This is a genomic window from Haloarchaeobius iranensis (assembly GCF_900103505.1).
Taxonomy (GTDB): Archaea; Halobacteriota; Halobacteria; order Halobacteriales; family Natrialbaceae; genus Haloarchaeobius; species Haloarchaeobius iranensis.
This window is the reverse complement of record NZ_FNIA01000003.1, coordinates 1-109,526: the sequence shown is the minus strand read 5'-3', so window position 1 is coordinate 109,526 and position 109,526 is coordinate 1. Positions and strand designations below refer to the sequence as shown.

At 68.5% G+C, this 109,526-nt stretch carries 114 protein-coding genes, 1 tRNA gene, 1 rRNA gene and 1 pseudogene (1 of these 117 running past the window's edge); 60 read left to right on the top strand and 57 right to left on the bottom strand.

Features of this window, described 5'->3' with window-relative positions; genetic code table 11:
* The 3 genes from BLT27_RS03380 to BLT27_RS03370 form a co-directional block, all read left to right on the top strand.
* Positions 1-603, top strand: the 3' portion of a protein-coding gene (locus BLT27_RS03380) for a hypothetical protein (protein WP_089731626.1). The gene continues 438 nt to the left of window position 1, outside the view; 603 of the gene's 1,041 nt are visible here — the last part of the coding sequence; the start codon falls outside the window, past its left edge; it ends in the stop codon at positions 601-603.
* An 88-nt stretch (positions 604-691) separates the two neighbouring features.
* On the top strand, positions 692-2,428 hold the full coding sequence (locus BLT27_RS03375) for a hypothetical protein (RefSeq protein WP_139172238.1): 1,737 nt from the start codon (positions 692-694) through the stop codon (positions 2,426-2,428).
* 76 nt (positions 2,429-2,504) lie between these two features.
* Complete coding sequence (locus BLT27_RS03370; RefSeq protein ID WP_089731624.1) at positions 2,505-4,529, top strand: ICP22 family protein; 2,025 nt, start codon at positions 2,505-2,507, stop codon at positions 4,527-4,529.
* A gap of 21 nt (positions 4,530-4,550) precedes the next feature.
* On the opposite strand, the gene sucD is transcribed toward BLT27_RS03370, so the two are convergent.
* From sucD to BLT27_RS03355, 3 genes are all read right to left on the bottom strand, one after another.
* A complete protein-coding gene (gene sucD, locus BLT27_RS03365; RefSeq protein WP_089731623.1) occupies positions 4,551-5,420 on the bottom strand; it encodes a succinate--CoA ligase subunit alpha in 870 nt (289 codons plus the stop codon).
* Positions 5,417-6,565 carry an ADP-forming succinate--CoA ligase subunit beta gene (gene sucC / locus BLT27_RS03360; RefSeq protein WP_089731622.1) on the bottom strand — a complete coding sequence of 383 codons (1,149 nt, stop codon included), beginning with the start codon at positions 6,563-6,565 and terminating at the stop codon, positions 5,417-5,419. Before sucC ends, sucD begins: the two co-directional genes overlap by 4 nt.
* A gap of 87 nt (positions 6,566-6,652) precedes the next feature.
* Positions 6,653-7,132: a cupin domain-containing protein gene (locus BLT27_RS03355; RefSeq protein WP_089731621.1), complete on the bottom strand. Its 480-nt coding sequence runs from the start codon at positions 7,130-7,132 to the stop codon at positions 6,653-6,655.
* Between the two features lie 108 nt (positions 7,133-7,240).
* On the opposite strand from BLT27_RS03355, the gene BLT27_RS03350 reads away from it, so the two are divergent.
* Positions 7,241-9,322, top strand: coding sequence for a histidine kinase N-terminal 7TM domain-containing protein (locus tag BLT27_RS03350; RefSeq protein ID WP_175526363.1), 2,082 nt, complete (start codon positions 7,241-7,243; stop codon positions 9,320-9,322).
* A gap of 15 nt (positions 9,323-9,337) precedes the next feature.
* Here the strand turns inward: BLT27_RS03350 and BLT27_RS03345 are convergent, their stop codons facing one another.
* The 7 genes from BLT27_RS03345 to BLT27_RS03315 form a co-directional block, all read right to left on the bottom strand.
* The gene (locus tag BLT27_RS03345; protein ID WP_139172237.1) at positions 9,338-10,429 is read right to left on the bottom strand and encodes an ICP22 family protein; all 1,092 of its coding nucleotides are present in this window, start codon (positions 10,427-10,429) and stop codon (positions 9,338-9,340) included.
* Complete coding sequence (locus BLT27_RS03340) at positions 10,419-11,663, bottom strand: signal peptidase I (RefSeq protein ID WP_089731618.1); 1,245 nt, start codon at positions 11,661-11,663, stop codon at positions 10,419-10,421. The genes BLT27_RS03345 and BLT27_RS03340 overlap by 11 nt, the downstream gene beginning before the upstream one ends.
* Positions 11,660-12,829, bottom strand: a complete 1,170-nt coding sequence (locus BLT27_RS03335) for a hypothetical protein (protein ID WP_089731617.1) — start codon at positions 12,827-12,829, stop codon at positions 11,660-11,662. Before BLT27_RS03335 ends, BLT27_RS03340 begins: the two co-directional genes overlap by 4 nt.
* A complete protein-coding gene (locus BLT27_RS03330; protein ID WP_089731616.1) occupies positions 12,826-13,569 on the bottom strand; it encodes a hypothetical protein in 744 nt (247 codons plus the stop codon). The genes BLT27_RS03335 and BLT27_RS03330 overlap by 4 nt, the downstream gene beginning before the upstream one ends.
* A gap of 415 nt (positions 13,570-13,984) precedes the next feature.
* Complete coding sequence (locus BLT27_RS03325; RefSeq protein ID WP_089731615.1) at positions 13,985-15,505, bottom strand: vWA domain-containing protein; 1,521 nt, start codon at positions 15,503-15,505, stop codon at positions 13,985-13,987.
* A 134-nt stretch (positions 15,506-15,639) separates the two neighbouring features.
* A complete protein-coding gene (locus BLT27_RS03320) occupies positions 15,640-17,127 on the bottom strand; it encodes a vWA domain-containing protein (protein WP_089731614.1) in 1,488 nt (495 codons plus the stop codon).
* Positions 17,128-17,215: 88 nt separating this feature from the next.
* The gene (locus BLT27_RS03315; protein ID WP_089731613.1) at positions 17,216-18,541 is read right to left on the bottom strand and encodes a choice-of-anchor W domain-containing protein; all 1,326 of its coding nucleotides are present in this window, start codon (positions 18,539-18,541) and stop codon (positions 17,216-17,218) included.
* Positions 18,542-19,092: 551 nt separating this feature from the next.
* On the opposite strand from BLT27_RS03315, the gene BLT27_RS03310 reads away from it, so the two are divergent.
* Positions 19,093-19,620 carry a DUF7344 domain-containing protein gene (locus BLT27_RS03310; RefSeq protein WP_089731776.1) on the top strand — a complete coding sequence of 176 codons (528 nt, stop codon included), beginning with the start codon at positions 19,093-19,095 and terminating at the stop codon, positions 19,618-19,620.
* A gap of 103 nt (positions 19,621-19,723) precedes the next feature.
* Here BLT27_RS03310 and BLT27_RS03305 read toward each other — a convergent pair whose 3' ends face one another.
* Positions 19,724-20,086, bottom strand: coding sequence for a hypothetical protein (locus BLT27_RS03305; RefSeq protein ID WP_089731612.1), 363 nt, complete (start codon positions 20,084-20,086; stop codon positions 19,724-19,726).
* A 362-nt stretch (positions 20,087-20,448) separates the two neighbouring features.
* Entirely contained in the window at positions 20,449-21,276 is an 828-nt protein-coding gene (locus BLT27_RS03300; RefSeq protein WP_089731611.1) for a DUF8054 domain-containing protein, read from the bottom strand.
* A gap of 248 nt (positions 21,277-21,524) precedes the next feature.
* Here BLT27_RS03300 and BLT27_RS03295 point away from each other — a divergent pair, with 248 nt between their 5' ends.
* Complete coding sequence (locus BLT27_RS03295) at positions 21,525-22,175, top strand: DUF7344 domain-containing protein (RefSeq protein WP_089731610.1); 651 nt, start codon at positions 21,525-21,527, stop codon at positions 22,173-22,175.
* 12 nt (positions 22,176-22,187) lie between these two features.
* Here BLT27_RS03295 and BLT27_RS03290 read toward each other — a convergent pair whose 3' ends face one another.
* Together BLT27_RS03290 and BLT27_RS03285 are read right to left on the bottom strand one after the other, a co-directional pair.
* Positions 22,188-22,718 (bottom strand): 50S ribosomal protein L16, encoded by a 531-nt coding sequence (locus BLT27_RS03290; RefSeq protein WP_089731609.1) that lies wholly within the window; start codon positions 22,716-22,718, stop codon positions 22,188-22,190.
* Positions 22,719-22,772: 54 nt separating this feature from the next.
* A complete protein-coding gene (locus tag BLT27_RS03285) occupies positions 22,773-23,759 on the bottom strand; it encodes an ABC transporter permease (RefSeq protein WP_089731608.1) in 987 nt (328 codons plus the stop codon).
* Positions 23,760-23,944: 185 nt separating this feature from the next.
* Between BLT27_RS03285 and BLT27_RS03280 the strand changes: the two genes are divergently transcribed.
* A complete protein-coding gene (locus tag BLT27_RS03280) occupies positions 23,945-25,150 on the top strand; it encodes an ABC transporter permease (RefSeq protein WP_175526362.1) in 1,206 nt (401 codons plus the stop codon).
* A gap of 1 nt (position 25,151) precedes the next feature.
* On the opposite strand, the gene BLT27_RS03275 is transcribed toward BLT27_RS03280, so the two are convergent.
* Positions 25,152-25,391, bottom strand: coding sequence for a hypothetical protein (locus tag BLT27_RS03275; protein ID WP_089731606.1), 240 nt, complete (start codon positions 25,389-25,391; stop codon positions 25,152-25,154).
* Positions 25,392-25,471: 80 nt separating this feature from the next.
* A tRNA-Glu gene (locus tag BLT27_RS03270) sits at positions 25,472-25,546 on the bottom strand.
* Between the two features lie 125 nt (positions 25,547-25,671).
* Between BLT27_RS03270 and BLT27_RS03265 the strand changes: the two genes are divergently transcribed.
* From BLT27_RS03265 to BLT27_RS03255, 3 genes are read left to right on the top strand one after another with little or no spacing between them, the layout of a single operon-like run.
* Positions 25,672-26,409, top strand: coding sequence for a fumarylacetoacetate hydrolase family protein (locus tag BLT27_RS03265; protein ID WP_089731605.1), 738 nt, complete (start codon positions 25,672-25,674; stop codon positions 26,407-26,409).
* A 28-nt stretch (positions 26,410-26,437) separates the two neighbouring features.
* Positions 26,438-26,962, top strand: a complete 525-nt coding sequence (locus BLT27_RS03260) for a gluconate 2-dehydrogenase subunit 3 family protein (RefSeq protein ID WP_089731604.1) — start codon at positions 26,438-26,440, stop codon at positions 26,960-26,962.
* On the top strand, positions 26,959-28,575 hold the full coding sequence (locus BLT27_RS03255) for a GMC family oxidoreductase (RefSeq protein ID WP_175526361.1): 1,617 nt from the start codon (positions 26,959-26,961) through the stop codon (positions 28,573-28,575). The genes BLT27_RS03260 and BLT27_RS03255 overlap by 4 nt, the downstream gene beginning before the upstream one ends.
* Positions 28,576-28,580: 5 nt before the next feature.
* Here the strand turns inward: BLT27_RS03255 and BLT27_RS03250 are convergent, their stop codons facing one another.
* Complete coding sequence (locus BLT27_RS03250; protein WP_089731603.1) at positions 28,581-30,263, bottom strand: sensor histidine kinase; 1,683 nt, start codon at positions 30,261-30,263, stop codon at positions 28,581-28,583.
* Positions 30,264-30,445: 182 nt separating this feature from the next.
* Between BLT27_RS03250 and BLT27_RS03245 the strand changes: the two genes are divergently transcribed.
* The 9 genes from BLT27_RS03245 to BLT27_RS03205 all read left to right on the top strand — a co-directional run bounded on the left by BLT27_RS03245 (position 30,446) and on the right by BLT27_RS03205 (position 39,513).
* The gene (locus BLT27_RS03245) at positions 30,446-31,603 is read left to right on the top strand and encodes a multicopper oxidase domain-containing protein (RefSeq protein ID WP_089731602.1); all 1,158 of its coding nucleotides are present in this window, start codon (positions 30,446-30,448) and stop codon (positions 31,601-31,603) included.
* A gap of 4 nt (positions 31,604-31,607) precedes the next feature.
* Entirely contained in the window at positions 31,608-32,576 is a 969-nt protein-coding gene (locus BLT27_RS03240; protein WP_089731601.1) for a halocyanin domain-containing protein, read from the top strand.
* Positions 32,577-33,089: 513 nt separating this feature from the next.
* Positions 33,090-34,379 carry a GTPase HflX gene (gene hflX / locus BLT27_RS03235; protein ID WP_089731600.1) on the top strand — a complete coding sequence of 430 codons (1,290 nt, stop codon included), beginning with the start codon at positions 33,090-33,092 and terminating at the stop codon, positions 34,377-34,379.
* Between the two features lie 35 nt (positions 34,380-34,414).
* Positions 34,415-35,503 carry a histidinol-phosphate transaminase gene (gene hisC / locus BLT27_RS03230; protein ID WP_089731599.1) on the top strand — a complete coding sequence of 363 codons (1,089 nt, stop codon included), beginning with the start codon at positions 34,415-34,417 and terminating at the stop codon, positions 35,501-35,503.
* Positions 35,500-36,027, top strand: a complete 528-nt coding sequence (locus BLT27_RS03225; RefSeq protein WP_089731598.1) for an adenylate kinase family protein — start codon at positions 35,500-35,502, stop codon at positions 36,025-36,027. The genes hisC and BLT27_RS03225 overlap by 4 nt, the downstream gene beginning before the upstream one ends.
* The gene (locus tag BLT27_RS03220) at positions 36,024-36,656 is read left to right on the top strand and encodes a CDP-alcohol phosphatidyltransferase family protein (protein WP_089731597.1); all 633 of its coding nucleotides are present in this window, start codon (positions 36,024-36,026) and stop codon (positions 36,654-36,656) included. Before BLT27_RS03225 ends, BLT27_RS03220 begins: the two co-directional genes overlap by 4 nt.
* 100 nt (positions 36,657-36,756) lie before the next feature.
* Entirely contained in the window at positions 36,757-37,284 is a 528-nt protein-coding gene (locus BLT27_RS03215) for a multiprotein bridging factor aMBF1 (protein WP_089731596.1), read from the top strand.
* Between the two features lie 130 nt (positions 37,285-37,414).
* Positions 37,415-38,380 (top strand): cell division protein CdpA domain-containing protein, encoded by a 966-nt coding sequence (locus BLT27_RS03210; RefSeq protein ID WP_089731595.1) that lies wholly within the window; start codon positions 37,415-37,417, stop codon positions 38,378-38,380.
* Positions 38,381-38,481: 101 nt separating this feature from the next.
* Entirely contained in the window at positions 38,482-39,513 is a 1,032-nt protein-coding gene (locus BLT27_RS03205) for a disk-shape morphogenesis protein volactin (protein ID WP_089731594.1), read from the top strand.
* A gap of 94 nt (positions 39,514-39,607) precedes the next feature.
* Here BLT27_RS03205 and BLT27_RS03200 read toward each other — a convergent pair whose 3' ends face one another.
* Entirely contained in the window at positions 39,608-40,210 is a 603-nt protein-coding gene (locus BLT27_RS03200) for a TFIIB-type zinc ribbon-containing protein (protein ID WP_089731593.1), read from the bottom strand.
* 144 nt (positions 40,211-40,354) lie between these two features.
* Here BLT27_RS03200 and BLT27_RS03195 point away from each other — a divergent pair, with 144 nt between their 5' ends.
* Complete coding sequence (locus BLT27_RS03195) at positions 40,355-40,756, top strand: DUF7961 family protein (RefSeq protein ID WP_089731592.1); 402 nt, start codon at positions 40,355-40,357, stop codon at positions 40,754-40,756.
* A gap of 10 nt (positions 40,757-40,766) precedes the next feature.
* On the top strand, positions 40,767-41,411 hold the full coding sequence (locus BLT27_RS03190) for an METTL5 family protein (protein WP_089731591.1): 645 nt from the start codon (positions 40,767-40,769) through the stop codon (positions 41,409-41,411).
* A 1-nt stretch (position 41,412) separates the two neighbouring features.
* On the opposite strand, the gene BLT27_RS03185 is transcribed toward BLT27_RS03190, so the two are convergent.
* Together BLT27_RS03185 and BLT27_RS03180 are read right to left on the bottom strand one after the other, a co-directional pair.
* Positions 41,413-43,062: a rhomboid family intramembrane serine protease gene (locus BLT27_RS03185; protein ID WP_089731590.1), complete on the bottom strand. Its 1,650-nt coding sequence runs from the start codon at positions 43,060-43,062 to the stop codon at positions 41,413-41,415.
* A gap of 264 nt (positions 43,063-43,326) precedes the next feature.
* Positions 43,327-44,160 carry an MBL fold metallo-hydrolase gene (locus BLT27_RS03180; protein WP_089731589.1) on the bottom strand — a complete coding sequence of 278 codons (834 nt, stop codon included), beginning with the start codon at positions 44,158-44,160 and terminating at the stop codon, positions 43,327-43,329.
* A 97-nt stretch (positions 44,161-44,257) separates the two neighbouring features.
* On the opposite strand from BLT27_RS03180, the gene BLT27_RS03175 reads away from it, so the two are divergent.
* From BLT27_RS03175 to BLT27_RS03150, 6 genes are all read left to right on the top strand, one after another.
* Positions 44,258-45,889 (top strand): hypothetical protein, encoded by a 1,632-nt coding sequence (locus BLT27_RS03175; RefSeq protein WP_089731588.1) that lies wholly within the window; start codon positions 44,258-44,260, stop codon positions 45,887-45,889.
* Positions 45,890-45,930: 41 nt separating this feature from the next.
* Positions 45,931-46,830, top strand: a complete 900-nt coding sequence (locus BLT27_RS03170) for a phosphoribosyltransferase HisG-related protein (RefSeq protein WP_089731587.1) — start codon at positions 45,931-45,933, stop codon at positions 46,828-46,830.
* A 792-nt stretch (positions 46,831-47,622) separates the two neighbouring features.
* The gene (locus tag BLT27_RS03165; RefSeq protein WP_089731586.1) at positions 47,623-48,030 is read left to right on the top strand and encodes a DUF5805 domain-containing protein; all 408 of its coding nucleotides are present in this window, start codon (positions 47,623-47,625) and stop codon (positions 48,028-48,030) included.
* Positions 48,027-49,055 (top strand): tyrosine-type recombinase/integrase, encoded by a 1,029-nt coding sequence (locus tag BLT27_RS03160; RefSeq protein ID WP_089731585.1) that lies wholly within the window; start codon positions 48,027-48,029, stop codon positions 49,053-49,055. The genes BLT27_RS03165 and BLT27_RS03160 overlap by 4 nt, the downstream gene beginning before the upstream one ends.
* A gap of 215 nt (positions 49,056-49,270) precedes the next feature.
* Entirely contained in the window at positions 49,271-49,693 is a 423-nt protein-coding gene (locus BLT27_RS03155; protein ID WP_089731584.1) for a CoA-binding protein, read from the top strand.
* Between the two features lie 50 nt (positions 49,694-49,743).
* On the top strand, positions 49,744-50,037 hold the full coding sequence (locus tag BLT27_RS03150) for an SUI1 family translation initiation factor (RefSeq protein ID WP_089731583.1): 294 nt from the start codon (positions 49,744-49,746) through the stop codon (positions 50,035-50,037).
* Between the two features lie 12 nt (positions 50,038-50,049).
* Here the strand turns inward: BLT27_RS03150 and BLT27_RS03145 are convergent, their stop codons facing one another.
* From BLT27_RS03145 to btuC, 3 genes are read right to left on the bottom strand one after another with little or no spacing between them, the layout of a single operon-like run.
* Positions 50,050-50,946, bottom strand: coding sequence for a hypothetical protein (locus BLT27_RS03145; RefSeq protein ID WP_089731582.1), 897 nt, complete (start codon positions 50,944-50,946; stop codon positions 50,050-50,052).
* Positions 50,947-50,989: 43 nt separating this feature from the next.
* Entirely contained in the window at positions 50,990-52,225 is a 1,236-nt protein-coding gene (locus BLT27_RS03140; RefSeq protein WP_089731581.1) for an ATP-binding cassette domain-containing protein, read from the bottom strand.
* Positions 52,222-53,349, bottom strand: coding sequence for a vitamin B12 ABC transporter permease BtuC (btuC, locus tag BLT27_RS03135; protein ID WP_089731580.1), 1,128 nt, complete (start codon positions 53,347-53,349; stop codon positions 52,222-52,224). The genes BLT27_RS03140 and btuC overlap by 4 nt, the downstream gene beginning before the upstream one ends.
* Positions 53,350-53,419: 70 nt before the next feature.
* Between btuC and BLT27_RS03130 the strand changes: the two genes are divergently transcribed.
* The 4 genes from BLT27_RS03130 (at position 53,420) to BLT27_RS03115 (ending at position 56,211) form a co-directional block, all read left to right on the top strand.
* Positions 53,420-54,580 (top strand): PGF-CTERM-anchored ABC transporter substrate-binding protein, encoded by a 1,161-nt coding sequence (locus BLT27_RS03130; RefSeq protein ID WP_089731579.1) that lies wholly within the window; start codon positions 53,420-53,422, stop codon positions 54,578-54,580.
* A 45-nt stretch (positions 54,581-54,625) separates the two neighbouring features.
* The gene (gene srp19, locus BLT27_RS03125) at positions 54,626-54,907 is read left to right on the top strand and encodes a signal recognition particle subunit SRP19 (protein WP_089731578.1); all 282 of its coding nucleotides are present in this window, start codon (positions 54,626-54,628) and stop codon (positions 54,905-54,907) included.
* Entirely contained in the window at positions 54,904-55,125 is a 222-nt protein-coding gene (locus tag BLT27_RS03120; RefSeq protein WP_089731577.1) for an H/ACA ribonucleoprotein complex subunit GAR1, read from the top strand. The genes srp19 and BLT27_RS03120 overlap by 4 nt, the downstream gene beginning before the upstream one ends.
* A gap of 69 nt (positions 55,126-55,194) precedes the next feature.
* Positions 55,195-56,211, top strand: a complete 1,017-nt coding sequence (locus BLT27_RS03115) for a presenilin family intramembrane aspartyl protease PSH (protein WP_089731576.1) — start codon at positions 55,195-55,197, stop codon at positions 56,209-56,211.
* A 159-nt stretch (positions 56,212-56,370) separates the two neighbouring features.
* Here the strand turns inward: BLT27_RS03115 and BLT27_RS03110 are convergent, their stop codons facing one another.
* Positions 56,371-56,763, bottom strand: a complete 393-nt coding sequence (locus BLT27_RS03110; protein ID WP_089731575.1) for a winged helix-turn-helix domain-containing protein — start codon at positions 56,761-56,763, stop codon at positions 56,371-56,373.
* Positions 56,764-56,898: 135 nt separating this feature from the next.
* Between BLT27_RS03110 and BLT27_RS03105 the strand changes: the two genes are divergently transcribed.
* A complete protein-coding gene (locus BLT27_RS03105) occupies positions 56,899-57,663 on the top strand; it encodes a DUF7509 family protein (RefSeq protein ID WP_089731574.1) in 765 nt (254 codons plus the stop codon).
* Positions 57,664-57,684: 21 nt separating this feature from the next.
* Here the strand turns inward: BLT27_RS03105 and BLT27_RS03100 are convergent, their stop codons facing one another.
* Positions 57,685-58,683: an ornithine cyclodeaminase family protein gene (locus tag BLT27_RS03100; RefSeq protein WP_089731573.1), complete on the bottom strand. Its 999-nt coding sequence runs from the start codon at positions 58,681-58,683 to the stop codon at positions 57,685-57,687.
* A gap of 54 nt (positions 58,684-58,737) precedes the next feature.
* Positions 58,738-58,980 (bottom strand): DUF8015 family protein, encoded by a 243-nt coding sequence (locus tag BLT27_RS03095; protein ID WP_089731572.1) that lies wholly within the window; start codon positions 58,978-58,980, stop codon positions 58,738-58,740.
* A 274-nt stretch (positions 58,981-59,254) separates the two neighbouring features.
* On the opposite strand from BLT27_RS03095, the gene BLT27_RS03090 reads away from it, so the two are divergent.
* Positions 59,255-60,481, top strand: coding sequence for an MFS transporter (locus BLT27_RS03090; RefSeq protein ID WP_245707603.1), 1,227 nt, complete (start codon positions 59,255-59,257; stop codon positions 60,479-60,481).
* 23 nt (positions 60,482-60,504) lie between these two features.
* Here the strand turns inward: BLT27_RS03090 and BLT27_RS03085 are convergent, their stop codons facing one another.
* On the bottom strand, positions 60,505-60,933 hold the full coding sequence (locus BLT27_RS03085; RefSeq protein ID WP_089731571.1) for a DUF3054 domain-containing protein: 429 nt from the start codon (positions 60,931-60,933) through the stop codon (positions 60,505-60,507).
* 81 nt (positions 60,934-61,014) lie between these two features.
* Between BLT27_RS03085 and BLT27_RS19615 the strand changes: the two genes are divergently transcribed.
* Together BLT27_RS19615 and corA are read left to right on the top strand one after the other, a co-directional pair.
* The gene (locus BLT27_RS19615; protein WP_175526360.1) at positions 61,015-61,176 is read left to right on the top strand and encodes a hypothetical protein; all 162 of its coding nucleotides are present in this window, start codon (positions 61,015-61,017) and stop codon (positions 61,174-61,176) included.
* Entirely contained in the window at positions 61,173-62,153 is a 981-nt protein-coding gene (gene corA / locus BLT27_RS03080; RefSeq protein WP_089731570.1) for a magnesium/cobalt transporter CorA, read from the top strand. The genes BLT27_RS19615 and corA overlap by 4 nt, the downstream gene beginning before the upstream one ends.
* 29 nt (positions 62,154-62,182) lie before the next feature.
* On the opposite strand, the gene BLT27_RS03075 is transcribed toward corA, so the two are convergent.
* Positions 62,183-62,668 (bottom strand): MaoC family dehydratase, encoded by a 486-nt coding sequence (locus BLT27_RS03075; RefSeq protein ID WP_089731569.1) that lies wholly within the window; start codon positions 62,666-62,668, stop codon positions 62,183-62,185.
* Between the two features lie 72 nt (positions 62,669-62,740).
* Entirely contained in the window at positions 62,741-63,274 is a 534-nt protein-coding gene (locus BLT27_RS03070; protein ID WP_175526359.1) for a DUF3592 domain-containing protein, read from the bottom strand.
* 295 nt (positions 63,275-63,569) lie between these two features.
* Between BLT27_RS03070 and gdhB the strand changes: the two genes are divergently transcribed.
* On the top strand, positions 63,570-64,853 hold the full coding sequence (gene gdhB, locus BLT27_RS03065; protein WP_089731567.1) for a glutamate dehydrogenase GdhB: 1,284 nt from the start codon (positions 63,570-63,572) through the stop codon (positions 64,851-64,853).
* Between the two features lie 15 nt (positions 64,854-64,868).
* On the opposite strand, the gene BLT27_RS03060 is transcribed toward gdhB, so the two are convergent.
* Complete coding sequence (locus tag BLT27_RS03060) at positions 64,869-65,513, bottom strand: HAD family hydrolase (protein WP_089731566.1); 645 nt, start codon at positions 65,511-65,513, stop codon at positions 64,869-64,871.
* A gap of 118 nt (positions 65,514-65,631) precedes the next feature.
* Here BLT27_RS03060 and BLT27_RS03055 point away from each other — a divergent pair, with 118 nt between their 5' ends.
* The 4 genes from BLT27_RS03055 to BLT27_RS03040 all read left to right on the top strand — a co-directional run bounded on the left by BLT27_RS03055 (position 65,632) and on the right by BLT27_RS03040 (position 69,769).
* Complete coding sequence (locus BLT27_RS03055; protein ID WP_089731565.1) at positions 65,632-66,465, top strand: helix-turn-helix transcriptional regulator; 834 nt, start codon at positions 65,632-65,634, stop codon at positions 66,463-66,465.
* A complete protein-coding gene (locus tag BLT27_RS19610; protein ID WP_245707612.1) occupies positions 66,356-67,492 on the top strand; it encodes a DUF2332 domain-containing protein in 1,137 nt (378 codons plus the stop codon). The genes BLT27_RS03055 and BLT27_RS19610 overlap by 110 nt, the downstream gene beginning before the upstream one ends.
* Before the next feature lie 67 nt (positions 67,493-67,559).
* On the top strand, positions 67,560-68,432 hold the full coding sequence (locus BLT27_RS03045) for an HpcH/HpaI aldolase/citrate lyase family protein (RefSeq protein ID WP_089731563.1): 873 nt from the start codon (positions 67,560-67,562) through the stop codon (positions 68,430-68,432).
* 80 nt (positions 68,433-68,512) lie between these two features.
* Positions 68,513-69,769 (top strand): Glu/Leu/Phe/Val family dehydrogenase, encoded by a 1,257-nt coding sequence (locus BLT27_RS03040; protein WP_089731562.1) that lies wholly within the window; start codon positions 68,513-68,515, stop codon positions 69,767-69,769.
* A 24-nt stretch (positions 69,770-69,793) separates the two neighbouring features.
* Here the strand turns inward: BLT27_RS03040 and BLT27_RS03035 are convergent, their stop codons facing one another.
* Positions 69,794-70,336: a GNAT family N-acetyltransferase gene (locus tag BLT27_RS03035; RefSeq protein ID WP_089731561.1), complete on the bottom strand. Its 543-nt coding sequence runs from the start codon at positions 70,334-70,336 to the stop codon at positions 69,794-69,796.
* Positions 70,337-70,402: 66 nt separating this feature from the next.
* The gene (locus tag BLT27_RS03030) at positions 70,403-70,606 is read right to left on the bottom strand and encodes a hypothetical protein (protein ID WP_089731560.1); all 204 of its coding nucleotides are present in this window, start codon (positions 70,604-70,606) and stop codon (positions 70,403-70,405) included.
* Between the two features lie 98 nt (positions 70,607-70,704).
* On the opposite strand from BLT27_RS03030, the gene BLT27_RS03025 reads away from it, so the two are divergent.
* The gene (locus BLT27_RS03025; protein WP_089731559.1) at positions 70,705-70,962 is read left to right on the top strand and encodes a hypothetical protein; all 258 of its coding nucleotides are present in this window, start codon (positions 70,705-70,707) and stop codon (positions 70,960-70,962) included.
* On the opposite strand, the gene BLT27_RS03020 is transcribed toward BLT27_RS03025, so the two are convergent.
* Positions 70,959-72,149: an acyl-CoA dehydrogenase family protein gene (locus tag BLT27_RS03020; protein ID WP_089731558.1), complete on the bottom strand. Its 1,191-nt coding sequence runs from the start codon at positions 72,147-72,149 to the stop codon at positions 70,959-70,961. The two genes, BLT27_RS03025 and BLT27_RS03020, sit on opposite strands and share 4 nt — an antisense overlap.
* Positions 72,150-72,358: 209 nt before the next feature.
* Between BLT27_RS03020 and BLT27_RS03015 the strand changes: the two genes are divergently transcribed.
* Together BLT27_RS03015 and BLT27_RS03010 are read left to right on the top strand one after the other, a co-directional pair.
* Entirely contained in the window at positions 72,359-75,784 is a 3,426-nt protein-coding gene (locus tag BLT27_RS03015) for a thermonuclease family protein (RefSeq protein ID WP_089731557.1), read from the top strand.
* A gap of 4 nt (positions 75,785-75,788) precedes the next feature.
* The gene (locus BLT27_RS03010; protein ID WP_089731556.1) at positions 75,789-76,547 is read left to right on the top strand and encodes a hypothetical protein; all 759 of its coding nucleotides are present in this window, start codon (positions 75,789-75,791) and stop codon (positions 76,545-76,547) included.
* A 9-nt stretch (positions 76,548-76,556) separates the two neighbouring features.
* Here BLT27_RS03010 and BLT27_RS03005 read toward each other — a convergent pair whose 3' ends face one another.
* A complete protein-coding gene (locus BLT27_RS03005; RefSeq protein ID WP_089731555.1) occupies positions 76,557-76,997 on the bottom strand; it encodes a cupredoxin domain-containing protein in 441 nt (146 codons plus the stop codon).
* Positions 76,998-77,151: 154 nt separating this feature from the next.
* On the opposite strand from BLT27_RS03005, the gene BLT27_RS03000 reads away from it, so the two are divergent.
* Positions 77,152-78,687, top strand: coding sequence for an aldehyde dehydrogenase family protein (locus tag BLT27_RS03000; RefSeq protein ID WP_089731554.1), 1,536 nt, complete (start codon positions 77,152-77,154; stop codon positions 78,685-78,687).
* A gap of 13 nt (positions 78,688-78,700) precedes the next feature.
* On the opposite strand, the gene BLT27_RS02995 is transcribed toward BLT27_RS03000, so the two are convergent.
* The 5 genes and pseudogenes from BLT27_RS02995 to BLT27_RS02975 all read right to left on the bottom strand — a co-directional run bounded on the left by BLT27_RS02995 (position 78,701) and on the right by BLT27_RS02975 (position 81,118).
* A complete protein-coding gene (locus BLT27_RS02995; RefSeq protein WP_089731553.1) occupies positions 78,701-79,021 on the bottom strand; it encodes a hypothetical protein in 321 nt (106 codons plus the stop codon).
* Positions 79,022-79,344: 323 nt separating this feature from the next.
* Positions 79,345-80,157, bottom strand: a pseudogene (locus BLT27_RS02990) (nitrilase-related carbon-nitrogen hydrolase).
* Positions 80,154-80,588, bottom strand: a complete 435-nt coding sequence (locus BLT27_RS02985; RefSeq protein WP_089731552.1) for an SRPBCC family protein — start codon at positions 80,586-80,588, stop codon at positions 80,154-80,156. The pseudogene BLT27_RS02990 and the gene BLT27_RS02985 overlap by 4 nt, the downstream one beginning before the upstream one ends.
* Before the next feature lie 44 nt (positions 80,589-80,632).
* On the bottom strand, positions 80,633-80,857 hold the full coding sequence (locus BLT27_RS02980; RefSeq protein ID WP_089731551.1) for a DUF7123 family protein: 225 nt from the start codon (positions 80,855-80,857) through the stop codon (positions 80,633-80,635).
* A 45-nt stretch (positions 80,858-80,902) separates the two neighbouring features.
* Positions 80,903-81,118 carry a DUF7525 family protein gene (locus BLT27_RS02975; protein ID WP_089731550.1) on the bottom strand — a complete coding sequence of 72 codons (216 nt, stop codon included), beginning with the start codon at positions 81,116-81,118 and terminating at the stop codon, positions 80,903-80,905.
* Positions 81,119-81,228: 110 nt separating this feature from the next.
* Here BLT27_RS02975 and BLT27_RS02970 point away from each other — a divergent pair, with 110 nt between their 5' ends.
* A complete protein-coding gene (locus tag BLT27_RS02970) occupies positions 81,229-82,416 on the top strand; it encodes an LEA/WHy family protein (protein WP_089731549.1) in 1,188 nt (395 codons plus the stop codon).
* 114 nt (positions 82,417-82,530) lie between these two features.
* Positions 82,531-82,986 carry a DUF7528 family protein gene (locus BLT27_RS02965; protein WP_368086023.1) on the top strand — a complete coding sequence of 152 codons (456 nt, stop codon included), beginning with the start codon at positions 82,531-82,533 and terminating at the stop codon, positions 82,984-82,986.
* Positions 82,987-83,059: 73 nt separating this feature from the next.
* Here the strand turns inward: BLT27_RS02965 and BLT27_RS02960 are convergent, their stop codons facing one another.
* The 3 genes from BLT27_RS02960 to BLT27_RS19605 form a co-directional block, all read right to left on the bottom strand.
* A complete protein-coding gene (locus tag BLT27_RS02960) occupies positions 83,060-84,091 on the bottom strand; it encodes a phosphate signaling complex PhoU family protein (RefSeq protein ID WP_089731547.1) in 1,032 nt (343 codons plus the stop codon).
* A gap of 127 nt (positions 84,092-84,218) precedes the next feature.
* Positions 84,219-85,283, bottom strand: a complete 1,065-nt coding sequence (locus tag BLT27_RS02955) for an ATP-NAD kinase family protein (protein ID WP_089731546.1) — start codon at positions 85,281-85,283, stop codon at positions 84,219-84,221.
* A gap of 64 nt (positions 85,284-85,347) precedes the next feature.
* Positions 85,348-85,512 carry a hypothetical protein gene (locus tag BLT27_RS19605; RefSeq protein WP_175526358.1) on the bottom strand — a complete coding sequence of 55 codons (165 nt, stop codon included), beginning with the start codon at positions 85,510-85,512 and terminating at the stop codon, positions 85,348-85,350.
* Between the two features lie 255 nt (positions 85,513-85,767).
* Between BLT27_RS19605 and BLT27_RS02950 the strand changes: the two genes are divergently transcribed.
* Positions 85,768-86,919 carry a site-2 protease family protein gene (locus BLT27_RS02950; protein ID WP_089731545.1) on the top strand — a complete coding sequence of 384 codons (1,152 nt, stop codon included), beginning with the start codon at positions 85,768-85,770 and terminating at the stop codon, positions 86,917-86,919.
* A 6-nt stretch (positions 86,920-86,925) separates the two neighbouring features.
* Here BLT27_RS02950 and BLT27_RS02945 read toward each other — a convergent pair whose 3' ends face one another.
* The 6 genes from BLT27_RS02945 to BLT27_RS02920 all read right to left on the bottom strand — a co-directional run bounded on the left by BLT27_RS02945 (position 86,926) and on the right by BLT27_RS02920 (position 93,303).
* Entirely contained in the window at positions 86,926-87,618 is a 693-nt protein-coding gene (locus BLT27_RS02945) for a competence/damage-inducible protein A (RefSeq protein ID WP_089731544.1), read from the bottom strand.
* Between the two features lie 48 nt (positions 87,619-87,666).
* Positions 87,667-88,476, bottom strand: a complete 810-nt coding sequence (locus BLT27_RS02940) for a DUF5803 family protein (RefSeq protein WP_089731543.1) — start codon at positions 88,474-88,476, stop codon at positions 87,667-87,669.
* Position 88,477: 1 nt separating this feature from the next.
* Complete coding sequence (locus BLT27_RS02935) at positions 88,478-89,152, bottom strand: DUF2110 family protein (RefSeq protein ID WP_089731542.1); 675 nt, start codon at positions 89,150-89,152, stop codon at positions 88,478-88,480.
* The gene (locus BLT27_RS02930) at positions 89,152-89,676 is read right to left on the bottom strand and encodes a transcription factor (RefSeq protein ID WP_089731541.1); all 525 of its coding nucleotides are present in this window, start codon (positions 89,674-89,676) and stop codon (positions 89,152-89,154) included. The genes BLT27_RS02935 and BLT27_RS02930 overlap by 1 nt, the downstream gene beginning before the upstream one ends.
* 135 nt (positions 89,677-89,811) lie before the next feature.
* The gene (gene nirK / locus BLT27_RS02925) at positions 89,812-90,888 is read right to left on the bottom strand and encodes a copper-containing nitrite reductase (RefSeq protein WP_089731540.1); all 1,077 of its coding nucleotides are present in this window, start codon (positions 90,886-90,888) and stop codon (positions 89,812-89,814) included.
* A 120-nt stretch (positions 90,889-91,008) separates the two neighbouring features.
* Positions 91,009-93,303, bottom strand: a complete 2,295-nt coding sequence (locus BLT27_RS02920; protein WP_089731539.1) for a nitric-oxide reductase large subunit — start codon at positions 93,301-93,303, stop codon at positions 91,009-91,011.
* A 220-nt stretch (positions 93,304-93,523) separates the two neighbouring features.
* Here BLT27_RS02920 and BLT27_RS02915 point away from each other — a divergent pair, with 220 nt between their 5' ends.
* Positions 93,524-94,054: a halocyanin domain-containing protein gene (locus tag BLT27_RS02915; RefSeq protein WP_089731538.1), complete on the top strand. Its 531-nt coding sequence runs from the start codon at positions 93,524-93,526 to the stop codon at positions 94,052-94,054.
* A gap of 30 nt (positions 94,055-94,084) precedes the next feature.
* Here the strand turns inward: BLT27_RS02915 and BLT27_RS02910 are convergent, their stop codons facing one another.
* Together BLT27_RS02910 and BLT27_RS02905 are read right to left on the bottom strand one after the other, a co-directional pair.
* Entirely contained in the window at positions 94,085-94,486 is a 402-nt protein-coding gene (locus BLT27_RS02910; protein ID WP_089731537.1) for a helix-turn-helix domain-containing protein, read from the bottom strand.
* 6 nt (positions 94,487-94,492) lie between these two features.
* Positions 94,493-95,143: a helix-turn-helix domain-containing protein gene (locus BLT27_RS02905; RefSeq protein WP_089731536.1), complete on the bottom strand. Its 651-nt coding sequence runs from the start codon at positions 95,141-95,143 to the stop codon at positions 94,493-94,495.
* A 114-nt stretch (positions 95,144-95,257) separates the two neighbouring features.
* Here BLT27_RS02905 and BLT27_RS02900 point away from each other — a divergent pair, with 114 nt between their 5' ends.
* Both BLT27_RS02900 and BLT27_RS02895 read left to right on the top strand, forming a co-directional pair.
* A complete protein-coding gene (locus BLT27_RS02900; RefSeq protein WP_089731535.1) occupies positions 95,258-95,485 on the top strand; it encodes a DUF2249 domain-containing protein in 228 nt (75 codons plus the stop codon).
* A gap of 107 nt (positions 95,486-95,592) precedes the next feature.
* Entirely contained in the window at positions 95,593-96,012 is a 420-nt protein-coding gene (locus BLT27_RS02895; RefSeq protein WP_089731534.1) for a CBS domain-containing protein, read from the top strand.
* Between the two features lie 24 nt (positions 96,013-96,036).
* Here BLT27_RS02895 and tenA read toward each other — a convergent pair whose 3' ends face one another.
* The gene (gene tenA / locus BLT27_RS02890; RefSeq protein ID WP_089731533.1) at positions 96,037-96,696 is read right to left on the bottom strand and encodes a thiaminase II; all 660 of its coding nucleotides are present in this window, start codon (positions 96,694-96,696) and stop codon (positions 96,037-96,039) included.
* A 117-nt stretch (positions 96,697-96,813) separates the two neighbouring features.
* On the opposite strand from tenA, the gene BLT27_RS02885 reads away from it, so the two are divergent.
* Together BLT27_RS02885 and BLT27_RS02880 are read left to right on the top strand one after the other, a co-directional pair.
* Positions 96,814-98,121, top strand: coding sequence for a DUF8130 domain-containing protein (locus BLT27_RS02885; RefSeq protein ID WP_089731532.1), 1,308 nt, complete (start codon positions 96,814-96,816; stop codon positions 98,119-98,121).
* A gap of 76 nt (positions 98,122-98,197) precedes the next feature.
* Positions 98,198-98,431 carry a DUF2249 domain-containing protein gene (locus tag BLT27_RS02880; protein ID WP_089731531.1) on the top strand — a complete coding sequence of 78 codons (234 nt, stop codon included), beginning with the start codon at positions 98,198-98,200 and terminating at the stop codon, positions 98,429-98,431.
* Positions 98,432-98,455: 24 nt separating this feature from the next.
* Here the strand turns inward: BLT27_RS02880 and BLT27_RS02875 are convergent, their stop codons facing one another.
* Entirely contained in the window at positions 98,456-98,758 is a 303-nt protein-coding gene (locus BLT27_RS02875) for a DUF2249 domain-containing protein (protein ID WP_245707601.1), read from the bottom strand.
* Between the two features lie 68 nt (positions 98,759-98,826).
* Here BLT27_RS02875 and BLT27_RS02870 point away from each other — a divergent pair, with 68 nt between their 5' ends.
* The 4 genes from BLT27_RS02870 (at position 98,827) to BLT27_RS02855 (ending at position 101,258) form a co-directional block, all read left to right on the top strand.
* Positions 98,827-99,159, top strand: a complete 333-nt coding sequence (locus BLT27_RS02870; protein ID WP_089731530.1) for a CGCGG family putative rSAM-modified RiPP protein — start codon at positions 98,827-98,829, stop codon at positions 99,157-99,159.
* A gap of 2 nt (positions 99,160-99,161) precedes the next feature.
* A complete protein-coding gene (locus BLT27_RS02865; RefSeq protein ID WP_089731529.1) occupies positions 99,162-100,289 on the top strand; it encodes a TIGR04053 family radical SAM/SPASM domain-containing protein in 1,128 nt (375 codons plus the stop codon).
* Positions 100,286-100,573, top strand: coding sequence for a hypothetical protein (locus BLT27_RS02860; RefSeq protein WP_089731528.1), 288 nt, complete (start codon positions 100,286-100,288; stop codon positions 100,571-100,573). Before BLT27_RS02865 ends, BLT27_RS02860 begins: the two co-directional genes overlap by 4 nt.
* Before the next feature lie 91 nt (positions 100,574-100,664).
* On the top strand, positions 100,665-101,258 hold the full coding sequence (locus tag BLT27_RS02855) for a DUF7998 family protein (RefSeq protein ID WP_089731527.1): 594 nt from the start codon (positions 100,665-100,667) through the stop codon (positions 101,256-101,258).
* Between the two features lie 125 nt (positions 101,259-101,383).
* On the opposite strand, the gene BLT27_RS02850 is transcribed toward BLT27_RS02855, so the two are convergent.
* The 4 genes from BLT27_RS02850 to BLT27_RS02835 form a co-directional block, all read right to left on the bottom strand.
* Positions 101,384-101,671 (bottom strand): cupin domain-containing protein, encoded by a 288-nt coding sequence (locus BLT27_RS02850; protein WP_089731526.1) that lies wholly within the window; start codon positions 101,669-101,671, stop codon positions 101,384-101,386.
* A 58-nt stretch (positions 101,672-101,729) separates the two neighbouring features.
* Positions 101,730-103,064, bottom strand: a complete 1,335-nt coding sequence (locus BLT27_RS02845; protein ID WP_089731525.1) for a hypothetical protein — start codon at positions 103,062-103,064, stop codon at positions 101,730-101,732.
* Positions 103,065-103,255: 191 nt separating this feature from the next.
* On the bottom strand, positions 103,256-103,819 hold the full coding sequence (locus tag BLT27_RS02840) for a tRNA (cytidine(56)-2'-O)-methyltransferase (RefSeq protein WP_089731524.1): 564 nt from the start codon (positions 103,817-103,819) through the stop codon (positions 103,256-103,258).
* A 68-nt stretch (positions 103,820-103,887) separates the two neighbouring features.
* Positions 103,888-104,667, bottom strand: coding sequence for a sulfite exporter TauE/SafE family protein (locus BLT27_RS02835; RefSeq protein WP_245707600.1), 780 nt, complete (start codon positions 104,665-104,667; stop codon positions 103,888-103,890).
* A 117-nt stretch (positions 104,668-104,784) separates the two neighbouring features.
* Here BLT27_RS02835 and BLT27_RS02830 point away from each other — a divergent pair, with 117 nt between their 5' ends.
* From BLT27_RS02830 to BLT27_RS02820, 3 genes are all read left to right on the top strand, one after another.
* Entirely contained in the window at positions 104,785-105,675 is an 891-nt protein-coding gene (locus BLT27_RS02830) for an SDR family NAD(P)-dependent oxidoreductase (protein ID WP_089731523.1), read from the top strand.
* 99 nt (positions 105,676-105,774) lie between these two features.
* Positions 105,775-106,719 carry an NAD-dependent epimerase/dehydratase family protein gene (locus BLT27_RS02825; protein ID WP_089731522.1) on the top strand — a complete coding sequence of 315 codons (945 nt, stop codon included), beginning with the start codon at positions 105,775-105,777 and terminating at the stop codon, positions 106,717-106,719.
* A gap of 115 nt (positions 106,720-106,834) precedes the next feature.
* Positions 106,835-107,242: a GNAT family N-acetyltransferase gene (locus BLT27_RS02820; RefSeq protein ID WP_089731521.1), complete on the top strand. Its 408-nt coding sequence runs from the start codon at positions 106,835-106,837 to the stop codon at positions 107,240-107,242.
* On the opposite strand, the gene BLT27_RS20115 is transcribed toward BLT27_RS02820, so the two are convergent.
* Entirely contained in the window at positions 107,139-107,534 is a 396-nt protein-coding gene (locus BLT27_RS20115) for a S8 family serine peptidase (RefSeq protein ID WP_245707599.1), read from the bottom strand. The two genes, BLT27_RS02820 and BLT27_RS20115, sit on opposite strands and share 104 nt — an antisense overlap.
* Positions 107,535-108,020: 486 nt before the next feature.
* Between BLT27_RS20115 and BLT27_RS02810 the strand changes: the two genes are divergently transcribed.
* A 16S ribosomal RNA gene (locus tag BLT27_RS02810) occupies positions 108,021-109,492 on the top strand.
* Positions 109,493-109,526: the final 34 nt, after the last annotated feature.

The following is a 109,526-nucleotide window of genomic DNA, read 5'->3' as shown; positions in this document are numbered from 1 at the left end:
CTGGAGGGACGGCCGACCGTCCACGCCGACCAGCCCGCCAACCGGACGCTCGACCCCGCCGACCACCTGCCACCGATCTACCGGGACAGTGGGACCGAGCTCTCGCCACCGGGCGGGGGCCCGAAGCGCGTGGTCGCAGACCGGAGCGTCGACGAGGTGCTCGACGCCATCGAGCGAGCGGCAGCCGACGCCGAGGAGCCGTCGCCGCTGGACGGGGCGACGGCGCGGCGCGCGCTCGACGCGCCACCGTCGGAGCCGGCGGGGCCACCGCTCGACGAGCCGCCGGTAGCCGCACCCGGCGAGGTCGACGAGGAGCCCATCGTGGCCCGTGGCGACGTGGCGGAGGACCCCATCGTCGCGCCGGGGCACGTCGAGGTCGCCGTCGACGCTTCCCCGACCAATGCACTCGATGCCCCCGCGGATAGGCCAGCGCTGGACGCACCGCCGGGCGAGCCCGCCGGCCCGGCGCTGGACGAGCCGCCCATCGTGGCTCGCGGCGAGGTCGACGAGGAGCCTATCGTTGCCCGCGGCGAGGTCGACGAGGAGCCCATCGCCGCCCCGGGCGAGGTGGCGGACGGCCCGGACGACGGACCGGACAGCTGAAAATGTGATTTCGTTGTAACTATCTGTCGGCCTGCTGACCGGCCGGTTGGCCGACACGCCTAAGAACGGTTGACTAGTCACTTGTGGCATGGGCAGTCCCGAGGATCTTGTTTCACACCACGTCACTGTACTCCGGCGCTGCGGCCTCTCCGACGAGGATATCTGCGAGGTGTACGGTGTCACCGACCCACCCGACGACGTGTCGGTGGGCCGAATCGTACTGGAGTCGTTGGACGGGGAGCCGACACCCAGGGATCTATACGACCAGACACATCGTGTGCTCGCTACGGCGACCCGCGGCATCGACGCCCCGCGTGACTACCCGAACCGCGTCGTTCCTCAGCAGCTGAACGCGGTCATGGGCGCGTTCGGGTTCTCCATGTACTTCCTCGACGGAAGCGGTGAGCCGCTGGACTCCGGGGCCGAACCCTCCCAGCCGTTCCGCATCGCGCTCGAGGACCCGAACGGGAACGTCCGGACGACCACCTTCGAGTACCCGGAGACCGCCCTCGGCGAGCAGAACTATCCCGCACTCGTGGCAGCCGTCCAGAGCGAACTGCTCGACGGTGTCCCGCTCACCTTCGTGATGCTGTCGGACTGGGCCGACGAGCGCTGGCGGTTCGTCCTGCTCGAGGCCGACCGTCTCGACGCGCTCGAAGAGCACTACGGCGACGGCATCGAGTGCTTCGGCGAACAGCTCCTCCACGAGCACACCCCGGCCGAGTTCGGCTCGGGGCAGGCAGTCACGGAGGCCGCCGTCGAGGCAGCCGCTGGTGTCGGGTCGGGCGAGGCAGGCGGCGACAGCGACGGCGAAATCGGCGTCGACGAATCGACCGAGGGCTGGCTCGGGAGCGGTGGTTCCGACCTCAGCGACGTCGACCTCGATGGCTCCGGCACCGACGATACGACGGCGACCGCGGACGAGCCGACCGTCGAGACCGGGCTCGAGGACATCTTCTCGACCATCGAGGAGGATGCGAACGCCGGCGGCGACGGAAGCGTCGAAATCGCGTCCACCGGCAAGACCGTCGAGGACCTTATCGGGGCGGACACCACCGGACCAGCGGACGAACCCGCCGCGGAACCGGAGCCGGAGCCTGCCACGGAACCGGAACCAGAACCCGCCGCGGAACCGGAGCCCGCCACGGAGGTAGAGCCCGAACCGGCTGTCGAACCCGAGCCTGCGACAGCCCCGGAGCCAACGGCGGGGGCTGATTCGACGCCGGCGGCCGACGAGCACGCGACGGCGGAGAGTGGCTCCGTCGACGCGGACGACGACGGCGGATTCGTCACCGCAGAGCCGGAACCAGCACGTGGGGAGACGGAGGAGCCCGCGGGGGCGGGCCCGGCGGCGGGGCCCGCCGACGAACCGGCGGACGAGGGGCCAGCCGACGCTGTGTCCGGCGCGGTCGAGCCGGAACAACCTGCGCCAGACGCCGAAACGGCAGCGGAGCCGGCAGCCGACTCGGCCCCGGACGCTGCCGGGGAATCGACGAGCGAGCCCGCCGGGGGCGAGCCAGCGGCGGCACCCGAGCAGCCGGCGGATGCACAAGCCGGTCCAGCGGAGTCCGGCACCGAGGCGGCGACGCCAGAGCAGGCGACCGCGGAGCCGGACCCAGCCGACGCCACGGCGACGGCTACCGAACCGGCGTCTCCACCGACGGCGACGGCTGCCGAATCGACCGGAGACGAACCGACGGCGACGGCCGACCCCACGTCGGCGACCGAGGACTCGACCACGGACGAGGAGGCAACGACGGCGGAGAGCGACGACTCGCCGGGCCTCGTCGGACGCATCGTCGGCGCCATCAAGGGACTCTTCTGAGCGGCCTCGGTGCGACTCCTGTCGGCCGGTCGTACCGAACGTTAATATCCGTGAGTTACGAACCGTAATCTAACGGATGACCGACCGCGACCGACGCGAGCGGCTGACCGAGTACGTCGCCGTCCTGCGCGAGTTCGGCCGCTCGGACGACGAGATACTGGCGGCCCACGACGAGGAGTCGCTGCCGGACGGGGTCTCTCTCCCCGAGTTCCTCGACCACCGGTTCGACCACGTCGAAGAGTCCACGCTCTACGAGCGACTGCACGACGCGCTCGCGACCGGTCCCGCCGGTATCGACGCCGAACGCGAGTACTGGGCGCACGCTCCGGCCCGCCAGCTCGACGATGCATGTCGCGCCCACGGCTGGCGCGTCGACCTCTCGGGCGAGGACCCCATAACCATCACCGCCGAGACGCCCGACGGGGAGCCCCGCGAGTCCAGGTTCACCTATCCTCCGTCCGACCTCGGACAGCACAACTACCCCGCGCTCGCCGCCGCTGTCGCCGAGCTGCTCGACGGGCTGACGTTCGCGCTGCTGACCGACCGCGACGGACGCTGGCGGTTCGTCTGCGTCGAGACCGGTCGCCTGGCGACGCTCCGCGAGCGGTACGGCGAGCGCGTCAGGGTGTTCCGCCGCCCCCTCCTGCGGGCGGAACAGCCCGCCGACTTCGCCGCTGCCGCCGACCGCGAGGCGCACGACCGCGGGTCCGAGCTGGCCGGCGTCGCCGGGGACGCCTTCGCGGAGTCCATGGGGACTGGCCCGCGGGTGCATCGCTCCTCGCGGCCACTGGACACCGAGATGGACGTGGACGCCGGGCCGGAGACCGTCGTCGGCGAGGGCATCGACGAGGTGTTCGAGACCATCGATGCCGACGCGGGGGCCGACCAGAGCGATGGATCTTCGGCGAACGAGCGCGTCGACGACGACGTCGAGACGTTGCTGTCGGACCTCGACGAGCCGACGCGCTCGGCTGCCGAGGACGGCGGCGAGCAGACGGTCGCCCGGAGCAACGCGGCGGAACCCGAGGACGACCGCGAGTCGGGGGCGGACGGCTCCGCCGGACTGGTCGGTGGCGGCCCCAAGACGACCGTGGTCGAGGACGGGCTGGACGAGGTGTTCGCCGGACTCGAGGAGGCGAACCCGCCGGTCCGGGAGACAGCCCCCGAACGCATGGCGACCGACGACGTGCTCGACTCCGTGGAGGCGGAACCGGGCGAGGCGGAATCGACCGACCAGGAATCGGGCGATGCGGCACCCGTCGAGGACGGGCCAGCCGAACAGGACACTGCCGACGCTGCCGAGGACGAAACCGACGAGGAGGTTGTCGACGCGCCCAGCGAGCCAGCGGACGGCCAGACGCCGGTTCTCGACCCCGACGAGCTGACCACGCCCGAACAGGACGCGGTCGCCCCGGTCGGGTCACCCGGTTCGACCGAGGCCGGGGACGAGGAGCCGGAGGCCGGCGACGAACCCGTCCCCGACGAGCCGGCCACCCGGTCTGCCGACGTGGATACGGTGGACCCTGCTGCCGAAGCGCCGGCGACCATCGCGGACGACGACGACGACACCGGCGCGGACGCCGAGGCGCTGGCTGACCTCGCGTCCGGCAGCGCGACCGAGACGCCGACCACCGAAGCCGAGACGCCGACCACCGAAGAACCCACGCCGCCCGCGACCGAAGCGCCCGGCGAGATGGACGACTCGTTCGACGACGGCGAGCCGGAGGCGTCACCGAGCATCGACGAGGTCGACCTCGGCGTCGACGAGAGCGACATCCCGGACGTCGACGGCGACGAGGAGACGAGCACGGCGGGCCCGCTGGCCGGGAGTGTCGCTCCGCATTCGTCGACAGCCACGTCAGACGAGCGCGACGGGTCGGCCACCGGCGGGCGGGCCGCCGACACCGCCGAACGGCCCGACATCTCGCCGGACGACCCCGTCGGCGCGGACCTGCTCGCCGACCCCGACGAGAGCTCGCTCGCGGACGTCGAGCACGACGACGAGTACGACGACGTCATCGTCGGGCGACTGGACGACGAGGCCGAGTCCGAACGCGGGCCGTTCGGCAGGCTGGCGGCTTGGCTGCGGAACCTGTTCTGAGAAGCGGAATCGGCCGAGAGCCTACAGGAAGCTCTCGATGTGGTCGGCGACCTCCTCGGGGGTGTCGCCGACGGGGACGCCCGCGTCGTTCAGCGCGTCGATCTTCGACTGCGCGGTGCCGGTGCCGGAGCCGGAGACGATGGCGCCGGCGTGGCCCATCCGCTTGCCCGGCGGAGCGGTGCGGCCCGCGATGAAGCCGGCGACGGGTGTGTCGACGTAGTCGTCGATGAACGTCGCGGCCTCCTCCTCGTCCTCGCCACCGATCTCACCGCACATGACGATGGCGTCGGTGTCGGGGTCGTCCTCGAACAGGCGCAGCGCGTCGACGAAGTCGGTGCCGATGATGGGGTCGCCGCCGATGCCGATGGCCGTGGTCTGGCCGATGCCGCGCTCGGTCAGGTTCGAGACGACCTGGTAGGTCAGCGTGCCCGAGCGGGAGACCAGCCCGACGTTGCCGGACTCGAAGATGTTGCCCGGCAGGATGCCCAGCTTGGCCTCGCCCGGCGTGATGATGCCCGGACAGTTCGGGCCGATGAGCCGCGTGTCGACCTCGGAGAGGCGCTTGTTCACACGGGCCATGTCCTGCGTCGGGATGCCCTCCGTGATGGCCACGGCGAGGTCGACCGGCGAGTCGAGCGCCTCGAAGATGGCGTCGGCCGCGAACGCCGGCGGGACGAACACGACGGAGGCGTCGGCGTCCTCCTCGCGCGCCGCCTGGTCGACGGTGTCGTAGACCGGAACGCCGTTGACCTCCTGTCCACCCTTGCCCGGCACCGCACCCGCGACCACGTTGGTCCCGTACTCGATCATCTGGCCGGCGTGGAACTTGCCCTCGCCGCCCGTGATGCCCTGTACAACCACTCTGGTGTCGTCGTCGACTAGTACGCTCATTGGTCCACCTCCTCGGCGTTCGCGACCGCACGCTGGACCGCGTCCTCGAGGGTCTTCTCGACCGTGACGAGGTCCTCGTTCAGAATCTCCATCCCCTCCTCCCAGTTCGTGCCCGCGAGGCGGACGACGACCGGCTTGGGGATCTCGTCGAAGCCCTCGAGGGCCTCGTTGATGCCACGGGCGACCTCGTCGCCGCGGGTGATGCCACCGAAGATGTTGAAGACGACGCTGTCGACGTTCTCGTCGGAGAACACCATGTCCAGCGCGTTGGTGACGCGCTCTGCCTTCGCGCCGCCACCGATGTCGAGGAAGTTGGCGGGCTTCCCGCCGTAGTGGTCGACGAGGTCGAGCGTCGTCATCACCAGGCCGGCACCGTTGCCGATGATACCGACGTTGCCGTCGAGACGGACGTAGTCGAAGCCGTACTCGTCGGCCTTGGCCTCGAGGTCGTCGCCGCCCGCGGCGTCCTCCTCCATCTCGGCGAGTTCGGGCTGGCGGAACAGGGCGTCCTCGTCGATGTTCATGACCGCGTCGGCCGCGACGACCTCGCGGTCGCTCGTGACCATCAGCGGGTTGATCTCGGCGTCCGCGCCGTCCCGGTCGTCCCAGAGCGTGTACAGCGTCTGGAGGACGCTGGCGACGTCGTTGGCGACGTCACGCTCGACGCCCGCCTCGTAGACGGCTCGACGCGCCTGGTAGGGATGCATCCCGAACGAGGGGTCGATGTGCTCGCGCACGATAGCGTCCGGGTCCTCCTCGGCGACCTCCTCGATGTTGACGCCACCGCGGGTCGAGACCATCGCGACGGGCTTGCCCTCGCCGCGGTCCATCGTGACGCCGACGTACAGCTCGTTCACGAAGTCGACGGCCCCCTCGACGAGGACGCGGTCGACGTGGATGCCCTTGAGGTCCATCCCGAGGATGGCGTCTGCGGCCTCGCGGGCCTCGTCGGCGTCGTCGACGAGCTTGATACCGCCCGCCTTGCCACGTCCGCCCACCTGTACCTGCGCCTTGATCGCGACCGGGTAGCCGATCTCCTCGGCCGCCGCGACGGCGTCGTCGACGTTGTCCGCGAGTGTCGACGGCGGCGTCGGGATACCGGCATCGGCGAAGACCTGCTTCGCCTGGTACTCGTGCAGTTTCATTGTTGGCTCGGTCGGTAGTTTCGCGGACCCGGAGTTAGTAGTGTCGAAACCGTCGGTCGCTTGCGTGATGCTCGCCGGTCGGGCGACTCAGTTCGGGTCCCACTCGGTGCCGCAGTCGGGACAGACGAGCACGGGCCCGTCCTCGGTCGCGTCGACCCGCATCGCGTCCCGTCCACAGCTCGGACAGCCGACTTCGCCGAGCTCTGGCGTCCAGGAGACGAGCGTCGCTCCGGCCTCACGGGGGGCGCCGAGCGCGAGCACGAGCAGGTCCTCGTCGGCGTCGTTCCGGCCACGCTGGAACTCGCCCGGACCGAACCGTATCGCCTCGCGCTCCCCGACGGCCACCTCGCTGTCGCGCGTCTCGAACGTCGCCTCGCCAGCGAGGACCACGAACACCTCCTCCTGTCGCGTGTGGGCGTGGCGCGACAGGCTCATGCGCTCGCCGGTGGAGACACGGTACCGGTTCAGCGAGAGATTCGCGGTGCCGAGAGCGTCGGAGAGCGACCGACGCGACGCCCCACCCTCCGTCTCCGTCGTCGGACTCGTATCGACCGAGAGGCGTTCCATGGCCCGAATTCGACCGTCCCAGTCATAACCGTTGGGTACCCGACGGGCACCCGACCAGTGCTAGCCATGGAACATAAGTACGCTCACACGAACCAATCCGTGATACGAGTGCCGACATTCGTCGCCGTCGAGAGCATGACGGTCACCCACGTCGCGTACGTCCTGCTGCTCGTCGGATCAGCGCTGCTCTCGGGTGGCCTCGGTGCCTACGCCCTGTTCGTGGCCCGCGAGGACCCCGCCAACCGGCGGCTGCTCTCGTTGTTCGCCCTGTTCATGTTCGGCGCGACACTCTGGTCGTTCGGCGACGCCGTCCAGTTGCTGATTCTGGACGTGCAGACGAAGGTCGCGCTTGAGACCGTACTGAACGTCGTCACGGTCGTCCCGACGGTCGCCTGGCTGCTGTTCGCGCTCAGCTACGCCGGGCGTGACCGATGGCTGCACCGCCGGGTCCACACACTGCTTGCGATAGAACCTGTCCTGCTCGCCGCGGTGTCGATGACGACAGACGCGCACGACCTCCTCTGGTCCGGGAGGGAACTCACTCGAACGGCGGGAGACATCCCGGTGCTGGTGAGCGGCCTGGGGCCGGCGTACATCGCCCACGTGCTCTACTCGTACGCTCTCGTCCTCCTCGGCGCGTACGTGCTGTTGTTCCGGGCCCGCAAGCAGGACACGACGTTCCGCGGCCAGGCCACTCTCCTGACCATCGGGGCCCTGGTGCCCCTCGTCACGAACGTGGCCCACTTCGTCGGGCTGGGCCCCGACCTGAACTTCACCGGTGCCGCGTTCACAGCCTCGGGCCTCGCGTTCTGGCTTGCAATCACCCGATACCGGCTGCTCGACGTGGTACCGGTCGCCCGCGAGTCGGTCATCGACGAGATGCGCGACGGCTACGTCGTCGTCGATGGAAACGACCGGGTCGTCGACGCGAACCCCGCCGCCGAGCGGCTGCTCTCCTCCTCGCTCCTGGTCGGCGAACCCATCGCGGCGGTGCTCCCACCCGACGCGGACCTGCTCGTCGACGCGAGCGAGGGGGAACGGACCGAGTTCGTCGTCGGCGAGGGGCCGAACCGCCGGTTCGTCGACGCCGACGTCTCCTCGGTCGGACGGGGCGACGCGAGCCGGCTGCTCGTGCTCCGGGACGTGACCAATGCCCGCGAGACCGAACAGCGGTTCCAGACGCTCATCGAGAACTCCTCCGACATCGTCACCGTCCTCGACGCCGACGGGACCATCCAGTACCAGAGCCCGTCGACGGAACGAATCCTCGGCTACGAACCCGAGGAACTCGCCGGGACCAACGCGTTCGACCTGATCCACCCCGAGGACCGGGAACCGTTAGCAGAGGAGTTCTTCGAAGGCGTCGACGAGGACGGGTACGTCGCACGGGCCGAGTACCGCATCCGGCACGCCGACGGTTCCTGGCGGGTCCACGAGTCGGTCGGGCGGAACCTGCTCGGCGACCCGGCGGTCGGCGGCATCGTCATCAACACCCGTGACGTGACCGAGCGCAACGAACGCGAGCGCGAACTCACGGAGACAAACGAGCGTCTCGACCGCTTCGCGAGCGTCGTCAGCCACGACCTCCGCAACCCACTGAACGTGGCCCAGGGCTACGTCGAACTCCTCGAGGACAGCGTGGAGGACGAGACCCTCCGTGGCTATCTGACGGAGGTAGAGACGAGCCACGACCGGATCGGCCGCATCGTCGACGACGTGCTCGCACTCGCCCGCCACGGCGGGGAACTCTCCGAAACGATGTCGGTCGAACTCGAGTCAGTCGCCCGTATCGCCTGGTCGAGCGTGGATACCGACGACGCGAGCCTCGACGTCGTCGACTCCACCCCCGTCGACGCCGACCGTGACCAGTTCGCCCGACTGCTCGAGAACCTCTTCCGCAACGCCATCGAGCACGGGAGCGGGACGGACGGCGGCTCGGCCGGCAACCGCCTCACCGTGACTGTCGGGATACTCACCGACCGGCAGGGCTTCTACGTCGCCGACGACGGCCCCGGCCTCCCGGCCGATCTCAGGGACCGGGCCTTCCAACCGGGGGTCACATCGCAAGAGGGAGGCACGGGCCTCGGCCTGGCTATCGTCGCCGATATCGCGGAGGCGCACGGCTGGACGGTCGAGCTCGCAGACGAGGGCGGCGGCGCTCGGTTTGATTTCGTCATCGCAGAACGGTGACGCCTCCGGGCGGCGTCAGGCCGCCGGCTGGGCGGGTTCGTCGGTGGAGCTGTCGGCAGTGCCGTCGCCAGTACCGTCGGTGGAGTCGTCGGCAGTGCTGTCGTCCGAGCTGTCGTCGGTGCCATCTCCGACGGAGCCGTCGTCGCCGGCGTCGTCGACCGGCTCCCGCGTGGGCTCGCCGGCGGTGCCATCGTCGCCGGAATCGTCGACCGACGTGTCACCGCCGTCGTCGGTACTGTTGTCTCCAGCGTCGCCGGCGGTTCCGCCATCGCTGTTGCTGTCGTCGACGGTGCTGTTGCCGTCATCGGCGGGGCTGCTGCCGTCGATAGTGACGTTGTCGTCGCTCGAATCGTCGACAGTGCTGTTATCGCTGATGCTGCCGTTGTCATTGCTCGAGTCATCGACGGTGCTGTTGTCGCCGATGCTGCCGTTGTCATTGCTCGAGTCATCGACGGTGCTGTTGTCGTCGACGCTGGCGTTGCTCTCGCTCGAATCGTCGACAGTGCTGTTGTCGCCGATGCTGCCGTTGTCATTGCTCGAATCGTCCACGGTGCTGTTGCCGCTGTCGCCGCTACCAGTACCGTCGTCCGAATCCCCGACCGTCTCGTTGTCGGGTGCCGGTGGGACCGTGGCGAACCCGACCGCGTGGGTCGAGAACGAGGCCATGTGGAACGACACCCACGTGTAACCGTCCGAATCGACCGACTGGTACGGTGATTGCTGTCCGTCGACCAGCAGCTGGAACGCCGAGATATCCATCCCCACGGCTGCGAGTGCGTCGAGGCGGACCATCACTGTGGCGGGGGAGTCCACGACGCGGGAGACGGTGAACTCGACCACGCCACCGGTGTCCGTCACGATGGAGACGACGGCGACGTCGTCACCCTCGTGGACCACCCGGATGGCGTCCTGCCAGGCGGGATTGCCCGAGCCGGTGAGTTCGACAGCACCGGTTTCGACGGGTGCGACCCCGGAGCCACCGACTGCGACGTCGAGGTTCTCGCGGTCGGCGAACAGGCCCGTCGTGACGCTGCCGCCAGCCACCGCAGCGAGGACGACGAGGACCGCCGCGAACGCGACGACTGCGGGGCTGAGGCTACTGCTCACCGTCCTCACCTCCGTCGGGTCGCGCGTCGCGCGTCGGGAAGGTGAACTCCCCGTTCTCGTGCTCGAACGCATCACCGAACAGGGCCGCCCAGGCGGCCTCCTCGGTGGCGACGGCGTCGTCGACGACCGGCCCGCCGGTGGCGTCGTCGTCGAGCACCGAGTCGTCGGTGGCGGTCAGTTCCCCGGTGACGGGCTCGTCGGCCGTCGCGATAGCCGGGTCCTCGCCGTCGTCGGGCACCTCGCAGACGTACAGCATGGTGCCGTCCGAGTAGCTGAGCCGGTCGTGCTCCTCGTCGTGGACGAGCCAGCGCTCGGCCGCGGTGGCCATGCCCCGGAGCTCGGCCACGCTGGCCACGGTGACCGTGGGGAGCGAGCGGGTCGTCTCGTCGAGCGACCCGCGAAGGGTGCCGCCGGCAGCCGCCGTGTCGCTCGACGGGCTGACGAACACCCGCATCCCGAGCAGCACCAGGAACCCGACGGCGAAGGCCGCGAACGCCGCGACGCTCAGCTGGAGCAGCCGCAGGTAGGTGACCGAGCCGTCGTAGACGAGGTAGGCCACCACGCCGGAGTAGACGGCCGCGACGCCGACGACCGCCATCGTGACGGTCAGGTCGCGGACGCCGATGCTCCAGCCGGCGGGTTGCTCGTCGTCGGTGGCGACGGCTGCCGCGCTCGCGGTGCCGTCGCTCGCAGCGCCGCTGGCGACACTCTCGGCCTCGTCGTTCCCGGTGCGGCGCCTGTACAGCGACCACAGTTCGGTGACGACGAGCAACGCGATGGGCGTCGCGACGAGCAGCGCGAAGCCGGTCGTCGTGCCGACGAACTCGACGACGTACCCGATGAACGGGATGGTGAGTAGCACGCGGCCGACCAGCCGGTCGGGCGTGACGGTGCTCGCGTCGGGGTCCTCGTTGTTGTCACCCTGTGTGACGAACTCGGGGCCGGCGGCGGTCTGCTGTATCTCGATGACACGGTGGGTCGTCGGGGCCGCGCGGTCGGCCGTGACGTAGGTGATGACGTCGCCGACGCGGACCTCGTCGCCGTCGACCGCCGCGACGACGACCGCGTCACCGACGGAGATCGCGGGCTCCATGCTACCGGAGATGACCACGAAGCTCGCGTCGGCGCCGACGACCTGCGGGACGGCGAAGACGACGAACGGGACGACCAGCGCCAGCACGAGCAGGACACCGACCGCCCGGAGAGCGGTTCCACGGGTCGATTCGGGGCTCATCGGCGACCACCTCCGCTGCCGGGGGTGCCGTCGTCCGTCGAGCCACCAGTCGAGGTGCCGTCGTCGTTCTCGGGCGCGCCGAGGACACCGTCGGTGCCGTTCCCATCGAGGTCCTCGGGGCCGTAGTAAGCGACGCCCCGGCCGCCCTTGATGGCGACCTGGCAGAGCGTCGGAGCCGGCGTGTCGCCGTCGCCCTCCACGCGGAAGGCGAGCGCGACGACTTCGTCGCGGCCGTCGTCCTCGGCGGGCCTGCTGGCCGTCTCGGTGACGACGATGTCGTAGCCGGAGCCCTCGCAGTCGTCGTCGACCGGGAGGGTGTAGCGACCCGGCTCGACGTAGTTCTCGCCGAGCGTCGCGGGCGTGCCGATGCCGCAGTCAGCGGGGAGCTTGTCGTCGAGTTCGAGCTTCCCGAGCAGGACGCAGTCGCAGCCGGGTGCACCGGCCTCGCAGACGTACACCTCGACGTAGCTGACGCCGTGTCTGTCGGGGCCGCAGTAGCAGTCGACGCGGGCGGCGCGCGAGAACGGGCCCGCCCCGGTCGGGTCCGCGTGCCGGCAGGCGACCGCCGCGAACTCGAAGCCGAGGCCGACCGTCTCCTCGCCGACGTAATCGGCGGCGAGTTCGTAGTCGAGTCGCAGGTGGAGCGGTCCGTCCTCGGCGGCGTTCAGGCAGCCGGGGACGGTCGCGTTCGGGTCCTGGGCCGGGTCCAGCGGGAGCCCGGTCTGGTACGTGCGGGCGACGTCGCAGAGCGTGCCCTCGAAGAGGGTGTCACTCGCGTACGCGCCGGTCTCGTCGACGTACCGGAGGCTGATGCCGAGCGCGCCCGCGAGCCGGCCGGTCGTGGACGGGCAGAACGTGCGCAGCCAGGTGTAGGCGGGGTTGTTGATGCCCTCGCTGGACTCGGGGAGGTCCACGGTGAACTCGACGAATCCCTGTTCGCCGGGCGAGAGGGTCCCGAGGTCGATGGACACCTGTCCGTCGCTGGCTCCGGTCTCGCCGTCGTGGTCCCACTCGACGAGCAGGTCGAGCAGGCCGGCCTGCAGCGAGTTCCCGGTGAACCGTTCCAGGTCGACCAGTGCGCCGTACGTGCTCGCCGTCGAGAGCGCGCCGGCACCGCCGATGACGGACGCACCGACGAGGATCTCGCGCCGCGTGAGGCCGCTCATTGTGCCCCTCCACAGCTGGTCGCCTCGCAGACGAGGTCGAACGTGACGCTGTCGGTCTGGGTGTCGGTGCTCGACGGGTCGAACCGCCAGGTGAACCCGAGACAGCGGTTCTCGCCACCGTCGAGACAGCCCACGGCGATGCCGTCGGCGCCGTACTCGTCGCTCACGCTCTGGAGCGTGCCCGTGGTGATGGTGGTGTCACCGAGTCCGCGGCGGCCGTCACAGCCGCCGAGCAGGCCGGAGTCGCGCCAGCACTCGACCAGCAGCGCGTCCTGTAACTCGCCGGCGGTCGACGTCGTGTCACCGGCGGCGGCCTCCGGCTCGACGATACCGTTCTCCGCGGTCCCGGTGAGCTGCGGACGGAGACGGACCTCCGCCGGCGTGTCCACTGCCTCGAACCCGACGACGAGGGTCCCCTCGTCGCCCGGGAGCAGGTTGTCGAGCGTCACCACGGGCCCCGGCACGTCGTCGACGTACGCCGGCGATTCGTCCGGGTCGAGGACGGTGCTTCCGTTCGTCACCGTCGACCCGTTCTGTCCCTCGAGAACGTCACCGTTGTACGTCTCGAACCATGCGACTCTGACCAGCGAGTTCGGTGCTGCGTACGCGTAGTGCGTGTACGCCGGGCTGGAGCCGAACCCGCCGGTCCCTCCCGAGAGTGCGGCGAGCCCGACCGCGCCGGCACCGAGGCCAGCGAGAAGGTCGCGTCGATTCAGTTGTTTCTGTGTAGATGTCACCATTTCCCCCCTGCCGCCCCCAGGCGGCGTGTCGGACTCGACGACGTGACCCGTTCGTCCGACCCCCGGTCGGCAGTCCTCGTCGTCGTTTCTCGCCTGTCGAAAGGACAGCAACGGGTTTAGGTATGGGTCGCTCGCCAGCCGGACGTGGACCACTACCGGCCGCTCGGAGAGCGGTCGGCCGACCCTGCCGTCCGGTACGGCGACCCTGGAACCGTTCGCCCGAAGCGACGTCGGCGACGCCCGGTTGGCGGCATCGTCTGTCGGCGCATCGAGTGGTATCCCCGTCCGCGGGGAGGACCCGGTGACGGAGTCGAACCGTCGTGTACCCGTCCGGGTCGGCGTGGGCGGCGACGGCCCCGGCCGTCGTCTCGCTATGGGATGGAGCTTCGGCTCGAACGAGCCGGTCGGTGCCCGCTCAGGCGGCCCCGAACGGGTTGGCGTTCTCGCCGTTGTGCCGGCACTGGATGGCGGCGAACTCCAGGTCGAACGTCACGGAGTCGGTCTGTATCTCGTTGCCCACCTCGCGCGGGATGCACCACTCCATCGCGACGCAGTGGGTGCCCGGCAGGAAGCAGTACTCGTCCCCGTCGCTGGCCTGGGCCAGCAGCGGGAGCGCCTCCAGCTTGAGGCCGCCCGACGCCGCGTCGTTCAACTCGGCCAGGGTGCCCTCGAAGAACACCACCTCGCCGACGACGACGGACTCGATGATCGACTGATAGATGACGGGAAGGACGACTGCGAGGTCGTCCGCCGACGTGTTGTAGTAGTCGGTCCCGTCGCCGTCACCGGGGTTGTTGACCGTCGTCCCGGCCATGTCCCGAAGCAGCTGCGGCTCGCCGTCGCCCGGGTCGTTGATGTCGATGACGATGATGCGGGTGCCGCCGGCCTTGGCGTCGTTGGCGGCCTGGAGCTCGTCGACGCTGCTCGCGAACTGCTCGCCGTCGGTGAGCAGGATCATGATCTTCTGTGCACCGGTGCGGGCGTTCGCGCTGAGGTAGTCGTCGCCCTCCTGCACCGCGAGCCCGAGGGCCGTACCGGTCACGCCCTGCGGGACCGCCTGGATGTTCCCGATTGCGTTCTGCACGTCGGCCTCGGTCCCCGAGGGCCCGAACGCGATGCCCGGTGCCTGTGCGTCGCCGATGTAGTCCTCGTTGCCGAAGGTGAACACGCCGACTTCGGTGTCGGCGGTCTCGTCGAAGACGATGGTGGCGAAGTCGCCCATCGCGTCCTTGGCGACGGCGAGCTTCGTGGTCGTGCCACCCTGGCCGTCGGAGATCTCACCGCCGTACTGGTCGTACTCCATCGAGCCGGAGACGTCCTGCACGACGAGGATGTCGCTCGTGCCGACGCCCTCGGTGATGGTGTTCGAGCAGTCCTCGTCGTACCAGAGGGTGACGTCGATGTTCTCGGCGAGCTCGCCCACGTCGGGCGTGTCGTCGACCTCGCCCTCGGGCTCGGTGAGTCCGTTGTCGAGGTCGTCGTAGACGCTCCCGCGCATCCAGAGGTAGGCGGGGTTGTCACAGATGTGGAGACTGACGGTCACCTCACCGCAGTCCCCGGGCTTGACGTCGTCGAGCTCGAAGACCGGCATCGCGTCGCCGTCGATGAACCCCTCGGTGTCACAGGCGAACCCGAGGTCCGCGCGCTCCTCCCAGGTCATCGGGCCCTCGGCCATACCGACGAGGCCCTGGTCGATGAGCTGCTGCTCGGTCGGTGCCTGTCCGATCATCTCGAGTCCGTTCGGGCCGTCGTAGGTGGCCTTGTAGTCGAGCTGGAGGTCCAGCCGACCAGCAGCGAGACTGTTGCCGACGAACCCCTCGCGGTCGTTGAACAGTGCAGTCGTGCCGAGGCCCGCGCCGGCCGCCGCGATGCCGGCGGTTCCCAGGCCCGCGAGGACCGTCCGCCGGGTGATGTCGTACGTCTTCTTTTCGGTCATTTGTCTGTGTACTCCCCCCTTTCGGGGAACGGCCCACCGACGGAGTCGAACCGTCGTCGTCGGTCCCTGTGACCGGTGGGCCACCGTCGCGCCCCCCGAGGCACGACGGTCGAGGCAGTCAGTCTTCGGTCGGTTCAGTTCGCAGCCGTGGTCGTGGGCGGCGTGCTGTTGCCACCGTCGCTGCTGTTGTTCTCACCACCGGGGTTGTCGTTGTGCCGCGACTGTTCGGCGTCGACGACGAGGTCGAAGCTGACGGAGTCGGTCTGGACCTCGTTGCCCACCTCGGCGGGCAGGCACCACTCGAAGCCGATGCACTGCGTGGTCACTGCCGCGTACGGGTCGCGCTCCTCGGAGGTGCGGTCGCCGTCGAGCGGGACACCCTCTGCGAGCTCGACGAACACCTCGGCCATCGTGCCGGAGAGGACCTTCTGCTCGCCCTCGAGGACGATCTGTGCGATCTCCTCGTAGATGGTGTCGAGGTCGGCAGCGTCGGGGGCGAGGAACGCGTCCCCGGGGTTGCTGGCGATGTCGTTCTCGAGGAAGGTCTGGTCGGCGTCCCCACCGAGGGCGATGGTGAAGATACGGATACCGTTGTTCTTCGCGTCGGTCGCGGCCTGTTCGGCGCTCGGCGGGCTGTTGACCACGCCGTCGGTCAGGACAATCATGACCTTCGACGCCGACGGCGTCGCGTTCGCCCCGCTGGTCAGCTCGTTGTCACCAGTGATGATGCCGGAGCTCATGTTCGTCGTGCCGCCCGAACTGTAGTTGTTGATGGCGTCCTTGACGGCCTGGTAGTTGGTCGTCAGCGCCTGGTCGAGATTCGAACCGGAGTTGAACGAGATGGCAGCCACCTCGTCGGGCTGTGCGAGGTTGTCGACGAAGTCGGTGGCAGCGTTCCGCAGCGCGGCGATCTTCGACCCGTTCATCGAGCCGGAGACGTCGCTGACGAGTGCGACCTCGAGCTCCTGTCCTTCGCCCTCGCCGCCGGGCTCGTAGACGTTGTCGCAGTCCTCGTCGTACCAGACGCAGACCTCGATGAGGTCGGCGAGCTCGCCCATGCCCAAGCCGGGGTTCCCACCGGTCTCGTCGACCGCTCTCTCGGGCTCGGTCCGGCCGTTCTCGTTGTTGTCGTAGACGCTCCCGGAGAGGTCGAGCCAGGCCGGGTTGTCACAGATGTGGAAGCTGATGGTGACCTCACCGCAGTCCCCGGGCTTGATGTCCGAGAGCGTGAAGACGGGCATCTCGTCGCCGTTGACGAGGAACTCGTCGTTCTCGGGTGCACAGAAGTCGAACCCTTCCCCGGTCACGTAGTCGTCCCAGCCCTGGCCCTCCCCCGGGCGCGGTGCCTGGTCGAGCAGGTAGCGGCCACCGCCGAGGTCCTCGGCGTCGGGGTAGCCCATGGCGACGATGTCGTCGAGCCGGCCCGCACCGCCGAGGTAGGTCGCCTCGTAGTCGAGCTTCAGGTCGAGCGAACCCGCGCCCAGGCTGTTACCGATGAAGCCTTCGCGGTCGCTGAAGAGTGCGGTCGTGCCGAGGCCCGCGCCTGCGGCGGCGATGCCGACGGTGCCCAGTCCGGCGAGGACCGTCCGTCGGGAGATGTTGTGTTGCTTGTCGGTCGTCATTGGTTTGTACTCCCCCCTTAGGGGACGACCCGGCGACGGAGTCGAACCGTCGTGTGCGCCAATCCGGGTCAGGCTCCGAGCAGCGCGGCTACTCGAAGACCAGGTCGAGGGCGATGCCCTCCTCCGCGGAGGTGTCGTAGTCGCCCTGTACCGTTCCGGTCAGGTCGCCGGTCACGGTGAACGGCTGGGTGACCTGTGCCGCGCTCGTGTTGACGACGAGGTGCTGGATGTCGCGCTCCGTGCCGTCGTCGTCGTTCGACGCGGTCATCGTGCCGGGACCGACCAGGCTGATCGGGTCGCCGTCGACGGAGAGCGCGAGGTTCTCGACTGTGACGGTCGCCTCGTCGGCCTTGCCGACGAACGCGAAGCGTCCGGCAGGTGCCGGAATCGAGTCGGCGACGGTCACGCTGTCGACAGTGAAGGTTGCAGAGCCGACGCCGTCGTACTCGTAGGCGAACGGGACGGTCGCACCGGAGGTCCAGGTGTAGTCCGCCTCGTCGGCGTTACCGGGTGCGGTGCCGACCGCGAGTTCCCAGGTGTTGGTGCCGCCGTAGCGAGCCCGTGCGAACGAGGACTGCTGGAACGGCTCGAAACCCTCGCCCTGGCTGGTCGTCACGGCGGGGTTGTGCCGCGACTGTTCGGCGTCGAAGACCAGGTCGAAGCTGACGGAGTCGGTCTGGACCTCGTTGCCCACGTCGACGGGCAGCTCCCAGTAGAAGCCGATGCAGTACGTGCTCGCCCCGGGGACCGGGTCGAACTCGGGTGTGCTTGCGTCGCCGTCGAGGCCGATGCCGGCCTCGAGCGCCGCGAAGGCATCGGTCATGCTCCCCTCGAAGAGGACCACTTCACCGTCGTCGAGGACGTTGTTGCAGTTCGGGTCGTACCACATGGTGACCTCGATGTGGTCGGCGAGCTCGCCGACGCCGTCGGTGTCCTCGCCCTCGTCGGCGAGTTCGGGCTCGGTCTGGCCGTTCTCCAGGTTGTCGTACATGGAGCCGGACATCGTCACCCACGCGGGGTTGTCACAGATGTGGAGGCTGACGGTGACCTCGCCGGAGTCACCGGGCTTGACGTCGTCGAGCCCGAAGACGGGGATATCGGTGCCGTTGATGAGGAGTGCCTGGCCATCCTCGGAGCAGTAGTCTATCTCGCCGCCGAACTGGTCCTCCCAGGCCTGTTCTTCCGCCGGGGTGGGCTGCTGTCCGAGGACCTCGACGCCGTTCGGGCCGTCGTAGGTCGCCTTGTAGTCGAGCAGGAGGTCGAGCGAACCGGCTGCGAGGGAGTTGCCGATGAATCCCTCGCGGTCGTTGAAGAGTGCAGTAGTACCGAGACCCGCGCCCGCAGCTGCGACACCGACGGTGCCGAGGCCAGCGAGGACGGTCCGCCGAGAGAGGTGTTGTCTTTCGTTTGTCATTGTATATGCTCCCCCCATGGGGAAGACCTGGTGACGGAGTCGAACCATCCGTGTGCCATTCCAAGTCGATGTGAGCCCGCCTGTGTACGCCATCACGCGAGGGTCGGTGAGCGACGGTCCCGTCGCACCCCGAATGCCCTCGACGTGCCGGTCCCCCTTCGACGGGCTACCTCCACCTCCGACACCTATCGTATTACTTATGTTCTCCTTTCGTCTTCTCAGTGACTCGTTGCTTTCCGGTCCGGTCCTGCTACCACCTAGCTTGCCGGAACTGGTAGGACGCCCCTGCGGAGGTCGTTGGAGCCGTTAGAGTGCCGCAGTCTATCGATTTTGGCGAGAAACTCGTCACAGACAGACACGGTGACCGTACTGGCAGACTCAGTACTGGATTGAGGTTCCTGCCGGTTCGAGCGAGCGTACCTCCCCGAAAATTCACGCTTGAAGGACGGTCCTGCTCGTACCGCCCCACCGCTGTCCGCTCTCCATACCTATTCCCCCCGCGCGTGTACCGTACGTTCGACGACGCGTTTCGGCGCGTCATGGGGGGGACAATGTTACTCAACAAGACACGCGAAGTACCCGATTCGGACGTTTTTACCATTCTCAGCAACACACGCCGCCGCCACACGCTGGAGTATCTGCGACGCCACGACGAGCGCGTCGCGCTCCGCGACCTCGCCGAGGCCATCGCGACGGTCGAATCGGGGGAGGACCCGGCCCCACGCTGTGTGCGGCACACGGTGTACGTGTCGCTCCACCAGACCCACCTGCCAATGCTCGACGAGGCCGGGGTCCTGGCGTACGACGCCGACCGGAAGCTCGTCTCGCTCCTCGACTCCGCTCGTGAGGTCGAGCGCTACATGACCATGACGGCCGCCTTCGGCGTCAGCTGGGCCGAGTACTACCGTGCCCTCGGGGTTGTCGGGCTGTTCCTCGTGGTCGCCGCCCTCGCGAGCGTCCCAGTCGTCGCCGCGATGCCGCCGCTGGCCTTGGCCTCCGCGTTCCTCGCGACCTTCGCCATCTCCTCGGCCTACCAGCTCTGGGGCCAGCGTGGTGGCCTGCTGCGCGCGCTGCTCTGAGTCCCCTTCTCGCGCCGAAACCCGCTTCCTTCGGTGACCCGGCCTACGGCCGCGACCGTACCAGAGACGGGGACGAACACGTTCGATACCCGTCTGGCCGATGCTACGTCGTGGTCACCTGCTCGAACGGGAGCTCTTCCAGCGGCGATTCGTGACCGACGTGGACGTCCAGCTCAACGTCCAGGCCATCTCTTGCCGCCAGAATAGCCGCCCAGGCCCGATGATTCCCGTCGAGGGTCACCGGTGGCCAGCACTCCTCGTACTGTCGGACGATGACCGGACCGAACCCGTGATCGGGGAACTGTCGACGGAGCGTCGAAATCTTCTCGACAAAGTCCGGGAGTTCGTCGTCGAACGCTCCGGCCTGGAGTCTATCGACGGCACCGGCGAGCGTTCTGCCACCAGTGAGCCAGTTGCAACCGATGCTGGGGTACGGGTCGAACTTCCCGAGTTCGGAACCGCTCACGACGAGTGTCGTCCACGCTGGCGCTCTGAATGTTGCGTACTGGACTGGTTCGTCGTACGTCGTTTCGAGTTCTGCGCCAAGTCGCTCGCTGTCCCACCCGGCTGGATCGGCGGTCGGATACTCTCGTTTTCGAGCCTCACAGCGTATCCACTGCCGAAGTACCTCCGTACTATCCACCCGGGTCCGTTTCCGTCGATAGCGAATCGGAGACACTGTACGTGGCCGAACATCGCTCGCTCCACTGCATAACCATTGCGGGGTGGCACCGGACAGAACGAATGTCTCTATCGACCGGTCCAGCCAGCCGAACCCGTAGCTGAGATAACCACTGGCGGGATTCGACTATCCGAAAAATCGCCCCCTCAGGCCGGCATCGCGGCCATCGACTCGTCGAGGGGCACCTCGAACAGCCGCGCGTCACAGTCCACGCAGTTGGCCGCGACCACGTCGTACGACCGGCAGCAGGACTCGACGACGTCGGTGCCGAAGGCGACGTCGCCGCCGCAGGTCGGACACCGGTCCAGGAACAGCCGGAGTCCGGCCAGCAGTTCGCTCCGGTACGCGACCGGCATCGTCTCCCAGTCGTCGAGCCGTGCGGCGACCACCGGGGCAGCGGCCACGTCAGCGACGAACGCCGAACGGGATTCCCACTGTCCGATCCACTCGCCGTCGTACCAGGCGACGAACCGACCCGGGCGGGCGTCGAGCCGGAGGGCCTCGACGTCGAGCTCCGTCAGTGCGGCCAGCGCCGTGCGCTGGCTCGCCCTGTCCGTCAGCGTCTCCATCTCCGCGTACCACGCCGCGGCGAACGCCGGGTCGAGGTTTAGGTCGTCACCGGCCGGCACCACCGCCGCGGCACGCAGCAGCTCCGACTCGACCGCGAACGAGCCGGCGTCGAATCCGGCCGGTCCCTCGTCGAACAGCGCCAGCAACCGGGCCGGGAAGTACCGCTTCGTGAGTTCGGGCGTGCCCGGCACGAGGTACCCCCGCAGGTAGATCGCCGTCGCCGAGAGCAGGGCGACCCCGGCGGCGAGCGCTGGCGAAAGCAGGAACGCCCCCGCCGAGAGCACGCCAGCGATACCGAGGTTCGTCACGGTACACGGTATGCAGCGGTTCTCGCCCGTGTACTCCGGGCGGCGTAGCTGGTCGACGAACGATTCCCTCCCCCTCCTTGCTGTCGTCCCTTCCATCGTAAAGTCTCCTGGGCCGGTCGCTCGATGCGCCGACCTCTCGGTACTATTACACCGCTACACGACATAGGTATGACAGCAGTACCAGCGGTAAGCCGGCGTGGCCAAGTAGCGGAAATATACGGCACTGAAGCCCCTGGAGTCAACGTTTTCTCGCACCCAGCGCTCCATTCTCACCCCGTGGCAACGGCGGTCTCGACCACCGGCACGGTTAAGACACATAAGTGCGCTGTGATATTGGGGGAACAATGGATACTGTAGCCGAAGGCGATGGGGGGAGCAGCGGCACGCTCGAATCGCCGGAAACATCGACGAGTGGACAGGAACTGAGCACCGACGTGGTCTACCAGACGCTGAGCAACCAGCGCCGACGGTCGGTACTGCGGGCACTGCAGACGTCCGAACAACTGACCGTTCGCGAGCTGACGGCCTACGTCGCCGCGCGAGAGTGTGGGGTTCCCGTGCCCGCTCTCGAGTACAAGCAGCGCAAGCGCGTCTACACCTCGCTCGTCCAGACGCACCTCCCGGCGTTGGCGAAGAACGGGATCGTCGGTTACGACAAGTCGCGTGGCACCGTCGCCCGGACCGACATGACCGCGGCGTTCGCACCGTACCTGACCGAGCAACTGGTCGAGACGGCCGTCCCCGGAAGCGCATGGGGCAAGCGCTACCTCGCACTCGCCGCGTCGTTCGTCGTCGTCGTCGCGCTGGGCTGGCTCGCTGTCCCGCCCCTCGCCTCGCTACCGGGGTTCGCGTACGGCGGACTGTTCGCCGGAGCGCTCGCGGCCACCGCGGCGGCCCACCTCCGCACCGAGCGACTGGCCGGACAGACGGGCGGAACTGCGGACGCAGGCCCGATCCGGTCTCGCGACTGGGCGTTCTGGCGACGGACGGAGTAAGGAGTCGCGGGGTTACGCGATGAGTTTGTCCTCGCCACGTTCGACGACGACGCGGCAGGGCGGGGAGATCTTGTTGTAGGCGCGGCGGAAGGCGTCCTTGACCTCGGCGGCCTGGTCGACGGTGCACCAGCAGGTGAACAGGCGCTCGCCTTTCTGGACGCGGGCGGCGGTGCCGACGATCTTGCCGAAGGACTGGCGCATGCCGTCGGAGACACGGTCGGCGCCGGCGCCGGTGGCCTGCTTGTTCTCGCGGATGACGTGGTGCGGGAACTTGCGCAGGATCATCGAGTAGTTGCCCTCGCCGAGGGTCTTGATGAGGTGGCGGTTGGCCGACAGGCGGGAGGCTTCGAGCGAGCCGTGGCGCAGCTGGCACTCCTCCTCGAGGACGAGGGTGATCTGGACGGGCCAGTCGTCGGGGTCGCTGGCGGTGTCGCCCATCTTGTGCTGTGCGATCTTCGAGCCGGGGATGCCGGTGATGTACTCGCGTCGGGTGTACGCGGGCTTGGAAATCTCCCGGTACATCGACGCCGGTTTGTCGGACATGGTCTTGCCGTCACCTCGCGCCTACGCCGGTAAAGTACTTTCGAGGCCGTCTCGCTACTCTTCGGCGGCCCGCGGGTCGAGCCACGCGTAGGCCACGTCCTGGGCGAAGTTGCCCGCGATGCCGACGTAGGCGACGACCATCGTCGTCCCGAGGATGAGCGGCATGTCGCGGTCGCGGATGGCCTGCAGCCCGAGGTCGCCCAGCCCGGGGATGTTGAACACGAACTCGATGACGTACACCTGCACGACGAGCGTGCTGACGAGGTCCGCGACGAGGAGCGAGAGCAACGGGAGCGCGGCGTTCCGGAGGACGTGGCGGACGACCCGCAGGTTCGACGCCCCCTTCGCACGGACGAGGGTGACGAACTCCTCGCCGAAGTAGTGGGCCGACTCCGCGCGGACGTACCGCAGCTGTCCGGCGGCGAGCGTCGTCGTCAGCACGGCAGCGGGGAGCAGGTACGGGATGAGCGTGTCGGGCTGGGTGAGCGAGACCGTGGAGGGGAACCCGACGGGCAGCCAGCCGTACCACTCGGCGGCGGCGAGCAGTGCGAGCTCGGCGAGGAAGAAGTTCGGAATCCCGAGCCCGAGGTAGCCGACGGCGGAGACGGCCTTGGCGACCCGGGAGTGCGGCTTCAACGCGGCGTAGGAGCCGACGGCCAGGGCGATGGCGAAGGAGGCGACGACGGCGGGCAGCACGTACGCAAGTGTGACGGGGACCGCGTCGGCGATGAGGTCCGTCACGGGCGGGCCGGCCCGACCGCTCACGGCGCCACCGAACTGCCCCGTGGACCGCCCCCAGTCCAGCATGGTCACGTCGACGATCCAGGAGAGGTACCGCTCGTGGAGCGGGTCGTTCAGGTTCTTCGCCTCGCGGACCGCGTTGACGGCCTCCGCCTGGTCCTCGACGTTCGGGCTCTGGCTCAGCCACCCGAGGTTCGGGTCCGGCATCGTCGCGACGACGGCGAACGCGACCGTCATGACGGCGTACGTGGATGCGACGGCGAACGCGAACCGTCGGCCGAGAAAGCCCAGTCGGCTCACGGCTGCCCACGGGCGCGGCGTGTCGCTCGCCCCATTGTCGGTGGAATCGCGTACCTGGCCGTTATAGTCGCCGGTACGTCAAACGGTTATTTGAGTCTTGGTACCACTTTACAATGTCCGCGTCCCACTCCGACTATGGCCGCCACGGACGAGCACGCCCGCGTCGCCACGGACGACAGTCGGCCATGAGCGACACCGGCAGTCGCTTCGAGGACGTCGACTGGGACGAGGTCGCCGCGAGACGCCGTCGGTTCTCCCCGCGGACGCTCACGTACACCATCGGCCTCCTGCTGCTGGGGCTCGGCTTCCTCTACGACACGTTCCTCGTCCACGGCCGCCCGACCCTCGTGGCGGTGGGTCCCCGGGTCGACCTCGGGTTCTTCCTCGTCACCCCGCTGACGTGGGACCTCGGCCGGCTCGACTGGCTGTTCCTCCTGTCCCTGCTGACGTTCGGCTGCTACGTCGTCTGGCCGCTCCTCGTCGACGCCGGGCTCAGAGGGCGCCTCTGGCGCGAGTTCCGACGCCGTCCGGTCGCGTTGGCCTGCCTCGGCTACCTCGTCGTCGTGTTCGTCGTCGGGCTGGTCGGCCCGTTCGTCTGGACGCCGGACGTGAACTTCAGCCACTCGTACCAGCCCCCCGTCTTCGCCCGCGGGCCGGCACAGTTCGCCACGCCCTGCGTCGGGCCCGAGACCCGGGCGTTCTGCTACGGCTCCTGGCAGTACCCCCTCGGCACGGACTCCTTCGGCTACGACATGTGGGCCCTGCTCGTCTCCGGTGCCCACGTCGCGGTGAAGGTCTCGCTCGTCACGGCGACCATCATCGTGCCCGTCGCGACGGCCGTGGGGACCGTCGCCGGCTACGTCGGCGGTCGCCTCGACTCCGCGTTGATGGGCTACGTCGACGTCCAGCAGACCATCCCGGCGTTCGTCGCCTACATCGTGCTCTCGTACTGGGGCCGGTCGCTGTTCCTGTTCGTGCTCGTCTTCGGGCTGCTCTCCTGGGGCGGGCTCGCCAGGCTCGTCCGCTCGGAGGCGGTCCAGCGCCGCGAGATGGGCTACGTCCTCGCCGCCAGGAGCGCCGGGGCGTCGGACCTCGCGGTCGTCGGCAGACACATCGTCCCGAACGTCTCGAACGCCGTCGTCACCGGGCTGACGCGACAGATACCGCTCATCATCCTCGCCGAGGCTGCCATCTCCTACATGGACCTGAACGACATCATGGTCGTCTCGTGGGGCGAGACCATCTCGAGCGGGCTCCACGGCACCTTCGCGGAGTTCCCCGAGGTCTGGTGGCCCGTGCTCCTCCCGATCGCGGCGCTGACGCTGACGGTCGTCGCCTGTTCGATCGTCGGGGACGTGCTCCGCGACGCGCTCGACCCACGGTCGGGGTAGCTCAGTTCTCGGCCGTCGACGAGGCCTCCTCACCCGCGGTGTCGGCTCCCGTTGCACCGCGGAACGAGTGCCAGAGCCAGAGCGCCGCGACGAACGCGACGGCCGTCGCGACCGCGTTCACGATGGGGTCGACCGATTCCGGCGCGGTACTCCCGGTGGTCTGGTAGCGGAGGAGGACAGCCAGCAGGAGGGCGATGGTGATGAGCCACCGCCGGATGGAACGGAGGAGGGCCTCTGTCATGTATCGGGCTGGTCCGTGAAGCGTGAAGTGTCTTCCCCCGTCGCTGTGCTCCGCACTCACTTCTTCGTCGCTCAAAAGCATGCTCGGTAGGGGATTTGAACCCCTGTCCTCGGCTCGAAAGGCCAAGATGATTGGCCGGACTACACCAACCGAGCGCATCAGTTCGTTCCCGGTCGGCAATTTTAAACCTTCCGTTCCCTCCGGAATCCGGCAGCCGCTCGCACACGCGGAACTCACCGCCTCCTCAACCCTTAACCGGTCCCCGCGCCAGACTCCGGGCATGAGACGCGTACGCTTTCGCGACCCGGCGGGTGCAGTCCGGTACGGCGAGTGGGAGGACGGAGTCATCGTGTTCGGCGACCGGACGTTCGACGAGGACGAGGTGGACGTGCTCGCGCCCTGCGAGCCGACGAAGATCGTCTGCGTCGGGCGGAACTACGCCGAGCACGCCGACGAGATGGGGAACGATGTCCCCGACCGGCCGCTGCTGTTCCTGAAGGGACCGAACACCGTCGCGAGCCACGGCAGCGAGGTGACGCTGCCGGCCGGCAAGGACCGGCTCGACTTCGAGGCCGAGCTCGGCGTCGTCATCGGGGAGCAGGCCAAGAACGTGGCCGAGGCCGACGCGATGGACGTGGTCGCGGGCTTTACGTGCGTGAACGACCTCTCGAACCGGGACGACCAGCGTCGGGAGACGAACTGGGTGCGCGGGAAGGCGTTCGACGGGGCAGCCCCGCTCGGCCCGGTGCTGGCGTCGCCCGACGAGGTGCCCGAGGACGCCGCCGTGCGGTCGTACTGCAACGGCGAGCTCCGACAGGACGCGAGCCGCGAGCTGATGCTCTTCTCCGTGCCCGAACTCGTCGCCGAGATAACGAGCTACATGACGCTCGAACCCGGCGACGTCATCGCCACCGGCACGCCGGAGGGCGTCGGGAAGCTCGCGGACGGCGACGAGGTCGCCATCGAGGTAGAGGGCGTCGGGCGGCTCGAACACACCGTGGAGATTCCCAGCGCTTAAGTTTTAGGTCGGCCTAATCGCGTCAGAGATGGAGCTGACCAGGCGGGACGCGCTGGCCGCGCTGGCGTCGACCGGCATCGTCGTCGGTGCCGGCGCGGCGGCGGTCTCGCGACTCGACGACCAGCGAGCGGAGCCGGCCGTCGACGTGGACACGCTGGTCGCCGTCGCCGAGGTGCTGTACCCGACCGAGGTCGACGGGGTCCGCGAGTTCGTCGAGACGTTCGCCGCCGGCAGGACCGCGGACAGGCCAGACTACCGCGCCGGCATGGCCGACGCGCTCGCCGTCGTCGACGAGCGGGCCGAGAGCTGGTTCGACGGACCGTTCGCGACGCTCGACCGCGAGGACCGGGACGCGACGCTCCGCCAGCTCGGAGCCGACGCCATCCCGCCGGACCCGGCGGGCCGGCCCCCCGCGCGGGTCAGGTACTACGTCGTGAACGAGCTGCTGTACGCCTTCTACACCTCGCCGACGGGGGGCTCGCTTGTCGGGACCGAGAACCCAATCGGCCACCCGGGTGGGACGGCGAGCTACCAGCGGGGGCCGGACGCATGAGCCGGGGGGACGTGGACCGGACGCCGTCACCGCGGACCGACGTCTGCATCGTCGGGGCGGGGCCGGCGGGCGCGCTCGTCGCCCACCGGCTCGCCAGCGAGGGCTACGACGTGGTCGTGCTGGAGGCCGGGCCGCGGTTCGACCCCGCCAACCGGCTCGAACGGATGGAACGGCATATCCGGCCGAGTCACGGCCCAGAAGACGTGTGGGATATGGGCGGCCCGCGCGACGCGTACACGAACGCGGGCGAGGAGCACTATCCGCTCAACGCGGCGCGGGTGAAGGGGGTCGGCGGGACGACGCTGCACTGGCAGGGGATGGTGTTCCGGCTCCACGAGTCGGACTTCGAGCGCCGGAGCCGCCACGGCGTCGAGCGCGACTGGCCCATCGGCTACGACGACCTGCAGCCGTACTACGCCGAGGCCGAGGCGGAGCTGGGCGTCGCCGGGGCCGACGACAACCCGTTCGCGCCCCCGCGTTCGGAGCCCTTCCCGATGCCGGCGTTCCGGCCGTCGTACTCCGACTCGCTGTTCGCCGACGCCTGCGAGGAGCTCGGCATCGCGATGCACTCGGCGCCCAACGCCCGGAACTCCGAGGCACACGACGGCCGGAGCGCGTGCCAGGGCTACGGCACCTGCAAGCCCGTCTGTCCGTCGGGGGCGAAGTACGACGCGACGGTCCACGTCTCGAAGGCAGAGGAGGAGGAGGGAGCCCGCGTCATCGACCGCGCGCCCGTCCAGCGCATCGAACACGACCGCTCCGGAGAGACGGTCGAGGCAGTCGTCTACGCGACCCCCGACGGGGCGGAGCACCGCCAGGAGGCCCGGCAGTTCGTGCTCGCGGCCGGCGGCATCGAGATCCCGCGACTGCTCCTGCTCTCCCGTTCGACACAGCACCCGGACGGCCTCGCCAACTCCTCGGGCGCGGTCGGGCGCTACTTCATGGACCACCTGTTCGCCGGGATGGGCGGCGAGCTGGACGCGCCGACCCGGCAGAAACACGTCGGCTTCATCACCAGCGAGTCCCACCAGTTCTACGACGAGGTGGACGGGTCGGTCGGCCCGTACAAGCTCGAGTTCCTCAACTACGCCGGCCCGTCCCCGGTGGACGTCGCGCTCTCGACCGAGAGCGAGGCCGCCTGGGGCGACGCCCTCGCCGAGGAGATACGTGATACCTACGGCAACCGCATCGCGATGGGCGGGCTCTGTGGGCAGCCGCCACGCGCGGAGAACCGGGTGACGCTGAACCCGGACGTGACCGACGACCACGGCAACCCTGTCCCCGATATACACTGGTCGCTCGGCGAACGCGAGCGGCGGACCATCGAGGCGGCCAACGAGACGCAGGCGGCCATCATGGACGAGCTCGGCGTCGACGTGGACTGGACCACCGGCCCGGAGGCGACGGGGCCTGCCTTCCATCACATGGGGACGACGCGGATGGGTACCGACCCCGACGAGAGCGTCGTGAACCCGCGACTGCGGACCCACGACCTCGACAACTGCTGGATAGCCTCCTCCTCGACGTTCGTCACCGGCGGCGCGTTGAACCCGACGCTGACCATCGCCGCGCTGGCGCTTCGGGCCGCCGACGCCGTCTCCGAAGCGCTCTGAGCCGGTCAGCGCTCGTCGGCCGCCGCCTCCGTCTCCGCCTCGACGAGGCGCACATCGACGCCCTCGACGACGACCCGGACACCCGTCTCGTAGGTGGTGTCGACCGTGGCCGACCAGCCGTGGACGCGGGCCAGCGTCCGGACGGTCGGCAGCGTGACGGTGGCGCTGGCGGTCGGTACGGCGTCGCCGTAGTCGAAGAACGCCTCGGGGTCCGCGTCGGGGTCGGTCGTGCCGTCGTCGGTGACGACGAACCCGTCCTCGCGGAGCTCGAGCCGGACGGTCGTCGACCCCTCTCGGCTCGCGAACCGGAGCGCGTTCTCGAACAGCTGCTGGAGGCGCGTCGGGTCCGCCGCGACCTGCCCGTCCCCGACGACCACCACGCTGGCGTCCCCGGTGTCGACCTGGTCCCGTGCTTCTGCGACCGCGTCACGGAAGTCGACCCAGGTTGTGTCGTCGACGGTGCGGCCGTGCTCTGCGACCGTCGCGAGGTCGTCGACGGTACGGCTCATCCGTGCCGCCATCCCCGAGGCCTCCTGCAACGCCTCGTTGGCCCGTGTCACCTCGCCAGCGTCGAGTCTGTCGGCCGCGAGGTCGACGTAGCCCTCGACGACGGCGACCGCGTTGCGCAGTTCGTGACGGATGCCCTCGGTGAACCCCTCCAGCTGGTCGTTGTGGCGCGCGACCTCCCGTCGCTCGCGTTCGATGCGGGTCACGTCCGAGAACAGAAGGAGGCGGCCGATGTCGCTCCCGCCCAGCGAGAAGCTGCTCGCGTTCACCAGGAAGTGCCGGGTCTCGCCGTCCACGGGCCGGTCGACGATACTCCCGTCGGCATCGAGTGCCGCCGACAGTCCGTCGACGGCCGAGGCGGGGCGACCGCTCGCGCCCCGGAGGTCGGGGAACAGCACCCGGGCGCCGTCGTTGGCCTCCACGACGCGGCGGTCGTCGTCGAGGAGGACGATGCCGTCGCCAACGTCGCCGGTCAGCTGGACGGAGAGGAACCGGTCGTCGTAGACGTAGAGGACGCCGACGGCGAAGGCGGCGACGCCGAGCGGCGCGTAGATGACGTCGAGCAGCACCGGCGTCGCGTAGCCGAGGAGGTCGGCGGCGACCGGCACGGCGGTCAGCGCGACGAGGCCGGAGACGCCCCTCGTGTCGTAGTTCGCGTCGCGGAAGCGCTCGAACAACATGAACAGGCCGACGCCCGCGAGCACGTAGGAGAGCCCGGTGGCCACCCAGTGCAGGACGCCCTGCTGGACCGCGAGGTGGCTGAACGGTGTCGACACCGGCTCGACCGTGAAGTAGTAGCCGTGGAGTGGGTTCGTGAGCTTGACCAGCACGACGGCGAGGTACGTCCCGAGCCCGACTCGCCGCAGGACCGGGTCGCGGTGGAGGTCTCGGCCGGTGTACGCAGAGCAGAAGTAGAGCCAGGCGAACACCGTCGAGAAGCCGACCGCGAGACCACCGATGTAGACGACGCGTGCCGGTTCACCGGGTGGCAGCGCGACGAAGGCCGCGTGGGTCGCGGCCCAGAGACCGCTCGCGACCAGCACCCCGACGAGGCCCCGTCGGGTCCCCTCGTGGTCGATGGTGCGGGCTCGCGGGACCGACCCGAGGGTGGCGACGGTGGCGACGGTGAACGCCAGTACGTAGCCGATACGGACAGTCGACACGTCGGGGAGGGGCTCCATTCAGTTCCGCCAACGTATGGGCCGGCCGATGCTAACCGTTGTGGCCACGTTCGATGACAGCGCCGAGTGGTACCGAGTAGCAAAATAGGCCCATGATATATGTATTAATTCTTGGGCATACCTTTCCCGCGCCACAGGAATCGCCTCCACTATATACGTAGATGCTGCCCTCACGGTGAGATATGAGCGGAAACCAGATAGGCGCACCCGGCACCGGCATCTCGAGACGGCGATTCATGGCGGCCACGGGAACCACGGGACTCGCGGCCGCGGCAGGCTGTATGACGACGACGACCAACCCCTCCACGCGACAGGTCGACCCCGGCACGGCCACGCAGAACCGGGCGATGCAGGACCTCCCGACGACGAGCAAACCGGAGATCGTGGACCTCGACGAGCGCGGCCACGAGGTCACGCTGAAGCCCGTCAAGGCCCGCCACGACATGCACCCGCTAGAGTCGATGGGCGGCCCCGTCGGGCTCCCGACGACGTGGGCGTTCGCCGCCGACGACGGCGACCCGAGCGTCCCCGCACCCATCCTCCGGTGTACGGAGGGCGCGGAGCTCGAAGTCACGCTCGACAACACCGACGCCGACGCCCCGCACACGCTGCACTTCCACGGGGTCAAGAAGACCTGGGAGAACGACGGCGTCCCGACGACGACCGGTATCACGGTGATGCCCGGCGAGACGCACACGTACACCGTCCCCGCGAACGTTGCCGGCACGCACCTCTATCACTGCCACTACCAGACGCCGATGCACATGGAGATGGGGATGTTCGGCATCCTCCGCGTCGACCCCGAGGGGTACGAGGAGGCCGACAAGGAGTACTTCATGACCGTCAAGGAGTGGGACACGCGCCTCGCTCGCCAGCACGCCGGCGAGGACGTCGAGTTCGACCTGACGAACCGCCGCCCCGACGCGTTCACGGTCAACGGGAAGTGCGCACCGCGCACGCTCCACCCGGAGGAGGGGTCGCCGATACTCGTCGACCGGGGCGACACGGTGCGCATCCACTGGGTCAACGGCGGCTTCATGAGCCACCCGCTGCACATCCACAACCACCGGTTCAAGGTGGTCGAGAAGGACGGCACGCCCTACCCCGAAGAGATGCAGCTGAAACAGGACGTGCTGAACGTCGCGCCCGCCGAGCGCTACACCATCGAGTTCGAGGCCGACGTCGACCCCGGCATCTACCTGATGCACTGCCACAAGGTCGACCACGTCCGCAACGGCTCGACCTACCCCGGCGGGATGCTCTCGGGCATCGTCTACACGGAGGCGATGGACACCGAGATCTTCTCGAACCTGATGGAGTACGCGGGCTACGAGGGCTGAGACGATGCAACGACGCCAGTTCATGGCCGCGGCCGGCACCGTCGCCCTCGGGACGGCGGCGACGGGGCTGGCCGCCGGCCAGCAGGGAGACGAGGTATCGCTGGTCGACTGGTTCGACGGCGTGAGCGTCGACGGCGTGGTCGACAGGACCGGCGAGTCGGAGGTCACTATCGCGGTCGGCGCGCAGGGCAACGGCGGCGCGTTCGCGTTCGACCCGCCAGCGGTGCGAATCGACCCCGGGACGACGGTCGTCTGGGAGTGGACCGGTAACGGTGGCGTCCACGACGTGGCCGCCGAGGACGGCAGCTTCGCCTCCGAGATGCAGGGGGAGGCCGGCGCGACGTTCGAGCAGCAGTTCGAGGAGACGGGCGTCGTCAGGTACGCCTGCAACCCGCACAAGAACATGGGGATGCGGGCGGCCGTCATCGTCGGCGACGTTCCGGTCACGCTGACCGAGAACGAGTCGGCCGGGACGAGCACCGACACCCAGGAACAGGGCCCGACCGGCTCGACGTTCGACGGCTGGCTCGAGGGCGTCGAGAACTACCAGACCGTCGCCGACAAGCGCGGGCAGGACACCGTGACGGTCGCCGTCGGCGCGCAGGGCAACGGCGGGCAGTACGCGTTCGACCCGCCAGCCATCAGGGTCGACCCCGGGACGACGGTCGTCTGGGAGTGGACCGGCTCCCAGGGGCCCTACAGCGTCGTCGACGACACGCTCGGCTTCGCCAGCGAGCACACGAGCGATGTCGGCAACCGCTACGCGATGGAGTTCTCGGGCTCGGGCCTGAGCAAGTACCACTGCGAGGACTACAAGGAGCAGGGAATGCGCGGCGTCGTCCTCGTCGGGGAGGGCCCGCAGGAGGTCATGTCGAAGTCCTCGCTCGCGGCCGGTGGCGGCCTGCTCGCGCTCGTGTCGGCCCCGATACTGTTCGGGCTGCGCGAACACGTCCGGGACACGACCCAGGAGTAGACGCGAGGCCGCTCTTTTTTCTCGACGGTCACTGTCGACCAACCAGCCGTGACGGTGCCTCACCCCAGCGCCAGCCAGAACGGCACCTCGCTGTCACCGACGGTATCTTCCATCCTGCGACGCCCGCCGGGAGGCCGCACCGACCGCGGCCATTTGATATAGCGCTATATGATTTATATGACGCGCGTCGGTCGCCGGACAGCGACCGGAAAAGTTGGGGAAAGAACAGGTTTGGTGGTCCGACACCCGTCGGAACCCGAGCTGGCACCCAGACCGTGTGACCGGTTCACAGCCCGGGCGAAGCTTGAAGTGCCAGTCAACCGGTGGGCATGTACGGTCACGATGGAGACCCTATCCACTTTCTGAGGCGGACTCGGACGCCGGCCCACCGGTCGGGTCCCGAGGCCGCAGGCTGCTGGACCGCCAGCGGCGTCTCCGTCGTGCGAACGCCGATACCCGGCTGTCACTCGTGACGCGCGACGCCGCAGAACCACCCCTCCAGATTCACATCACATGTCACGACGGACAGTACTCGCAGCACGAACCGCAGACGAACGACCCGACACGACCGAGATCCGCGCACTCGCCGAATCCGCGGGGCACGAGGTCGTCGCGGAGCACACACAGACACGCGCAGAGGACGCCGCGTTCAACCTCGGCCGGGGCAAGGCCGCCGAGGTGGCCGAGAGCGTCCACGAGCACGACGCCAGCGCCGTGGTCGTGGACAACGAACTCACGCCGTCGCAGTTCTTCGCGTGGACCGACCACCTCCCCGACGGCGTCGAGGTCCGGGACCGCTTCCGCCTCGTCCTCGATATCTTCGAGGCACGCGCGAACACCCGCCGTGCATCGCTCCAGGTCGAACTCGCACGGCTCGAGCACGAACTCCACCGACGGCGGGAGATCCAGAGCCACGACGACGAGTACAACTGGTTCCCCACCCACGACCCCGAGGGCGAGTGGATCCGGGAAGTCAAGCTCAGGATCGACCGGGTCACAAACCGGCTGAGAGAGCTGCCCGAGGCGGGCGACGAGACTCGCGAGCGCAGACACGAGGCCGGCTTCGACTTCGTCGCCCTCGCGGGCTACACCAACGCCGGGAAGTCGACCCTGTTGCACCGACTCGGCGACGACCTGTCGCTGGACGACCTCGGTGCAGGCCCGGATGACCTCGCCGAGACGGCCACCGTCGAGGACCGGCTGTTCGAGACGCTGGAAACGACGACGCGGCGCTGCACGGTCGACGGTCGTCGGCTGCTCGTCTCCGACACCGTCGGCTTCATCCGGGACCTCCCTCACGACCTCGTGGAGGCGTTCCGGTCGACGCTGGTCGAGGCGCGCGAGGCGGACGTGGTCGTCCTCGTCGCCGACGCCAGCAAGCCCGTCGACACACTCCGGGAGCGGGTCGAGACGGTGCTGGACGAGGTGGGCGACGGCCCGGTCGTGCTGGCGTTCAACAAGGTCGACCGGGTCGACGCCGACGAACTCGAGCGCAAACGGGCCGTGCTTCCCGACGGCTTGGGTGAGGCGGTTCCCATCAGCGCGACGGCGGGGACCGGACTCGCCGACCTGCGGGAACGCGTCGTCGCGGCGCTCCCCGCCGAACACGAGACCTTCGAGCTTCCGCACGGCGACGACACGATGAGCTTCGTCGCCTGGTGCCACGACCACGGTGCGGTCGAGTCCGTCGAGTACGGCGAGCGGGTTCGGCTGGTACTCAGGGCGCGACCGGCGGTGGTCGAGCAGGCCCGCGCCCGCGCGGCGAACGTCGCAGCGTCCGACACCACCGACGGCCGTGCTTGACTACGCTTAAGGGCTCACGGCCCGGCCTTTCAGGCATGAAACCACGCGACCTCTCGGCTCACGTCGCCTACGAGGCGGGGCGCGGCATCGAGGAGGTCGCCAGGGACCTCGGCGTGGACCCGGCGGCACTCACGAAGCTCGCGTCGAACGAGAACCCACACGGCACCTCGCCGGCGGCGGTCGAGGCCATCCAGGAGACCGCACCCGGCGTCTCCTCGTACCCGAAGGCCGCCCACGCCGACCTGCGGGACGCTCTGGCGGACCGCTGGGACTGCGACGCATCGCAGGTCTGGCTCGCCAACGGCGGCGACGGCGCGCTCGACTACCTCGCGCGGGCGATGCTCGACCCCGGCGACACCGTCCTCGTCCCGGACCCGGGCTTCGCCTACTACGGGATGAGCGCGCGGTACCACCACGGCGCGGTCGAGACGTACGACCTGGAGCGTCCCGACCTCCCGCTGACGGCCGAGACGGTGCTCGCGGACTACGACGGCGAGCGCATCGTCTACCTCACCAGCCCGCACAACCCGACCGGCGGGACGTTCTCGCCGGATGCCATCGAGCGCGTTGCGGACGAAACCGACGACGAGACGCTCGTGCTCGTCGACGAGGCCTACGGCGAGTACGCCGACGTCGACAGCGTACGGGGGCTGCTCGACGACCGGGACGACGTGGCCATCCTGCGGACGTTCTCGAAGGCGTACGGCCTCGCCGGCGTGCGACTGGGCTACGCGCTCGTCCCCGGGGACTGGGCCGACGCCTACGCACGCGTGAACACACCCTTTGCAGCGAGCGAGCTGGCCTGCCGGGCCGGGCTCGCCGCGCTCGAGGACGACGCCCACGTCGAGAAATCCGTGGCGACGGCTCGCTGGGCGCGCGAGTACATGCGCGAGGAGATAGACGCGCCGGTGTGGCCGTCCGAGGGCAACTTCGTCCTCGTCGACGTGAGCGGGACGCGCGGGCCCGAGAGCGCGCGTACCGTCGCCGACGAGATGCAGCGCGCGGGCGTCATCATCCGCGACTGCACGAGCTTCGGGCTCCCGGGCTGTGTCCGCGTCACCTGCGGCACCGAGGCGGGCACCCGCGAAGCCGTCGAGACGCTGAACGAGGTGCTGGAGACGTGAGGGTCGCAGTGACGGGCACCCCGGGCACGGGCAAGACGACGGCGACGGAGCGCCTCGCCGAGCGCCGGGACGATGTCGACGTGGTCCACCTGAACGCAGTCATCGAGTCCGAGGGGTTGTACGAGTCGGTCGACGAGGAGCGCGACAGCGTGGTCGCGGACCTCGACGCCCTCGCGGCCTGGGTCGACGACTACGCCACCGACGCCGACGTGGTGGTGCTCGACTCGCACCTCGCACACCATCTCGACGCGGACCGGGTGGCCGTCCTGCGCTGTGCGCCAGAGACGCTCGCGGACCGGCTGCGCGAGCGCGGCGAGTCCGACGCGAAGGCCGCCGAGAACGCGGAGAGCGAGGCGCTCGACGTGGTGCTCTCGGAGGCCGTCGAGACCCACGGGCTCGACGCGGTGTACGAGATAGAAACGACCCAGTCGAGCCCCGATGCGGTCGCGGACGCCCTCGCCGGGGTCGTCGACGGCACGCGGGAACCGACCGCGGGCGACGTCGACTACCTCGACTACCTATGACGCTCGACCAGCTCAGACCACGAATCCAGGCGCTGCTCGACCCGTTCGTCCGGCTCGCCGACCGACTCGGCCTGACCCCGAACGCCGTGAGCGTCATCGCGTTCGGGCTCGCTGGCGCGGCAGCGGTCGCGTTCGCGCTCGGGGGTCCGGCCGTCGACGCTCCCGCCGGCAGCCGTGCCCTCTGGTACGCCCTCGGCGCGGTCTGTGTCGGGCTGAACGGCTGGCTGGACGTCATCGACGGCGAACTGGCGCGGGCGCAGGACGTGGCCAGCGAGGCCGGTGACGTCCTCGACCACGTGCTCGACCGGTACGCCGACCTCGTCATCATCGCCGGCTTCTCCGCAGGTGTCGGGCGCTACGACCTCGGCCTTGCAGCCGTCACGGGCGTGTTAATGACCTCCTACCTCGGCACGCAGGCCCAGGCTGTGGGCGTCGGTCGGCTGTACGCGGGCGTGCTCGGCCGGGCGGACCGGCTCGCGCTCTCGGGCCTCGTCGGTTTCGCCGCCGCCGGCCTGTCGCGGAGCCTGTACGGCCTCGACATCGTCGGCTGGCTGCTCGTCGTCTTCGCCGTCGTCGGGCACATCACCGCGCTCCAGCGGTTCCGCGAGGTCTGGGGCCAGCTGGGCTGAACGGGCCGACACCGTGCAGGCGGTCGGGCCGGAGTCCATCGACCGGTCGGTCGACTGCGCCGTCGTATCTTTTATCACTGCACGCGACGAACGACCGCGTATGGTTCAGTGTGAGATGTGTGGTGCCGAAACGGCGTCGCCGAAGACGGTGAAAGTCGAAGGCGCAGAGCTTGACGTCTGCGACGACTGTGCCGACTTCGGAACCGAAGTGAAGACCCAGCAGTCCTCGAGCACCTCCACGAAGTACTCGACCAGTAGCTCGAGTTCTTCCTCGTCGTCCTCGAGCTCGTCCAGTTCCACCGGCGGCTCGGGCTCCTCCCGCCGACGCTCTGACATGTTCGACGACATGGACGAGCTCGCCCAGGACTACGACGAGCGCATCCGCCGGGCACGCGAGGACCGCGGCCTGAGCCAGTCCGACCTGGCGAGCGAGCTCAACGAGAAGGCCAGCCTCATCCGCAAGCTCGAGCGCGGCGACACGCTCCCGAGCGACAAGGTCCAGTCCAAGCTCGAGCGGTTCCTCGAGATCAACCTCGACATGGGTGCCGGCAGTGACGAGGAGAACGACTGGGACGCCGAATCCTCGACGACGACCACGCTCGGCGACGTGGTCAAGCGAAAGGACTGACGGGAGCGGGTCCCTCGCCGTCGTTCCGGCCGTCCGTCAGACGGGCGTCATGCGTACGTACGACCGTCTTTTTTCAGGTTAAATACGCTTAACCAAACAGTCATGAGCAATGACGCTGTATTGGGCGACAATGGCTGACGAGGAACCATCGACTACGGCGACAGGACCGGACGAGTCGCCACCTGACAACCCGCTTTACAATCTGTATCGTGAGTACATCGGCGAACCGGAGGAGGAGACGGACGTCTACCTCGGTTTCGGCCTGTTCTTCGGGGGCATCGTCGTGGGGGTCGTCGCGCTGTTCCTGTTCGTCTGGGGCGGGATGCAGGAGGCGCGCACCGCGCCCTACTTCCTCCGGATGGGGCCGGCGTACGGCCTCGGGATGCTGTCGCTGCCGGCCGTCATCACCGGCATCGTCGTCCTCCTGCCGGTCGAACCGCGGGCGGTCTACGCGGCGTCGGCCGGTGCCGTCGTGGACCTCGCCGCGGTCGGGTTCTTCTGGTACGCCTACCCGAGCGACTGGAACGGCTACGGCGCGGACTACACCCTCCCCATCGTCATGCTGTACGCCGTCGGCCTCGTGCTCGTCGTGGGCTCGACCGGCGCGGCGCTGGTCGCGAACCAGATCGAGCACTACCGCAAGCCCGGCCCCGCCGACATCGAACCGATAGAGGAGGACGAGCAGGAGGACGAAGAGTCCTACAGCGAGGCCGAGATCCAGGCCGACATCGACCAGGCGATGTCCGGGGTCGACCTCTCCTGGGGCGGCGTCGAGAAGAGCAAGAACCGCCGACTCCAGTTCGATGTCGACGAGGAGATGGACACGTCGGCGTTCAGCCAGCAGACCGCGAATGTGACCCGTTCCCAGGGCGTCGACTCCCAGATACAGAACCTCAAGGCGATGAAGGGTGGCGAGAAGAAGACCGCGACGTCGAACTCGACGGTCGACGACCAGACCCAGAAGCTCAAGGAGCTCCGGGAGCGTCGCCAGCAGGAGGAACAGCGCAAATCGGAGAAGTCCACGAGCATCGCCGCGGCGACCGGCGGCGGTGACGGGTTCTTCGCTCGTGTCAAACGGGCACTCGGTCTCAACTGACCCGCGTCGGAGGATTCGGCGGCGTCCAATTTATACCAATGCCGATAGTGATGAAATAATTTCACATAGTTTTATTATTCGGTGGGTTAGAAAGGGCAAATATGGCTAAAGGCCTGGACGTTGGGACGATGAACATTCTGTCGGCCCAACAAGATGGGAACGACACGGTGTTCGTACAGCAGCGGAACTCCTTCGTGGAGATCGAGTACTCGGACATGGCCGAGCAGATGCTCTCGCGCTCGGAAGTGCTCCACATTCGGAAGGACGACAAGGTGTACGTCGTCGGTGACGACGCGCTGAACTTCGCGAACATCTTCAACAAGGAGACACGCCGCCCGATGAAGCACGGCATCCTCTCCTCCTCGGAGAAGTCCGCGATTCCGATGATGAAGCTCATCATCGAGCAGGTCGTCGGCGAGCCGAACCACCCCGACGAGAAGCTCTACTTCTCGGTGCCCGCGGACCCGATCGACTCCGAACTGTCGACGCTCTACCACCAGAAGACCATCGAGAGCTTCCTCGGCAACATGGGCTACGACGCCGAGCCGATCAACGAGGGCATGTCCGTCATCTACAGTGAGCTGGCGGACAACAACTTCACCGGCCTGGGCATCAGCTTCGGCGCGGGCATGACGAACGTCTGTCTCGCGTACTACGCGGTGCCGGTCATGAAGTTCTCGGTCGCTCGCGGTGGCGACTGGGTGGACGAGCAGGCCGCACAGGCCACGGGCACGCCCGTCGACAAGGTCACCTCCATCAAGGAGAACGACTTCGAGCTCGACTTCACCACCGACGTCGGTGGCGTCGAGGGTGCCCTCAGCATCTACTACGAGAACCTGCTCGACTACGTCATCGAGAACGTCGTCCGCGAGGTCGACGAGGAGGACGTCGAGGAGGGTCTGGACGTGCCCGTCGTCGTCACCGGCGGTACCTCCAGCCCGGACGGCTTCGAGGCGCTGTTCCGCGACCACCTCGAGGACGCGAACATCCCGTTCTCGATCAGTGGCGTCCAGCACGCCAACGAGCCGCTGTACTCCGTCGCACGTGGCTCGCTCGTCGCCGCACGCTCCGACGAGGACGTCGACGAGCGCGGGGCCGGAGCAGAAGCCGAAGCGCCGGCTGCCGACGAGTAACGACGCCGAATCCCTTTTTATCGCCGCGTAGACCGACCAGCGGCCGCCGTCGCTACCCAGCCACCAGCACGCATCGAGAACACGAGAACGGCAGTTACTGTCCCGCGCCGTCGGCAGCGACTTCGACTTCCTCGTCGTCCGAACTGGGTTCCTCGTCGGCTGCCTCTGCCTCGTCGTCGGTATCGTCCGAGTCGGCAGCCTCTCCGGCATCGGCCTCGCTCTCGTCCGGGGCGTCCGGTTCCGACCCGTCGCCCGCCGTCGTCGCGGCCTCGGAATCGGCGGCATCGCCGTCGTCTGGGACATCGGTGCCCTCCTCGGTGCCGTCGGTGGTCTCCTCGGGCTCTGTGCCGGCGTCGTCCTCGGTAGTCTCGTCGTCTACAGCCGGCTCGTCACCCTCGTCCTCGGCAGTCGCGGGCGCCCCGTCGCCGGCCGCCTCGGTCTCGTCGACGGCTCCGTTCACGGCGTCCCGGCGGGCCTGTTCGACGCGTTCGAGTCGCTCGGCGTGTTCCTCGAGCCCGTCTGCGGCGAACTTCTTCTGGAAGCGCTGGATGGCGTCCTGCCAGGACTCCAGACGCTTCGGTTCGCTCTTGTGGTCGACCGGCACACCGACCCACCCACACGAGTCACAGCCGTACGCTTCCACGTCGCTCAGCGAGTACGCGCTGAGCGAGGAGCCACACCGTGGGCACTCTTTCATACAGGAAAGTAAGCACACGGAATAATAAGCGTGTTCCATCCTCTCACGGTCTCGGTACGTGTACCTTACCGTCACCACCCGAACGGCGTATTACTACTGAGCATTTACAAACATTTTTGTATTCCCATAGTGTATGTGCCGAGCATGAGCGTGACTCCGTCCGCGAACGTCGAGCGAACCATCGAACAGTGTCGACCCGAGGACCTCCAGCCAGTGTCGCTGGACGCACAGGCGCTCGACTCCACCGCACCGGAGTACCTGCGCGACCTGAAGCACGAGCTCACGCGGTCCGGCTACGTCCCGTCCGTGCTGACGGTGCGGGCCTGCTTCGAGGCGGACTGCTCGCTGGAGACCCAGCGCGAGGTCGACCGGGTGCGCGGCTACGTCCGTGCAGCAGCGTTCCTCGGCGCGGCCCGCGTCACCGTCGAGTGCGGCGACGTGGCCGACACCAGCAAGGTCGAGCCGGCGCTCTCGGCGTGCGCGGAGCGTGCCCGCCGCGAGGGCGTCGCCTTCGAACTCGACGGGCCTATCAGCCTCGACGACTGATTCTTCGCCGATGAGTACACGGCGCGCGCTGGCGCAACAACTCGGCGTGGTCGCCGGCTTCGACTCGCCACGCACGGACCTCGAACAGTACCCGACACCGCCTGAGGTAGCCGCCTCCATCGTCCACGTCGCCGACACGCAGGGGGACATCGTCGACGCGACGGTCCTCGACCTCGGCACCGGGACGGGGATGCTCGCCCTCGGGACGGCGCTCAGAGGGGCCGAGCGGGTCGTCGGCGTCGACCTCGACCGGGACGCACTCTCGACCGCCCGACAGAACGAACGTCGCGTCGGCGCCCGGACGACCGTCGAGTGGTGCTGTGGGGACGCGACGGACCCACCGCTCTGTCCGTCCGGGCCGACGACCGTGCTGATGAATCCACCGTTCGGCGCACAGGACGGCAACGAGCACGCCGACCGGGCGTTCCTCGACGCCGCGGCGTCGCTCGCGGACGTCTCCTACTCCGTCCACAACGAGGGCAGTCGGACGTTCGTCGAGTCGTTCGCCGCCGACAACGCCGGCGAGGTGACCCACGCGTTCGCCGCGGAGCTCGACCTCGAACGACAGTTCCCCTTCCACGAGTCCGAGACCCACACCGTCGACGCGGAAGTGTTCAGAATCGAGTGGCAGGACGACGCCCGAGCCACGGACTGAGCTACCGGTAGGTCTCCTGCGCGAACACGCGGACTCGCGTGTCGCCGACGACCGCGTAGATGCGGTCCCCACCGCCGTCGCGTTCCTCGCGGACGAACTCGATGCCGCCGATGCTCACCGAGTCGTTCGCGCGCGGCACCGGGTCGCGCCCGACGACCGAGCCGTTCTGACTCACCACGATCTGGTACGGGCTGTCCCCGGCCGAGGTGATGGAGACGTTCTTGCCGTCCAGCCGCGGCTCGGCCGTGACGGGGTCGCTCTCGTGGACGAGCGTCCAGTCGCCGTCCGGCGGCCGGAGGAACACCCGGTACGCCGTCCCGCCGCCGACCGCCGACCAGCCGTCGCGGTTGACCCCGACATCCGCGTTCCAGCCGACGCCGCCGACCCTGACCCGCGTGTAGCCCGTGTACGCCAACCTGCCCGCCGAGACGGACTCGTACCAGATGCTCCGGTCCTGGTTGACGACGATGACGCCCGAGGAGCTCACGTTCGTCTGCTGGGAGAGCGGCCCGACGTCGACGACCGGGATGAGCTCGTTGCGGACGTCCTCGGCGTAGGTCACGTGGTAGCCCTCCACCTCGACGGCCCCCTCTCCCGGCACCGACGAGTCGGACACCGTGGTCAGGTTGCTGTACACCGCTGGCCCGGTCATCACCGCCGCGACGACCACGAGCACCGTCACCGCGCCGGTCCGGAGCGTGAACGCGTCGAAGTCCCGCTCGGTCACGTCGAGCGCGAGAGCGACAATCACCGCGAGCCCGACGACCAGGGCAAGCCCGACGCCCCGGTAGAGGACGTACTCGTCGTTCCCCAGGTACCAGTACACCGCCCAGAGGTTCTTCGCGACCGCGAAGAGGAGCACGCCGAGCCAGAGCCGCAGCGCGCTCGGTCGGTCCGTCCGCCGGTAGAACACGGCAACGCCGAGCAGGAACCCCACGAACAGGCCGAAGGCGTGACCCTGGATGGCGATGCCGGCCCACCACGGCGGCGACGGCGGGCTCGGCGACGCCCCCTGCACGAGGACCGGGTCGCGGAGCACGTCGTACAGCAGGGAGAAGAACCGCTGGCCGCCCAGCACCGCCACGACCGTCGTCAGGGGGTAGCGGACCAGTGCGAAGCCCGCGAACGCGAACACGACGCCCGAGAACCCGATGACCGCGCCGATGGAGAACAGGGCCGTCAGCACGCCGACGGCGACGACCGCGGCGGGATAGACGACGAGCGCCCGAACCCAGGGGTTCCTCTGCCACGACCCGAACGACTCGGAGCCGCGCTCCTGCGGGAAGTGCCCCCAGGCGTACTCCGCGAGCGGGCTCAGCACGAGCGTGCCGGTGAGGTTGCCCGTCAGGTGGCCGGGACTCGCGTGGGAGAACCCCGCCGTGAGCAGCCCCGTCGGGTAGAGATAGGACCACGCCCGGAACGGCAAGACAACCGGGTCCCGCCAGTGCGCCCAGCCGCCCTGCACGAACAGGTAGACCGCGAGCACGAACCCGACGACGACGAACGTCCCCCACGGCACGCCCATCACCCAGCGCGACCGGAGCCGTGTCCCCCACTCACCATCCGGCCGGTCGATCCGGGCGACGACGCCCACCGAGACGGCGAGGGCGACCAGCACGAAGACGACGATCACTGACGACAGCAGACCCATACCGGGCGGGAAGGACGGCTGGTACTAATGCGTTCGTGCTGCGCTTGGGGTCGTATTCGGAGCGAGCGCGGACAGTCCGAACAGCCGAGAAGCCACGACAGTGACGAGAACAACCGCTGACAGAAACAGCTGGGAATCCCCGCTTTCAGTCCCAACGTCGGACCTGCGGGCCGACGAGCCACCGGTCGCTCGTACGCTCGCTCACGGGGGCGTCCCGTCCACGACCGCGCCTCGGACCTCCCCAGCCGACTACAGCCCCGGAGGTCAGAGGTTCACGCGGTCGCCGATCTCGACGACTTCGAGGCGCTCCGGGGACTCGAAGCTCTTGGCGTGATGGTGCAGGACCTTCGGGTCGCCAGTGAGGCCCCTCCACATGTCCCAGTGGCTCGGGAGGAGCCGGTCGAACTGGAGGTCGCTTGCGGCCTCGACGACCTGGTTCTCGTCGTTGTACCAGCGCGTGCGCTTGGGTTCGCGGGTCTCCTTGTCGGGGATGTTCCCGACGGTGCCGAAGGCGAGGATGCCGAGGTCGATGTCGTACCGCTCGCCGATGTCCTCGAACTCGTCGCTGGGCTTGGTGTCGCCGCCGTGGAAGACCGTCCTGCTGTCGTGTTCGAACACGTAGCTGACCGGGTGGGTCGCGTCGGGGTCGCGGGCGGGCTCGACGTGGACCGAGAAGCCGCCGACCTCGACGGTGTTCCCCTCGCGGACCTCGTGGAACTGGTGGTCGTCGATGGCGTGGTCGTCTGCCCAGGACTCCTCCTCGCGGGCGACCACGAGGCTGTCGTCGGGCGCGTAGAACGTGGCCCCGGTCCGTTCGAGGATGGGTGCCTGACTGGGGCCGTGGACGTGGTCGGTGTGCTCGTGGGTCGCGAAGACGGCGTCGGCCTCGGTGACGTCCGCGGGGTCGAACGGCACCGGAATCATACGGACCGTCCGCGGGGGGTCCCCGAGCCCGACGTACGGGTCGACGAACAGCGTCGTCCCGTCGCTGGCTTTCAGCACGAAGCCGTTACAGCCGAGATACCAGACCGCGATGCCCTCGGGCGACGCGTCCTCGACGGCGCGGGGCAGCCAGTCACCCCAGTCGCTCACTGTCATACCCCTTCGTGCGCAAGCCGTCGCCCTAAGGGTTGTCACTTCGGTGGATTACGGTCGGCCCGTTTCCTTTATGTTCGTGGTGCAGGTACGTGGCTGTATGAGTAGCGAGGTCGACGAGGATACCACAATCGAGGTCGACGCGGATGGGATCTCGGTCGCAAAGTCGTTCGAGGCCGACGAGTTCCCGGTCCCCGCTATCCGGTTCGGCATCACCTCCGGCCGGGAGGAGACCGTCACGATCCGGATTCACGAGGAGATACCCACGGACTTCCCGATGGACGGGGTCGGGTTCCACCCAGACTACGAGAGCGAGAACTGGACCGCCTTCCAGGACCACCACGTCGAGTACGAGCGCACGCTCGACCCCGGCGAGGAGGTGACGACCGTCTACGGCATCCGTATCGACGACGAGTCGGAGGCAGCCAAGTTCCTCACCAACCCCCGGCTCACGGAGATCGACGCCGAGGGCGACGACTCGGACGCCGAGGCGGACGCGGAGGCCGAGGTCGAGGGCGACACCACCATCGACGACATCGTCTCCAGCGACTCGAACCAGGTCGTCAAGGACATGCTCTCCGGCGAGGACGAGATGCCCGGCCTCGAGGAGGACGAGGCTGCGACCGCCGCCGACGCGGACGCCGCCGAGGCGTCGGGCGACGGCGGCTCCGTAGACCTCGACCTCGGCGAGCCGGCGGAGCCCGACGCGGACGACGAGGACACGCCGGACATCGAACTCGACCTCGAGGCCGCCGAGGAGGAGGTCGAGGTGAGCGACACCGAGGACGAGCCCGAGATCGACCTCGACATCGACGAACCAGAGACGGAAGCCGACGACGCCGAACCGGATGCGGAGGCAGCGGAGGCCGATGCAGCGGCCGAGACCGACACCCCGGAGGCCGATGCAGCTGCCGAGGAGGATGTGGAAGCCGACACCGCGGAAGCCGATGCCGACGGAGACGTCGAAGTCGACGTGGAGGACCAGCCCGAGGTCGAAGCCGATGCCGACGGAGCGGCCGAGGCGAAGGTCGACGCGACCGACACAGCGGCGGACACCGAAGCCGACGACACCGACGAAGCGGCCGAGGACGAGGCTGACCCGAAGTCCGCGCCCGCCGTCGAGGGGAGCGTCGCGACCGCACTCGTCGAGGAACTCCGGAACGGGACGCTCACCGAGACCGAGCGCCATGACCTCCGGCAGGCACTCGACGTCGAGAGCACTGGGACCGACATCGCGAAGGTCGAACACCTCCAGTCCCGCGTCGAGGAGGTCGCCGCCTACTCCGACGCCCTGTCCGAGTTCCTCGACGAGGAGGGCACCGCCCAGCAGCTCCTAGAGGAGTACGAGCGAGAGGTCAGCTCCCTTCGGGACGAGGTCTCGACCCTCTCGGCGGACCTCGAAACCCACGACGGGGAGATCACCTCGCTCTACGACGAGGTGGACGACGTGCGTTCGTCCGTCGAGGACGTCGAGGCGGACGTGACCGACCTCGAGACCGAAATCGAGGCGGTGTCCGATGACGTCTCCGAGCTCCGGACCGACCTCGACGAGTCGACCGAGTCCCTGTCGGGAGACATCGCCGACGCCACCGACAGCATCGACGACGTGCAGGCCGACGTGACCGAACTCGAGGACGACCTCGGCGAGGTCGCGTCCCGGGTCGACGAGGTTGAGGAGGAGGTCACCGAGATCCAGGACTGGCGTGACCAGCTCGGCGAGATGTTCAGCTGAGAACGAACACGTTTTCTTCCCCGAAGCCGTTCGTCCGCGAAATGGCCGAGACGACAGCCGTCGCAGTCCCGCGGAAGGGGCGTCCGCTGGAGGCAGTTCTCGAGCGGGTCGCAGCACGCGCCGACGCGACCGAACTCGCCGACTCGATCATCTCCACGCTCCGGTACGAGAAGGCGATCACGAAGGGGCGCGCGGAGGACCCCCGCAACGTGTACGAACGGCTCGCTGACTACAGCGACCTCGGCCATCCGCATCGACCGGAGTTCACCCTGCTGCGTGACGACCGCGATGGGCTCCCCCGTCGCGTCGTCTTCGACAGCGTCACGGTCGAGACCGAGACCGGGCCAATCCAGCTCGTCGGTCGGGAGGAGCCGTTCCGCTCGCTCCGGACCCACTCGTTCGCGTTCGGCTTCGACAGTGCGGACCTCGTCCTCGAGGAGGTCGTCGCACTCAGGCCGGAGCCCCTCGACAGCATCGCGGACGTGAACGCCCGCATCGACCCGCACGACACCGACGTCCGGGTCGTCACGGGACTGGGTGATACAGTACACCACACGCTGATGGCGACGCCCGAGCTTCTCGACAGCTACCGCGCCGACGGGGCGACACGGAAGTTCGTCGCCGAGTACGAGGGCGAGCTCTGCATCTCACCGCGCTACGAACGCCTGGTCGAGGCCGTCCTCGGCACCGACGTCATGCAGGATGTCGAGTTCTGCTATCCCGGCGACGGTCAGGAGGAGGAAGCGGGTATCGCGGAGACGGGCGTCGGCGTCTACCTCACGATGACCGGCGGTACGGCCCGTGACCACGGGCTCGAACTCGGCACGCAGCTGTTCCCCAGCGAGACGGTACTGATGGAGAACGTGGAAGAATCGACGGACGGCGATGCCGCGGTTACGGCGCTGTTCGGTGACGTGGAGACAGAGCTCGCGGTCCAGTGAGTTCGCTCCGCACCACGCGTTCTATATAGCAAAATTCGGTTTATCAGTTTTTACTCGACCAGTCTCAGGATCCGTCTCTGCACCCGAGATCCCCAACGAGAACCCGCAGTCTCGACCGTCTCGATACGCTCGCACCGCGAGATTATCGGCCCGGACTCCTGGACGTGGCTATCGGTCGACCCCGTCGTCACAATTGCGGTATCGGCCTGCCTGGAGGTGCCCCGGTTCCATCCGTTCGAATGTACATCGAGGAACACACCAGATGGGTCGCCCCAGACTACCGTCCCAGAGTGAACCGTGGGCACCCTCCCCCAGCAGTCGTTCCAGCCGAATGCAACACGTGGTTGAGAAACCCACGACGATGGTGGCGGCGATAACCGTCCCTCGAACCAGACCAAGTTGAGACAACAGGGCTGGAAATAATTATCTGTATCTCTGGCCCCAGTAGACACGATTTATGGGTCCAGATTATTTGATAATAATACATAGCACGAGGTATGGAGCACCTAGTAATACGGATAAGGTCTTTTATCCATGCTTCTGGGGATAGATTGATTACCGGGGCGCGAGTCGCCTCGAACGGATGAGTGGACCAGCCGATCCGACGGTCGGCCATCAGTTGAACGGCGGTGAGCGACCAGACGAAACGTGTCCTCGGAGGCAGAACGGAATATGGGTAGAACCCCGATTCGGCGAACCCGGTTCTGGCTGCATAACCCCCGGGGTTCGACCCCCTAGACCGGGGTTGCAGACACGCCTCATTTCCTGTAACTTGACAGAGGTGTTTGGGTCGTGAGCGAGGATGAGGAGGCGACGCGGACCGCGGTCCGGACGTACGTTCCGTCGTACCAGAAGCAACGGTGGGCCGAGGAGGCCGACGAGCTGGAGATGAGTCAGAGCGAGTTCGTTCGGACCATGGTCCAGGCGGGGCGACGCTCGTTCGAGCTCGACGAGTCACCCGATACCGACCCCGAAGGGCGAGCGAACGAGTCGATAGCTTCCGACGACGGCGAGCTGGCGGACCGGGTACTCGGCATCCTGCACGAGCGCGACGACCCCCAGACGTGGGACGACCTCGTCGCCGCGGTGACGAACGACGTCGAGGACCGACTCGACGGCGCACTCGGAACGCTTCAGGAGGCCGGGAAACTAAGATACAGCGGCCGTGACGGGGGCTACGTCCCCACGGACGACGCATGACCGACGCCGTCTCGTACTACCTCGAAGACCAGGAGTACCACGGCAAGTCCGAGCGGACGAGAGAGGCCTACGAGCGGGTTCTCAGGCGGTTCGAGGCGTTTCTGGATGACGAGGGGCGTGGCCCGAGCGGACAGGCGCTCACGCCCGAGGAAGCCGGGCGCAGGGAGTGCATGGCGTGGGTGCACTCCCTCAGAGGAAAGCACGCCCCGAGTACCGTCGCCTCCTACGCCTCCTACGTCCACCGGTTCTACGCCTACATGACCCAGGTCGGGGAGTTCGACGCCAACCCGATGGCGCTCGTGGTCGAGGAGATGGACGAATCCATCGATAAAGACCCGACGCGACGGGAGATCTCGGTGCCGGAGATGCGGACGTTCGTGGCGTCGATCTCGCACCCGCTGGAGCGGGCAGTCGTCGTGACGCTCCTGAAGACCGGCGTGCGTGTCGGTGAACTCTGCAACCTCGACCTACGCGACCTCGCCCTCTCGGACCCGGAATTGGCGAGCGAGTTCGACCTCGGCGGCCGGGTGCAGCTCGATGGGCGACCGGAGTCGCTGTACGTGGCGGCCGAACCGGCGAGAGGCCACACCTACAACGGCGAGGAGCGTTCGGCCTCGAACAAGCGCAAACGGGCGACGGTCATCCCCGTCGACGACGAGCTGGCGGGCGTGTTGAAGTCGTGGCTCGCCATCAGGCCGGACGCCAGATCGTCCGCAGAGCCTCTCTTCATCTCGACGAGCGGGGACTGGGGTGTTCGGCTGAGCACGCAGGCGGTCAGGAACGTCGTCGAGCGACACGCCAGGGACCACGGGTGGTACCTGGACGGCGGTGGGGCAGCCGAGAACGTCACGCCCCACTACTTCCGGCACTTCTTCACCACGCACCTCCGGGACCGGACCGGGGACCGAGGTATCGTCAAGTACCTCCGTGGCGACGTGGCGAGCGACATCATCGACACGTACACCCACAACTGGGGCGGCCAGGTGCGTTCGGTGTACGAATCGAACGTCTACCGGCTGCTCTGAGACGTTTGAACGCCTCGGTGTATGAATTTTGACGTTTCTGGAAGCGATTGGCGCGAGTCGGATAAATTACATATCGCTATATCAAATTGGGTGTATCCGGGGGATGGCACCGAAATAGTGGAGACGGCACCGTTGCACCTGGATTCCACGGGGTTGGGCCTGTCAGTCGGTTCGCCCGCCGGTACACTGATTTCTCGCCGAGCGCTATCGCTGGTATGCCCCTCGAGTCAGCGGACGAGCTCCGCCGAGTACTCGGCTATGACCGGGTTGCCGTCGTCGGAGCATCCACGTCGTTCGAGAAGGCAGCTCACATCGTCCCCGCGTACCTGCAGCGCCACGGCTACGAACTGTGGCCGGTCAATCCGACAGCCGACGAGATATTCGGCCGGCCAGCGTTCGACTCGCTCTCCGCAGTGCCGGGGCCTGTCGACACGGTCGAGATATTCCGGCCGAGCGAAGAGGTTCCGGGGATCGTCGACGAGGCTCGGGACCGGGAGGACGTGAGAGCGATCTGGATGCAGCCGGGTATCAGACACCCCGGCGCGGCGCGAGAGGCAGAGGCGGCCGGCGTCGACGTCGTGCAGGACCGGTGCATGAAGGTCGAACACGGGCAACTCGTCCGCAACCCGATGGACTGAGACGGCGCCGCCACCGTTCTTACGTCGTGCCCACCAACAGTGTCGTCTGTATGAGTGACAACGACCCCTTCGAGGGTCTCGACGTCCCCGACGACCCGACGGCCGACCTCGACCGCGCGACCCAGACACTGTCTGTTCGGACCGAGGAACGTCGGTACGGCAAGAAGATGGTTGTCGTCGAGGGGTTCGAGGGCGACAGGGACCTCAGCGACCTCGCGAGCGACCTCAAGTCAGCACTCGGCACCGGCGGCACCGTCAAGGAGAACCACATCGAAGTCCAGGGCGACCACGGTGACCGCGTCGTGGAACTGCTCCGGGACCGCGGCTACGCGATCGACGCGTAACCGAACGGCTCGTCAGCCCCGGGTGACGGTCGCGTTGTCGATGCCCCAGGTCGACGGGACGGTCACGTTCGTCGAGCCCACGTGTCGGTAGACGAGCCGTCGAGAGACGTGGAGCCGCGTGCCGTCCTCGCGGACGACCGTGTACCGGATGCTGTACTCGTGGACGAACCCGTCGCTGGCGACGATGGCTTCGAGCGTCGCGTTCTCGACCTGGACGCCCTCACCGTTGGAGAAGGCATCGTTGGCGAGGGTATCAGGCTGAGTGACCTCCGTGGCACGGACGTAGAACAGCTGGTCCCTGATTCCGGCCGGGGTCCGGTCGAGTTCACGCACGTCGGCCACGTTCATCGACGCGAACCCGTTGTAGAGGAACTCCGGTCGGAGCGCACGCAGCGTCACGCCTTCGCTTGGCTCCACCGGCGCGCCGTCGACCGTCCGGACGACGGAGAAGTTCGCAGCCGCCGGCGAGAGGCCAGCCGTCCCCTGGGCTGCGTACAGCACACTCCCGTTCCCGTAGGCGAGTCTGGTCACGTTCAGGCTTCGGCCGCGCTGGGTCACGTTCGAGACGTAGATGCTCCGGTTGCGGGCGAACTGGGCGTCGACCACGACGTTGTTCCACGTCGTCCCGTTCTCGTACCGGACGTCGAGCTCGTAGTCCAGCGTGTAGCTCGTCCCATCGAGTCGGGTCGCCTGGGAGTCCAGGAACACCGACGGGTCGCCCAGGACGTTCTCCGTCGGGTCCGGTGAGAACGGTGCGTCCACCGGCACCAAGTCGTCCTCCGCGGGGTCGGGGGCCGAGGTCTCGGGCACCGAGAACGGGTCCCGCGTCTGGACACCAGCGGTGCCGCCGCAGCCGGCGAGCACCATCGACAGCACCAGTGCGAGTGCGAGCCACGGCCTCCTGTCCATCGTCTGGGATTGGGACGGTTCCCGCTTGAACGTTGGGACGCCCTCAGTCGTCCGCTTCCACGAGCGGTCTCGCGCGTCCGACCGCGTCGACGACACCGCGTACGTCGGTCGCCTCGCCGCGCAGGCGGAGGCTTTCGGCTCGTGATTCGGCACGTTCCGGAGCCGGCTGTCTATCGCCTGTCTCCTCCACCACGACAAGCGGCGACCGGCCAGCGAGCAGCTCGTAGAGCCGGTCGTCGCCGGCGACGAGGCCGGGGTTCGCGACGGCGACCACGGCGGCACCGTCGATGGCCTCGCGGGCGGCCGTGAGGGTCGGGTCGTCGAGCGGTTCGTGGGGGTACCGTTCGATGGTCTCGACGCCGAGCAGGGACGCCGTCTCCGCCAGCGCGTCGCCCGGGGCGACGGGACCGACCGTGACGGTGGTGTCCGCGCCGACCAGTCGTTCCAGGGTCCGGGCGGCGACGGAGCCGGAGCCGACGAGGTGGACCGACCGCTCGACGGCGTCGGGCTGCCGTGCGAGTGTGGTCACGCCGAGGCTCTCGGTGACGGGGTCACGTCGGAGCACCGTCCTGGCGTCGAACGAGTCGGCGAGTCGGTCACGCGTCAGCACCGACTCTGGTAAACCAGTAGCCACGATATCTCCGTCGGCGAGCAGCGCGAGCTCGTCGCAGTAGCGGGCCGCGAGCGAGAGGTCGTGGATGGCCGCGACGACGGTCTTGCCGTCAGCGACGAGGTCGGCGACGAGTTCGAGCGTCTCTACCTGGTGGTTGATGTCGAGGCTGGCCGTCGGCTCGTCGAGCAGCAGTATCGGGGTCTCCTGTGCGAGCGCACGGGCGATGGTGACCGTCTGTCGCTCGCCACCGCTCAGTTCGTCGATTCGGCGGGCTGCGAGGTGTTCGGCGTCGACGCGCGCGAACGCCTCGTCGACGGCGCGGCTGTCCTCGCGCGACGAGGGCTCGAAGCGACCTCGATGCGGTGTGCGGCCCATCGCGACCACGTCCCGGGCGGTGAAGCCGAACGAGACGGCGGTGTCCTGCGGAACGACGGCGACCCGACGACTGGCCGCCTTCGAACCGAGCTCGTCGAGCAGGTCACCGTCGAGGGCGATGGTCCCGGCGTCGGGCGGGAGCGCCCCGCTGACTGCCCGCAGGAACGTCGTCTTCCCGGCACCGTTCGGGCCGACGAGCCCCAGGAAGGTCCCCCGCTCGACGGAGAGCGACACGTCGTCGAGGACCGTCGCGTCGCCGAACGAGACGGAGACGCCGTCGACGTCGATCACAGCGCGTGCACCTCCCGGCGACTGAGCAGGAACAGGAAGAAGGGCGCGCCGACGGCGGCGGTGACGATGCCCACGGGGAGCACCTCGGCGGTCGACCGCGCGAGCGTGTCGGCGACGACGAGGAACGTCGCGCCCGCGAGCGCGCTCGTCGGCAGGAGCACGCGGTGGTCCGGGCCGACGACGAGCCGCATCGCGTGTGGGACGACGAGTCCGACGAAGCCGATGACGCCCGCGACGGCGACGCCGGCGGCCGTGATGCCGCTCGACACCGCGAGCAGGATGCGCTTCGTGCGCTCGACCTCGATGCCGAGGTGGTGAGCGTCCTCCTCACCCAGCATCAGGACGTTCAGGTCCCGGGTGAAAGGCAGGAGCAGGAGGAAGCACGCCGAGACGGCGACGAACGCGACGCCGACCGGCTCCCAGGCGGCGTTCATCCCGAGGTCGCCGAGCAGCCAGTAGTACGCCCGCTGGAGCGTCCCCTCGGGGCTGGTGACCATGAGGAACGAGACGACCGCGCCGAGGAACGTCTGGACGGCGACACCGGCGAGGAGCAGGGTCGCGACAGGCGTCCGGCCGCCCTCGGTCGCGATGGTGTAGACGAGGAACGCGGCGGCGACGGCGCCGACGAACGCCGCGCCCTCGATGCCGAACGGGACGGCGGCCCCGACGAACGGGATGACACCGCCGAGCGTGATGAACGTGACCGCACCGACGGCCGCACCCGAGCTGACGCCGACGATGGAGGGGTCGGCCATCGGATTCCGGAAGAACCCCTGCATGACCGTGCCGGCTGCTGCGAGCGCGAAGCCGACGATGGCGGCGAGTGCGATGCGAGGCAGGCGGAGTGAGACGACGATAACTCGTGTCGTCTCCGCGACGTGGAACCCGAACGGGTGCGTGGTCTGGAGGCCGACCCCGAACGGGAGCAGGGTCACGCCGAAGACGCGGACAGCGCCATCGGTGAGGCGTGCGCCCGTCGGCAGCCACAGCTCGTTGAGGATGGCCGCGAGCACGGCGGTCGGCGCGATGTCGACCGGGCCGACCGCCGTGCAGACGGCTATCGTCGCCAGCAGCAGGGCTCCGAGTCCCACTGACCACACGACCGCTCGGACGTCTGTACGCATCGCTGGTGCTGGTTCACAAATCTACTTGCTTTAGGTAAGTACTTATTGCATACGTCGTGAGTATCGGGTGATGGCAGGTACACGCACGACGCTGGTGGTGGCACTGTTGCTCGTCGGCTCGCTCGCGGCCGTCGTGGCTCCCGTCGGAGGGGCCGCGGCGCCGTCAGCGGCCACGAACACGGCGTCGACGGCACAGGAGGACTGCTCGTTCCCGTTCTCCGCGACGGACGCGACGGGAACCGAAGTGACGGTCGAGGGCGCACCCGACTCGGTGGTGACGCTCGGGCCGGCCTCGGCGCAGACGATGGTCGAACTCGGCGCTGACGCGAACATCGTCGGCGCGACGCAGTACGCGAACTACCTCGACGGCTCCGACTCGTGGGCGAACGTCTCCGGCTCCGGCCGGGCGTTCGTCAGTGTCGAGCGCGTGGTCGCGGAGCAGCCCGACCTCGTCCTCGCGGAGAACGTCGTCCCCGACGACACGGTCGAACGGCTGCGGAACGCCGGCGTCACGGTGTACAAGTTCCGGAGCGCGAACAGCATGGAGTTCGTCTACGACAAGGTGAACCTGACCGGCTCCCTCGTCGGTGCCTGTGAGGGTGCGAGCGAGACTGTCGAGTGGATGCAGACCGAGGTCGAGGTCGTCCAGCGCGCGGCCGAGGGTCAGGCGTCCCCGAAGGCGCTGTACGTCTTCTACGGCTCGACCCCCGGCCCGAACACGTACATCAGCGACCTCATCACGACGGCCGGTGCGGAGAACGTGGTCGCGAACGCCGACCTGGAGTACACCCAGGCCGGCTACGCCCGGATCAACCCGGAGGTCGTCGCCAACCTGACCGTCGAGTGGCTGCTGCTCAACAGCGGACAGCCCGAGCCGCGGGTCCCCGACTCGCCGGCGTACCAGAACACCGTCGCGGTGCAGGAGAACCAGACGGTCGTTCTGAACAGCAACTACGTCAGCCAGCCCGCACCCCGGAGCGTCTACGTGATGCGGAACCTCTCGCAGGCCTGGTTCCCCGAGGCGTACGCCGAGGCGAACGCGACGGTGCGTGGCGATGCGTCGGCTGGAACGACCGCGACCGCGACGGCAACGGCGACCGCCACGGACGGCGGACAGACGGAGACGAGCACGCCGACCACCGGCAGTGAGGACGGCGGCTCGCCCGGCTTCGGCGTCGTGGCGGCGCTCGTCGCCGCCCTCTCGCTCGCGGGCATCGCCCACCGGACGTAACGCGACTCCGAAAGGCCGATACGACCCCCGCTCGTCGGTCGGCACATGGTCGAGAACGTTATCTATCCCGCGTACTTCGACGCGGAACTCACTCGCTCGGCAGGACGGCGTGTCCCCGACGACCTCGCCGTCGACGAGCCCGAGGTGGAGGAGATCGCGAAGGCTGTCCAGCAGGTCGGCTACGACGCGGTCATCGAGCGCGAGAAGAGCTACTCCCGCGAGGGACACCGCGAGCGCGGTCGCGTCCTCGTGAAGAATCCCGACGACGACTCGAAGAACGACATCGTCCAGGCCGTGGCGGCGTACGTCAACGCCCTCCGCGAATGAAGCGCGTCGGCGAGGTCGTCCGGGTCGCACAGGGGCTCGCGGTCGCGCGGAGCGACAGCGAGGAGCACCCCGACATCGGCACCGAGGCGGTCGACGAATCGCTGAACGCGGTCGGCCGCGTCGTCGACGTGTTCGGGCCCGTGTCCCGGCCCTACGTCGCGGTGACGACCGACGACGACCCGGCGCTGCTGCTCGGGCAGACGCTGTACGCCCGGTAGCGGCGAGCGGCCGTGCCGGCGGTGTCCGCGAACGGAAAGCCGATAAACCGCCGGCCGGAACGGTGGGCCATGAACGACCGGACGCGCGTCCTCGGGGCCGTCGGCCTCGTCGTCGCCATCTTCCTCCTCGTCCAGCTCGGGGCGCTCTCGCTGGTCCAGCCCTTCGAGGCCCAGGACCGGCAGGTCGTCGAGAACCCGAACGACCCGACGAACAGCATCGCCTACGTCGGTGCCATCCTCGTCGCGACCGCGCTGATGCTGCTGGCGTTCCGGTACGACCTCCAGTGGCTCATCCGCGGGTTCATCATCCTCACGAGCGGGATGCTCTCGTGGTACGTCTTCGCGGCGTTCCTCTCGCCACTCGTCGCGGCCGTGCCCGCCGCACTCATCGCGGTCGGCCTGCTCGTCTACCCCGAGTGGTGGGTCATCGACGCCTCCGGCGTGGTGATGGGCGCGGCCGCAGCCGGGCTGTTCGGCATCTCGTTCGGCCTGTTCCCGGCCATCGTGCTGCTGACAGTGCTCGCCGTCTACGACGCCATCTCGGTGTACGGCACCGAGCACATGCTCACGCTCGCGGAGGGGGTCATGGACATGAAGGTGCCCGTCGTGCTCGTCGCGCCGACGACGCTCTCGTTCTCCTTCCGCGAGCTGGGGAGCGAACCCGACGAGCCGGGGGACGGAGCGGACACCCCTGCCAGCGACGACGGCCCGTCCGACGACGGTGACGCGCTCGCGACCGACGGCGAGGATGGCGTCACCGACCAGTCGCCGATGGACCGCGACGCGTTCTTCATCGGCCTCGGCGACGCGGTCATGCCGAGCATCATCGTCGTCTCGGCGGTCCACTTCCACACCGCCGTCCCCGGCGGGACGGTGGACGCACTCGTCTCGAACCCGATCCTGCTCAACCTGCCCGGGCTGACCGCGATGGTCGGCACTATCGCGGGCCTGCTCGTGCTGATGTCGATGGTGCTGAAGGGCCGCGCCCACGCCGGCCTCCCGCTGCTCAACGGCGGCGCGATCGGCGGCTACCTCGTCGGCGCGCTCGCCAGCGGGGTGCCCCTGATGGCGGCGCTCGGCCTCTGAACCGGTCGGGACTGCGGCCGGCCGTGGCTTCGGCGTGGCGTGCGCCCGACGACTCGCCGACGACGCGAGCTACGTGACCGGACGGAACCGCCGCGTGGACGGGGGGCTCACGGACGCTGTCTGAGCGGCGGAGACGGCCGCCGAGGAAGCAGCGGTCGGCTACTCGTCGGGGTCGTGGCCGGTGACGTTGCGGTAGTCGGCCTCGATCTCCTGCCGGCCGAGGTGGGTGATCTCGTAGAACGTCCGCCGGCCGTCCGCGCCCTCCGGGGCACCGGTGCGGGCGACGAGGCCGGCGTCGACCAGTTGGCCGAGGTGGTGGGTCAGGTCGAACGTCGGGTCGTCGACCGCCGATGCGAGCTCGCTCCGGGGGACCTCGTCCCGCTCGTACAGCAGGAACACGACGGCGTAGCGCCGGGCGTCACCCAGCGCGGCCTTGCGGGCGGCGTGGTCCGCGAGCGTGCCCACGCTGTCGTCGAACAGCCGGTCGTCGACGTAGCTCTCGAGGTCGCGCTCGTCCGGCGTCGTCGCCGTGTCTCCGGTTTCGGCGGCCATGGTACGGTCGATACTACGACCTGCCCGGACAAGTATCTACCGATTAGAGAGATTTTTTTCTTTCTTTTACCCTGACTGCTTTGCGGACGTTCCCCCGCGTCTTATTTCCCCGTCCCGAGAACGTCGAACCAACAGATGTTCGACGGGCAGACGACATTCCGGTACGACGGCCGGCCCATCGCCGATATCCTGGCCGAACTGGCCCCCGAGCCACCGCGGTTCAGCCGCCAGAACGATTTCACCGTGTACGTGATGGGGCCGTACACCGCCTTCAGCGCGGCCTACGCCTACGACGACGGCGACAGGCTCTCGACCCCGTTCCAGGCGGACCCGCTGTTCGACGCGGAGCGACACGTCACCGACAGCGGTCGCGGCGACATGGAGCAGGCGCTCCGTGACTTCTGTGCCGAACTCCGCGACCGCCACAGCTGCCGGGCGTTCATCGCGAGCGACATCGGCATCCCGACGCACCGGCAGGCGCGGGAGCTGAACGAGCGTCGCGACGACGAGCCGGACGTACCGGGGATGGCTCCCCTCGACCAGTCCATCGCCTTCGCCGCCCACAGCGACGCGGTGCTGTTCCTGTTCACCCAGGGCGGGTTGACGACCGGCGTCGGCACCGAGACCGGCGGCATCCTCGGCGAGTTCCACCTCCGACGCGGGAACCCGGCGACGACACACAAGCCCGGCCATCGGGTCGCCATCTACCAGGACGCCGAGTTCGGCAGCGCGACCGTCGACGAACTCCCCTACGGCTTCGACGTTCGCTACGACGAGTTCCGCCGGAAAGCGGACCTCCACGACAAGGTCCGCAACTGGTTCGACGCGCTCACGCGCGAGGCACGGGACACGGACCTCCCGGTGTTCGTCCCCGGCGAGACGTACGCGCCAGCGGAGTAGCCCACCCGGTCGGCGCTGGTCTCAGCCCTGTAGCGCCTCGCTCGCGGGCGCGAACTCGATCTCCGTCCCGAGGTCCCGCTCCATCGCCTTCTCGTACAGCAGGTACGCGCCGGCGGTCGTCTCGATGCCGGTGCCGCCGGAGTCGAACACCGTGATCTCGTCGTCGCTCGTCCGCCCGTCGGCCGCACCGGCGACGACCTCGCCGAGCTCCGCGTGGATGTCCTCCTCGTCGACGACCCCGGCCGCCATCGCGGAGATGAACGAGCCGGCGTCCTGGCTGACGCGGTCGCGCAGGTCAGGGACGTACGTCGCCCGCTCGATGGTCGTGTGGTCGAGTTCGCGCTTCTCCGGGTGGTACTGCCCCATCGCGGTGACGTGGGTGCCGGGTTCGAGGAGGTCGCCGTCGAACACCGGGTCGGCCGCGGTGGTCGCGGTGATGACCACGTCGGCGTTCTCGACGGCTGCCGCCGACGAGGCCACGGCACCGACCGCGGCGTCGTCGTACCGACGGTTCATCTCGGCGGCGAAGGACTCGCGGTTCTCCTTCGTGGGGGAGTAGACGTTCACCGTCTCGAAGTCGCGGACGGTCATCGTCGTCTTGAGCTGGCCGCGGGCCTGCGCGCCGGTGCCGATGACGGCGAGGTTCGTCGCGTCGTCGCGCGCGAGCTCGTCGACGGCAACCGCGCCCGCGGCACCGGTCTTGAACGGGTTCATGTGTGCGCCGTCGACGAGCGCCAGGGGCTCGCCGCTCTCGGCGTCGAACAGCGGTGTCACGAACCATGCGTCGACCTCGCCGAAGCCAGCGGCGTACATGTATCCGCCCATCGCGCCCGTGTCGGGCAGGATGGCGGCGTAGCTGAACAGCATGCCCGGAGGGTCGTCGTTGCGGAGCGTCGAGCGCGGCTCGGCGGCCGCGCCCTCGCCACGCTGGCGGTAGCCCGCACGCACGGCATCGACGTACTCGGCGGGCGAGGCGAGGTCAGCGACATCGCTACTCGTCAAGAATCGGGCGGTCGTCATGTGCGGAGAATCGAAGGCCAGCGATAAAAAGAGCAGTGCTGGGTACGGTGGGCCTCAGTCCGCCTGGGGCGGCGCGGCCGTGCTGGTCGTCGAGGCCTGTGCGTGCTCTGACTCCTCGGCGACGACGTCGACGGGGGCGTTGACGAACATCGCGTGGCCGATGAGGAGCACCGCCAGCACCGCGGCGACCGGGATGGCCGTGCTCATGGCCAGGTCCCCGAGCGTGGTCAGCGCGGCGGTTCCTCCGATGAACGAGACGGGAATCAGCCCCAGAACGATGTCGTAGTACCCAGTCATAATGTACTGCTAACTATGCAGAACACACATAAATAACTTTGGTATATATCTCCCGGGTAGTTCACTGGTTGGGGACCAGTAGTTGCTGAGGCACATTCTCATAAGTTATAGGAATATTATTCGCCGGTAATCGTACTCCAGTACTGCGATTCGCGTCTCGTTCACCTCTCGTTTTCGCTATCACATAAAAGAGTACCCGAAGCGTTGGTACCACATGACACTGCCAGCTGCCGGAACCGGAGCGTTGAACGGGTGACCAACCCAGGGTGTAGGTGTGAATCGGAACGACCGCGCGATCGTCGCGCTCGTCACCCTCGGGCACGCCATGGTCCACACCTACGAGCTGTCCATCCCCATCTTCGTGAGCGTCTGGCTCGCCAGCCCGGCGTTCTCGGTGGATGCGGCGACACTAGGCGTGGTCACGACCGTGGGCTACGGGCTGTTCGGGCTCGGGGCACTCCCCGGCGGGGTGCTCGCCGACACCGTCGGCTCGAAGCGGCTCATCGTCGGCTGTCTCCTCGGCATGGCGGGGTCGTTCGCGCTGCTCTCGGTCGCCTCGTCCGTGTTGGTCGTCGCCGTCGCACTCTGTCTGTGGGGTGTCGCGGCGAGCGTCTACCACCCCTCCGGCCTCTCGCTCATCAGTCGCGGTGTCGAGGCCCGCGGCTCGGCGTTCGCCTACCACGGGATGGCCGGCAACGTCGGTATCGCGCTCGGCCCGCTCGCCGCGACGCTGCTCCTGCTCGTGCTCGACTGGCGCGGCGTCGCGCTCGTGCTCACGCTCCCCGCCCTGCTCGGAGCCGCGCTGGCGCTCCAGTTCGACGTGGACGAACGCGCCGCCGTCGCAGATGGCGGCGAGGAGAAGGGGGGCTCGAAGGCCGACGCGGTCAGCTCGTGGCCGGAGTTCGTCGCCGGGTCGCGGCGGCTGTTCGCCAGCGGCTTCCTCGTCATCTTCGGTATCGTCGTCTGCTCCGGCCTCTACTACCGGGGCGTCCTCACCTTCCTCCCCGACATCCTCGGTGGCTTCCCGTCCCTCCAGCCGGTCGACGTCGGCGGCGAGACGCTCGAGCCGGGGCGCTACGTCTACAGCGGGCTGCTGATGGTCGGCGTCGTCGGCCAGTACGTCGGTGGGCGGCTGACCGACCGCATGGCGCCGAGCCGCGCGCTCCCGTTCGCGTTCGCGCTGCTCGGCCTGCTCGCGCTGGTGTTCGTCCCCGTCTCCGGACTCGGGCTGCTGCCGGTGCTCGCGCTCTGTGGCGTCCTCGGCGTCGCCGTGTTCGTCGTCCAGCCCCTGTACCAGGCGGCCGTCGCGGAGCACACGCCGGCCGGCACCCGGGGACTCTCGTACGGCTACACCTACCTCGGCGTGTTCGGCGTCGGCGCGCTCGGCGGTACCCTCGCGGGCGGTATCCTGACGTACGCGGACGTGGACACGCTGTTCCTGGTGCTCGCGGGAATCGGGATGCTCGGTGCGGCCGCGAGCCTCGTCCTGGGTCGCCGGTGAGCTCTGCGAGGAACTGCGCGGTGCTAGCGCGTCGAGGCGAGCAGCGTCACCGACGCGAGCCGCGTCAGTACGAGTGCGACCGTCCCAAACCCGGCCATCACCGCGAGGAACGTCCACGGGATACCGCCGGCGAAGTACGGTGAGCCACGGAGGATCGCGCCGATGCCGACCGCGCCGAGCCAGCCGCCGACGGCGATGCGGGCCGACCACAGTCGGTCCGCGAGCGCGCGCTCGCCGTACGCGCCGACGAGCGTGCCGACGACCGCCCAGCCGAGCAGGAACGGGACCGCCGTTTCGACGACCGCGAGTGGCTGTTCCACCGGGTTGACCTGGTGCCGGAGCTCGCCCGCGACGATGAGCGCGACGAGGACGACGCCGTCGGCGGTCGCGACTCGCAGCCGGTCGCCGGTCGTCGTCCCATCGGCGGGGGAGAGCCGTTCGAGCGCGTGCATCACCGGCGCTTGGAGGAGGAGCCCCTTCGCTCTCCCGGTTTCCGCGCCAACCCTTTTCCCGACGCCCGCAGAGGCAGTACCATGAAGCGAACGTTCGTGGTCGGGGCCGCGACGACGCTCGCCGGCCTGGCCGGCTACGCCATCGGCGTCGCGTCCCCCTACCCGGGCCGGGAGCTCTCGCTCGTCGGTATCATGGTCGGCATCACCGTCGCGGCCGTCGGGCTCGGGGGTGACGCGCCGTGACCGTCCAGGCCCACGTGTTCCAGCCGGAGGGCATCGACGAGCACGACGACCTCGCGGCGGCGAAGGCCGCACCCGGGACGACCTGGACCCGCGTCTCGGACGGCACGACCGACGAGCTGGAGGCCGTCGCGGAGACGTTCGGCATCCACACCCTCGAACTGGACGACGTCCGGAACGACGTCCGGAACGACGTCCGCCCGAAGGTTGAGCAGTTCGACGACCACCTGTTCGTCCTGCTGAAGACCGCGACGCTCCGCGAGGGCGAGACCACCTTCGCGGAGGAGATCAGGACCCGGTCGGTCGGCATCTTCGTCGGGCCCGACTGGCTCGTCACGCTATCGACACAGACCATCCCGGCCGTCGGGCTGGTCTGGGACGCGGTCACCCGGGCGGAGAAGCGGCTGCTCGCCCGCGGTGCAGACTTCACCGCGTACCGCATCGTCGACGCCGTCGTCGACGGCTACTTCGACGTGCTCGACGAGATCGAGAGCGACATCGAGGCGGTCGAGGAGGAAGTCGTCGGCGCGACCGGGCTCGACCTGCTGGCGGACATCAACGAGCTCCGGCGGGACCTGCTCTCGGTGCGGCGGGTATTGTGGCCGACCCGTGACGCGGTCGGCGTGCTCGCCCGCGGCGACCTGGACTTCGTCGACGAGACGACCGAGAAGTACTACCGCGACGTGTACGACCACGTCGTCCAGCTGGTGGAGCTGAACGAGACGTACCGCGACCTCGTCACCGGCGCACGCGACATCTACCTCAACTCGCTGTCGATGTCGACCAACGAGGTGATGAAGACGCTGACGGTCGTCGCGACCATCGTCCTGCCGCTGACGTTCGTCGTCGGGGTCTACGGCATGAACTTCGAGACGATGCCGGAGCTGTCGTGGCCGTACGCCTACCACGCCGTCATGCTCGGCATGGCCGGCATCGCGGGCGTGATGGCACTCTACTTCCGACGGGAGGGCTGGCTGTAGCGCTCCGGGCCGAACCGCCCGGCCAGTCGTCAGTCGTCGCGGTCGCGCTTCAGCGAGAGGACCGTCCGGTCGAACTCACAGACCAGTACCTCGTCGTCCCCGCGGTCGTCATCGTCGTCGAGGTCCACGACGAACGCCTCCACGTGCATCGTGACGACGCCGCGCTCGCCGTCGCTCGTCTCGCGCTTGTCCGTCACCGTGGACTGGACCCTGAGCGTGTCGCCGTGGAACACCGGGTTCGGGTGCTCGACCTCGTCGTAGGAGAGGTTCGCGACGATAGTCCCGTCGGTCGTCTCGGGGATGGAGACGCCAACCGCGAGCGCCAGCGTGTAGATGCCGTTGACGAGGCGCTGGCCGAACTGGGTGTCGCTGGCGAAGGACTCGTCCAGGTGGAGCGGCTGCTGGTTCATCGTCATGTCGCAGAACCGCTGGTTGTCGCTCTCGGAGACGGTACGGCGCCGCTCGTGCTCGATGGTCTCCCCGACCTCGAACTCCTCGTAGTAGAGCCCGGTCATATCGGGAGCGACTCGCGGCCAATCCTTAGTCGATGCGCTTTCCGGCCCCTGAATCCGGTGATGGGTCGCCCGTCAGTCGTCGTCCAGCTGCCCGCGCAAGCCCTGGATCGCGGTGTACAGCCCGACCAGCGCGAACACCCCACCGAAGGCGACGCCACCCAGCACCGTGAGGAGGTCGAACTCCGGCGGGACGAGGAACGCCCGCGAGGGGTCCGACGGGTCGTAGTAGACGGTCGCCTCCGAGCCACTCGGGAACCGGTCGAGCACGTTCCGCGCGGCTGACTCCGAGTCGAAGTCCCGGCCACGGAGTTCGCCCGCCTCCTTGTCGAGGTCCGTAGCCGCGTAGATACGCCAGCCCTGATACGTTCGCCCGTCGACAGTGTACTCGTACTCGAGGCGCGGGTAGTACTCGACCTCTGTCTCGCCGTCCTCCGTCTCCGTGGCGGACTCCATCCCGGTCGAGGTGATGCTCGCCGTGTCCGTCTCCATGCTCTCTGCGACCTGTCTGTCCTGGTACTCGGTGTAGGTGATGCCACCCGCGACCGCGAGGCCGACGAGGAGGAACACCATCCCGAACGCCGTCCCGCTCCACTGAACCCCTGCCATACAGAACCACATTATTTATCTATGATATAAAACTCTACTGACCATCCGGGCCGCGTCGCACCTCGTGCTCACTCGCGGCCGTGTAGTAACTTCTGCCCGGACCGAAACCGTTTTGTTTAAATTCGTCTGCGGGGTACGGCCCGTAGATGCTCCGGCAGTCCCGCCACGTGGGGATTCTCACTGTCGGTCGAGCTTCGCCAGATGCCGTGTCACCAGCTCGCACAGCCACGTCGCCGTCGACTCCCACCGGGAACCGACGGCATCCGGGGGCACGCATCGGTGGGAGGTCATACTCATGGTCACAGCCACAACAACGGACGACGAGACGGAACAGCACGAGGAGAGCGCACTCGAGACCGCTCGACGACAGCTCGCCAGCGCGGCCGAACTGGTCGACGTCGACGAGGGCGTCATCGAGCGCCTGAACCACCCCGACCGCGTCCAGCGGGTCTCCATCCCGCTCAAACGCGACGACGGCACCACCGAGGTGTACACGGGGTACCGCGCCCAGCACGACAGCGTGCGTGGCCCGTTCAAGGGCGGCCTGCGCTACCACCCCGGGGTCTCCGAGCAGGAGTGCATCGGGCTGTCGATGTGGATGACCTGGAAGTGCGCCGTGATGGACCTGCCCTTCGGCGGTGCGAAGGGCGGCATCGTCGTCGACCCCAAGGACCTCAGCGAGGAGGAGAAGGAGCGCCTCACCCGCCGCTTCGCCGAGGAACTGCGCGACGTCATCGGCCCGAAGCACGACATCCCAGCACCCGACATGGGCACCGGCCCGCAGGAGATGGCGTGGTTCATGGACGCGTACTCGATGCAGGAGGGCGAGACGACGCCCGGCGTCGTCACCGGCAAGCCGCCGGTCATCGGCGGCTCCTTCGGCCGCGAGGGTGCACCCGGCCGCTCGGTCGGCATCATCGCCGAGCAGGCCATCGACTACTACGGTCGGGACATCGACGAGACGACCGTCGCCGTGCAGGGCTTCGGCTCGGTCGGCGCCTACGCCGCCCGCTACCTCGACGACCTCGGCGCGACCGTCGTCGCCGTCAGCGACGTCGACGGTGCCATCTTCGACCCGACCGGGCTCGACACCCGCGACGTCGAGGACCACGACGAGCGGCCCGGCATGGTGTCGGGCTACGACGCCCCGCACAGCATCTCGAACGACGAACTGCTCGAACTCGACGTGGACGTCCTCATCCCCGCCGCCGTCGGCAACGTCCTCACCGCGGACAACGCCGACGACGTACAGGCCGACTTGATCGTCGAGGGTGCGAACGGTCCGACGACCTCCGCGGCCGACGCCGTCTTCGACGAGCGCGGCATCCCCGTCCTGCCCGACATCCTCGCGAACGCGGGCGGTGTCACCGTCTCCTACTTCGAGTGGCTGCAGGACATCAACCGCCGCCAGTGGTCGCTCGACCGCGTCAACGAGGAGCTGCGCACGGAGATGCTGAAGGCGTGGGACGCCGTCCGCGACCAGGTCGACGAGCGCGACATCACCTGGCGCGACGCGACCTACGCGGTCGCGCTGGAGCGCGTCGGCAAGGCCCACGGGGCACGCGGGCTCTGGCCCTGACGCCGGCGCTCCGTCTCAGTCGACGAGCGCGGGGAGCTCCCGGAGGCTGTCGATCCGGTAGGTCGGCTCAACCGATGTCGTGACGGCGTCGCGCTCGACGAGCACCGAGTCGATTCCTGCATCCGTCGCGGCCGCCACGTCGACGTCCCTGTCACCGACGTACACCGCGTCCCGGGCGTCGAGTACCGACAGGGCGGACTCGATGTTCGACGGGTCCGGCTTCCGCTGTGCCAGCCCCTCCCGTGTCAGCGGGCAGCCCCGGACCGTCTCGAACAGGGACGCGAGGCCGAACCGTCGCAGGAGCAGCGAGACGACGGTGGGGTGGTTGTCGCTCACGACCCCGAGCGTGGGTGTGAGCGAGCGCACCGCGGCCACGTCCGCGTAGCACGACCGCGCACCCCGCTCGACGGCGCGCCACTGTGCCCGGATGGTCTCGACGGTCGCCTGCGCACAGAACCTGTCGGGGTCGACCCCAGCCGTCGTACACCGGTCCGCGATGGCGTCGAAATCACCGCCGAGGAACGCGCGTACCGTCTGCTCCTCGGGGAACGACCGTCGGAAGTGGTCGCAGGTCCGGCGGAACGCGTCCACCATCGTCCGCTCTGTCGGCGATTCGGCGATGACGCCGTCGAAATCGAACAGTACGGTGTCGTAGCTCATCTTCGGTTCGCCATCGCCGCGAATCCATCTTAGTGGCACCGCGTGGGACCGTCCCGGGGTGTGGGCGAGTCCTACACCGTGAGTCGGTGGCGAGCGGCGCGTCGACCGTCGACACCGAATGACGATGGACAGAGATAAGTACGGACTCGTGGGCATCCCCGGTATGGACGACCCGCCGACGGCGGCCCTGGAGCGCGTCGAGTTCCTCGCGGCGTCGCCAACGCGGCTCCGCCTCCTCGACGCGGTCGCCGAGGACCCGGCAGTCCCCGAGACGCTCACCGAACGGACCGGCATCCCCCGGTCGACCCTCCGGCGGAACCTCGCGGCCCTGGTCGACCGCGGGTACCTCTCGCACTCGGCCACCAGCGGGGAGTACTCGCTCACCGTCGCGGGGTCGGTGGTCCGGCGGGCACTCCACGACGCGGTGGCGACCGTCGACCGCGCCGACTCGCTCGTCCCGTTTCTCGACCACTTCCCGGTGGACATCCCGGTCGAGCCGGCCGCGCTCGCCGAGGCCGAGGTGGTCGGCTCCGACGAGTCGGACCCATTCAAACCCGTCGCCACGATCCGGGAGCGCTTCGGCGACAGCACGAGCGCCCGGGGCTTCCTGCCGGTCATCAACCCGCTGTACCTCAAGGGGCTCCGGGCCTACGCCGACACGGGACACACCGTCGAGCTCGTCGCGCCGCGTGCGGCCTACGACTCCCGTGCGGCCGACTCGCCAGAGGAGTTCCGGGCCGTCGCGTCGTCGCCGGGCGTCGAGCTCCTCGTCTCCGCGGCGGTGCCGGCGTACGCGGTCGGCTTCCTCGACGGCGACGCGGTGCTCGGCGCGTTCGACGAGCATCGCCGGACCCACTCCGTGTTGCACGCCGGGGCGGACTCGGCGGTGGCCGACTGGGCCGAGACGCAGTACGAGGCGGTGCGGGAGACCGCGGAACCGTTCGAGTGGTGACCGCTCCGCCTGCGCCGGTGGCGACCCGCGACGAGCGCGCGGCATCGCCGCGGCCGACGACGACGTCCTCGCCATCGCTGGCGCGGTTCCAGCCGACCAGCCAGCACCGAACAACCTGTTCGCGGCGGTCCACGCGCTCCTGCTGGACGGTGCAGCACACGACCTCCGCGAGTGGTACCCGAGCGTCGTCGGCGAGGACGCGCGGGACCCGAACGTGGACGACCCCGTGCCGGCGTTCGCTGACTTCGTCCGGTCCCACGAGGCTCGCGTCCGCGAACTGGTCGCAACCCGTCGGACGCAGACGAACGCCGTCGGTCGGACGAGCGTCCTCTACCCCGCGTTCGCCCGGGTCGCCGAGCGGGTCGACGGCCCGGTCGCGCTGGTCGAGGTCGGGGCGAGCGCCGGTCTCAACCTGCTCTTCGACCGCTACAGCTACCAGTACCGGCTGCCGGACGGCGGGGCCCGAACGGTCGGCGTCGACGACGCGTCCGTCACGGTGTCCGCCGACCTCCGCGCGGGCGACCCGCCGCTGCCCGCCGACCCGCCCGCCGTCGCCACCCGCGTCGGTATCGACCTGAACCCGCTCGACGCGACCGACGACGAGGACCTGAACTGGCTGCGGGCGCTCGTCTGGCCGGAGCACGTCGACCGCCACGAGCAGCTCGCGGCGGCGGCGACGGTCGCCCGCACGGACCCACCCGAGATCGTCGCGGGGGACGCACTCGACGTGCTCACCGCGGTGGTCGACGAACTCCCCACGGACGTGGCGGTTTGCGTCTACGACACGCAGGTGCTCTACCAGCTCACCGAGGCCCAGCGGGACCGGTACCGCGACCTGCTGGCCGACCTGGCCACCGACCGCGACCTGCACTGGGTGTCGGGGAGCCACGCAGTCGAGTCGAGCGACGGACCGGGCATCGCACTGCGCCACGCCGACGTGAGCGACGACGGCGTCCTCGAACCCACCACCACCATCGCACGCTACGAGTCCCACGGCCGCTGGCTGGAGTGGGTCGCCCCCGAGTGAGCCGACGCACCCCCGCGGCCGGCCCGAGACGAGAGGTTTCAACACCTAGTCCGTCGTCGGTTGGGATATGCTCAGACGTAGCGTGCTGTTCTCGCCCGGCGACCGACCGGAACTGCTGCGGAAGGCCCCCGGCACCGGCGCGGACACCATCGTCTTCGACCTGGAGGACGCCGTCGCACCGGCCCGCAAGGACGAGGCCCGCGACGCTGTGCGGGCGGTGCTGGCCGACCCCGAGTTCGAGCCCGACGCCGAGGTCTGCGTGCGGGTCAACCCCGTCGAAGGCTCCGGTGCGACCGCCGACGAGGACGTCGAGGCGCTGTTCGACGGACCGGGCGGCGACGATACCGCGGGCCGCCCGGACGCCCTGATGCTCCCGAAGTGCACCGACGGCGACGACGTGGACGCGCTGGACGCACTGGTCCCCGGCGAGACGCCGCCCGTCCTCGCGCTGGTCGAGAGCGCGGCCGGCGTGTTGCACGCCGAATCGGTCGCCGCCGCCGACGCGACCGACGCGCTCGTGTTCGGTGCCGAGGACCTCTCGGCCGACATCGGTGCGACCCGGACCGACGAGGGGACGGAGGTACTCTACGCGCGCGAGCACGTCGTGCTTGCGGCCGCCGCGGTCGAGGTCGACGCCATCGACACCGTCTACACGGATTTCTCCGACAGCGAGGGGTTGCGCGAGGCGACCGAGTTCGCCATCGAACTCGGCTACGACGGCAAGATGGCCATCCACCCCTCGCAGGTGTCCATCGTCAACGAGGCGTTCACGCCGGACCCGGAGACCGTCGAGTGGGCCGAACGCGTGCTGGCGGCCAAGGCGGAAGCCGACGCAGAGGACCGCGGCGTGTTCCAGGTCGACGGCGAGATGATAGACGCGCCACTCGTCGCACAGGCCGAGCGGGTCGTGGCACGAGCGACGGCGGCCGACGAAATATAAGGATATTGGAACAGGTTTAATCCCCTCCTATTGTTTTAACTCCGCCACGCTTAACCCCTCCCTCCGAGATTTTTCGGCTGATGACAGACGAGGCCAACCCATTCGAGAGTCTCCAGGAGCAGGTCGACGACGCCGCCGCGTACCTGGACGTCCGGGACGACGTGATCGAGCGGCTGAAACACCCCGAACGAGTGCTCGAGACGAACCTCACCGTCGACATGGACGACGGGAGCATCGGCCGGTTCAAGGCGTTCCGCTCGCAGTTCAACGGCGACCGCGGCCCTTACAAGGGTGGCATCCGCTACCACCCGGGCGTCTCCCGCGACGAGGTCAAGGCGCTCTCGGGCTGGATGGTCTACAAGTGCGCCACCGTCGGCATCCCCTACGGCGGCGGCAAGGGCGGCATCGTCATCGACCCGTCCGAGCACTCCGCGAGGGAGCTCGAGCGTGTCACTCGCTCGTTCGCGAAGGAGCTCCGGCCCCTCGTCGGCGAGGACCGGGACATCCCCGCACCCGACGTGAACACGGGTCAGCGCGAGATGAACTGGATCAAGGACACCTACGAGACGCTGGAGAACAAGACCGAGCCCGGCGTCGTCACGGGCAAGGCCATCGAGTCCGGCGGCAGCGAGGGCCGCGTCGAGGCGACGGGCCGCTCGACGATGCTCGCCGCCCGCGAGGTGTTCGACTACCTCGACCGCGACATCAGCGAGGCCACCGTCGCCGTGCAGGGCTACGGGAACGCCGGCTGGGTCGCGGCGAAGCTGGTCGACGAGCTCGGGGCCGACGTCGTCGCCGTCTCGGACTCCTCCGGTGCGGTCCACAAGGCCGACGGGTTCGACCCCGTCGCCATCAAGGACTTCAAGCGCGAGACCGGCTCCGTCTCCGGCTACGACGACGCCGACGAGGAGTTCACGAACGAGGACCTGCTGACGATGGACGTCGATCTCCTCATCCCGGCGGCGCTGGAGAACGCCATCGACGAGGAGCTCGCCCGTGACGTGCAGGCCGACATCATCGTCGAGGCAGCGAACGGGCCGCTCACGCCCGACGCCGACGACGTGCTCACCGAGTCCGACGTGTGGGTCGTCCCCGACATCCTGGCGAACGCGGGCGGCGTCACCGTCTCCTACTTCGAGTGGGTCCAGAACCGCCAGCGCTTCTACTGGGACGAGGAGCGCGTCAACGACGAACTGGAGGCCATCATCGTCGACGCCTTCGACCGCATGACTGAGGCCCACGAGTCCTTCGGCACGCCGAACCTCCGCACCGCGTGCTACGTCAACGCCATCCAGCGCGTCGTCGACGCGTACATGGACTCGGGCAACTGGCCCTGAGCCGCGGCCGGAGCATCGCCCTCGTCAGTCGAGCCGTTTCCCGTACCAGCGCTCACCCTCTCGCTCCGCCACCGACTCGTAGCCACGGCGCTCGTAGAAGCGACACGCCTGCGCCATCGACGTGTCCGTCTTGAGCACCGCGTACCCGAACCCGCGTTCGGCGGCCCACGTCGCGAGCCGGTCGAGCAGTTCGGTGCCGATGCCCTCGCCCTGCAGGTCGGGCGCGACCGCGACGCTGCGGATTCGGCACGTCTCGTCGACGGCGGCCGGGAGCCACGACGGCGGGTCCGACTCCTCGCGCACGTACGCGAGCGGCTGGAACCCGCCGATCGCGACGATGGCCGGCTCGGCGGCGTGGTCGCGGGTGGTCGCTACTGTGCCGCGATCGGCCGCCTCGACGACCGTGAACCGGCCGCCTGTTTCGAAGAACTCGCGTTCGACGTGGCGGAGGTAGCGGTCGTACGCCGGGTCATAGTCCATCGCGGACGCCCGGAGCGCCCGGTCGTGGACACGCCAGACTGCGTCGGTGTCGCTGGCTTCGAACCGACGAATCACGAAATCGTCCATAGCGGACGTCCTCGCGTGGACACGGAGAAACTTGCGGCGTCAGCGTTGGACGGGGGTGCCGCGGCGTCAGTACTTCGACGAGCTGTCGCTCGAACTCGTCAGATCCGTGATCGTCTCCTCCAGCTCGTCGACCAGTTCGTGGCCTTTGCTCGCCGCCTTCCCCTTCTTGCCGCCGTCGCCACCGAACTCGTCGAGCTTCGACCGGAGGCTGTCCAGTGCGTCGTCGACCGCGTCGCCTGCCGATTCGCTCTGGGTCTGGTGGTCGGTCATGGCTCCACCCGAAAACGGGTGCGCGAAGCAGTTCAAACGGGGGCCAAACCGAGTTGGCTCCGGTGGCTTCTTGGCTCCCGGGCCGATACTGACAACGGATGACAGACTCCGACCGGTCGCTCACGGACTCGCTCACGGAGTTCTTCAAGGAGTACAACAACCTCTACGTTATCGTCCTCTTCGGCTACGGGCTGGTGGTGTTCCCGTGGCTGCGCGCGGAGGGGTTCTACGACCTCGGTCTCGTCATCGCCGTCGTGCTCCTGGTCGGGCTGGTGTTCGCGCTCCGGGCGAACGTCGAACGGGCGAGAGAACGGCTCGGCGGCAACGACGAGGAGTTCGAGCGGCGCGGTTTCTAGAGGCCGAGTTCGCGGCCGATGACGAGGTGCTGAATCTCGCTGGTCCCCTCGCCGATCTCCATGAGCTTCGCGTCGCGGTAGAACCGCTGCGGTGAGAAGTCCTCGGTGTAGCCGTAGCCGCCGAGCGTCTGGACCGCCTCCTCGGCGACCTCGCGGGCGGCCTCGCTCGCGTCGAGCTTGGCGAGCGACGAGGACCTCGTGACGGACTGGCCCTGGTCGTACTGCCACGCCGACTTGTGGGTGAGCAGCCGTGCGCGCTCTATCTTGCGGTCCATGTCGACGACCTTGTCGCGGATGGCGTCGAACTTCGAGATGGGCTGGCCGAACTGCTCGCGCTCCGTCGAGTACTCCTTCGCCGCCTCGTACGCGCCCTGTGCGAGCCCGGTCGAGATGGCGGCGATGGAGATGCGCCCGCCGTCGAGCGTCTTCTTCGTCTGCTCCCAGCCGTCGCCGCGCTCGCCGAGCATCCGGTCCTCGGGCACGCGCACGTCGGTGAGCTTTATCTCGCAGGTGGGCGAGGCGTTCAGGCCCATCTTGTCCCAGACGGTGGTGACCTCGAAGCCGTCGTCCTCCTCGGGGTCGACGATGAACGTCGAGATGCCGCCGTAGCCCTCGCCGGGGTCGGTGACGGCCTTGACGAGGACGCTGCCGGCGACGTTCGCGTTCGTGATGAACTGCTTCGTACCGTTGAGCACCCACTCGTCGCCGTCCTTCTCCGCGGCTGCGCCGCTCCGTTCCGAGGCACTTCGCGCCTCGCTCTTCTCGGCGGTCGTGTCCATGTCGGAGGCGTCCGACCCGCTGCTCGGCTCGGTGAGCGCCCAGCCGCCGAGGTACTCGCCGGAGGCGAGCGGCGTGAGCCAGCGTTCCTTCTGTGCCTCGGTGCCGAACAGCTCGATGGGCTTGGAGGCGAGCGAGGTGTGGGCGACGTAGGAGAGCGCGACGGAGCCGGAGACCCGACCCAGCTCCTCGGCGACGACGGCGTACATCAGCGTGTCGCCGCCGAGACCGCCGTACTCCTCGGAGATGGGGACGCCCATCACGTCCAGGTCGGCGAGCTGGTCGAAGATCTCCTCGGGGAAGCGGTGCTCGTCCTCTATCTCCTGTGCGATGGGCTCGATCTCCTCGTCGCAGAAGCGCCGAACCTCCTCGCGGATCATCCGGTGTTCGTCCGGCAGCGTGAAGTCCATACGCAACACTTGCCGAGGGCCGAAATAAAAATGCCGAAGGTCGCCCCGGCGGTCGCCGCGTCGAAGACCTGGAACTGACGACCCCGCGTTTATTCAACCAAGCACGTGTACTCCATAATCCTATATATTCTATATCTTTAATCTTCAAAGCAAATCGGTGAATTTATACTGGTATCTACGAATCCCTCGGTGTGCAACGACGCGATTTTATGGCCACACTCGCCGCTACCTCACTCGGTAGCGTCGTGTCGGCCACGGGAGCGGGGGCATCGTTCGGTCAGAGCGCGGCACTCGACGTCGGCCAGCTCCGGTTCTACTCGACCGGCAGCCTCCTGAACGCCGCGGGCGAACCGCTCACTGACAGCTCGAACGTGCTCGTCTGGGCGGAGCCGACGGCGTCCAACGCCGACGAGGACGGCAACGGCGACGCCGTCAGCTACCCCGACGGCACCGACATCCCGCTCGTCGGCATCGACGGGACCGTCGTCGGCATCGGCAACGACTTCGTCAACAACCAGGAGTCCTTCGGCGACGCCGGCAACGAGGAGTTCCTCCTGAACGTCTGGGACGACCTGACCGGCGGCGACGCGTCGGTCCTCGTCGACGAGGGCCACGACAACGAGGTCACCCTGGCGGACATCTCGACGTTCGCCGGCTACGCCGAGGACAACGGCTACACCGTGACCGCGACGACGGACCTCGCGGCCGACCTCGGCGACGCGGACGGGCTGGTGCTCGCCCGCCCCGCGACCGCGCTCTCCGACAGCGAGCTCTCGGCGGTCGTCTCGTTCGTCGACGACGGTGGCGCGCTGTTCCTGCACGACGCCTCGGACTTCCAGGACCAGGACCGGACGGCCAACCTGAACGCCGTCGCCGAGGCCGTCGGCGCGGCCTTCCGATTCAACGACGACCAGGTGTACGACGACGAGAACAGCGGCTTCGAGAACTTCGTCGTCCTCACCGAGAACGGCAACACCGACGCCTACCCCGAGCTGTTCGAGGGTCGCGAGGGCATCGGCGGCGGCGAGCTCCCGTTCGAGCCGGGCGAGAGCTACCCCGGCACCGTGACGAGCGTCGCCGACGGCGACACGTTCACCGTCGAGTTCGATAACTCGGGGGTGGGCGCGCGGTCGATCCGCGTCCTCGGCGTCGACACGCCGGAGAAACCCGAGAACGCGAGCGCCGAGCGCCCCGAGGAGTGGGAGGGCCTCGCCTACGCGGCCGCGAGCGACCTGCGGCCGGTCGACTCGCTCTCGCACTACAGCGGCACCTGCTTCCTGAACGACGCGATGGGGCCGCTCACCGACGCCGCGACGGTGCTGTACTGGGCACCGTCGAACGCGACGGTCACCGACCAGAACGGCGGGGACGCCGTGAGCTATCCCGACGGGACCGACATCCCGCTCGGCGTGAAGGACGGGAACCTCGTCGGGCTCAGCGCCAACATGGTCACCGACGATGGCGACTGGGACGGCGACAACGGTGACTTCGTCCTCAACGTCTGGGACGACCAGCTCGGCGGCGAGGGCACGGTCGTCTGGCTCGACAACGGCCAGTACGACAGCCTCTCGGACCAGTTCGGCAACTTCGAGGGTCGCGCCGAGGACGCGGGCTACACGCTAGAGGAGAGCGGCGATCTCGCCGCGGCCGCTGGCGACGCCGACGCCGTCGTCGTCTCCTCGCCGAACGAGCTCTCGGACGCGAACCTCGACGCACTCGCCACCTTCGCGGCCAACGGTAACCCGGTCACGTTCATCGGCAAGTCCGACTACGACGACTTCGACCAGACCGGGCCGCTGAACACCGCACTCGCCGGGGTCGGCGCGGCGTTCCGCTACAACGACGCACAGGTCGTCGCAGACGGTGACTTCGCGTTCTCCACCCAGCAGTTCAACACCGACAGCTACGCCGCGTACTTCGGCGGCGACACCGAGGACCCCCTCGCGCACCTCCAGGAGTGGGCCGGCGAGGCGACCGACTTCGCCACCCAGGAGCTCGACGGGCAGGACGTCGTCGTCAGCTTCGACGAGAACGAGGGCGTCACCGACCCGTTCGACCGACTGCTCGGCTACGTCGAGTACGACGCCTCCGGCGACGGCAGCAAGGACACCCTGTACAACGCCTCGCTCATCGAGGAAGGGTACGCTCGCGTCTACGGCTCCGGCCTCTCGATGCACGACGAGTTCTGGAGCTACGAGAACCAGGCTCGCACTGCCGGCACCGGCGTCTGGGCCGAGAGCGACGTCGAGTCCGCACCGAGCTACCGGAACCGACCGGTCGAGGACCTGTTCGTCCCGACGCCGGCGGCCGTCGGCTCCGCGAACGGGGCGCTCGGTCAGGGTCGCGTCCCGGTCAACGCCGAGTCGAGCGCCAGCGTGAGCGAGGCCCCGCTCGCCGGCGTCGACCGGGGGAAGAACGTCGCGATGCTCGGCGGCCTCCTGGTCGACGAGGACCACGAGGAGGCCGAGGGCTCGGGCTACGATGTCTCCGGCTTCGAGAACTTCACGTTCGTCTCGAACCTCGCCGACTCCCTGTCCGGACGCGAAGGCGACGTGCTCATCGACGGTGGTCACGGCCAGTTCAGCGCCGACTTCGCCCTCTCGAACGAGGACGCCGCCTACTACCAGCGGTTCCTCGAGGGTGCCGGCCTGAACTTCGAACAGGTCAACGACCCGACCGCCGAGAAGCTCTCGCGTGGTCGCGCGCTGCTCGTCACGAGCCACACCGAGGCGTTCTCCGACGCGGAGGTCGACGCGCTCCAGAGCTTCCGCGACGACGGCGGCGCGATCGTGCTCCTCGGGGACGCCAACGCGAGCGACGCGGCCCGCGAGAACCTGAACGACCTCGCGAGCGCCCTCGGCACGGACCTCCGTCTCACCGGCGACGCCGTCACCGACGACTCCAGCAACGTCGACGGCGACGCGGGGCTCGTCACGACGACGAACTTCCACCAGGGCTTCGACCTGTTCGACGTCTACGAGCCGGGAGCGGGCGGTGACGAGCCGACCGCGCCGACCCTCTCGGTCAGCTTCCCCGAACGAAGCGGGGCCGGGAGCGCCGTTCCGGCCGACCTCTCGCTCTCGAACGCGCCCGACGGGCTCGCCGGCTTCGACGTGACGGTCAGTATCGCGGACACCGGCGTCGTCACCGCGTCGGACGTGAGCTTCGACGACGCCTTCCCCGACTCGACCACGGCGGCGTCCATCAGCGGCGACGGCTCCACGGTCAGCCTCGAAGCCGCCGACATCGAGGACAACGTCGGCACCGGCGCGACCGACGTCCCGCTCGCCACCATCTCGCTCGAACCGCAGTCGGACGGCACCACCGGTCTCGACCTCGGTATCGAGGCGCTCGACGCCGACGACGGCTCCGTCATCGACGCGGAGACGAGCACGGGCGACCTCACCATCGCGCCGGTCGAGCGCATCGGCGACAACGACCTGCCGACGGACCCCGACGGCGACGGCGTCTACGAGGACCTGAACGGCAACGGCCAGCTCGACTTCGACGACGTGGCGGTGTTCTTCGAGCACCGCGAGGAGGACGCCATCCAGGACTACGTCGACTCCTTCGACTTCAACGACAACGGTCGCATCGACTTCGACGACATCACGACGCTGTTCGAGGAGGTGTAGCGGAGTGGCCCGCCCCGACTCGACGATCACACACCGGACGACCGTCGCCGCGCTCGTGGTGGCGCTCGCGCTCGGCCCTGCGCTCGCCGGTGCCCACGCCGGCACGGTCGGGGCGGGTGCCGGCGACGACGCCGTGCCCGACGGGGTCACGCTGGTCGTCGCCGACGCCACGGTCGCTCCCGGCGGGACCACGGAGACCACGCTGACGCTGTCGAGCGTCCCCGCGGGCCTCTCCGGGTTCAACGTCACGGTCAGCGTCGCCGACACCGGGACGGCGACCATCACCGACGCGGCCCTCGCCGAGCCGTTCCCGGCCATCGGCGACGGCTCCGTCGTGGTCGCCGACGACGGCGGTTCGGCCCGCCTGAAGTCCGCGGACCTCGACGACGAGGTCGGCGCGGGCGACGGCCCGGTCTCCCTCGGTACCGTCACGCTGGCCGGCGAGACCGCCGGCACGGTCGACCTGGTCCTGTCGGTCGAGCAGGTCGACGACGACGACGGCTCCCGGGTCGACCCGGCGGCCGACGACGGGCTGCTGACGGTCGGCGAGGGGGCGACCACGACGGCGACGGCCACCCCGACGCCGGCACCGACGACCGACCAGCCGGGCACGCCGAGCGCGACCGACGCGCCGGGGACGACGGCGGCACCGACGACCACCGACGACGACGGCACGGTCGCACTCGGCGTCGGCGGCGCGGGCGGACTGCTCACCGTCGCCGCGCTGGCGCTGGCGCTCGTCGTCGGCAGCCGTCGCAGCTGAGGCTCGTCTTCAGTCCTGGCAGGGCAGCGCCGTGTCGACGCTCACGTCCCCGACCACGACAGCGCCGCACATCGCCTCGCGGCCGTGGATGCTGCACCGGTAGGCGTACAGCCCGCGCTCCTCGAACACGCGGTCGATGCTCGTCCCGGGCTCGACGGTACCGGCGTCGAACTCCCAGTCGGCGGCACCCCCGACCGCGGTGTCCGGGGTGACGTCGTGCGCGGTCGCGTCGACGTTCTCCCATCGCACACGGTCCCCGGGGTCGACGGAGACCCGAAGCGGCGCGAAACCCGCGGCGTCGACCTCGACCGCCGCGTCGGCCGGAGGAGGCCTGGTCGTTGGTGGGGCGGTCGTCACGGGGTCGTTGCTGTTGCCGTCGTTGCAGCCGGCCAGTCCCACCGCGAGGACCGTGCCGCCCGCGGCGAGGAGCTCGCGGCGCGAGATGGTCATGCCCACCAACACTCACTTCTGGCTGATAAAATTACATAGCTACGGCCGGAATCAACGCCGGGCTTGAACGTGTATCCGACCATGGGCGGGGGACTCAGTCGTACACATAGCAGCCTTTTTGACGGGTGGCAGCGAAAATTTTACCTGATTCGTTATGAGCCAGCAGGCCACCGATACCTACCAGCACTACATCGACGGCGAGTGGACCGACGGACACGGCGACGAGACCTTCGAGAGCAAGAACCCGGCGACGGGCGAGACCCTGGGCGAGTTCCACCGTGGAACACCAGAGGACGTACGCGAGGCCCTCGAGGCCGCCGACGAGGCCGCCGAGATGTGGCAGGCGATGTCCCACATCGACCGCGCGGAGTACCTCTGGGACATCTACCACGAGCTGCGAGAGCGGACCGACGAGCTCGGTGCGGTCGTGACCAAGGAGTGCGGCAAGGAGATCAGCGAGGGCAAGGCCGACGTCGTCGAGGCCGCGCACATGGTCGAGTGGGCCGCGGGCGACGCTCGCCACCCAAAGGGCGACGTGGTCCCCTCCGAGATACCGAGCAAGGACGCCTACATGCGGCGGAAACCGCGCGGCGTCGTCGGCTGCATCACGCCGTGGAACTTCCCGGTCGCCATCCCGTTCTGGCACATGGCCGTCGCGCTCGTCGAGGGCAACACCGTCGTGTTCAAGCCCGCCGAGCAGACGCCGTGGTGCGCCCAGATCATCGCCGAGATGTTCGTCGACGCCGGCATCCCGGACGGCGTGTTCAACATGGTCCAGGGCTTCGGCGACGCCGGGGCCGAGCTCGTCGAGAACGAGCGCACGGACACCGTCCTGTTCACCGGCTCCGCGGAGGTCGGCCACGAGGTCGCGAGCAAGGTCGGGGGGACGCCCGGCAAGCTCGCCGCGTGTGAGATGGGTGGCAAGAACGGCATCGTCATCACCGAGGAAGCGGACCTCGACGTCGCCGTCCACTCCGCCGTGATGTCCAGCTTCAAGACGACCGGACAGCGCTGTGTCTCCTCCGAGCGCCTCATCGTCCACGAGGACGTCTACGACGAGTTCAAGGAGCGCTACGTCGAGGTCGCAGAGAACATCGCCGTCGGCGACCCGCTCGACGAGGACACGTTCATGGGCCCGGCCATCGAGGAGGGCCACGTCGAGAAGATCCGCCGCCACAACGAGATGGCTCGCGAGGAGGGCGCGAACGTCCTCGTCGACCGCTTCGAGCTCGACGACGACGAGATCCCCGAGGGTCACGAGGACGGCCACTGGGTCGGCCCGTTCGTCTACGAGATCGACTACGACACCGACCTCCGCTGCATCAAGGAGGAGTGTTTCGGCCCGCACGTCGCCCTGCTGGAGTACTCCGGTGACATCGAGCGCGCCGTCGAGATCCACAACGACACGCCGTACGGGCTCGCCGGTGCCATCATCTCCGAGAACTACCGCCAGATCAACTACTACCGCGACAACGCCGAGGTCGGCCTCGCGTACGGCAACCTGCCCTGCATCGGTGCCGAGGTCCAGCTCCCCTTCGGCGGCGTCAAGAAGTCCGGCAACGGCTACCCGAGCGCCCGCGAGGTCATCGAGGCCGTCACCGAGCGCACCGCGTGGACGCTCAACAACTCGAAGGACATCGAGATGGCCCAGGGACTGAGCGCGGACATCAAGACGCAGACGGACGACTGAGGCGCGGTCCGCCTCAGGACCCGTTGAGCTGTTTCTCTGCCGCGTACAGGCCCGCCGCGTAGACGCCGAAGGAGGCGAGCCCGACGGAGAAGATTCCGATGGAGAACACGCCGACCGAGAAGATCCCCGCGGCGAAGAAGCCGACGGAGAAGATGCCGGTCGACATGACGCCGACGCTGAAGTTGCCGGCCGCGAGGTAGCCGACCGCCGACTCTCCCGCGGCGAGAACCTCGTACCCGGCGATCGTTTCGATACCGGCCACGGTCAGTGCGAGGGCCACTGCGAGCAGGCCCAAGACGACGATGCCAGTCAGGTCCTCGAGTTCGGGAGCCATGGTTCACCGTTGGTCTGGAACCGGTATGTAGGCAGGTAGTAATTATCGCCCGCTGGGAACGTCCTCGTCGACGCGAACGACGGCCCGCGAGGGACAGGAGTGCGGGCCACGAGAGTGGCGGGTGCGAAGCGACACCGGCGCCGCTTCGGGCAAGGTAGAGGCGAGAGTTCCGTTCCGCGATAGGCTCCTAGGTAGCCCCACGGAACGGAAGTGGGCGCGGGCGTAGGTGCGACGGGCGTTTGCCGGAATCGACGTGAAAAGCGTCACTCCGGCAACCCATGCTTTGGTCCCCGAACGTATAAACTCCGCGACTTTGACACGCCTCAGAGTCGTGCGTCCTCGAGCGCCGGGAACTCCCCGCGGACGCGCTCGACCGCAGCCGGGTCGACCTCGGCTTCGACGAGGGCCGGACTGTCGTCCGTCGTCGCGACCGGGGTGCCCCAGGGGTCGTAGACGGTCGAGCGGCCGAGCAATGTCGCGTCGTCGAACTCGCCGCTGCCGTTGATGGTGGCGACGTAGGAGAGGTTCTCGATGGCGCGGGCACGGGAGAGCGTCCGTCAGTGCTCGACGCGGGGGTACGGCCACGCGCTCGGGACGAGCGTCAGCGTCGCACCCCGTTCCTGCAGTTCGCGGTACAGTTCCGGGAACCGCAGGTCGTAGCACGTGGTGACGGCGACGGTGAACCCACCCAGCTCTGTGGTGGGAGTGCGTTCACCGGGAGTCAACAGCTCGGCCTCCGCCGAGGCGTAGCCGAACAGGTGGTGCTTGCGGTAGACGAGCTGGCGCTCGCCGTCGGCGTCGAACAGGACAGCGGTGTTCGCCAGCCCCTCGTCGGCTGGCGTCGGCACGGTGCCGGTGGCGGCGGTCTCCCCGAGGTCCTCGACGACGGTGCCGGCGAGCACCGCGACGTCGTTGGCGGCCGCGACGTCGGCCAGGCGCGTGAGCGTCTCCCCGTCGAGCCCCTCGGCGGCGCGCTGGTACACGTCGAAGGCGAAGTAGCCCACGTTGAACAGCTCGGGCAGCGCGACGAGGTCCGCACCGCGCTCCGCCGCGGACTCGACTGCGGCGACCGCGCGCTCGACGTTGTCCTCGATGGCCGCCGGTTCGACCGCCAGCTGAGCGAGTGCGAGGTTCATGCCGGCAGCTCCAGATAGTCGCGCAGTGCGGCTTCGAGGTTGTCGAGCTCCTGGTCGAGATTGCGCTCGAAGAAGCGTTCGACGCCGGGGAGCTTCCCGTCCACGACGAACCGGTTCGTGAGCGTACAGCCTTCCTCGGTCTCCCGTATCAGGTGTTCACCGGTGACCCGCATCACCTTCGACCGACCCTCGAACCGGACGAACTCCGGCTCGCGCCGGTCGACATCGCGAGTCTTCACGGCGACGGTGCGCCGGACGAGCGGGATGGGCAGTTCGACGTGCCACGTCGCCTCCGTACCGTCCTCGTTGCGGAGCTCGAACCGGTCCACGACGCTGATGGGACGAGCACGAAGCTCCGGGTCCGCGATGAAGGCCCAGACTCGCTCGGGGGCAACCGGGAACTCAAACGTCCGCTCGACCCGGACTGTCATATGATAACTGATGCCCTCGTGGGCAAAAACGCAGCGGAATCGGGTTAGCTAACCGTTACTTTCCACGTCGTCGACCGCGAGCGCCCCCACTTCTCGATGTCGACCTCCTCGGACTTCTCTGAGAGGTGCGGGAGTCGCGACCCCACCTGCTTCGAGGAGAGGTCTATCGCGTCCGCGATGTTCTTCGCACGGAAGTACTGTTGCCCCTTCGAGACGCTATCTCGGAGGTAGGCGAGTATCCGTTGCTCCTCGTCGGAGTAGTCGCTCATCGTCTACACTGAGATAGGGGCCTCACGCTAATAACGATTTTTGCTCTACTGGTCCCACCACTGCAGCGCGAAGACCGAGAGCATCGAGAAGATCATCGCGCCCGCGAAGGCGGCACTGCCCGCGACCTGCGCGCTCGACGTGCCACCGAGGTACTGGATGCCGAAGACGGCCATCGCCACGGCGCTCAGGACTGCGCCGACACCGAAGGCGGTGGAGAACCCGATCGCCTTGTCGCTCGACCCGGACGTGTGTTGGCTCATGGCCGTCTCTATCGAGGGAAGGGTCTTAATCCCTGCTGTCGACGGCGGGGTTGCATCCAAAGGCCGTTGGCTCAAGGCCTTTTACGCAGGGGCCACGTCGGTCCACAGGAATGACAGACGGAACGGACACAGGTGATGGGTCGACGAGCGGGGGGCTCGCCTCGGTGAAGGGCGTCCTGTTCGGCAGCGAACTCCGCATCGGGGCCGCCCTCGTGGTCGGCCTCGTCGGCGTCGTCGTCGCGGCGTACCTCCTCGGCTTCCTCGGTGTCCCGTCGGTCACGGGCGTCGAGAACCGGTTCGGCGAGACCAACGAGTCGACGACGGTCATCGAGACGGAACTCGGGGTCGAGAACCCGAACCCGGTCGGGACCGGCTTCCTCGACGTGTCGGCCGAGTACGAGGTCGCGATGAACAACGTCACGATGGCGACCGGCCAGCGGTCGGGCATCGACGCGGCTCCGGGGCAGTCGACGGTGACGACGCGGAGCTACCTCCAGAACGAGCGGATACCGCAGTGGTGGGCCAGCCACATCCGTCGCGGCGAGCGGACCGACGTGCGTATCGACGCGAGCATCCGGTCGGGGCTCGTCGGCCGCTCCGTCGCGGTCCCCCAGCAGCGGACCATCGACACGGACCTGCTCTCGTCGTTCAACTCGACCGAGACGCGCGAGGTGAACGCGAACCGGCCGCTTGTCGACGACCCCGTGCTCTACGTCAACCGGACCGCCGGCCGGTGGGGCGAGGTGACCAACGAGTCGACGCCAATCGTGCTCGACTTCTACGTCTACAATCCGAAGTCGTACGCCATCCCCATCTCGCAGATCGAGTACGCGGTGAACATGAACGACATCACGGTCGGCGAGGGGACGAACACCCGGGAGTACGTCCTCGCGCCCGGCGAGGTGACGCGGGTTCGAACCGTGACGACCATCGACAACCCGAACCTCGACGAGTGGTGGGTGAGCCATCTCCAGCGCGACCAGGTGACAGACCTGCGGATCGACTTCAGCGTGACCACCGAGATCGGCGGCACCAGCGTCCAGATACCGATGGACCGGTTCACCTACACCGAGACCATCGAGACGGACATCTTCGGCACGAAGAACGCGACCGACAACGACGGCGGGAACGGCACGGACGGGTCGGCGACCGACGGGGGCACCAGCGGCAGTGGTGACGAGACCACGACCGACGACGGGAGCGGCGGCGACGACGGCACCACGAGCGGTGGCGGCACGACCACGGACGGCGACGGCATCCTCGGAGCCCGCGCGTCGGATGCGGCAAGACTCGCGTGAACCGGCTCGGCGAGTGCTGACGCCGGCAACACGCTTATTATCCCGGGCCGCTCAGGGTACCGTACATGACACGGAGTACCCAGTCTCCTGGTCGAGTTCTCCGACGGTAACGAGATCACCGTCGAATCCACTCCAGAGTCGATTGTCGTTTCTATCGGTGAATCGGACCGGACGCTCACGCGTCGAGAAGCGATGGCACTGCAGGACCAGATCGGCGACGCACTGGTCGAACGGCGGGAGTTCTTCCGCACCACCGGCGTCCACCGCGAAGACGGTTCCTACGAGGTGACCCGTCGCGGGGCCGACTCCGCCGGGAACGCGAAGGTGTTCGAGAGCTTCGAGACCGTCCGCCGGCTGTACGAGCGCCTGCCCGACGAGTTCGGGGCGGAGGCGGTCGGCCGGACCGGTATCACGGGCTCGCGCCGACACATGCTGGTGCGACACTTCGCGGAGCATCCGGCCTTCGACTGCGAGATAACGAGCCGGAGCCCGCTGACGGTCGCGAAGACCGACCCCGAGCCCACGGACGCCACAGAGGAGGAACGCATGCCGGAAGCGACGGCCGACTGAGGCGGTCGCCCCGGTCCGTGTAGCTTCACACATCCAGCGACAGCGCAGGACGGAGAACGAGCGGCCGACGCGCTCAGTGGATCTCGACGTGCTCGGACTGCTCGTTGAGCGCGAGGTTGACCGCTATCTCGGCGTTCCGCATCGCGTACTGGGCGGTCTGCTGGAGGCTCACGAGCACCTCGCGGACCTGGAGGAGGTCCTTGTTGTCCATCTCGGGGAGGTCGTCGAGTATCTCGCGCTCGCGGTCACTGATCTCGTGGAACAGCCGACGCACCTCGATGGTCTTGTCGTAGTCGCGCTCGACGGCGGCCTCGACCGCCAGCGCGGTTATCTCGTCGACCTTCTCGGTGAACTCGCGGATGCGGCGCATCACGGGCTGGTCCACGTTGAGCGTGTGGTTCTCGGCCTCCATGACGATCTCGGCGATGTCCTCGGCGTTGTCCGCGGTGAGCTCCAGGTTCTTCGCGATGGAGCGGTAGCCGATGAGCGGGAAGCCCTCGTCCAGGCCGACCGCGCGGGCGAGGTTCGGGTTCTGGTAAGCGGTGAAGATGAGCCGCAGCATCAGCACGAATATCTTGTTCGCCTGCCGCTCGCGGTTGAGCGCGCGCTGGGCCATGTCGGGGTTCCCGTGGGCGAGCGCCTTGATGGCCTCGCCGCGCATCGTGGAACCCGTCGATTCCAGTCGCTCGAGCAGGTTGTCGAGCGTGAAGTCCTCGGGGTCGACGGAGCACCGGATGGCGATGCTCTCGGGCGTCTCCTCGATGACGCCGAGGCCCATCAGCTGCGTCTCGGCCTGGTAGACCGCGTTGATGTGCTCCGAGGGGAGGGTACCGCCCTCGTGGACGACGCGGATGACCCGTCGCCCGAGCACGTACTGGGCGACGATGGCGCGCTCGACGGCGTCCGCGTCCAGGTTGTCCGCGTGGATGATCGCCTCGGACTCCTCGGTGTTCACCGACTCCGGCATCACCGTCAGCGTCCCCTTACCGCCCATCCGCAGCGACACCTCGTCGCCCTTCTCGACGTTCTGCTCCTTCGCCCACTCCGCGGGCAGCGTCATCGCCAGCGTGGACGGCCCGAGCCGCTGGACCTTTCGCGTTTCCATGCCCTTCCGTAGCCATGGGGAGACCTTATATTTGACTGCCTCGCGATTATATTCCGTAGTACTCGATAATACCACTCCTTACGTGGTTCTATCAGGGTCGAAACAGCCGCTACTGGCCGGAGACGGGTTATACGACCTTCAGCAGCCGCCGCTCGTACCTGCCGACGCGGACCTGCTGCCACCCGCGGAGCGACTCGTTGACCGTCCCGTCGTCGGTGTCCACCCGGAGGACCCCAACGTCGTCCAGTTTGTTCCGAGAGGCGACGACCTCGACCTCGCTGCGCTCGATGACCGCCGGCGAGATCTGGTGGTTGCCCCGTCCGAAGATGAACCCCTGGCCGCCGATGGGCGAGACGACGATGACGTTCCGTTCCCCGAGCACGTCGAGAATCTCGTCCTCGGTCGCGTCGTACGCCAGCACCTCGCCGTCGCGCCAGACATCCACCCCCAGCGGCGACGGCTCGAAGCCGAGCGCCCGCTTGATGGCCCCGACGGTGCTCCCGGGCGCGAGGACGTAGGTGACGTCCGGCTCGACCTCCTCGGCGAACCCCTCCGCGAGCGACTCGACGGTGCCGCCGCCGACCTGTTTCGACGACTGCACGGCTTCGGCGACCGGCACGGGGACGACGGCGTGGAGCGTCGTCCGTACCTCGCCACCGCGGTAGGCGTCCTCGTCGATGTCGTTCACCTCGCGGTCCGCGACGCGCTCGAACGTCGCCGCCACGCGCCCCGCGTCCCGGGGTGTCACGGCGAACACCGAGGAGTAGATCTTCACGCCCGCTGGGACACCGAGCATCGGCGTGTCGACCTCGGCGGCCTGCAGGGTCTTCGCCACGTCGACGGCCGTCCCGTCGCCGCCGACGAACAGCACGAGGTCCACGTCGGCGTCGCAGAACGCCTCGACCGCCGCGCGGGTGTCCGCAGCGTCGGTCTCGTCGCCGGGGTCAGTGACGACCGCCGGCTCGAAGCCGGCGTCCCGGGCCTCCCGTTCACCCATCCCGCCGCCGGCGACGAACAGTTCGACGTCCTCGCTCGCGGCCTCACGGAGCGTCCTCAGGGCTTCGACGGCCCGTTCGGGCGCGCGCGGCTCCGCACCGCGTTCGCGTGCCTCCGCGACCTTCCCGTCGGTCCCCTTCAGTCCGACCCGTCCTCCCATCCCGGCGATGGGGTTGACGACGACCCCGATTCGCATGTGCCGTCCCTTGGTCAGTCCGGTGGAAAAAGGACGCGCTTCCGGCACCGGAGCACGGGGCCGGCTACTCCGGGAGCCCGGTCACGCCGTAGTACGCGACCAGGGCCAGCAGCGCACCCGCCCCGGCCGCGACCGCCCCGCCCCACGTGCCCAGCGAGCCGACGACGGCGACGGCTGTCCCGACGGCTCCGCCGATACCGCCCGGGAGCGCGCAGTTCCAGTCGGTCATACCACGGCCTCGGTGCCTCGGCACCGTGAACGCTCCGGCCCACCTCCCCGACATGTGAACGTTTAAGCTACCGGGGACGCAAGCGCGAGCCATGATGAACCTCGTCCTCGAAACCAGCAACGCGCTGCCGTTCCCGGGCACCGGGTGGGTCGTCCTCGTCGCGAGTCTGGCACTGACTGTCGGCTGGCTGCTCCACATCTACCGGTAGGCACGACCGTGCGGCCGTTTTAACCCACCAAGTCAACTAAAGGGGGTATGCGAAACGTCACCGTTCTCAGAGTCTGGGGTATCCCGATCCGTATCAACATCTCGCTGGTGGTGTTCCTGCCGATACTCGCCTGGCTGCTCGGCGGGGGCGAGCAGATCGGGCTCTACGCGGGCTGGATAGAGAGTGCGTTCGGCGTCGCCGTCGACACCGAGGCGCTCGGCACCGGTTCGACGCCCTGGGTTGTCGGGACGGCCGCCGCCGTCGGGCTGTTCGTCAGCGTGACGCTGCACGAGCTGGGCCACGCCTGGGTCGCGCTGCGGTACGGGCTCGGCATCGAGTCCATCACGCTCTGGATTCTCGGTGGCCTCGCCGCGCTGTCGGAGGTCCCGCGCGAGTGGAACAAGGAGCTCTGGATCGCCATCGCCGGGCCGATAACGAGTCTGGCGACCGCAGGCGTCGCCGCCGGGCTGTTGCTCGTGACGCCGTCGTCGCTCCCCGTCGCGCAGTTCGTCTTCGGGTGGCTGGCCGTCGCGAACGTCACCCTCGCGGTGTTCAACATGCTGCCGGCGTTCCCGATGGACGGTGGGCGCATCCTCCGGGCGCTCCTCGCGCGCAGCCGGCCATACGGGAGCGCGACGCGCATCGCGGCCCGCATCGGCGTCGTGTTCGCGATGCTCTTTGCGGTCGTCGGCGCGATCGGAGTCAACCCCATCATGCTGCTGCTCGCGCTGTTCATCTACGGGGCGGCGACCTCGGAGTCACGGACGGTGCTGCTCGACGAACTGCTCGAGGGCATCACCGTCGAGGACGTCATGAGTCGGGACGTGCCGACGGTCCCAGCCGACGAGACCGTCGCCGCGTTCACCGAGCGGATGTTCCGCGAGCGCCGGACCACCTATCCGGTGACCGACGAAAACGGGGGCGTCGTCGGCATCGTCACGCTGGCGGACATGCGCTCCATCGACCCGGGCGACCGGGAGACCACTTCGGTCGGTCGTGTCGCGAAGGAGGTGCCCCGATTCGAGGTCACGGCCGACGCCTTCGAGACGCTCGCAGCGTTGAACAGCACGCGGGCGAAGAACGCGCTGGTGACCCGGGACGGCTCGGTCGTCGGCGTGCTCTCCGAGGCCGACTTCACCCACGCGCTCTCGATGCAGCGCGAGTTCGGCACCGGACTGCCCGACGACCGGGTCGCCTGACCGGGGCTACGCCTCGGGCCCGTCGACCCGCTCGCGCAGCCAGGTGGCGGCCTCGCGAACCTCGTCCTCGTCGACCCCCGAGAGCTTCACCGACACCGTCTCGCCCGGATAGCTCCCGACCTGCACGTCGAATCGGTCGCGAAGCTCCGCGAACCGGTCGACGAGCTCCGACTCCGCCTCGTCGGCGTCGACGACCTCGACGTGCCGGACCGTCCCGCTGAACTCCGGGGCGACCGTCTCGAACATCCCCTTCATCTCCTCGGGCACGCCCGGGAGGACGTACACCGACTCGACGACACAGCCGGGCGCGACGCCGACCTCGTTGTGCAGGACCCGCGCCCCGACCGGTAGATGCGTGGTGCCGGGCGCGAGGTCGCTCGCCGCGTAGCCACCCTGCTCGGTGAGCCACGCCTCCGCCTCCGCGTTCGCCTCGACCTCGCGGCCGACCGCGGCGGCGACGCCCTCCATCGTCATGTCGTCGTGCGTCGGGCCGAGCCCGCCGGTGACGACGACCGCGTCGTACGCCGCCAGCGACTCGTTGACCACCTCCGCGATGTCGCCCACGTCGTCGGGCACGGTCAGGACGCGTTCGACCTCGACGCCGCGTTCGGTGAGCCGACGGCAGAGCCACGTCGCGTTGGTGTTCGTCGTGTCGCCACTCAGGAGTTCGTCGCCGACGGTCACGACGGCTACGCGCATACCTCTCGCAAGGGTCGGCGTGGACAAAAAACGCGCGCTAGCGGGGAGTCAGCCGGAGCCGTCGCCGCTGTCGAAGCCCATCTCCTCGCGCTTCCCGGTGAGCTCACGGATCTGGTACCAGTAGTAGCCCATCCCCACGAGCGCGGCCAGCCCGAGGACGACCGCGGTGCCGGTGAAGATGTAGTAGTCCCGCTGGAGGTAGTACTTGATCGTCATCCGGCCCGAGACGGGGTCTTCCTCGTCGGTCCACTCGAGGTGGAGCCGGTTATCGTCGTCGACGTAGCTGTTGTCCGCCGAGGGGACGACCTGCCCGAACAGGAAGAAGGAGGTCCGGAAGCCGGACGGCAGCACGACCTCGTAGGTGCCCTCCATGTAGTTCCACAGCCGGAAGTGCTTGGGCTCGGCGGGGCCGGAGAACGCGAGGGTGCCGTTGACGCTCCCGTTCTCGTTCGGGAGCACGACGTGCGTGCGGTAGTTCGTCTTGTACACCCGGAGCTGGGAGCCGTTCACCGTGGTTCCGTTCGGATGGCGGAACCGGAGCGCCGAGATGCCGACCGGGTTGTCGTTGCTGATGCCCCGGGTCCACACCTCGAACTCCTCGTCGGTGCGGTTGTCGATGTGGTAGACGGCGTGGTACGACTCGCCGGTGACGTTGACGAACACGTCGGTCGTCCCCGCGGTCTCGACGGGCTCGACCGTGCCGTTGGTGGTGTCCCACTCCGGAACCTCCTGCCAGTCGTACGTCGCGTTGCGGTCCAGCTGCGAGTCGGAGATACCGTCACCGAACAGCCCGAGACAGCCGGCGCTGGCGGCGAGCAACAGAGCCAGACCGACGCCGAGCAGCAGTCGACGGTTCATACTATGGGACGACGCACTTCAGTTCGGCCGGGAGGTACTCCCCGACGCTGGCGAGCAGGCCCGGCGGGTCGGTGCCCTCGCGGCAGACCACGGACTGTTCGAGCAGGCCGAGGCGTTCGACGGTGACGATGTCCTGGGCGTGGCCGGCGCGGTTGACCGTCGCACGGACCTCGCCGCGGGTCGCGCTGTTGACGTTCAGTCGACCCGTGCCCCGGGTCCAGTCGTACAGCCGGTCGATCTCCGCGTCCGCCAGCCGGGACGGCTCGTCGTCGCCGCCGTAGACGAACCGCATCGGCAGGTGCTGGACGATGCCGAACCGGTCGCGTATCTGTTCGGGCGACCCCTGCCCGAGGCCGAGCTGGTCGGCCGGGATGCGGACGTGCTGCCCGGCGTCGAGGACGAAGCCCTCGTCGTCCCACCGCTGGAGGGTGCCGACGTAGGTCTCGCCCGCCTCGAGCTGCGGCAGTATCTCGCCGTACTCCTCGACGAGGACGTTCCGGGCCGCGACGGCGTCGGGGCCCTCGACCGTCACGGTCGGGAAGTCGTCGTGTCGGACCCCGATGTCGTACTCGACGTCGAGCTCGCCGACCTCGTTGTCGACCAGTGCGCGCAGTGCGTCCATCGACCGGTCTCTCGCGTCGCCCTCGACGTACAGCTTGGTTGCCAGGACGACCATTATGCGCTCGCGTCCACGTTGAGTTCGTCACGGAGCGCAGCGATGCGCTCTTCCATCGCCGTGACCAGCATCTCGTTGTCCATCGACTCGACCGGCGAGCCACACTCGGGGCACTCGAAGCCGAAGTCCATCGCCTCGCCGAACTCGAATCGGATGGAACAGACCTCACAGAGGTAGAACTCGTGGTTTCGCTCGTACTCGTTGCGGTCCTCGAGCGTGTCGAGCAGTCGGTACATCTCCTCCTCCAGGTTCTCCGGGATGTTCTCGTACTGGAACGTCCACAGGTAGGTGAGCCAGCCGGAGTCCTCGTCGCGGAGCCGTCGGTACGAGGCGAGGTCGTTCTCGTAGAGGATGAACAGGGCCCGGCGCACGTCGTTGAGCTCCAGGTCCAGTTCCTCTGCGAGTTCCTCGTCGGTGACCTCGCCGTCCGGCGGGGCGGCCGCGACCGGCATGCCCTTCGGACCGACCAGCTCGTGGAGGTACTTTTGGATGACAGGGTCTTCCAGGAGCTCCTCAAAAGCCATTATGGTAATTCGAGGCTCTCACGCGTTTAAAAGTACCGCTCCGCCCCCGTGCGGGCGTGGGGATGACAGCCGTATCCCGCCCGTGGGCGTCCCCACCGTCAGCACCGCCGTTGCGGGTGTCTCACCGGGCCAGGCTCAGGGGTCCGGGTTGAAGATCTCGGGCTCGGGGGAGCCGTTGACCTGGATGACGCCCATCATGCCCTTCCGGGCGACCCGGGTGAGCGCGTGGTCGACCAGCTTGATGGGTTCGGGGACGGGGGTGTCGATCTCGGCACAGGCGACCGTCCCGGGTGCGACCGGCGCCGTTTCGACGTAGTTCTCGGGGTCGTTCGCGAGCGCGCCGTCGCGGTAGAAGTCCGTCCAGACGTTCCCGATTGCGTGCCAGGAGGAGAGGAGGTTCGGGCCGCCGTTGGACATGAAGATGCGGACCCGGTCGCCCTTGTCGACCTCCATGGGGCCGTAGCCGTTCCCGGTGAACGCGTAGGCTTCGCCGTTGTAGACGACGTAGGTTGGCTCCTCCTTCTTCATCGCCTCGAAGTCGAAGGCGTGGTGGCCCTCCTCGCCGGGGGCCTTGTCCGTGTAGATCTCGTGCTGCCCGAAGAAGAACTCGTGGTCCACCTCGGGCAGGCCGTCCTCCGGCTCCACGAGGATGGCCCCGAACATCCCGGAGCTGATGTGCTGGTCCAGGTTCGGGACCGCACAGTGGTAGATGTGGATGCCCGGGTACATCGCCGTGAACTCGAAGGAGTTGTTCTCCCCCGGGTTCACGTTCGACGCCTCGGCACCACCGCCGGGGCCGTAGACGCCGTGGAGGTCGATGTTGTGCGGCATCGAGTTGTCGTCGGGGCTCTCCAGGGTGATGTTGACCGTATCACCTCGGCGGACGCGAATCATCGGGCCCGGCACCTGCCCGTCGAACGTCATGAAGTCGAACGTGACGCCGGGCTCTATCTCCGCGGTCTCCTCGGTGACGCTGAGCGTCACGTCGTGGTGTCGAGGCTCGCTCCAGTCCACCGGGTCCGGGATGTCCCGTGGGTCGGCCGCGATGCGGTCGACCGTCGTCTGGGCCGGTTCTTGCTGGGTGGGCGTGGACGAAACAGTCGTCGCCTGGTTCCCCTCCGCCGGCTGCTCCCCCGTGGAACAGCCAGCGAGGGTCGCTGCGCCACCGACACCGAGCGCCTGTACGACGCGCCGCCGCGTAGTATCAAACATCCTTTGTCACCTCACATGCGTTGCTTGCGAGGGGACCCACATCAACCGGTCTGGCGGTTCTCACCCGGGTGAAACCAGCGCGAAGGTGTTCGGACTGCCTATTTAAACCAGGGGGAGTGGTCAGTCGTCGTCCTCGGCGAGCACCCTGTTCGGGATGGCGGACGGCCGGTCCTCGTCGCTGGTGGAGACGTCCCGCAGCGAGAACCGTTTCACGAGCACGTCGTAGGCGAAGACCGCCGTCCCGAGGATGATGAGCGCGTCACCCGGGAGTCGGGCCCAGAACAGCAGCTGGATGGTCTCGCTGTTGTAGAACTCGAGACTACGCGCGTACGCGTAGCTCTCGGTGAACGCGGCGTCGAGCTGGAGGAAGCCGACGGGCAGGACGGAGACGAACACCATCACCGCCAGCCCGACGTTCCACAGCCAGAACGCCCACCGGAGCCGCTTCTCGACCCACTCGCCGGGCTCGGTCGAGAGCCGGAGCATGTACGTCGCCATGCCCAGCGCGAGGAAGCCGAACGCGCCGAACATCGCGGCGTGGGCGTGACCGACGGTGAGGTAGGTGCCGTGCTCGTAGTAGTTGATGAGCGGGAGGTTGATGAAGAAGCCGAGCACGCCGGCCCCGACGAAGTTCCAGAGGCCGCTCGCGACGATGAACATGAACGGCAGGGTGTACGGGAACTCCTCGCCGGCGGTGGCGAGCGCGCGGTACTCGTTGATGGCCTCGAACAGGATGAGCACCAGCGGGATGAGTTCGAGGGTGGAGAACACCGTCCCGAGGGGCACCCAGACGTCGGGCTGGCCGACCCACCAGTAGTGGTGGGAGACGCCGATGACGCCGGTACCCATCACGAACAGCGCCTCGAAGACGACCGCCTTCTCGGCCGACCGTTTCCGGAGGAGCCCCATCGACACCAGCGTGAGGGCGACGACGGCGACGATGAAGAACTCGAACGCGCCCTCGACCCACATGTGGACGACCCACCAGCGCCAGAACTCCGTCATCACGATGTTCGTCTGCGGGGTGTACAGCATGCCGGAGACGAACAGGAGGCCGATGGAGCCCCCGGCGTAGATTATCATGTGCGCGAGGCCGTACCGGGGCTCGCGGTCGAGCATCGGCCTGAACCCCCTCGCGACGAGGCCGGTCCAGAGGACGAAGCCGGCGAGCAGGCCGAACTGCCAGAGTCGGCCGACCTCCAGGTACTCCAGCCCCTCGTTGCCGATGATCCACCAGAGCTCGCCGTCGATGTAGCCCTGTGCGCCGAGCCAGACGCCGGCGAGCCCGCCGACGGTCGCGACGACGAGCGCGCCGAGCAGCACGTGGATGTACGTCCGCTGCCGGTCGGGCTCGTGGCCGGTCAGCAGCGCCGGCAGGAACAGCCCGGCCCCGAGCCAGAGGGTGGCGATCCAGAGGATGCCGAGGTCGAGGTGGAACGTCTTCGCCATCGAGAACGGGAACAGGGCGAGGACGTCCACCCCGAGCAGCTCCCCGATGCCGAAGAAGCCGTCGCGCTCGACGTAGTAGTGCGCGAGCAGGCCACCGAGCAGGGTCTGTAGGAGGAACAGCGCGGCGGCGATGGGGATGAACCGCGTCGCCGCGCGCTGGCTCGGATGCAGGTCGACCTCGGACGGGTCGGGAATCTCGACCGCACCGACCCTCGGCTCCGGGAGTTCGACGGACTTGTAGAGCCAGACGCCGACGCCGGCGCCGCCGACGAGGAGCACGAGGCTGATGCTGCTCCAGATCATCGCTCCGCCGGTCGGGACGTTGCCGGCACCGGGTGCGTACGGCCACTCGTTGGTGAACGAGGCGTCACCGCCGGGGCGGTCAGTGTGGGATATCCACGCCGTCCAGAGCGCGAAGTCCGCGAACCGCCGGGCCTCCTCGGCGGAATCGATGGTGTCCGCCGGGACCCCGCGTTCGCGTGCGCCCTCGTGGTACCGCTCGACGTACACCTCGCGCACCTGCTGGTGGGCGTACAGTTCCGCGTCGGAGTACTGGATGCGGTCCTCGACGCTCCCGTCGGCCAGGTCCGACTCGACGAGACTGTCGACGGCCGCCCGGTCCTCGGCCGGGAGCGCGTCGTAGGCCCGCCCGTAGCGCTCGTCGGCGTAGTAGTCGCGCATGAACTGCGTCTTCAACTGGAGCGCGTCCGCGGTGTAGTCGACGCCGTAGTACGCGCCGTTGCCGAGGATCGAGCCGTGGTTCATCAGGCCGTTCTGCTGCATCACCGTCTTGCCCTCGCGCACCTGCGCGTCGGTCACGACGGTCTCGCCGCCAGGTCCGGCGACCTCCTTCGGGATTGGCGGGGTGTGCTCGTAGGAGTAGAGCGCACCGGCCCCCATCACCAGGAGGTTGAACACGAACACGACCGCGAGCAGTTTCGCGAGAGTGCCTCGGTTCACTTCCATACAGGTGGGAGTGGCGCCGTCTCGCACTTGTAACGGGAATCCCGTTCCATCGTCGCGGGACCCCGGCCGAACACGTTCGTCGCCCCGACACGGGGGGTACGAACCAGTTCGCGCCGCGTGACTGTGGTCCCGTTGTGCGGGCGAACGTGTTCGGAGGGCTTCCTGCCGCCTTGGAATCTGAGCGACGTCTATACCGGTGAGTACGCAACCTCAGCCTGTGATGTCACGCGATACGAGACTCGACCGACGGACGTTCGTGAAGACCACTGCGGCCGTGACCGCACTATCCGCCGTCGCCGGCTGTCTAGGCGGGAGCGACGGCCCGAGCGACGGGGGCGACGACGGCGGCGACGAGACGAGCGGCGGTGGCGGTGGTGGCGACGATTCGAACGGCGGTGGCGGCGGGACCGACTTCGGCGGCTGGTTCGACAACGTCGGCAACTTCGACGCGGTCGCCGACCACACCGGCGAGTCCGAGGTGACGGTGACCGTCGGTGCACAGGGCAACGGCGGCGCGTTCGCGTTCTCCCCGCCGGCCATTCGCGTCGACAGCGGGACGACGGTCGTCTGGGAGTGGACCGGCGACGGCGGGAGCCACAACGTCGTCGCCGAGGGCGGGAGCTTCGAGAGCGACCTCGTCGGGAGCCCGGGGCACACGTTCGAACACGCCTTCGACTCGTCGGAGACGTTCAAGTACGTCTGCACGCCGCACGAGCGGATGGGAATGAAAGGCGCAGTCGTCGTCGAGTGACGGCCGATACCGGCTAGCCGCTTCTCGCTGCTACGTCCCGCCGCTGGTCTCCATCCGGAGTTCGGTCCAGAGGTCCTCGAGCCGCTCGTCGGCCGCCGTCGACCGCTGCTCCACGACGGCATCGAGCGACCCACCGTCGCCGGCCTCGACCCGGACCGATTCGAACGCCCGGCGGTACCGCGTCGTCGGCTGGCCGCGGCGGAGCGCGTCCGTCCGCTCGGTCACCAGCCCGGCGTCGACCAGCCGGTCGAGCTTCCGGTAGGTCGTCGAGAGCGGGACCCCGGCTCCGTCGGCGACCTCGCCGGCCGTGGCGGGGTCGTCGAGGAACTCGACGATTGTTCGGCAGTCGTCGTCCGCGAGTGCGCCGACGACGTCCCGGGGGTCCGGCTGTCCGTGGCTGTCGCTATCGACAGCGAGGCTGTCCTGACTCATGGTCGATCAGTGCTCGAGTAGTACGTCCTCGTTCGCGTCCTCGACGAACCGCTTGACGACGGCTTCCTCAGCTCTGTGCAGCGTCTCCGAGGCGGTCGACTTCGCCATCCCCATCCTCTCGGCGAGTTCGGTGAGGGAGCATTCCCGTGGGGTGTCGTAGTAACCGCAGTCGACGGCGGCCAGCAGCAGTCGGAGCTGGCTGTCGGTGAGCAGGCGCTCGGGTTCGACCCGCTGGCTCACCTGCTCGACGGTGTAGGGGATGCCGAACGTGTCCAGCTGCTCGGCGAGCGCGGAGAGACGGTGCTGTGGCGCGGTTATCTCCCACTCCGCCTTGCCGTTCTCCAGGGTGAACGGCAGCTCCAGCGGGACGCCGGAGCCCTGCACCGGGAGCAGGAGAAACGGTGTCGTGGTCTCGAACTGGACCAGTGCCTTCCCGTCGTCGGCCTGCAGTATCTCGAGTTCGGTGACCGTCTCGTCGGCGTCGATCGCCGTGATAACTGGTGGGAGGTCGGTCGCGATGACCTCCGCCAGCCCGACCCCCGCGTCGTCGTCAGTGAGGGCGGCGAGAATCCGGAAGCGTGCCTCGGGATGGTCCCGCGAGATGTCGCCGATCCAGACCCCGTCCGGGACGGTGAGGGTGAGTTCTGCGCGTGGCATGGTTCTTATCTCAACGTAGTCGGGACACACCCCAATCAGTGTTCCCGAACATGTTCGGACAGTCCCGAACCCGTTCGGGAGAACGCCCACCCTCCGGGACCACGAACGACCGGTATGCACACCGACGACGCCACCCAGGTACTCGACGTGCGTGACGCCGACGGCCAGCCGTTCGACCACATCGACGACGCCCTCGCCGCGCTCTCGGGCAGCGAGCGCCTGCTGCTCGTGAACGCCTTCGAACCGGTACCGCTGTACGACGTTCTCGACCGGCGCGGCTTCGAGTACGAGACGGAACGGGTCGCACCCGACGAGTGGCACGTCGCCATCGAGGCGGTCTGACGGTCGGTCCGGGTCGAGTGGGACTCCCGACGACGTTCCCCCGAACCGAGAACCATAACAATTCTTTATGCGGTTCTCCGCGTAGTCCTGGTCAGAGGGGAGAAACAATGCCAATCGAAGACCTAGCAAGAAGCGACGTCGTGACCGCCACACCGGACACACCGGTCGAAACGCTCGCGGCGACGATGGACGAGGAATCGGTCGGGAGCATCGTCGTCACGCGAGACGATTCACCCGTCGGCCTCGTCACCGACCGGGACCTGACGGTGCGGGTCCTCGCCGCGGCGCGCAACCCGACCGACCTGACCGCGACGGACGTGATGTCCGAGGACCTCTGTACGGTCCAGCTCGGGGCCGGGTTCTACGAGGCGGCCACCACGATGGCCGAAAACGGGGTGCGTCGCCTGCCGGTCTGTGACGGGGAGTCCCTCGAGGGAATCATCACCGCCGACGACCTGACCGAACTCCTCGCCGACGAGCAACAGCACCTCGCCGACCTCGTCCGCGCCCAGCGGCCGGAGTACTGACCGCGAGCTGCTCCCTCCCGGTGCTCAGACCGCCCAGCCCTCCTGGGTGTAGGCCATCTCCCAGAATGCGTGCTCGAGCCGGGCACTCGTGAGGAACGCCTCGCGCATCGCGTCGTGCTCACCGGGATAGCGCTCGCCGCAGCGGTCGACGAGCTCGCGCATCCAGCCGACGGCCTCGGCGAACTCGTCGCTCGTGTACTTCTCGACGAACGGCGTGTAGCGGTGCTCCCCGTCCATCCGGTCGGCCATGTGACGGGCGACGTCGAGGTAGCCCTGCCCGCAGGGGTAGATGGCCGCGGCTATCTCGGCGACGGAGCCCTCGTGTGCCGTCCTGACGAGGTAGTTCGTGTACGCGACGCAGGTCGGGGACTTCCGGACTGTCTCGAGGTCGCCGGGCGTGAGGTCGTACCGCTGGGCGAACTCGCGGTGGAGGTCCATCTCGTCGTCGAGTACCGTGTGTGCGACACCGAGCAGATGTGCCATCGTCGGCTCGTCGCGGGCCTTCGTCCCCGCGATGGCGAAGGTCCGGGCGTAGTCGAGGAGGTACCGGTAGTCCTGCTCGACCCAGTGGCGGAACGCCGCCTCGTCGAGCGTCCCATCCGCGAGTTCGGCCACGAACGGGTGCTCGTACTGTGCGGTCCAGATGTGCTCGCCCGCCTCGAGCAGTTCGTCGCTGAATGCCATGGCACTGCAACCGGACGAGAGCGCTATATAAGTTACGAATACAACCGAGTTGTTGGCACTGTAATCGTCGTTTCAGCTTGGCGGGGGATTTTGGTCCGACCCGTTCAACGACGACCCATGCAACGTCGAGACGCCCTGAAGCTCCTCCCGACGACCGCACTCGGCGGCCTCCTCGCCGGCTGTACCGACTCGCTCTCCTCAGGCAACCCGACGGAGACCGCCGGCCGGACGGCCACGCCGACCGCGACGGACGGGAGGACTGACGCGGACGACTCCTCAGATGCGTCGAGGCTCACGGTCCTGTCCGTGAGCACCGACCAGTACGTGCTCCGGCTGAACGACCTCGGCACCGGGCCGGGTATCCAGCCGACACCCCTCTCGGAGTTCGACGACCCCGAGCGGACCGTCGTCGAACAGGCCATCGACGGCGGCTACGAGACCGACGAACGGCCCGCCTGGCTCCGGCAGTTCGTCGCGAACACTCGATACGTCAGGAGCGACGACAGCTACTACGAGCTCGAACACACCCTGCCGACGTCCGTGATCACGGCGGACCGGGTCGACAGGAGCCAGGTCGACTCGGTCGCCAGCTACGAGGAGTACGAGGCCGCGGTCACCCACGAGGGCGTCGTCTTCTCCGGCCTCGCTCGCGTCGCCCTCGACGGGGGGTTCGAGACGCCGTACGTCTGGCCGAGCCTCGACTCGTTCCTCGACGACTACGACGCCGTCGACTACCGGGGCGAGACCGTCCGTCTCACGCTCGCGACGGTCGACGCGGCACCACCCTACACCGTCACCGCGACAGCGGTCTCCGCCTCCGAAATCGCCGACGGCGCGGTGTGGGACGCCAAAGACGCCCGCCCCGCCGTCCGCGAGGTCCTCCGCGAGGCGGGCGAGGCCTCGGGCGTCTACTCGCTCGACGACCCGCCCGAGGGACTGCTCGCCGGGCTCGACGAACACGACTACGTCTACCTCGACGGGCGCTTCTACACGACGTACATCGAGAACCGCGAGCCGCTGCCCGTGACGCTGGACGCGACCGCCGATGAGGGCAAGGACGGGCCGACTCTCCGACTCGCCCTCCGGAACGACGCCGACGGAGCCGTCTCCGTCACGAGCGGCGCGCCCGCACCGTTCGGCGTCCTCTCGCTCCGCGCCGCGGACGGTGACCGACGGTCGCTGCTCTGGACGGACGCCTACGAGGAGAGCGACCACGTCCACACCGAGGGGCGGTCGGTCACGGCCGTCAACAGCATCGGGCTGGCGACGGAGATCGAAGCCGACGGCACCGTCTCCCGAACGTTCCAGGTCGCACCGGACATCGAGTCCGGCGAGTACGTGCTCGACGACAGCGTCGGGGTCAGCGCCCCGAGCGAGGGAGAGGAGGGGACGCTGGACTACACCGTCCGCGTGCGCGTAGAGTGACCGCGGCTGGAGCGACGTTGTCGTGCGAACGTGTTCGGGCCAAGGCCCACGCCCACACCGACGCTACCTCCACCCGATGCCCGAGAACCAGATCGACGTTCGCGACCTGCCACCCCAGCAGCGACACCCCGAGATACACGACGCCTTCGAGGCCCTCGAACCGGGCGAGGCGCTGACGCTCGTCAACGACCACGACCCGAAGCCGCTGTTCTACGAGTTCCAGGCCGAGGTCGAGTCGTTCGACGCCGACGCCTACACCGTCGACCGCGTCGCCGACGACGAGTTCATCGCGACCCTCCCGAAGAAGTAGCGACGAGGCAGTCGGGCCGCCGGTTCACTCCTGCCAGACGGCGGTGACGACACCGTCGTCGGTCTCCGCCGTGTCGTACTCGAAGCCGCGCTCGGTCAGCCGCGGGTAGAGATGCTGCGGTGCGCGGTCGTTCACCTGTACGAGCACCGCGCCGTTCGCGTCGGCGGCCCACTCGAGCGTCCGCTGGAGCGGCTCCGGTGGCGGGAGCTCGCGCGCGTCGAGCAGTTCACACGATCTGTCCGCCGGTGCGGTCGTCGCCGCACGGAGTGTCTCGGCGTCCATGCCCGAGAGTTCGGTCCGGTCACACTGGGCGGTGTCGCCGAACACGTTCGGTCGTAGAGCGTGCGAACATGTTCGGGACTCCTGTTTCGGCAGTTCCGCCCCCACTGTCTGGTATGCCGAGTGTCTCACACGACGATACGGAACCCGCGGACGGTCCAGCACACGAAGGCTCCTGGTCGGTCAACCTGGAGCAGCCCGAGTACGCCGACAGCCCGGCGTCGGTCGTGGACGACGCCCTGGCCGCCATCGCGGCAACCCGGCCGGGATTCCACGTCAACCTCGTGACCCACGGCGACTGCGGCCACCCGGAGCGCTACCTGTTCGACGCGCTCGCGGAGGCGGTCGGCGACGCCGCCAGCTGGGAGTACGTCGAACAGTGCGGTTGCGGGGGCCACGTCACCCGGGTCCACCTCGAGGACGACTGGACGCCCGACGACGACGCCTGACCATGCACGTCGATACGGACGAACGGCCCTTCGTGCTCGTCTGGGAGCTGACCCAGGCGTGCGAGCTGGCCTGCGAGCACTGCCGTGCAGACGCACAGCCACGCCGTCACCCGGACGAGCTGACGACGACCGAGGGGCGACAGCTCCTCGACGAGGCCCGCGGGTTCGCCGACGGACAGATCGTCGTCCTCTCCGGCGGCGACCCACTCGCCCGCGACGACGCGGTCGACCTCGTCGACTACGGCACCGAGCAGGGCCTCCGGATGACGATGACGCCCAGCGGCACCAGCTCGCTCACCCGCGACCGGCTCGACGACCTCGCGGACGCCGGGCTCCGACGGCTCGCACTGAGCATCGACGGCGGCTCGGCCGCCGCCCACGACGCCTTCCGTGGCGAGTCGGGGAGCTTCGAGTCGACGGTCCGCGCGGCGCGTCAGGCCCGCGAGGCCGGCCTTCCGCTCCAGGTGAACACCACGGTCTGTGCCGACACCGTCGCGGAGCTCCCGGCCGTCCGCGACCTGGTCGACGAACTCGGGGCCGTCCTCTGGTCGGTGTTCTTCCTCGTCCCGGTCGGGCGGGGGCGGCTCCTCGACCCCGTCCCGCCCCAGCGGGCAGACCGCGTGATGGGCTGGCTCCACGACGTCCGCGAGGACGCCGACTTCGGCGTCAAGACGACCGAGGCACCCCAGTACCGCCGGGTCGGACTCCAGCGGCGCCAGGGCGACGGTACTGGTGGTGCGCCGGGTGACGGCAGCGACGGGGCACCGTCCAGCCGTGGCGACGGCCCACCGGCTGGTATCGGCCGCCGGACCGGCATCACCGCCGGGGACGGCTTCGCGTTCGTCAGTCACGTCGGCGAGGTGTACCCCTCCGGGTTCCTGCCAGAGCCGGCGGGCGACGTCCGCGACGAGAGCGTCGTCGACATCTACCGGGACGCGCCGCTGTTCGAACGACTCCGGGACGCCGACGCGCTCCGCGGGAAGTGTGGCGCGTGCGAGTTCCGAGCCGTCTGCGGTGGCAGCCGCTCCCGAGCGTACGCCCACACTGACGACCCGCTGGAGAGTGACCCCCTCTGTCCCTACGTGCCCGACGGGTACGAGGGGCCGTTGCCGGAGCCGACTCGCGGATGACGACGACCCAGCCCGAGATGGACCGGAAGGACGCTCCCGAGCACCCGGCGGGTGCCGAACAGCGCGCCAGACGCGTCCAGCGCGAAGCCGTCGAGACGGCGTGCTCGCACCTCGCCGCCAACGGTGCCCTGACCGCGGAGCGACAGCAGGCGGTGGCTCGGCTGGCCGCACGCCTCCGCCGGCGACTGGTCGACCGCTCTGTCGCGGCCGCACGCGGTCAGGGGTGTCGTGAGGACGACGAAGCGCTCGACCCCGCGGTGGTGGCGGCCCTGTTCTCCGAGTGAACGTGACACCGTCGGCGACTCCCCGGAGCGAGGTGACCGGGCGAACATAATCGGGGACAGTGGCTGGGGGCGGGAGCCCGAAGCGACAGCCATGCAGGGATTCTCATCGCCCTTCGGAGGCGGCGACGCGTCGTTCGACGACGCCGGAACGTTCGTCCCCGAGCACCTCCCGGAGCCGGGACCGTTCCTGACCGACCACGACGTGTTGACCGGGAACGAACACTGTGCGGTCCACGGAACAGCCGCGACTCTGTTCGAGGAGCGTGGCGTCTACGACGCGACGTTCGGCTACAACCTCGCGCGGCTGAACCGCGACCAACGGCACCCCGACGCCGGCTTCCGGTACGCGGTGGACTCCGAGGACGGGCGGCGGGTTCTGCGGGCCGAGTTCACACCGACGACCCCGTTCTGTCCGCAGAGCAACTCGCTCGTCGTCGGCTCCTTCCGAGCGTGGAACGGACTGGCCGACCAGCACGCGTTCGACCTCGTGCGGGTCCGGGTGGCGACGATGCACAACGAGAGTGGGGTCATCAACGACGCCGTGGTCGAGCTCGAGGCGACGTTCGAGGAGACCGGTTCGGTTCCGGAGCCGTCGGCGGTCGGCGGTTCGTCGTCACCCGGCGGCGATGCTGGTGGGTCGTCGCTCGGTGGCCAAGCTGGTGGGTCATCAGACGCTCCGTTCTGAGGCGAACAGGCACCACTCTCGCTGCCGACGGCGACGTGGTGCGCAGCCGCTGCCCGCCGTCGGACCGGTCTCAGGTCACGCCGAGCCTGCCTGCGGGATGGTAGAAAAACCGTGGGCTGGTCCGGTCAGACGAACGTGACGAGGACCGTGCTCGCCTCCCTCGCGTGCGGAGAGATGTCCACGTCGCCGTCGAACCGAGCGAGCTCGCCGGCTTCGAGTTCGAGGACGTCGTCGCCCAGCGAGAGGTCGACGGCGCCGTCGACGACGTGGAAGAGCACGACATCGTCGGGATGGCGGTGTGCGGGGAGCCGCTGGTCGGCCTGGAGCTCGAGACGGACGACCTTCGGCGGTGCCTCGAAGACGGTCGCGTGTGGTGCGTCGGTCAGCTCGGGGAGGGAGACGACATCGGTCATGCGTCTCGACGTTCTCGCCCCGGCTCAATCCCGGTTCGCCCGCACATGTTCGGCCGGCTCAGTCGCCCGACGCGGTGCCGACGAGCGTCGGGACGACGCCGTCGCCGTGGACACGGACGACCTGGAGCAGGTTCGCGCTGCAGAGCACGACACCCAGGAGGAACAGCCCGCTCCCTGCGAGGTCGAGCCACGCGGGGACCAGCGGCCAGTCCGCGACGACGAGGCAGCCGGCCCCGGCGACGGTCGCGACGAGGTCGACCGTCGCAACCCTGTCCTCGTACAGGTCGTCGATCATCGGGACCGGCTCGTAGCCGAGCCGGTCGGCGTAGCGGTGGACCCAGACGACGAACGGGACGACGTGGTACAGCGTCCCGAGCACGACGAAGCCGACGACGAACAGTGCGAGTGACTCGAAGCTCGCACCGAACCGTGCGTCGAACGCGAGCGGATTCCGGAGCCACCGGGGAAGCGTCGCGACGGCCCAGCCGGCCATCCCGACCGCGGCGACGGCGTACCGGGTGAGCATCGGTGTGCGGGGCACGCGTGCGGCGTGGAGCCGCCGCGCGAGGACGACGCCGACCGTGGCGACGCCGGCGACGACGAGCAGGCCGCCGACCCGGGCTAGCGGGGTGTTCGCGACGAGCCGCCCCACCGCGAGTGCGAGGACACCGACCGGGAAGACCGCCGTCTCGACGGTGGCGAGCGCGCGGTCGAGGCGGTCCAGCTCGGTCTGCGTGAACATCGTCGCGAGCTGGTAGAGCGCGCCGAACACCGTGGTCAGCACCGCACCGAAGACGGCGAGCGTCGCGTGACCCCCGACCAGCTGGGCTCTGGGAATCGTCCCGACCCCGAGCAGCGCACGGGTAAGATCGAGTGCGAGGACGACGCCGAGGACGGTGACGAGCACGAAGCACCCGAGCGCGAGCAGGAAGTGTCGCTCGGTGACGTCGAGCGGGCGGGCCGCGAGCAGGGTCCGACCGACGTTGTAGGCGAAGGTCCAGAAGCCGAGTGCCAGCACGGCACCAGCGACCGGCAGGGCTGCGAGGCTGCCGGCGAGCATCGCGGCGACCAGGCCGGTGACGCCGAGTGCGAGCAGCCAGAGCTGGACGACCGCGAGCCGGCTGGAGTGCAGTTCGACCCCGGACCAGACGGGGACGAACTGGGTCATCGCCCCGGCGATAGTGAGACAGACCCAGCCGACGAGCAGCAGGTGGACGTGGGCGAGGGGGGCGAGACCGGGGGCCGCGTCCGCGACTCCCGTCGCGTCGACCGCGATGGCGACGCGCAGGACCGCCGCGGCGACGAGGAAGCCGAAGCCGACGACGAAGTGCCGGAGCGGAACCGCCATCGGTGGCTGACTGTCCGTGTCGATGTCGCCTGGGATCGCGCTCATGGGTCGATGTAGGTTCCGCCCGGCCGAGGCTGGTCCCACGAACATGTTCCTGACGGCGGATGGGGGGAGAAGGGAGGTCGAGCCAACGGAGGCTCACCCATGGCACGGGCAGTTCGAACGTGGCACCGATGGGTCGAACCTCCTGTCCCGAACCCGTTCGGGGCGAGAGTCGCGGCCGGTGCCGGGCCTGGTCACTCAGCCCGTTCGTCGGTCGCGGGCTCGTCGGTCGGGACGACGCGCTTGCCGGTCTCCTTCGGGACGACGCGGCGGTCGGCGTCTTCCCACTCGCGGTCGAGCTCGCGGCCACCGAACAGCCGGTCGAGGAACACCGCGAGGCCGGCGACCTCGGAGTGCGGCTGGTTCGTCACCGCGACGTTGTAGTCGGCGTGCTCGTACACGTCGAACGGCACCTTCTCGGAGCCGACGACGACGAGCAACGGCGCATCGGCTCTGGCCTCGCGGATCTCCGTCTCCACGTCCTGGACGCGCTCCCCGTACATCGTCAGGTGGACGACGACGCCGTCCCAGTGCCGGACGGTGGCGGCCGGCGAGTCGGTGAGTTCCACCTCGAACGGCCCGCCGAACCGGCCAGTGATGTCCGCCACCGTCTGGCGGGACTGGTCGGCGTTGTCGGGGTAGACGACGCGGTCAGCGCCGAGGGCGCGGGCGGTGAGGCCGACGTGGGTCGTCATCCGGTCGTCCCGGCCCGGCCGGTGGGCCAGGCGCAGGACGGCCACTTCGGGTTCTCCCTGCATATCACCGGCTACGCCGGTCGCTCGTTAGGGGGTTTCGCTTTCCTCGGGCCCGGCGGGCTCCGGTGCAGTCACACTCCGAAGAGCCCCCTGGCGAGGAGTCTGACGGCGATGACCGCGAGCAGCAGGAAGGTCCCCGCGGTGACCGCCCGCTCGGAGAAGTACCGTCGGCCGCGCTGGCCGAGCGCGACACCCACCACCCCCGGGACCGCGGCGGCGACGGAGAGGAGGAGGGCGTCGCCGCCACCGAACAGTCCGAGCCCCCACGCGAGGCCGACCCGAACGAGCGAGACACCGATGAGTATCATCGCGAGCACACCGGCGAACGTCTCGCGGTCGAGGTCGAGGCTGTCGAGGTAGGCGACGACCTGGACAGCGGCGTTCGAGGCCCCGAAGACGAAGCCGGAGGCGAGCCCGACGCCGACCTTCGCCGGGAGCCCCGGCGTGAAGCAGACCGCGCGGAGGCGGGCGATCCCGGGGACCGTCGCGTACGGCTGTTTGAGGACCACGTAGCCGACGGTGAACAGGCCGAGTCCCGTCGCGAGCACCCGACCTGGCACGTCCTCCAGCACCAGCATACCGAGGACGGTACCGACCGCGGCTGCGGCCACGTAGGGCCAGAACCGACGGACGCACGACCGGAGTCCAGCGGCAGAGAGCGTGCGGGCGACCGAGAGGTTCGCCACGAGCATCGGGAGAATCATCACCACGACCGCGGCCGCGGGGTCGAGCAGGGTCGCAAGCACCGCCGTCGAGGCGATGGCGTAGCCGAAGCCGACGAGTCCCTTCACCACCCCGCCGAAGCCGACGACCGCGAGCACCAGAACGACCATCGTCGTATCGAACGTCACGACTGACCACTCCGCGGTCGGCCGCAAATACCCTCGGGGGGCCGTGCACCGTCGACACACTGCCGCGACGACCGCCACCACGGCCACGCTTTTCTCGCCGCCGCTCCAACGGCGGACATGACCAGACCGGAAGCCATCGCCGGTGTCTCGGGCGTCGACCTCGCCGGACGGACAGTCCTCGTGACCGGTGCGACCAGCGGCGTCGGGCGGGAGACGGCGCTCGCGCTCGCCCGCATGGGTGCGCGGGTGTTCGTCCACGGACGGGACCGCGAGGCCGGACGCGCGGTCGCGACGGCGCTCGACGACCTCGGGGCGGACCCGGTGTTCTTCCGGGCGGACTTCGCGAACCCCGAGTCACCCGTCGACCTCGCCGCTGCCGTCGGTGAACACACCGACCGCCTCGACGTGCTCGTGAACAACGCCGGCGCGTACGTCGACGAGCCGAGGCGCAGCGACGGCGTCGAGCTGACGTTCCGGGTGAACCACCTCGCGCCGTTCGCGCTGACGCGGGCGCTCTCGGAGTCGGGCGCGTTCGCCGAGGGCGCGCGTGTGGTCACGGTCGCCAGCGCCGTCCACCCCCGGGCCGACGCGGGCGACCTCAGCCGCGAGGCAGTCACGTCAGTCGGCGACTACGACGGGCTGCAGGCGTACGCCCGGTCGAAGCTTGCGAACGTCCTGTTCACCCGCGAACTCGCACGACGGGAGCCCGACCTGCGCGCGAACTGCTGTCATCCGGGCCTCGTCCCCGGCAGTGGCCTCTGGCGCGACGCCTCGCTGCCGATTCGGGCCGGCGTCGGGCTGCTCTCCGTGCTTCCGGCTCCCGTCCTCGAACGAGTCGCCGACAGTCCGCGCTCGGCCGCCGCGACCAGCGTCTTCCTCGCCGCCGGGGAGTACGCCGAGTCGGGCGCGTACTTCAGCGACTGCGAGCCGACCACGCCGTCGCCGGCGGCCCGGGACGACGAGCTGGCGGGGGCGCTCTGGGAGCTCAGCGAGGACCTCGCAGCTTGACTTCCGTGCGCGCGGTGGGACGGTCCACACGCCGTGTCCCTGACCGGTCGACGACGGGAGACCAGAACACACTTGCCGGCCCCTCGCACACCCCAGGACATGGACCTCACCGACAGGCACGTCGTCATCACTGGCGCGGCCGGACTGGTCGGCTCGCATCTCGCCGCCGAGCTGTGTGACGACAACCACGTCGTCGCCGTCGACAACCTCTCGAAGGGCTCCCGCGAACGGGTGCCCGACGGGGTCGAGTTCCGACAGCGCGACGTGACAGAGCCCGACGACGTCGCCGACGTCATCACCGAGGACGTGGACATCGTCTTCCACTTCGCGGCGTACACGGACACGAACTACGACGACGGTCGCCGGCTGTTCGAGGAGAACACCGAGATGACCTACAACGTCCTCGAACGGATGGACGAGGTCGGCGTCGACAAGCTGGCCTTCACCTCCTCCTCGACCGTCTACGGCGAGGCCCCGATGCCGACGCCGGAGGACTACGCGCCGCTCGAACCCATCAGCATCTACGGCTCCTCGAAGCTCGCCGACGAGGGGCTGCTGTCGACGTACGCGCACTCCTACGGCATGCAGATCTGGTGCTACCGGTTCGCCAACATCGTCGGGCCGAACCAGCGCGGCAACGTCGTGCCCGACTTCATCGAGAAGCTGCTCGACGACCCCGGGACGCTGACCATCCTCGGCGACGGCCGGCAGGAGAAGTCCTACCTCCACGTCGAGGACTGCATCGACGCGATGTGCCACGTCGTCGAGCACGCGGACGCCGACTTCAACATCTACAACCTCGGCACGCGTACCACGACCGCCGTCACGGCCATCGCGGACATCGTCGCCGACGAGATGGGGCTCGACCCCGACTACGAGTTCACCGGCGGCGACCGCGGGTGGACCGGCGACGTGCCGAAGATGCGCCTCTCCATCGAGAAGCTCTCAGCCCTCGGCTGGGAGCCGCCCCGCTCCAGCGACGACTGTGTCCGCGAGGCGACCCGCCAGCTCGTCGACGAACTGCGCGCCGAGCAGGCGGACTGACCGTCGGATATTTGTCGCGGACGGCTGGCGCTTCGGGCATGCTCGGCGAACTGTTCCTCCGCGGTGACCGCGTCGAACTCAGAACGCTCGAAGACGAGGACGCCGGGCACCTCCAGTGGGCCCGCAACGACTCCGAGTTCCGCGTCCGCTCCGGTGGCCGCCCGAGCCGTTCGACGAACACGACACCGAGGGATTCCTCGACTTCCTCCGACGGGACGACACGCACGCCCTGACGGTCTGTCTCGACGGCGAGTACGTCGGCATGGTCACGCTGAAGAAGGTCAGGCGGCCCGCCGACGTGGCCGACGCGTGCGAGTCGCTGTTCGACTACGGCTTCGACCCGCTCGGACTCAACAAGATCGGTGCGAGGGCGTTCGCGTCCAACGAGCCGTCCCGGTCGCTCCTCGAATCGCTCGGGGTCACGCTCGAGGGGACCCCTCGCGAGGAGCGGTTCGCGAACGGCGAGTCCCACGACGTGCTCCGGTACGGCCTGCTCGCGCGAGAGTGGCGAGTCGACGGCTGACTGGCCTCCGTGCGGGAATCCGGACCGGGGGCCCGGACCGATTAGTCGTTCGAGGAGTCGAACCCGAGCGCGGCGGCGGTTTCGAGGAGAAGTCGCCGAGCGTGTCGTCGGACACGGTCGAGCTGACGGCCACCACGGTGCTGTACGACGCGGGGGAGCCGACGCAGTCGGAGTACTGCCCGCTGTTACCGGCGGCGGCGACGAGGAAGACCGCGTTGTCCACCGCGTACTGGCAGTCGTCCCGGGCAACGCACGACGACGAACCGCCGAGGGTGCTGCTGCTGACCCCCATACCTGGTCCGCGACGTACTCGGTGCCGGCCGCGATGTCGGATACGAGCCCGACCCCCGACAGTCGAACAGACCGACTCGCGGGTGTCTCGCCTCCCGAGAGTCGCTGCATCGACGGTTCGTGAGAGCGCCCCCGGAACCACCCGAGACGGGTGGCCAACCGGACCGGAGTATGTAGCCGTATATATCCACCGAAGTCGCCGCCTGCAGGCGATGAGAACCCGTAGCAGGCGGCCTCCGATTCGTAGGCCTTTTATATTCACCCTCCACTCGTAACTAATGCGAAGGACGCACCGGGCGCACCCCGGTGGCGTCAGGGCCACACCGGAGTCGGTGTGGCCTCGAACCATGAGGATTCCACCCCTGCGGTCCGCCGTACACGATGGAATCTGATACGAGCCTTGGTGGTTCGGCGACATCCGGTCGGCCGTCGTCGACCACACATACCACGACAGCAATTTCCGCCACCCCCGTGCTCTGCACGGGACATTCCGGTTGATCCTGCCGGAGGTCATTGCTATTGGGATTCGATTTAGCCATGCTAGTCGCACGAGTTCATACTCGTGGCAGATAGCTCAGTAACACGTGGCCAAACTACCCTATGGAGGACCATAACCTCGGGAAACTGAGGCTAATAGTCCATACGACTCTCTCCCTGGAACTGGGTTGAGTCAGAAACGCTACGGCGCCATAGGATGTGGCTGCGGCCGATTAGGTAGACGGTGGGGTAACGGCCCACCGTGCCAATAATCGGTATGGGTTGTGAGAGCAAGAGCCTGGAGACGGAATCTGAGACAAGATTCCGGGCCCTACGGGGCGCAGCAGGCGCGAAAACTTTACACTGCACGACAGTGCGATAAGGGAATCCCGAGTGCGAGGGCATAGAGCCCTCGCTTTTCTGAACCGTAGGGTGGTTCAGGAACAAGAACTGGGCAAGACCGGTGCCAGCCGCCGCGGTAACACCGGCAGTTCGAGTGATGACCGATATTATTGGGCCTAAAGCGTCCGTAGCTGGCTGTGCAAGTCTGTTGGGAAATCTGCTCGCTCAACGAGCAGGCGTCCGGCAGAAACTGTGCAGCTTGGGACCGAGCGATCCGAGGGGTACGTCTGGGGTAGGAGTGAAATCCCGTAATCCTGGACGGACCACCGATGGCGAAAGCACCTCGGAAGATCGGATCCGACAGTGAGGGACGAAAGCTGGGGTCACGAACCGGATTAGATACCCGGGTAGTCCCAGCTGTAAACGATGCCAGTTAGGTTTGGCGCGGGCTACGAGCTCGTGCTGTGCCGCAGTGAAGACGATAAACTGGCCGCCTGGGAAGTACGTCCGCAAGGATGAAACTTAAAGGAATTGGCGGGGGAGCACTACAACCGGAGGAGCCTGCGGTTTAATTGGACTCAACGCCGGACATCTCACCAGCTCCGACAGTATGCAGTGACAGTCAGTGTGATGAGCTTACTTGAGCTACTGAGAGGAGGTGCATGGCCGCCGTCAGCTCGTACCGTGAGGCGTCCTGTTAAGTCAGGCAACGAGCGAGACCCGCATTCTTAATTGCCAGCATGGGCCTTTGGCCTGATGGGTACATTAGGGGGACTGCCAGTGCTAAACTGGAGGAAGGAACGGGCAACGGTAGGTCAGTATGCCCCGAATGAGCTGGGCTACACGCGGGCTACAATGGTCGAGACAGTGGGATGCAACCCCGAGAGGGGGCGCTAATCTCCGAAACTCGATCGTAGTTCGGATTGTGGGCTGAAACTCGCCCACATGAAGCTGGATTCGGTAGTAATCGCCTCTCAGAAGGAGGCGGTGAATACGTCCCTGCTCCTTGCACACACCGCCCGTCAAAGCACCCGAGTGAGGTCCGGATGAGGCCCGGAAACGGGTCGAATCTGGGCTTCGCAAGGGGGCTTAAGTCGTAACAAGGTAGCCGTAGGGGAATCTGCGGCTGGATCACCTCCACAGATCGGGACCAGACGATACGTCTGGCCCACCT

What these genes read in the sequence shown, in the direction of transcription:
- BLT27_RS03375 (WP_139172238.1), top strand. Translation starts at nt 692, where the DNA reads ATGGGCAGTCCCGAGGATCTTGTTTCACACCACGTCACTGTACTCCGG.
- BLT27_RS03370 (WP_089731624.1), top strand. Translation starts at nt 2,505, where the DNA reads ATGACCGACCGCGACCGACGCGAGCGGCTGACCGAGTACGTCGCCGTC.
- sucD (WP_089731623.1), bottom strand. Translation starts at nt 5,420, where the DNA reads ATGAGCGTACTAGTCGACGACGACACCAGAGTGGTTGTACAGGGCATC.
- sucC (WP_089731622.1), bottom strand. Translation starts at nt 6,565, where the DNA reads ATGAAACTGCACGAGTACCAGGCGAAGCAGGTCTTCGCCGATGCCGGT.
- BLT27_RS03355 (WP_089731621.1), bottom strand. Translation starts at nt 7,132, where the DNA reads ATGGAACGCCTCTCGGTCGATACGAGTCCGACGACGGAGACGGAGGGT.
- BLT27_RS03340 (WP_089731618.1), bottom strand. Translation starts at nt 11,663, where the DNA reads ATGAGCCCCGAATCGACCCGTGGAACCGCTCTCCGGGCGGTCGGTGTC.
- BLT27_RS03335 (WP_089731617.1), bottom strand. Translation starts at nt 12,829, where the DNA reads ATGAGCGGCCTCACGCGGCGCGAGATCCTCGTCGGTGCGTCCGTCATC.
- BLT27_RS03330 (WP_089731616.1), bottom strand. Translation starts at nt 13,569, where the DNA reads ATGGTGACATCTACACAGAAACAACTGAATCGACGCGACCTTCTCGCT.
- BLT27_RS03325 (WP_089731615.1), bottom strand. Translation starts at nt 15,505, where the DNA reads ATGACCGAAAAGAAGACGTACGACATCACCCGGCGGACGGTCCTCGCG.
- BLT27_RS03320 (WP_089731614.1), bottom strand. Translation starts at nt 17,127, where the DNA reads ATGACGACCGACAAGCAACACAACATCTCCCGACGGACGGTCCTCGCC.
- BLT27_RS03315 (WP_089731613.1), bottom strand. Translation starts at nt 18,541, where the DNA reads ATGACAAACGAAAGACAACACCTCTCTCGGCGGACCGTCCTCGCTGGC.
- BLT27_RS03310 (WP_089731776.1), top strand. Translation starts at nt 19,093, where the DNA reads ATGTTACTCAACAAGACACGCGAAGTACCCGATTCGGACGTTTTTACC.
- BLT27_RS03300 (WP_089731611.1), bottom strand. Translation starts at nt 21,276, where the DNA reads ATGGAAGGGACGACAGCAAGGAGGGGGAGGGAATCGTTCGTCGACCAG.
- BLT27_RS03295 (WP_089731610.1), top strand. Translation starts at nt 21,525, where the DNA reads ATGGATACTGTAGCCGAAGGCGATGGGGGGAGCAGCGGCACGCTCGAA.
- BLT27_RS03290 (WP_089731609.1), bottom strand. Translation starts at nt 22,718, where the DNA reads ATGTCCGACAAACCGGCGTCGATGTACCGGGAGATTTCCAAGCCCGCG.
- BLT27_RS03280 (WP_175526362.1), top strand. Translation starts at nt 23,945, where the DNA reads ATGAGCGACACCGGCAGTCGCTTCGAGGACGTCGACTGGGACGAGGTC.
- BLT27_RS03275 (WP_089731606.1), bottom strand. Translation starts at nt 25,391, where the DNA reads ATGACAGAGGCCCTCCTCCGTTCCATCCGGCGGTGGCTCATCACCATC.
- BLT27_RS03265 (WP_089731605.1), top strand. Translation starts at nt 25,672, where the DNA reads ATGAGACGCGTACGCTTTCGCGACCCGGCGGGTGCAGTCCGGTACGGC.
- BLT27_RS03260 (WP_089731604.1), top strand. Translation starts at nt 26,438, where the DNA reads ATGGAGCTGACCAGGCGGGACGCGCTGGCCGCGCTGGCGTCGACCGGC.
- BLT27_RS03255 (WP_175526361.1), top strand. Translation starts at nt 26,959, where the DNA reads ATGAGCCGGGGGGACGTGGACCGGACGCCGTCACCGCGGACCGACGTC.
- BLT27_RS03250 (WP_089731603.1), bottom strand. Translation starts at nt 30,263, where the DNA reads ATGGAGCCCCTCCCCGACGTGTCGACTGTCCGTATCGGCTACGTACTG.
- BLT27_RS03245 (WP_089731602.1), top strand. Translation starts at nt 30,446, where the DNA reads ATGAGCGGAAACCAGATAGGCGCACCCGGCACCGGCATCTCGAGACGG.
- BLT27_RS03240 (WP_089731601.1), top strand. Translation starts at nt 31,608, where the DNA reads ATGCAACGACGCCAGTTCATGGCCGCGGCCGGCACCGTCGCCCTCGGG.
- hflX (WP_089731600.1), top strand. Translation starts at nt 33,090, where the DNA reads ATGTCACGACGGACAGTACTCGCAGCACGAACCGCAGACGAACGACCC.
- hisC (WP_089731599.1), top strand. Translation starts at nt 34,415, where the DNA reads ATGAAACCACGCGACCTCTCGGCTCACGTCGCCTACGAGGCGGGGCGC.
- BLT27_RS03220 (WP_089731597.1), top strand. Translation starts at nt 36,024, where the DNA reads ATGACGCTCGACCAGCTCAGACCACGAATCCAGGCGCTGCTCGACCCG.
- BLT27_RS03215 (WP_089731596.1), top strand. Translation starts at nt 36,757, where the DNA reads ATGGTTCAGTGTGAGATGTGTGGTGCCGAAACGGCGTCGCCGAAGACG.
- BLT27_RS03210 (WP_089731595.1), top strand. Translation starts at nt 37,415, where the DNA reads ATGGCTGACGAGGAACCATCGACTACGGCGACAGGACCGGACGAGTCG.
- BLT27_RS03205 (WP_089731594.1), top strand. Translation starts at nt 38,482, where the DNA reads ATGGCTAAAGGCCTGGACGTTGGGACGATGAACATTCTGTCGGCCCAA.
- BLT27_RS03200 (WP_089731593.1), bottom strand. Translation starts at nt 40,210, where the DNA reads ATGAAAGAGTGCCCACGGTGTGGCTCCTCGCTCAGCGCGTACTCGCTG.
- BLT27_RS03195 (WP_089731592.1), top strand. Translation starts at nt 40,355, where the DNA reads ATGAGCGTGACTCCGTCCGCGAACGTCGAGCGAACCATCGAACAGTGT.
- BLT27_RS03190 (WP_089731591.1), top strand. Translation starts at nt 40,767, where the DNA reads ATGAGTACACGGCGCGCGCTGGCGCAACAACTCGGCGTGGTCGCCGGC.
- BLT27_RS03185 (WP_089731590.1), bottom strand. Translation starts at nt 43,062, where the DNA reads ATGGGTCTGCTGTCGTCAGTGATCGTCGTCTTCGTGCTGGTCGCCCTC.
- BLT27_RS03180 (WP_089731589.1), bottom strand. Translation starts at nt 44,160, where the DNA reads ATGACAGTGAGCGACTGGGGTGACTGGCTGCCCCGCGCCGTCGAGGAC.
- BLT27_RS03175 (WP_089731588.1), top strand. Translation starts at nt 44,258, where the DNA reads ATGAGTAGCGAGGTCGACGAGGATACCACAATCGAGGTCGACGCGGAT.
- BLT27_RS03170 (WP_089731587.1), top strand. Translation starts at nt 45,931, where the DNA reads ATGGCCGAGACGACAGCCGTCGCAGTCCCGCGGAAGGGGCGTCCGCTG.
- BLT27_RS03160 (WP_089731585.1), top strand. Translation starts at nt 48,027, where the DNA reads ATGACCGACGCCGTCTCGTACTACCTCGAAGACCAGGAGTACCACGGC.
- BLT27_RS03155 (WP_089731584.1), top strand. Translation starts at nt 49,271, where the DNA reads ATGCCCCTCGAGTCAGCGGACGAGCTCCGCCGAGTACTCGGCTATGAC.
- BLT27_RS03150 (WP_089731583.1), top strand. Translation starts at nt 49,744, where the DNA reads ATGAGTGACAACGACCCCTTCGAGGGTCTCGACGTCCCCGACGACCCG.
- BLT27_RS03145 (WP_089731582.1), bottom strand. Translation starts at nt 50,946, where the DNA reads ATGGACAGGAGGCCGTGGCTCGCACTCGCACTGGTGCTGTCGATGGTG.
- btuC (WP_089731580.1), bottom strand. Translation starts at nt 53,349, where the DNA reads ATGCGTACAGACGTCCGAGCGGTCGTGTGGTCAGTGGGACTCGGAGCC.
- BLT27_RS03130 (WP_089731579.1), top strand. Translation starts at nt 53,420, where the DNA reads ATGGCAGGTACACGCACGACGCTGGTGGTGGCACTGTTGCTCGTCGGC.
- srp19 (WP_089731578.1), top strand. Translation starts at nt 54,626, where the DNA reads ATGGTCGAGAACGTTATCTATCCCGCGTACTTCGACGCGGAACTCACT.
- BLT27_RS03120 (WP_089731577.1), top strand. Translation starts at nt 54,904, where the DNA reads ATGAAGCGCGTCGGCGAGGTCGTCCGGGTCGCACAGGGGCTCGCGGTC.
- BLT27_RS03115 (WP_089731576.1), top strand. Translation starts at nt 55,195, where the DNA reads ATGAACGACCGGACGCGCGTCCTCGGGGCCGTCGGCCTCGTCGTCGCC.
- BLT27_RS03110 (WP_089731575.1), bottom strand. Translation starts at nt 56,763, where the DNA reads ATGGCCGCCGAAACCGGAGACACGGCGACGACGCCGGACGAGCGCGAC.
- BLT27_RS03105 (WP_089731574.1), top strand. Translation starts at nt 56,899, where the DNA reads ATGTTCGACGGGCAGACGACATTCCGGTACGACGGCCGGCCCATCGCC.
- BLT27_RS03100 (WP_089731573.1), bottom strand. Translation starts at nt 58,683, where the DNA reads ATGACGACCGCCCGATTCTTGACGAGTAGCGATGTCGCTGACCTCGCC.
- BLT27_RS03095 (WP_089731572.1), bottom strand. Translation starts at nt 58,980, where the DNA reads ATGACTGGGTACTACGACATCGTTCTGGGGCTGATTCCCGTCTCGTTC.
- BLT27_RS03085 (WP_089731571.1), bottom strand. Translation starts at nt 60,933, where the DNA reads ATGCACGCGCTCGAACGGCTCTCCCCCGCCGATGGGACGACGACCGGC.
- BLT27_RS19615 (WP_175526360.1), top strand. Translation starts at nt 61,015, where the DNA reads ATGAAGCGAACGTTCGTGGTCGGGGCCGCGACGACGCTCGCCGGCCTG.
- BLT27_RS03075 (WP_089731569.1), bottom strand. Translation starts at nt 62,668, where the DNA reads ATGACCGGGCTCTACTACGAGGAGTTCGAGGTCGGGGAGACCATCGAG.
- BLT27_RS03070 (WP_175526359.1), bottom strand. Translation starts at nt 63,274, where the DNA reads ATGGCAGGGGTTCAGTGGAGCGGGACGGCGTTCGGGATGGTGTTCCTC.
- gdhB (WP_089731567.1), top strand. Translation starts at nt 63,570, where the DNA reads ATGGTCACAGCCACAACAACGGACGACGAGACGGAACAGCACGAGGAG.
- BLT27_RS03060 (WP_089731566.1), bottom strand. Translation starts at nt 65,513, where the DNA reads ATGAGCTACGACACCGTACTGTTCGATTTCGACGGCGTCATCGCCGAA.
- BLT27_RS03055 (WP_089731565.1), top strand. Translation starts at nt 65,632, where the DNA reads ATGACGATGGACAGAGATAAGTACGGACTCGTGGGCATCCCCGGTATG.
- BLT27_RS03045 (WP_089731563.1), top strand. Translation starts at nt 67,560, where the DNA reads ATGCTCAGACGTAGCGTGCTGTTCTCGCCCGGCGACCGACCGGAACTG.
- BLT27_RS03040 (WP_089731562.1), top strand. Translation starts at nt 68,513, where the DNA reads ATGACAGACGAGGCCAACCCATTCGAGAGTCTCCAGGAGCAGGTCGAC.
- BLT27_RS03035 (WP_089731561.1), bottom strand. Translation starts at nt 70,336, where the DNA reads ATGGACGATTTCGTGATTCGTCGGTTCGAAGCCAGCGACACCGACGCA.
- BLT27_RS03030 (WP_089731560.1), bottom strand. Translation starts at nt 70,606, where the DNA reads ATGACCGACCACCAGACCCAGAGCGAATCGGCAGGCGACGCGGTCGAC.
- BLT27_RS03025 (WP_089731559.1), top strand. Translation starts at nt 70,705, where the DNA reads ATGACAGACTCCGACCGGTCGCTCACGGACTCGCTCACGGAGTTCTTC.
- BLT27_RS03020 (WP_089731558.1), bottom strand. Translation starts at nt 72,149, where the DNA reads ATGGACTTCACGCTGCCGGACGAACACCGGATGATCCGCGAGGAGGTT.
- BLT27_RS03015 (WP_089731557.1), top strand. Translation starts at nt 72,359, where the DNA reads ATGGCCACACTCGCCGCTACCTCACTCGGTAGCGTCGTGTCGGCCACG.
- BLT27_RS03005 (WP_089731555.1), bottom strand. Translation starts at nt 76,997, where the DNA reads ATGACCATCTCGCGCCGCGAGCTCCTCGCCGCGGGCGGCACGGTCCTC.
- BLT27_RS03000 (WP_089731554.1), top strand. Translation starts at nt 77,152, where the DNA reads ATGAGCCAGCAGGCCACCGATACCTACCAGCACTACATCGACGGCGAG.
- BLT27_RS02995 (WP_089731553.1), bottom strand. Translation starts at nt 79,021, where the DNA reads ATGGCTCCCGAACTCGAGGACCTGACTGGCATCGTCGTCTTGGGCCTG.
- BLT27_RS02985 (WP_089731552.1), bottom strand. Translation starts at nt 80,588, where the DNA reads ATGACAGTCCGGGTCGAGCGGACGTTTGAGTTCCCGGTTGCCCCCGAG.
- BLT27_RS02980 (WP_089731551.1), bottom strand. Translation starts at nt 80,857, where the DNA reads ATGAGCGACTACTCCGACGAGGAGCAACGGATACTCGCCTACCTCCGA.
- BLT27_RS02975 (WP_089731550.1), bottom strand. Translation starts at nt 81,118, where the DNA reads ATGAGCCAACACACGTCCGGGTCGAGCGACAAGGCGATCGGGTTCTCC.
- BLT27_RS02970 (WP_089731549.1), top strand. Translation starts at nt 81,229, where the DNA reads ATGACAGACGGAACGGACACAGGTGATGGGTCGACGAGCGGGGGGCTC.
- BLT27_RS02960 (WP_089731547.1), bottom strand. Translation starts at nt 84,091, where the DNA reads ATGGAAACGCGAAAGGTCCAGCGGCTCGGGCCGTCCACGCTGGCGATG.
- BLT27_RS02955 (WP_089731546.1), bottom strand. Translation starts at nt 85,283, where the DNA reads ATGCGAATCGGGGTCGTCGTCAACCCCATCGCCGGGATGGGAGGACGG.
- BLT27_RS19605 (WP_175526358.1), bottom strand. Translation starts at nt 85,512, where the DNA reads ATGACCGACTGGAACTGCGCGCTCCCGGGCGGTATCGGCGGAGCCGTC.
- BLT27_RS02950 (WP_089731545.1), top strand. Translation starts at nt 85,768, where the DNA reads ATGCGAAACGTCACCGTTCTCAGAGTCTGGGGTATCCCGATCCGTATC.
- BLT27_RS02945 (WP_089731544.1), bottom strand. Translation starts at nt 87,618, where the DNA reads ATGCGCGTAGCCGTCGTGACCGTCGGCGACGAACTCCTGAGTGGCGAC.
- BLT27_RS02940 (WP_089731543.1), bottom strand. Translation starts at nt 88,476, where the DNA reads ATGAACCGTCGACTGCTGCTCGGCGTCGGTCTGGCTCTGTTGCTCGCC.
- BLT27_RS02935 (WP_089731542.1), bottom strand. Translation starts at nt 89,152, where the DNA reads ATGGTCGTCCTGGCAACCAAGCTGTACGTCGAGGGCGACGCGAGAGAC.
- BLT27_RS02930 (WP_089731541.1), bottom strand. Translation starts at nt 89,676, where the DNA reads ATGGCTTTTGAGGAGCTCCTGGAAGACCCTGTCATCCAAAAGTACCTC.
- nirK (WP_089731540.1), bottom strand. Translation starts at nt 90,888, where the DNA reads ATGTTTGATACTACGCGGCGGCGCGTCGTACAGGCGCTCGGTGTCGGT.
- BLT27_RS02920 (WP_089731539.1), bottom strand. Translation starts at nt 93,303, where the DNA reads ATGGAAGTGAACCGAGGCACTCTCGCGAAACTGCTCGCGGTCGTGTTC.
- BLT27_RS02915 (WP_089731538.1), top strand. Translation starts at nt 93,524, where the DNA reads ATGTCACGCGATACGAGACTCGACCGACGGACGTTCGTGAAGACCACT.
- BLT27_RS02910 (WP_089731537.1), bottom strand. Translation starts at nt 94,486, where the DNA reads ATGAGTCAGGACAGCCTCGCTGTCGATAGCGACAGCCACGGACAGCCG.
- BLT27_RS02905 (WP_089731536.1), bottom strand. Translation starts at nt 95,143, where the DNA reads ATGCCACGCGCAGAACTCACCCTCACCGTCCCGGACGGGGTCTGGATC.
- BLT27_RS02900 (WP_089731535.1), top strand. Translation starts at nt 95,258, where the DNA reads ATGCACACCGACGACGCCACCCAGGTACTCGACGTGCGTGACGCCGAC.
- BLT27_RS02895 (WP_089731534.1), top strand. Translation starts at nt 95,593, where the DNA reads ATGCCAATCGAAGACCTAGCAAGAAGCGACGTCGTGACCGCCACACCG.
- tenA (WP_089731533.1), bottom strand. Translation starts at nt 96,696, where the DNA reads ATGGCATTCAGCGACGAACTGCTCGAGGCGGGCGAGCACATCTGGACC.
- BLT27_RS02885 (WP_089731532.1), top strand. Translation starts at nt 96,814, where the DNA reads ATGCAACGTCGAGACGCCCTGAAGCTCCTCCCGACGACCGCACTCGGC.
- BLT27_RS02880 (WP_089731531.1), top strand. Translation starts at nt 98,198, where the DNA reads ATGCCCGAGAACCAGATCGACGTTCGCGACCTGCCACCCCAGCAGCGA.
- BLT27_RS02870 (WP_089731530.1), top strand. Translation starts at nt 98,827, where the DNA reads ATGCCGAGTGTCTCACACGACGATACGGAACCCGCGGACGGTCCAGCA.
- BLT27_RS02865 (WP_089731529.1), top strand. Translation starts at nt 99,162, where the DNA reads ATGCACGTCGATACGGACGAACGGCCCTTCGTGCTCGTCTGGGAGCTG.
- BLT27_RS02860 (WP_089731528.1), top strand. Translation starts at nt 100,286, where the DNA reads ATGACGACGACCCAGCCCGAGATGGACCGGAAGGACGCTCCCGAGCAC.
- BLT27_RS02855 (WP_089731527.1), top strand. Translation starts at nt 100,665, where the DNA reads ATGCAGGGATTCTCATCGCCCTTCGGAGGCGGCGACGCGTCGTTCGAC.
- BLT27_RS02850 (WP_089731526.1), bottom strand. Translation starts at nt 101,671, where the DNA reads ATGACCGATGTCGTCTCCCTCCCCGAGCTGACCGACGCACCACACGCG.
- BLT27_RS02845 (WP_089731525.1), bottom strand. Translation starts at nt 103,064, where the DNA reads ATGAGCGCGATCCCAGGCGACATCGACACGGACAGTCAGCCACCGATG.
- BLT27_RS02840 (WP_089731524.1), bottom strand. Translation starts at nt 103,819, where the DNA reads ATGCAGGGAGAACCCGAAGTGGCCGTCCTGCGCCTGGCCCACCGGCCG.
- BLT27_RS02830 (WP_089731523.1), top strand. Translation starts at nt 104,785, where the DNA reads ATGACCAGACCGGAAGCCATCGCCGGTGTCTCGGGCGTCGACCTCGCC.
- BLT27_RS02825 (WP_089731522.1), top strand. Translation starts at nt 105,775, where the DNA reads ATGGACCTCACCGACAGGCACGTCGTCATCACTGGCGCGGCCGGACTG.
- BLT27_RS20115 (WP_245707599.1), bottom strand. Translation starts at nt 107,534, where the DNA reads ATGGGGGTCAGCAGCAGCACCCTCGGCGGTTCGTCGTCGTGCGTTGCC.